This is a genomic window from Mesorhizobium sp. B2-6-2, from assembly GCF_006440615.1.
Lineage (GTDB): Bacteria > Pseudomonadota > Alphaproteobacteria > Rhizobiales > Rhizobiaceae > Mesorhizobium.
The window spans coordinates 1-115343 of the sequence record NZ_VFUG01000013.1 but is presented as its reverse complement, the minus strand read 5'-3'; the positions used below and the strand labels follow the sequence as shown (position 1 = coordinate 115343).

The 115343-nt window shown below is 59.4% G+C and carries 82 protein-coding genes and 13 pseudogenes (1 of these 95 running past the window's edge); 43 read left to right on the top strand and 52 right to left on the bottom strand.

Going from position 1 to position 115343, the window contains the following annotated elements; translation table 11 throughout:
• From FJ419_RS22610 to FJ419_RS22580, 7 genes are all read left to right on the top strand, one after another.
• On the top strand, positions 1-514 hold the 3' portion of the coding sequence (locus tag FJ419_RS22610; RefSeq protein WP_064994229.1) for a LysR family transcriptional regulator. 413 nt of this gene lie to the left of the window's left edge; only the last 514 of its 927 coding nucleotides appear in the window; its start codon lies beyond the left edge, outside the window; its stop codon occupies positions 512-514.
• 200 nt (positions 515-714) lie between these two features.
• The gene (locus FJ419_RS22605; RefSeq protein ID WP_064994228.1) at positions 715-2148 is read left to right on the top strand and encodes an NAD-dependent succinate-semialdehyde dehydrogenase; all 1434 of its coding nucleotides are present in this window, start codon (positions 715-717) and stop codon (positions 2146-2148) included.
• Entirely contained in the window at positions 2145-3698 is a 1554-nt protein-coding gene (locus FJ419_RS22600) for a fumarate hydratase (protein ID WP_064994210.1), read from the top strand. The genes FJ419_RS22605 and FJ419_RS22600 overlap by 4 nt, the downstream gene beginning before the upstream one ends.
• Positions 3628-4266, top strand: a complete 639-nt coding sequence (locus FJ419_RS22595; RefSeq protein ID WP_224655964.1) for an Lrp/AsnC family transcriptional regulator — start codon at positions 3628-3630, stop codon at positions 4264-4266. Before FJ419_RS22600 ends, FJ419_RS22595 begins: the two co-directional genes overlap by 71 nt.
• 195 nt (positions 4267-4461) lie before the next feature.
• Positions 4462-4707: a multiubiquitin domain-containing protein gene (locus FJ419_RS22590; protein WP_064994208.1), complete on the top strand. Its 246-nt coding sequence runs from the start codon at positions 4462-4464 to the stop codon at positions 4705-4707.
• The gene (locus FJ419_RS22585; protein WP_064994207.1) at positions 4707-5129 is read left to right on the top strand and encodes an E2/UBC family protein; all 423 of its coding nucleotides are present in this window, start codon (positions 4707-4709) and stop codon (positions 5127-5129) included. Before FJ419_RS22590 ends, FJ419_RS22585 begins: the two co-directional genes overlap by 1 nt.
• A complete protein-coding gene (locus FJ419_RS22580; protein ID WP_064994206.1) occupies positions 5126-6580 on the top strand; it encodes a ThiF family adenylyltransferase in 1455 nt (484 codons plus the stop codon). Before FJ419_RS22585 ends, FJ419_RS22580 begins: the two co-directional genes overlap by 4 nt.
• A 486-nt stretch (positions 6581-7066) precedes the next feature.
• Here the strand turns inward: FJ419_RS22580 and FJ419_RS31255 are convergent.
• Positions 7067-7297, bottom strand: a pseudogene (locus FJ419_RS31255) (IS3 family transposase); the annotation flags it as partial.
• A 315-nt stretch (positions 7298-7612) separates the two neighbouring features.
• Here FJ419_RS31255 and FJ419_RS22575 point away from each other — a divergent pair.
• Together FJ419_RS22575 and FJ419_RS22570 are read left to right on the top strand one after the other, a co-directional pair.
• Complete coding sequence (locus tag FJ419_RS22575; RefSeq protein WP_064994227.1) at positions 7613-9019, top strand: aminotransferase; 1407 nt, start codon at positions 7613-7615, stop codon at positions 9017-9019.
• Positions 9020-9675: 656 nt separating this feature from the next.
• Positions 9676-10413, top strand: coding sequence for a LuxR family transcriptional regulator (locus tag FJ419_RS22570; protein ID WP_064994226.1), 738 nt, complete (start codon positions 9676-9678; stop codon positions 10411-10413).
• A 503-nt stretch (positions 10414-10916) separates the two neighbouring features.
• On the opposite strand, the gene FJ419_RS22565 is transcribed toward FJ419_RS22570, so the two are convergent.
• Positions 10917-11183, bottom strand: coding sequence for a DUF2285 domain-containing protein (locus FJ419_RS22565; RefSeq protein WP_064994205.1), 267 nt, complete (start codon positions 11181-11183; stop codon positions 10917-10919).
• Positions 11184-11292: 109 nt separating this feature from the next.
• Here FJ419_RS22565 and FJ419_RS22560 point away from each other — a divergent pair, with 109 nt between their 5' ends.
• Entirely contained in the window at positions 11293-11511 is a 219-nt protein-coding gene (locus FJ419_RS22560; protein WP_013533400.1) for a helix-turn-helix transcriptional regulator, read from the top strand.
• 359 nt (positions 11512-11870) lie between these two features.
• On the opposite strand, the pseudogene FJ419_RS22555 reads toward FJ419_RS22560, so the two are convergent.
• From FJ419_RS22555 to FJ419_RS22545, 3 genes and pseudogenes are all read right to left on the bottom strand, one after another.
• Positions 11871-12486: pseudogene (locus FJ419_RS22555) on the bottom strand (OmpW family protein).
• A 727-nt stretch (positions 12487-13213) separates the two neighbouring features.
• The gene (locus FJ419_RS22550; RefSeq protein ID WP_064994204.1) at positions 13214-15343 is read right to left on the bottom strand and encodes a prolyl oligopeptidase family serine peptidase; all 2130 of its coding nucleotides are present in this window, start codon (positions 15341-15343) and stop codon (positions 13214-13216) included.
• A 1165-nt stretch (positions 15344-16508) separates the two neighbouring features.
• On the bottom strand, positions 16509-17180 hold the full coding sequence (locus FJ419_RS22545; RefSeq protein WP_084015908.1) for a GNAT family N-acetyltransferase: 672 nt from the start codon (positions 17178-17180) through the stop codon (positions 16509-16511).
• A gap of 1162 nt (positions 17181-18342) precedes the next feature.
• Between FJ419_RS22545 and FJ419_RS22540 the strand changes: the two genes are divergently transcribed.
• Positions 18343-18963: a DUF2285 domain-containing protein gene (locus tag FJ419_RS22540; protein WP_084015906.1), complete on the top strand. Its 621-nt coding sequence runs from the start codon at positions 18343-18345 to the stop codon at positions 18961-18963.
• A gap of 401 nt (positions 18964-19364) precedes the next feature.
• On the opposite strand, the gene FJ419_RS22535 is transcribed toward FJ419_RS22540, so the two are convergent.
• Together FJ419_RS22535 and FJ419_RS22530 are read right to left on the bottom strand one after the other, a co-directional pair.
• Positions 19365-20129 carry an HAD-IIA family hydrolase gene (locus FJ419_RS22535; RefSeq protein ID WP_064994202.1) on the bottom strand — a complete coding sequence of 255 codons (765 nt, stop codon included), beginning with the start codon at positions 20127-20129 and terminating at the stop codon, positions 19365-19367.
• 501 nt (positions 20130-20630) lie between these two features.
• A complete protein-coding gene (locus FJ419_RS22530; RefSeq protein ID WP_064994201.1) occupies positions 20631-22106 on the bottom strand; it encodes an NAD-dependent succinate-semialdehyde dehydrogenase in 1476 nt (491 codons plus the stop codon).
• Between the two features lie 392 nt (positions 22107-22498).
• On the opposite strand from FJ419_RS22530, the gene FJ419_RS22525 reads away from it, so the two are divergent.
• Positions 22499-22783 (top strand): hypothetical protein, encoded by a 285-nt coding sequence (locus FJ419_RS22525; RefSeq protein WP_064994200.1) that lies wholly within the window; start codon positions 22499-22501, stop codon positions 22781-22783.
• A 171-nt stretch (positions 22784-22954) separates the two neighbouring features.
• Here FJ419_RS22525 and FJ419_RS22520 read toward each other — a convergent pair whose 3' ends face one another.
• Together FJ419_RS22520 and FJ419_RS22515 are read right to left on the bottom strand one after the other, a co-directional pair.
• A complete protein-coding gene (locus FJ419_RS22520; protein ID WP_064994199.1) occupies positions 22955-23173 on the bottom strand; it encodes a hypothetical protein in 219 nt (72 codons plus the stop codon).
• A 1915-nt stretch (positions 23174-25088) separates the two neighbouring features.
• Positions 25089-25265, bottom strand: a complete 177-nt coding sequence (locus FJ419_RS22515) for a hypothetical protein (protein ID WP_224655962.1) — start codon at positions 25263-25265, stop codon at positions 25089-25091.
• Positions 25266-26046: 781 nt separating this feature from the next.
• Between FJ419_RS22515 and FJ419_RS22510 the strand changes: the two genes are divergently transcribed.
• Both FJ419_RS22510 and FJ419_RS22505 read left to right on the top strand, forming a co-directional pair.
• Positions 26047-26751: a DsbA family protein gene (locus tag FJ419_RS22510; protein ID WP_064994196.1), complete on the top strand. Its 705-nt coding sequence runs from the start codon at positions 26047-26049 to the stop codon at positions 26749-26751.
• A gap of 342 nt (positions 26752-27093) precedes the next feature.
• Positions 27094-27339 (top strand): hypothetical protein, encoded by a 246-nt coding sequence (locus FJ419_RS22505; protein WP_064994195.1) that lies wholly within the window; start codon positions 27094-27096, stop codon positions 27337-27339.
• Positions 27340-27566: 227 nt separating this feature from the next.
• On the opposite strand, the gene FJ419_RS31585 is transcribed toward FJ419_RS22505, so the two are convergent.
• A complete protein-coding gene (locus FJ419_RS31585; RefSeq protein ID WP_064994194.1) occupies positions 27567-28682 on the bottom strand; it encodes a response regulator in 1116 nt (371 codons plus the stop codon).
• A 155-nt stretch (positions 28683-28837) separates the two neighbouring features.
• Between FJ419_RS31585 and FJ419_RS22495 the strand changes: the two genes are divergently transcribed.
• Entirely contained in the window at positions 28838-29146 is a 309-nt protein-coding gene (locus FJ419_RS22495) for a hypothetical protein (RefSeq protein WP_064994193.1), read from the top strand.
• 936 nt (positions 29147-30082) lie between these two features.
• Here FJ419_RS22495 and FJ419_RS22490 read toward each other — a convergent pair.
• From FJ419_RS22490 to FJ419_RS22460, 9 genes and pseudogenes are all read right to left on the bottom strand, one after another.
• A pseudogene (locus FJ419_RS22490) lies at positions 30083-30691 on the bottom strand (alpha-hydroxy-acid oxidizing protein); the annotation flags it as partial.
• A pseudogene (locus tag FJ419_RS22485) lies at positions 30691-30900 on the bottom strand (hypothetical protein); the annotation flags it as partial. The pseudogenes FJ419_RS22485 and FJ419_RS22490, both read right to left, overlap by 1 nt.
• Positions 30897-32447, bottom strand: a complete 1551-nt coding sequence (locus FJ419_RS22480) for a hypothetical protein (RefSeq protein ID WP_064994192.1) — start codon at positions 32445-32447, stop codon at positions 30897-30899. The pseudogene FJ419_RS22485 and the gene FJ419_RS22480, both read right to left, overlap by 4 nt.
• A gap of 297 nt (positions 32448-32744) precedes the next feature.
• Positions 32745-33743: a polyprenyl synthetase family protein gene (locus FJ419_RS22475; protein WP_064994191.1), complete on the bottom strand. Its 999-nt coding sequence runs from the start codon at positions 33741-33743 to the stop codon at positions 32745-32747.
• 151 nt (positions 33744-33894) lie between these two features.
• Positions 33895-35238 (bottom strand): cytochrome P450, encoded by a 1344-nt coding sequence (locus FJ419_RS22470; RefSeq protein WP_064994225.1) that lies wholly within the window; start codon positions 35236-35238, stop codon positions 33895-33897.
• Between the two features lie 8 nt (positions 35239-35246).
• Positions 35247-35372 (bottom strand): hypothetical protein, encoded by a 126-nt coding sequence (locus FJ419_RS31460; RefSeq protein ID WP_263483495.1) that lies wholly within the window; start codon positions 35370-35372, stop codon positions 35247-35249.
• A complete protein-coding gene (locus tag FJ419_RS30875) occupies positions 35369-35758 on the bottom strand; it encodes an SDR family NAD(P)-dependent oxidoreductase (RefSeq protein WP_176479560.1) in 390 nt (129 codons plus the stop codon). The genes FJ419_RS31460 and FJ419_RS30875 overlap by 4 nt, the downstream gene beginning before the upstream one ends.
• 87 nt (positions 35759-35845) lie before the next feature.
• A pseudogene (locus FJ419_RS30870) lies at positions 35846-36151 on the bottom strand (ferredoxin).
• Position 36152: 1 nt separating this feature from the next.
• Positions 36153-37445, bottom strand: a pseudogene (locus tag FJ419_RS22460) (cytochrome P450).
• Positions 37446-37525: 80 nt separating this feature from the next.
• On the opposite strand from FJ419_RS22460, the gene FJ419_RS30865 reads away from it, so the two are divergent.
• The 3 genes from FJ419_RS30865 to FJ419_RS22445 all read left to right on the top strand — a co-directional run bounded on the left by FJ419_RS30865 (position 37526) and on the right by FJ419_RS22445 (position 39350).
• The gene (locus FJ419_RS30865) at positions 37526-37714 is read left to right on the top strand and encodes a hypothetical protein (protein ID WP_176479561.1); all 189 of its coding nucleotides are present in this window, start codon (positions 37526-37528) and stop codon (positions 37712-37714) included.
• Between the two features lie 708 nt (positions 37715-38422).
• On the top strand, positions 38423-38635 hold the full coding sequence (locus FJ419_RS22450) for a cold-shock protein (RefSeq protein WP_008874821.1): 213 nt from the start codon (positions 38423-38425) through the stop codon (positions 38633-38635).
• A gap of 265 nt (positions 38636-38900) precedes the next feature.
• Entirely contained in the window at positions 38901-39350 is a 450-nt protein-coding gene (locus tag FJ419_RS22445) for a prephenate dehydratase domain-containing protein (protein ID WP_140698304.1), read from the top strand.
• 831 nt (positions 39351-40181) lie between these two features.
• Here FJ419_RS22445 and hemN read toward each other — a convergent pair.
• Together hemN and FJ419_RS22435 are read right to left on the bottom strand one after the other, a co-directional pair.
• Positions 40182-41537 carry an oxygen-independent coproporphyrinogen III oxidase gene (hemN, locus tag FJ419_RS22440; RefSeq protein WP_064994188.1) on the bottom strand — a complete coding sequence of 452 codons (1356 nt, stop codon included), beginning with the start codon at positions 41535-41537 and terminating at the stop codon, positions 40182-40184.
• 200 nt (positions 41538-41737) lie between these two features.
• Complete coding sequence (locus FJ419_RS22435; RefSeq protein WP_064994187.1) at positions 41738-42205, bottom strand: MucR family transcriptional regulator; 468 nt, start codon at positions 42203-42205, stop codon at positions 41738-41740.
• A 551-nt stretch (positions 42206-42756) separates the two neighbouring features.
• Between FJ419_RS22435 and FJ419_RS22430 the strand changes: the two are divergent.
• Positions 42757-43758: pseudogene (locus FJ419_RS22430) on the top strand (cytochrome-c peroxidase).
• A 224-nt stretch (positions 43759-43982) separates the two neighbouring features.
• Here the strand turns inward: FJ419_RS22430 and tdh are convergent.
• The 6 genes and pseudogenes from tdh to FJ419_RS22400 all read right to left on the bottom strand — a co-directional run bounded on the left by tdh (position 43983) and on the right by FJ419_RS22400 (position 50100).
• On the bottom strand, positions 43983-45017 hold the full coding sequence (gene tdh / locus FJ419_RS22425; RefSeq protein ID WP_086081359.1) for an L-threonine 3-dehydrogenase: 1035 nt from the start codon (positions 45015-45017) through the stop codon (positions 43983-43985).
• 651 nt (positions 45018-45668) lie between these two features.
• Positions 45669-46115, bottom strand: a pseudogene (locus FJ419_RS22420) (5-methyltetrahydropteroyltriglutamate--homocysteine S-methyltransferase); the annotation flags it as partial.
• A 74-nt stretch (positions 46116-46189) separates the two neighbouring features.
• Positions 46190-47182: an adenosine kinase gene (locus FJ419_RS22415; RefSeq protein WP_086081358.1), complete on the bottom strand. Its 993-nt coding sequence runs from the start codon at positions 47180-47182 to the stop codon at positions 46190-46192.
• Between the two features lie 109 nt (positions 47183-47291).
• Positions 47292-48468, bottom strand: a pseudogene (gene metK / locus FJ419_RS22410) (methionine adenosyltransferase).
• Positions 48469-48522: 54 nt separating this feature from the next.
• A pseudogene (glyA, locus tag FJ419_RS22405) lies at positions 48523-49185 on the bottom strand (serine hydroxymethyltransferase); the annotation flags it as partial.
• Between the two features lie 84 nt (positions 49186-49269).
• Complete coding sequence (locus FJ419_RS22400) at positions 49270-50100, bottom strand: hypothetical protein (protein WP_198327536.1); 831 nt, start codon at positions 50098-50100, stop codon at positions 49270-49272.
• Positions 50101-50217: 117 nt separating this feature from the next.
• Between FJ419_RS22400 and FJ419_RS22395 the strand changes: the two genes are divergently transcribed.
• Positions 50218-52047, top strand: a complete 1830-nt coding sequence (locus FJ419_RS22395; RefSeq protein ID WP_176479562.1) for a phospholipase D-like domain-containing protein — start codon at positions 50218-50220, stop codon at positions 52045-52047.
• A gap of 123 nt (positions 52048-52170) precedes the next feature.
• Here FJ419_RS22395 and FJ419_RS22390 read toward each other — a convergent pair whose 3' ends face one another.
• The 3 genes from FJ419_RS22390 to FJ419_RS22380 form a co-directional block, all read right to left on the bottom strand.
• Positions 52171-52629 carry a MucR family transcriptional regulator gene (locus tag FJ419_RS22390; RefSeq protein WP_064993350.1) on the bottom strand — a complete coding sequence of 153 codons (459 nt, stop codon included), beginning with the start codon at positions 52627-52629 and terminating at the stop codon, positions 52171-52173.
• Between the two features lie 731 nt (positions 52630-53360).
• Positions 53361-54407, bottom strand: a complete 1047-nt coding sequence (locus tag FJ419_RS22385; protein WP_064993349.1) for a hypothetical protein — start codon at positions 54405-54407, stop codon at positions 53361-53363.
• Between the two features lie 115 nt (positions 54408-54522).
• Positions 54523-57297, bottom strand: coding sequence for a caspase family protein (locus tag FJ419_RS22380; protein ID WP_140698301.1), 2775 nt, complete (start codon positions 57295-57297; stop codon positions 54523-54525).
• A gap of 393 nt (positions 57298-57690) precedes the next feature.
• On the opposite strand from FJ419_RS22380, the gene FJ419_RS22375 reads away from it, so the two are divergent.
• Complete coding sequence (locus FJ419_RS22375; RefSeq protein ID WP_064993346.1) at positions 57691-57870, top strand: hypothetical protein; 180 nt, start codon at positions 57691-57693, stop codon at positions 57868-57870.
• 16 nt (positions 57871-57886) lie between these two features.
• Entirely contained in the window at positions 57887-59290 is a 1404-nt protein-coding gene (locus tag FJ419_RS22370; RefSeq protein WP_064993345.1) for a radical SAM protein, read from the top strand.
• Positions 59291-59373: 83 nt separating this feature from the next.
• Here the strand turns inward: FJ419_RS22370 and FJ419_RS22365 are convergent, their stop codons facing one another.
• Together FJ419_RS22365 and FJ419_RS22360 are read right to left on the bottom strand one after the other, a co-directional pair.
• Entirely contained in the window at positions 59374-60654 is a 1281-nt protein-coding gene (locus tag FJ419_RS22365; protein WP_064993344.1) for a HipA domain-containing protein, read from the bottom strand.
• Complete coding sequence (locus FJ419_RS22360) at positions 60644-60982, bottom strand: helix-turn-helix transcriptional regulator (RefSeq protein ID WP_064993359.1); 339 nt, start codon at positions 60980-60982, stop codon at positions 60644-60646. The genes FJ419_RS22365 and FJ419_RS22360 overlap by 11 nt, the downstream gene beginning before the upstream one ends.
• A 283-nt stretch (positions 60983-61265) precedes the next feature.
• Here FJ419_RS22360 and FJ419_RS22355 point away from each other — a divergent pair, with 283 nt between their 5' ends.
• The 6 genes from FJ419_RS22355 (at position 61266) to FJ419_RS22330 (ending at position 71402) form a co-directional block, all read left to right on the top strand.
• Positions 61266-65330 carry a hypothetical protein gene (locus tag FJ419_RS22355; protein ID WP_064993343.1) on the top strand — a complete coding sequence of 1355 codons (4065 nt, stop codon included), beginning with the start codon at positions 61266-61268 and terminating at the stop codon, positions 65328-65330.
• Positions 65331-65486: 156 nt separating this feature from the next.
• Entirely contained in the window at positions 65487-65807 is a 321-nt protein-coding gene (locus FJ419_RS22350; RefSeq protein WP_064993342.1) for a hypothetical protein, read from the top strand.
• Positions 65804-68926 (top strand): hypothetical protein, encoded by a 3123-nt coding sequence (locus FJ419_RS22345; RefSeq protein WP_140698298.1) that lies wholly within the window; start codon positions 65804-65806, stop codon positions 68924-68926. Before FJ419_RS22350 ends, FJ419_RS22345 begins: the two co-directional genes overlap by 4 nt.
• The gene (locus FJ419_RS22340; RefSeq protein ID WP_064993340.1) at positions 68927-69688 is read left to right on the top strand and encodes a hypothetical protein; all 762 of its coding nucleotides are present in this window, start codon (positions 68927-68929) and stop codon (positions 69686-69688) included.
• Entirely contained in the window at positions 69685-70980 is a 1296-nt protein-coding gene (locus FJ419_RS22335) for a hypothetical protein (RefSeq protein WP_064993339.1), read from the top strand. The genes FJ419_RS22340 and FJ419_RS22335 overlap by 4 nt, the downstream gene beginning before the upstream one ends.
• Positions 70980-71402 (top strand): ASCH domain-containing protein, encoded by a 423-nt coding sequence (locus FJ419_RS22330; protein ID WP_064993338.1) that lies wholly within the window; start codon positions 70980-70982, stop codon positions 71400-71402. Before FJ419_RS22335 ends, FJ419_RS22330 begins: the two co-directional genes overlap by 1 nt.
• A 967-nt stretch (positions 71403-72369) precedes the next feature.
• Here the strand turns inward: FJ419_RS22330 and FJ419_RS22325 are convergent.
• The 4 genes and pseudogenes from FJ419_RS22325 to FJ419_RS22305 form a co-directional block, all read right to left on the bottom strand.
• Positions 72370-73494, bottom strand: a complete 1125-nt coding sequence (locus FJ419_RS22325) for a hypothetical protein (RefSeq protein WP_064993337.1) — start codon at positions 73492-73494, stop codon at positions 72370-72372.
• Positions 73491-74735 (bottom strand): annotated as a pseudogene (locus tag FJ419_RS22320) (HipA domain-containing protein). Before FJ419_RS22320 ends, FJ419_RS22325 begins: the two are co-directional and overlap by 4 nt.
• Entirely contained in the window at positions 74728-75063 is a 336-nt protein-coding gene (locus FJ419_RS22315) for a helix-turn-helix transcriptional regulator (RefSeq protein ID WP_013533370.1), read from the bottom strand. The pseudogene FJ419_RS22320 and the gene FJ419_RS22315 overlap by 8 nt, the downstream one beginning before the upstream one ends.
• Positions 75064-75652: 589 nt before the next feature.
• A complete protein-coding gene (locus tag FJ419_RS22305; RefSeq protein WP_064993336.1) occupies positions 75653-76561 on the bottom strand; it encodes a hypothetical protein in 909 nt (302 codons plus the stop codon).
• A gap of 1925 nt (positions 76562-78486) precedes the next feature.
• Between FJ419_RS22305 and FJ419_RS22300 the strand changes: the two genes are divergently transcribed.
• Positions 78487-79230 (top strand): class I SAM-dependent methyltransferase, encoded by a 744-nt coding sequence (locus FJ419_RS22300; RefSeq protein ID WP_064993335.1) that lies wholly within the window; start codon positions 78487-78489, stop codon positions 79228-79230.
• A 471-nt stretch (positions 79231-79701) separates the two neighbouring features.
• On the opposite strand, the gene FJ419_RS22295 is transcribed toward FJ419_RS22300, so the two are convergent.
• The 14 genes from FJ419_RS22295 to FJ419_RS22225 form a co-directional block, all read right to left on the bottom strand.
• Positions 79702-81129 (bottom strand): hypothetical protein, encoded by a 1428-nt coding sequence (locus FJ419_RS22295; protein ID WP_064993334.1) that lies wholly within the window; start codon positions 81127-81129, stop codon positions 79702-79704.
• A 427-nt stretch (positions 81130-81556) separates the two neighbouring features.
• Complete coding sequence (locus FJ419_RS22290) at positions 81557-82588, bottom strand: class I SAM-dependent methyltransferase (protein WP_064993333.1); 1032 nt, start codon at positions 82586-82588, stop codon at positions 81557-81559.
• 649 nt (positions 82589-83237) lie between these two features.
• Complete coding sequence (locus tag FJ419_RS22285) at positions 83238-84119, bottom strand: 50S ribosomal protein L11 methyltransferase (protein WP_064993332.1); 882 nt, start codon at positions 84117-84119, stop codon at positions 83238-83240.
• 469 nt (positions 84120-84588) lie between these two features.
• Positions 84589-85392, bottom strand: a complete 804-nt coding sequence (locus FJ419_RS22280) for an arginine deiminase family protein (RefSeq protein ID WP_064993331.1) — start codon at positions 85390-85392, stop codon at positions 84589-84591.
• Between the two features lie 15 nt (positions 85393-85407).
• Positions 85408-86394 (bottom strand): arginine deiminase-related protein, encoded by a 987-nt coding sequence (locus tag FJ419_RS22275; RefSeq protein ID WP_064993330.1) that lies wholly within the window; start codon positions 86392-86394, stop codon positions 85408-85410.
• Positions 86391-87464 carry an ornithine cyclodeaminase gene (locus FJ419_RS22270; RefSeq protein WP_064993329.1) on the bottom strand — a complete coding sequence of 358 codons (1074 nt, stop codon included), beginning with the start codon at positions 87462-87464 and terminating at the stop codon, positions 86391-86393. Before FJ419_RS22270 ends, FJ419_RS22275 begins: the two co-directional genes overlap by 4 nt.
• Before the next feature lie 3 nt (positions 87465-87467).
• Positions 87468-88388, bottom strand: a complete 921-nt coding sequence (gene rocF, locus FJ419_RS22265) for an arginase (protein WP_064993328.1) — start codon at positions 88386-88388, stop codon at positions 87468-87470.
• A gap of 44 nt (positions 88389-88432) precedes the next feature.
• A complete protein-coding gene (locus FJ419_RS22260; protein WP_064993358.1) occupies positions 88433-89239 on the bottom strand; it encodes an ABC transporter permease in 807 nt (268 codons plus the stop codon).
• Entirely contained in the window at positions 89239-89952 is a 714-nt protein-coding gene (locus FJ419_RS22255; RefSeq protein ID WP_198327675.1) for an ABC transporter permease, read from the bottom strand. The genes FJ419_RS22260 and FJ419_RS22255 overlap by 1 nt, the downstream gene beginning before the upstream one ends.
• Positions 89953-90125: 173 nt before the next feature.
• A complete protein-coding gene (locus tag FJ419_RS22250) occupies positions 90126-90908 on the bottom strand; it encodes a transporter substrate-binding domain-containing protein (RefSeq protein WP_064993327.1) in 783 nt (260 codons plus the stop codon).
• Positions 90909-90952: 44 nt separating this feature from the next.
• Entirely contained in the window at positions 90953-91765 is an 813-nt protein-coding gene (locus FJ419_RS22245; RefSeq protein ID WP_064993326.1) for an ABC transporter ATP-binding protein, read from the bottom strand.
• Between the two features lie 100 nt (positions 91766-91865).
• Positions 91866-93056, bottom strand: coding sequence for an alanine racemase (gene alr, locus FJ419_RS22240; RefSeq protein WP_224655959.1), 1191 nt, complete (start codon positions 93054-93056; stop codon positions 91866-91868).
• Between the two features lie 793 nt (positions 93057-93849).
• The gene (locus FJ419_RS22235) at positions 93850-95295 is read right to left on the bottom strand and encodes a M20 family metallopeptidase (protein WP_064993324.1); all 1446 of its coding nucleotides are present in this window, start codon (positions 95293-95295) and stop codon (positions 93850-93852) included.
• Between the two features lie 132 nt (positions 95296-95427).
• Positions 95428-96699: a CapA family protein gene (locus tag FJ419_RS22225; RefSeq protein ID WP_064993323.1), complete on the bottom strand. Its 1272-nt coding sequence runs from the start codon at positions 96697-96699 to the stop codon at positions 95428-95430.
• A 489-nt stretch (positions 96700-97188) separates the two neighbouring features.
• On the opposite strand from FJ419_RS22225, the gene FJ419_RS22220 reads away from it, so the two are divergent.
• The 3 genes from FJ419_RS22220 (at position 97189) to FJ419_RS22210 (ending at position 99272) form a co-directional block, all read left to right on the top strand.
• Entirely contained in the window at positions 97189-98154 is a 966-nt protein-coding gene (locus FJ419_RS22220) for a LysR family transcriptional regulator (RefSeq protein ID WP_064993322.1), read from the top strand.
• 205 nt (positions 98155-98359) lie between these two features.
• Positions 98360-98704, top strand: a complete 345-nt coding sequence (locus tag FJ419_RS22215; RefSeq protein ID WP_064993321.1) for a hypothetical protein — start codon at positions 98360-98362, stop codon at positions 98702-98704.
• 1 nt (position 98705) lies between these two features.
• Complete coding sequence (locus FJ419_RS22210) at positions 98706-99272, top strand: DNA-binding protein (RefSeq protein ID WP_064993320.1); 567 nt, start codon at positions 98706-98708, stop codon at positions 99270-99272.
• Positions 99273-99790: 518 nt separating this feature from the next.
• Here FJ419_RS22210 and FJ419_RS31245 read toward each other — a convergent pair.
• On the bottom strand, positions 99791-100318 hold the full coding sequence (locus tag FJ419_RS31245) for a 2Fe-2S iron-sulfur cluster-binding protein (protein WP_318013636.1): 528 nt from the start codon (positions 100316-100318) through the stop codon (positions 99791-99793).
• A 2388-nt stretch (positions 100319-102706) separates the two neighbouring features.
• Here FJ419_RS31245 and FJ419_RS22200 point away from each other — a divergent pair.
• From FJ419_RS22200 to FJ419_RS31230, 7 genes and pseudogenes are all read left to right on the top strand, one after another.
• Positions 102707-103024 carry a hypothetical protein gene (locus tag FJ419_RS22200; RefSeq protein ID WP_064993319.1) on the top strand — a complete coding sequence of 106 codons (318 nt, stop codon included), beginning with the start codon at positions 102707-102709 and terminating at the stop codon, positions 103022-103024.
• Positions 103025-103097: 73 nt separating this feature from the next.
• On the top strand, positions 103098-103964 hold the full coding sequence (locus tag FJ419_RS22195) for a hypothetical protein (RefSeq protein WP_064993318.1): 867 nt from the start codon (positions 103098-103100) through the stop codon (positions 103962-103964).
• A gap of 233 nt (positions 103965-104197) precedes the next feature.
• Complete coding sequence (virD4, locus tag FJ419_RS22190; RefSeq protein ID WP_064993317.1) at positions 104198-105943, top strand: type IV secretion system ATPase VirD4; 1746 nt, start codon at positions 104198-104200, stop codon at positions 105941-105943.
• 105 nt (positions 105944-106048) lie between these two features.
• A complete protein-coding gene (locus FJ419_RS22185; RefSeq protein WP_224655958.1) occupies positions 106049-109225 on the top strand; it encodes a Ulp1 family isopeptidase in 3177 nt (1058 codons plus the stop codon).
• 249 nt (positions 109226-109474) lie between these two features.
• A complete protein-coding gene (locus tag FJ419_RS31240; protein ID WP_245321939.1) occupies positions 109475-110197 on the top strand; it encodes an IS66 family transposase zinc-finger binding domain-containing protein in 723 nt (240 codons plus the stop codon).
• The gene (locus FJ419_RS31235) at positions 110088-110870 is read left to right on the top strand and encodes a transposase (protein ID WP_224655956.1); all 783 of its coding nucleotides are present in this window, start codon (positions 110088-110090) and stop codon (positions 110868-110870) included. The genes FJ419_RS31240 and FJ419_RS31235 overlap by 110 nt, the downstream gene beginning before the upstream one ends.
• A gap of 30 nt (positions 110871-110900) precedes the next feature.
• A pseudogene (locus FJ419_RS31230) lies at positions 110901-111170 on the top strand (transposase); the annotation flags it as partial.
• Between the two features lie 102 nt (positions 111171-111272).
• Here the strand turns inward: FJ419_RS31230 and FJ419_RS22170 are convergent.
• Entirely contained in the window at positions 111273-111998 is a 726-nt protein-coding gene (locus tag FJ419_RS22170) for a response regulator (protein ID WP_013533346.1), read from the bottom strand.
• Positions 111999-113220: 1222 nt separating this feature from the next.
• Here FJ419_RS22170 and FJ419_RS22160 point away from each other — a divergent pair.
• From FJ419_RS22160 to FJ419_RS22145, 4 genes and pseudogenes are all read left to right on the top strand, one after another.
• A complete protein-coding gene (locus FJ419_RS22160; RefSeq protein WP_064993315.1) occupies positions 113221-113994 on the top strand; it encodes a type IV secretion system lytic transglycosylase VirB1 in 774 nt (257 codons plus the stop codon).
• A 14-nt stretch (positions 113995-114008) separates the two neighbouring features.
• On the top strand, positions 114009-114374 hold the full coding sequence (gene virB2 / locus FJ419_RS22155; protein WP_013533343.1) for a pilin major subunit VirB2: 366 nt from the start codon (positions 114009-114011) through the stop codon (positions 114372-114374).
• The gene (locus FJ419_RS22150; RefSeq protein WP_013533342.1) at positions 114374-114700 is read left to right on the top strand and encodes a type IV secretion system protein VirB3; all 327 of its coding nucleotides are present in this window, start codon (positions 114374-114376) and stop codon (positions 114698-114700) included. The genes virB2 and FJ419_RS22150 overlap by 1 nt, the downstream gene beginning before the upstream one ends.
• Positions 114700-115343: pseudogene (locus tag FJ419_RS22145) on the top strand (type IV secretion system protein VirB4); the annotation flags it as partial. The gene FJ419_RS22150 and the pseudogene FJ419_RS22145, both read left to right, overlap by 1 nt.

The following is a 115343-nucleotide window of genomic DNA, read 5'->3' as shown; positions in this document are numbered from 1 at the left end:
TGGACGCTTCAATCTGGCGGTTCTCTACCGCACCGCGGACAGTGTAGGGCGGATGACGGTGCTAGCGCGCGAAAACCTTTGTCTGGTGGTTCCGTCCGGTGAGCCACCCTTCGAAGATGCTATATCTCTTGCTGACCTGCATGCATTCCCGCTCGCGGTCCCCATGCGCAGCAATAACGTCAGACGTTCAGTCGCTGACGTCGTCGCACAACACGGTTGCGCGCTGGACGTCAAGTTTGAAGTGGACTCGCTCTCAACGATCATCAACATGGTTATAGACGGAAAGGCTTATTCTATTCTCGCTCCGTCCGCGGTTCAGAAAGAAGCCTCTCAAGGGCTGGTCCGGACCGTCAAGATCGTTGATCCGGCGATTACCCGATCCGTCGTGCTTGCTGTGAATCCGAAAGATGAGCGTTCTGCATCCGTTTGCGCGGTACGTAAGCTCATCACCAATGTGGCCAGAGAACTGATTGAGAGCCGCGGCTGGGCTGCAGTGGCTGCTGAGCCGACCTGATAACCGTTCAACTACGAAGCTGGGACATGACCGCTTCCCGCCATCAACATCAGATCGATCTGGATTCCAGATGGATTTCGGCACTAATCGATATTTGACCCTCCGCGACCATCGCGATGAAACTGGCTCAAGCGAGTTCAGTGTTTTTGACATCGAACGGCGCTTGTATGGCATGAATATTTCACTAAGTGGAGCGCGCGATGTCCGACGCTAGGAGCCACCACCTCTTTATCAACGGCAAATGGCGAGCCGGCGGTAGCAGAGCCACATTGCCGGTGGTTAATCCGGCGACGGAGAAGGTATTTGCTTCGGTGGCCTCGGCGACCGTGTCGGATTTGGATGAGGCTCTCGCTTCGACAGAACGGAGCCGCAAGGCGTGGTCCTCGCGGCCAGCCAAACATCGTGGCGAGATCCTCGTAGCAGCCGCCAGGATTCTAGCAGAGAGGGCTGGAGCCGCGGCCAGGGACCTGTCGGCCGAACAGGGAAAGACGATTGCCGAAGCGACAGGTGAGTATGTGCGCGCTGTCGAAACGCTGGAATGGAACGGCAGACATGCCGAGGAGCTGTCGACCCCGATTCCGATGGGTCCGAACCGGATGGTCGTCCCGGAGCCCCTTGGCGTCGTTGCTGCCTTTACCCCTTGGAACTATCCGGCCGTTCTCATCGCCCGCAAGCTCGCCCCTGCGCTTGCGGCAGGCTGCCCGGTGATCCTCAAAGGGGCTGAAGAGACACCGAGCGTGGCAGTCCATATTGTTGAATCGTTGCGCCAAGCAGGCGTTCCGGACGGCGTGGTCAATCTGGTCTTCGGTGTGCCGGTGCATATATCGCGGCATTTGCTCAGTTCGCCAATCGTGAAGGTTTTAACTTTCACCGGTTCAACCGCTGTTGGAAAACAGCTGGCCATGCTCGCGGCGAATAATTTGCAGCGCTGCATCCTCGAACTCGGTGGGCACTCCCCGGTTATTGTGTGCGAGGATGCCGACCTGGCAAAGGCCGTACCGGCTATTTCGGAATACAAGTTCGAGTGCGCGGGCCAGAGCTGCAATGCGCCCAGCAGGATTCTTGTCGCGCGGTCCCTCTATGAGGAATTTCTGTCCCGGATGACGGAGGCGGTCCGCAAGATCAGGATCGGCCTACCAGACGACGCTGCAACGGACATGGGTCCGATGGCGAACGCCCGGCGAATAGAAGCAATGCAGCGCCTGACCAAGGATGCGGTCGAACGAGGCGCCCGCATCCAAACCGGTGGCGCCCGCCTTGACCGACCGGGCTTTTACTGGCCGCCAACCATCCTGACGGCCGTACCGAAGGAAGCGAGAGTGCTTCATGAAGAGCCGTTCGGACCGATCCTCACTGTGGCGCCGTTCGATGCGCTCGAGGAGGCGATTGAGGAGGCCAACGCCACCGATTATGGCTTGGCCGCTTATTTCTTCACGGACGCTGCCAATACGCAGCGAAAGCTGATTAATGGCCTTTCGGCAGGCGCTGTCAGTGTGAATTACCTGAAAGGGGTCTCGGCAGACGCGCCCTATGGGGGAGTCAAGCAGAGTGGCTACGGATATGAAGGCGGCGAACAGGGGGTGCGAAGCTTCCAAATCCTCAAAATGGTCAACGGTCTCAGCTCATTTGGATGAAATCGGTGGGAAGTAGAACACGGACCATCGCCGGCAAGGATATCACAAGGAGCGTTGCCGACGCCCTTCAGTACATCTCGTATTACCATCCTCCAGATTACATCCGGTCTCTTTCGCAGGCCTACGTGAGTGAACAGAGTCGAGCGGCGAAGAATGCCATCGGACAGATCCTGGCTAATTCCCGCATGGCGGCCTTCGGACGGCGGCCGATGTGCCAGGACACCGGTCTTGTGGTGTGCTTCGCCAAGGTCGGTATGGACGTCCGCATCAACTCAGCAGCCAGTTTCGCAGACCTCGTGAATGACGGTGTCCGTCAGGCATATCTCGACCCGGACAATCCGCTTCGGGCATCAATTGTTGCCGATCCGCTTGCCCGACGGATGAACACCCGTGACAACACGCCGGCAGTCGTCCACGTTGACCTTGTGCAAGGTAACAAGATTGAGATCACCATTGCGGCAAAAGGCGGCGGTTCGGAGAACAAGGCCCGTTTCACCACTCTGAACCCAAGCGCATCCGTTGCCGATTGGGTGGTCGACACGGTGGCGACCCTCGGCAGCGGATGGTGCCCCCCCGGCCTGATCTCTGTTGGCGTCGGTGGTAGCGCTGAAAAGGCGATGCTGCTGGCCAAAGAGGCCATGAACGAGCCCATCGATATGGTGGAACTGATTGCCAGGGGAGCGTCCAGCCCAGAGGAGGGGCTGCGGATTGAGCTTTATGAGCGGATCAACGCGCTTGGTATTGGGGCCCAAGGCCTTGGTGGTCTGACGACAGTCGTTGACGTCAAGGTTGCGACCTATCCTACTCATGCGGCGTCCAAGCCCGTTGCCCTCATCCCGCAATGTGCCGCCAACCGGCACCTGAAGTTTACTTTGGACGGCTATGGACCCATCCGACTCCAGCCGCCCGATCTGAGCGAATGGCCCGAAATTGGAACGGACGAATTGAGGCCAGCCGGCGTACGCAGGATCAATCTTGATACGCTGGCGAAGGAAGAGACAGCATCGTGGCGCTGCGGGGAAACCCTCCTTTTATCCGGAACGATGCTGACGGGCCGTGACGCAGCCCACAAGCGGATCGTCGAGTTGATCGACGCCGGCAAGCCGCTTCCGTTCGATCTGCAGGGACGCGTTATCTACTACGTTGGACCCGTCCGCGCGGTGGGAGATGAAGTCGTCGGACCGGCTGGGCCAACGACCTCCAGCCGAATGGACGATTTTACGGAAAAGGTACTAGCCGAAACCGGGCTTTTCGCGATGGTGGGCAAAGCGGAGAGAGGGCGGGCGGCAATACAGTCGATTGCAAGATACAAAACGCCGTATCTCATCGCGGTGGGAGGGGCTGCCTACCTGATCTCAAAATCAATTAAGTCAGCGCGGCTTGTGGCCTTCGAAGACCTTGGCATGGAAGCTGTCTATGAATTCGAGGTGAAGGACATGCCTGTCATCGCAGCTGTCGATGTCGAGGGAAACTCCATTCATGATTCCGGACCTCTTGAGTGGCGAAAGCGCATGGCTGCGGACAGCATCGCACGCAACATCGGCGTTTGAACCCTTCGTGACCAAGAGCCGGTCGTTCCAACCCAATTCCAGTGTCGGCAACGGCATAAGAGCTGAAGTCATGAAGGCAAAACCCAATCCTCTGCGCCTGGACGCCTGGGATATCCGCATTCTTTCAGCGATTCAGTCAGACGGTAGGATTTCAAAAAGCGAGCTTGCGAAGCGCGTCCATCTTTCGGCGTCGGCTTGCTCGGAACGTCTCCGTGCACTCGAGGCCGAAGGAATTATTGAGGGATTCTACGCACGGCTCAGTCCAGCCCTCATTGGCGGCATGGTCTTTGTAATGGTGGAGGTCGTGCTGGACCGTCATCGCCTTGAGGACCAAAGACACTTCGAGGTCGCGATCCAAGATTTTCCCGAAATCTTGGATTGCTGGGCAATTGGGGGAAGGATCGATTATCTGATGCGCGTCGCAACACTTTCCATGGCTACCTATCAAGATTTTATGGAGGGGCTGCTGCAGGCAGGGCTGGGGATTGATCAATATTACAGCCTTGTGGTGACCAAACCTGTGAAATCGAATGCACCGATCCCCTTGTCCTCACTAAGACAGCGGTAGACGCCCAGGCCTGATTCCGCGGGTTTGGACCTCCATTCCGCGAATTCCGTGGCGAAACACGCGCATTCCCGTGAAACCCGAAGGAGCGCTTCCCGTATAAGAGGCAACTGGTCGAGCCTGCCCGTAATCAACGGGAGAAGAGGGATGTGCGCGCCTGAGATATCTTGAAACCAAGCAACTGCGAGAGACGGATCCATGGCTGCCAAAGAGAAGTTCAAGTTCAAAATCGAAAACGAAAATTACGATTGGGACAACCGGTTCATAACCGGCGCCGAGGTGCGAGGCGTAGGCCCTGGCATACCGGATAGCATGGACCTTTATGTGAAAAGGCCAGGCCAGCCTGGCCAGTTAGTTGGGCACGAGGACCCGATCGACTTGCTGCCACCGGGGATCGAAAAGTTCTACGCGCAGGATGCAAGTTCCGAAGCCGGAATTGAATAATGCCCCTGTTGTTCGATTCTGATTACGAGACACTCCACAAAGCCGGCGTCAATTTTGAAGAAGAGGAGGGCGCCCGTTTCCTAATATTCAAAAGATTTCCGCTGCCGAAAGGGGTTTACCTGGCAGATGCAAAATCTGCAAACGCTGTCGATGTGTTGTATGAGATTCCGCAGAATTACAATAGCTCGGGTGGGGACATGTTCTGGGTTCACCCACGACTTCACCGGGCTGACGGCAAGCCAATACCAAATACTGGCGGACCTGGTTCCAATGAGGATTCGCGTACGCACAAGGCGACAGTGTTTTGCCGGTGGTCCAGACACTGGCATAAAAATGCCTGGAAGCCAAAGGTCGACGACGTCCAGACAATTATGGACCGGATCTCATGGGCGTTTAAGTACCCGGACGCGAGGCGTTCATGAACGGATATCGGATTTCGATTATCGGTTCCCTCGACGATAGGCTCAAGAGCTGGTTGACCGGGCACCCCGACCGTGACGAGCGGGGCGCGCTCGTCCTCTTCCGCAAAATTGAGAGAACCGTACTGGGTCTGCCGCCGTCAACGCGTTTTGTGGCCGTTGACGCGATTGAGATGGATGGCGACTGGGTGCTGGACAGCTCCCCGGTGCACTTGCGCATCAATCTCCGCAAGTTCCAAGATATCTACTTTCGCTGCGAGCAGGAGCGGCTTGAGCTGGGGTTTGTCCACAGTCACCCAAGGGGCGCTCTGGATTTCTCGACGAAGGATGATCAGAACGAACAAAGCATTCTGAGGGGATACGCTGGCTGCAATGGCCCTGAGGTATCACTTGTCGCGATGATTTTGGCCGACGGACATTGGCGTGCCAGAGTTCGGACGGGTGCGGCCCCTCACGGAGTGGCTGACGTCCGGCATGTGTGTGTGCTCGGGACGCAGCTGTCAGTTCACATCGGCAAGAAGGTCGATGCTGCACCATCGGAAGTGCTAAAGCGACAAGAAGCTGCATTTGGCGAACCATTCAACGAGAAGCTCAGATCGTTGCGCGTAGCAATCGTCGGAGGAGGGGGAACAGGGTCTTCAGTCGCCACACTTATCGCTCGCGCGGGTGTAGGCGAACTCATCATTGTAGACGGCGATTTGCTCGAAGCTAGCAATCTCAACCGCGTTCGCGGATATCGCCGCTGCGATGTAGGCGAGAGCAAAGCTGCTACGTTAGCCCGATATGTTCGGGATCTGGGCCTGAGAGTGACTGTCGTTGCCATTGAGGGGTATGTGAACGAGTCTCCAGAAGCGGTCGATGCCATTTCCAGCGCCGACTTGGTGTTCGGTTGTACTGATGATGTCGCTGGGAGAGAAATTCTCAATCAGGCGGTTTACTATTACTGCCAAGGACTCATCGACTGCGGGCTCACAGGCAATATTGGTCTTGACCAGGACCGTCAGCCGTACCTACGTGATCATAGAGGGCGGGTTAGCACAGTTCTTCCCGAATCTGGTGGGTGCTTAAGATGCCAAGGCGTCGTCACCGAGGAAAAGCTCGATTACGAGAGTGCACTGAAGGCGCGTCCGGAGCTGGCGGAGCTGGATCCAGAGACGCTCCGGGAAGAGTATTATCTGATCGGGGGCGGGGAGCGGGCGCCCGGAGTAGGTCCCTTCACCAGTGCGACCGCCGACATGGCCGTAGCGACCTTGTTTGATCTGGTGCGCCCCTATCGGCGGCTTGCGAGCGACATTCGCCGCGACAATATATGGTACGATTTCGTGCACATGGTAATTTACAGCAATATGCCAAAAGACAACGCTGGTTGTTTTTGCTGCGGTCCAGACGGTTTATTGCTCGCACGCGAGAATGGCTACCGGCTCGGTATGCCGTCACTCGGCAAGCTGTGTTGATTCGCATGTGGTCTTGGTTGTTAAGTTTCCTACGGTGGGCAGAGGAAATCATTCTCGGTCCACGTGGTCCAAAAACACCGGCGGACCGAGTTCCTTCTGAGGCATCGCTCGCGGACGTATCTTTCGCTCGCAATGATGTGGTTGAAAAAACGCCGCCGAATGACGCGGTTCGGCCGGGACAGTTCATAAGCGTCGTGCATAAAGGCCGACCATACTGGGCACTCTTTAGGTGTCCCTGTGGGTGTGGCGATGTGGTTTCATTGCCAACCCACGCGCCACATAACCCCAGGTGGCGCATTGAGGTGAGCGTGGAGGGCCGGCCAACGTTGCATCCCTCCGTTTGGAGAACCAAAGGATGCCTAAGCCATTTCTGGCTCAGCGACGGGAAAGTCTATTGGTGTGAAGACACCGGTGTCGAGCCTTGGCGAGCCCGACCAGACATATACGCAAGAAATCTCTAGAGTGGGTCCTGGAGCCGCGGACGCGTTTGCGGTAAGGCCCGCGCGGCTTCACCGGGCGACGCACCCTTGTCATGGAGATGGGCCGCGCCACCGCGGGTCTCGGCAACGGCCTTCATCGGGAACTGTCCCTCGGCTGCAACAAGCGCCGCAAGTCGGTTTATTTTGAGTCCGACCCGGCCAGCGCGTCCTTGAGGATCTCCACTTGCATGGTCTTGCGGCCGGGAAGCCGCTCGAGGTCGCGAACGTGCTCTTCAAGCCCCGCACTTCTGAACTCCAAAGATTCGTCAGATCCCACCGCAGCCGCTGCAATTCAATCCGTCGATATTCGTCAGCCGCCTGTGCTTGAGTATATCTAAGCCTCCCACATTAGCCGACTGTCCGGTCCAAACGGGCCCAGTCCAGGCAAAGGTACACCAGCTCAGTTGATTTCCACGGCATCTGATCCCGATTCCGCGAATTCGTCTGCAAAAAACATCCATTCCCGCGAAATTCCAGCGGTGTTTCCGGTATACTGCTTGCCAATGAGCTGGCCGGCCAAATGCCCCCGCCATTGTATCGCGAGGAGAGGGACATGCGCTTGAGCAATCTGGGAACCGAGCAACTCCGGGAGAAGGATAGAAGCTTCGTCTTTCATCCTTCTACGCATCTGGCCAAGCACAGCCGAGGCGAAACGCCAAATAGGATCATGGCCGGTGCGGAAGGCGTTTATATCTGGGACACCGAAGGCCGAAGGAGCCTCGACGGTTTCGGAGGCCTCTACTGCGTGAATATGGGTTATGGATGCACGGAGATCGCCGAGGCTATTGCCAGGCAAGCGCACGAATTGCCGTTCGCACACGTCTATGCCAGCCAAGGTACGGAGCCGGTCGCCCTTTTGGCAGAGGCCGTGGTCGAGTATTTCGGTCAGAACATGCGAAGGGTCTATTTTGGCCTCTCTGGTTCCGACGCTAACGAAACCAACATCAAGCTGGTCTGGTACTATAATAATATCCTCGCCCGGCCCGAAAAGAAAAAGATCATCTCGCGAAATCGCGGCTATCACGGATCTGGGCTGGTCACCGGTAGCCTGACCGGCCTTCCGTTTTTTCACAATTTCTTCGACCTGCCTCTGGATTTGGTGCGCCATACCACCACGCCACACTACTACCGCCAGGCGCGCATCGAGGAGAGCGAGGAAGCTTTCTCCCGGCGCTGTGCCGATGAGCTTGAAGCCTTGATCCTGGCTGAAGGACCAGAAACGGTTGCAGCCTTTATCGGAGAGCCGGTACTTGGGACAGGAGGTATTGTGCCGCCCCCCACAGGGTACTGGACGGCCATTCAAGCGGTGCTCGATAAGTACGATATCCTTCTGATCGCTGATGAAGTGGTCTGCGGCTTCGGGCGGACCGGCGAGAAGTTCGGTTCTCACCTGTATAACATGCGTCCGGATTTCGTGACCATCGCCAAGGGGCTGAGTTCCGCCTACCTCCCCATCTCCGGGTCGATCATTGGCGACCGAGTCTGGTCGGTTTTGGAACAAGGAACTGAGAAGCACGGCGCACTTGGCCATGGATGGACATATTCCGGTCACACGCTTTGTGCTGCGGCCGCGCTTGCCAATATTCGACTGCTAAAAGAAAGAAACATCCTGGAACATGTGAAGGATGTCGGACCGTACTGGCAGGCCCGCATGAAAGCCGAACTGGCGGGACATCCCATCGTCGGCGAAGTTCGCGGAGTGGGTATCCTATCCGCGGTAGAGATGATGCGGGACCCGAAACAAAGGATACCATTCGATCCTGACCTTCAGGTCGGGGTGCGCACTGCAGCTGCTCTGTTTGAAAATGGTGTGATCGGACGGGCCATGCCGCATGGCGACATCCTCGGCTATGCGCCACCTCTGATCATTACCCGAAAAGAGATCGACATCATCGTCGGTGCGACCGCGAAATCAGTCGATGCCACATATCGCGCGCTGAAGGCTGAGGGTGCCGTATGATCTTCCAAAGGCGACGGGATTGAGCACTGGCGTGACCATGTGCCAGAATGCTGTCATATCATCCCATGAAAACTCTGCACGGACCAGTCGTAAAGATCCGGCTGCGTCAGGGGCCGTCCTTGGGTGATGCTGGCTTGACTGCATTCTGTTGCGCCGAGCAAACCAAATAGTTGAATTCAAGACATCTGATCCTGAGCATGCTCCGGACCACTTTACTCGCAAGTTGTAACCGACCAGTTCTGCCGCCACTGTCCTGTCCCCCAACAACCAGGGCCTTTGTGCGGCGCGCCCTGCCGGTGTACCTCCCCGCCGGCAGGGCGCCCTTTTTGATTCACCCCATCACCATCATTAAGGGCGGCCGGAAATCAGGCGTTCAAAGATGATTTGCGTATTAGGATGCAGATCGAAACTTAGACGCGACTTTACACCATTGCAGCGCGCCATCCCCACCATTCAACGGAGCGGCCACGCCGAAGATATCGTCCTCAATCATCGATTGCAGCAGAACAATCGCGGCGGTGAATTCTCACACCTCAAACCCAGTGTGGCCATATCTGCTGATCAGCTCCGAGACGCCTGCGAAGTCAATGACAGTTGTCCGGCCATGCACGCGGCGGCCGGGAGGCGTGCAGAAAGAGGAAGAAGCGAGCGCGACTATGACGAGGGACATGCCACTTGTTTTCGAGACATTCCTTGAAAGACTGTCACAGAGTGTCGATGAAGCAGATTTCCGGGAAGCCTTGGCTGAGGCGGCGGCAAGATTTGACCTACTCTCTTTTGCGTACCTGTCTTTGCCATCACTGCCTTCCGGCAAGCCAAGGCTAATTTCGAATTACCCACCTCGCTGGGCCATGCAGTATCTGGAAAATCAGTATGAGAAGCTCGATCCTGTCATCTTGCGTGCTCGAAATGGCGGCCGCCCGTTTCAATGGGGATCGGATTTGTGGGGCGGTAAGATGTCGCCGGCTCAACAGCAGCTATTTGATGAGGCGGCCCGATTCAGCATCCGCTGCGGATTGACGATCCCAATCGTCGATCTACGAGGCCGCACTGCCGCGGTTACGTTCGCCGCCGATGAGCCTCGTCCAGTATTTCTTCGGGTCATCGAGCGGTACGAACAAGCTCTTCAGCTGATGGCCACCTGCTTTCATCGCTGCGTTCGCCGCAAACTGCCGGGCGATCGAACCGTGGATGGGATCTTGCTGACATCGCGCGAATATATGTGCCTGCGGTCGGCAGCGCGCGGCAATTCGGCCTGGGTAACCGGCCGCATCTTGGGCATTAAGCCGCGCACCATCGCATTCCATTTGGAGAATGCCAAGAAGAAGCTGGGCGTGCGCACGCAAAATCAAGCCATAGCCCTTTTGGGGTCCCAAGGGAGCTCGATCCTCTGAGTAGCTCTTTGGTCCGCTGTGCTCGGGTCATCGGTCGCAGCATTTTAACAGCGGCGAAGGGATGCTGAGTCCCTTTGCCGCCCGGCGCAGTCAGGCGCGATGCAGTCGTATATTCCCGTCACACTTTGCACTCAAAGGGCTCAGTCGGCGTCTCGTTCCGACGCTAGTCCGCGTTGCATGGCTATGAGAATAGCTCGCCCCATACTGCTGACGTCAAGCGTCAACCGTGGCGGGCGCCCGGTATTTGAACATCCAGCTTCGCCGAAAACCTACACAGTTGTTACTCGTGGGAGGAGCGGCACTCGATGACGTGCTGCTGTGGCTACTGCCCATCCAAACGGAACGCGATTCCTTTTGTCGCATCAGACCCCCAACCGGCCAAAACCGATGCCCATGAACCGAATTGAGGCTGCCGTTGGCCGTTCCTGGATGCCTCATCAGGCGCCGAGGAGGGGGCTGTAGCCGAAGCAGTGGCGGCCACTGGGCGAGCACTGCGCAATTTCTCAGCTGTCGAACAATTCCTTGTACCCGCTTGTCATCACCCAGTTTGCACGGTCGAGATGACTGCGAACAGCCTTCCTCGCACGCTCCGGTTCTCGTCTCGGATCAATGCCGAGGATCAGATGTGCCATTTCCTCTTCGCTAGCATCGTCGCCGGATGCATCGAGGAGCCTCATGTAGGTTGTAAAGTGCTCCTTGTCGTAGGCTGTGATGCCGTCTGACCAGGGCACTTCGTCGGTAATCGCCATGTCCGATTTAGGCTGTAACATTGCTGATCCTAGCTCCAGATGATCGCCTCGGCGACTTCTCTCCCGGCAAAATGTGAATTACATATTATAGTTGATAAACTCAAGTCGCCTGATCCGGTGGCTTGCGTGCATGGATATGCGCAAGTTGATCGGACGGAATGTGCAGCGGATCAGGCAAAGGAAGCGTCTGACCCAGGAGCAGCTTGCCGACATTTCCGGCTTCAGCCAGCAGTACATCAGCGGTTTGGAGAAGGGCCGAAGAAATCCGACGATCATCACGATCTATGAACTGGCGTTGGCGCTCGGCGTCAGCCACATGGATCTGGTACGGCCCGACAAACAGGCCTGAAGTGGCGGTTCATGTAATTACTAGGAGCCAGCGCCTGACGGCGCTCACTGGCTCTCACTGGAGGTCCGATCTCCCCCGGGGCGACCAGCTATCGCCGCCAGCCCTTTGCCGATGAGTGTTCGGCGGGGCTCGCGGGCAAGGTGACTGAGAGAACCAGCGCTACGACGTTACAGTCGAGGTTACGACGTTCTGATCAAAGGTGGGCGCGACGCATGCTGATCGCGTACCTCGACAGGCGTCCTTGTGCTGGGCGTTCTGCAGAAGTCGTCACGGGAAACTGAAACTAACCCGAGGAAGGGGGAACGCTAACGGGCGCCTGAGGGGGCCCGTTGGCTCAAAGCGCTCACGAGGCCGCGGTATCATCGGTACGTGACACCTGCGCCGATCAGCCAGGGATCGAGCTCCGCCTTGCCCGTCTGGCTGTTACCGGCCACGGTGACTTCGAAGTCCGGCTTCAGGAAAAGCTTCTTCACGTCGAAGTTGACGCCCCAGTGCTGGTCGAGCTTGTAGTCGAACCCGACCTGCAGCGCGGTGCCGAAGGTGTTCTTGACCTTGAGATCATCGGCGCTGCCGGCCTTGATAAAGGATCGTATAGTTCACGCCGGCGCCGACATAGGGCTTGAAGGCGCCGAAATCGGTAAAATGATACTGGAATGTGAGCGTGGGCGGCAGCAGCCAAACCTTACCAACCTTGCCTAGCCCCATCGAGCCTTGGCCATTGATGTTGGCAAAGGTGGCGCCGAGTATGGGTTCGGCGGCGACGTTGTCCGAGAATATCGAGTTCAGGCGTCACCGTGTTCGAATAGGAAAGACCGGAGCCAGACACCCCATTGACGTAGCCCGAATCCCCAGTGATGACCCCCAAAGCGCGCAGGCGGATCTGCCAGGGCTTGGCCATTCCGCGACCGAAGGACCCTCGTCGGGGCCGCACGGTTCTGGAAGGTCTGACGCGACCGCCTGCTGTCCGATCAGCATCAGGACGACAGCCGCTGTTGCTGCCCGCGCAGGTTCATTCGCTTTGTTGACTGATATCTCTTGCTCTTCAGAACTAACGAATTATCATGCAACTAGTCTATTTGATTAAGATAGATGGAGCTGTGCGCGCATTCTGACCAACTGTGATCGCGTTATTGCTTTTGTCGCAGTCCTCGACCTGTGCTCCTTCGTTCGTGCTTGCTTTCGTCGTGCTCCCGGTCGTCCATACACGTTACCGGCGTGCCAGCCGATCGCGCCGCCAAGCAAAATGTCGCCTAAGCCAATGAACGCGCCCGGGTCGGATTCCTGCCGTAGCTGTGCCCGCCCGGGCTGGTCCCGCAGAAGCAACCGGATAGGCACCGTATTAACCTAGCCGAATGTGGTCCCCCGAGGAGCGCAGGCGGATATGCCAAGAGCTTGACTCCTAGATTGGTGTCGTAGACGGGCACGGGTAAGCGCAACGGGACGGGGGAGGCGGGGAGGCGCAGGTACTTGTGGATGACTCGTCGCGACAACCTGCTGTGCCAGCAGCATCAGGACAACGGCCGTTACTACTCCCTGCGCCAGTTTCATTTATTTGATCCCATGATATTGCTCCTTGCTCTTCAGAAAATGGTAGACTGCGATAGTCCTGCAGTATTGATTGAGGTCGACAGCGTACGGGGGCGCATTTGCGCAAACCGTGCTCGCATTATTTTGCACCTTTGCCGCACCCCTCGACCTGTACTCAGTCATCCGAAGTTCGCTCTCCCCGAGCTCCCGATCCTTTGTGAAAGCTATCGGCGTGCCAGCCGATCGCGCTGCGAAGGAAATTGATGCCAAGACTAATGAATCCAGCGCGCTCCCGATTGTCTTTACCGTGCCCGTGCCCGCCTGCGACGGGCTCGTAGAAATAAGCCGGATAGCCGAGGGCCTGCAGCTTTGCGGCCATCTTGCGCGCGTGGCCCGGGTGAACGCGGTCGTCACGCTTCGTGGTGGCGAGCAGGATCGGCGGATAGGGCTGTCCCGGCGTGGCGGCGTGATAGGCGGAGATTTCCTTCAGGAAAGCCCAATCCTCAGCCTTGTCCGGATCGCCATATTCGTCGATCCAGCTCGCGCCGGCCAGGAGCTTGGTGTAGCGGCGCATGTCGATAAGCGGAACCGTGCAGAACAGCGCGCCGAAATGCTCGGGATAGCGAGTAAGCATGTTGGCGATCAGCAGGCCGCCATTCGAGCCGCCCTCAGCGGCAATCCGCCTCGGTAGTGTGATGCCCCTTCGTACGAGGTCGGCTGCTACGGCAGCGAAATCGTCATGGGCGAGACGCTTGCCCTCCCTCCGTCCGGCATCGTGCCAGCGGGTGCCGAACTCGCCGCCCCCGCGGATATTTGCCACCACACACGTGCCGCCGCGTTCGAGCCACAGCTTGCCGAGCGAGGAGTTGTAGTGGGGCAGGAGCGATATGCCGAACCCGCCATACGCGGAAAGGTGAACCGGGGCATCTCCGTTCCCGTTCGCCGGACCGACCTGCATATAGGGAATCAATTCATCATCGATCGAGACTGCCTCGTGGCGCGTGACCACCAGTCCGGATGCGTCGAAATTCTCCGGGCTGCGCTTCAGGACCACTGGAGCGCCAAGAGGCGGCGCATCATTGAGATCGAGTAGGAGCAGTTGCGACGGTGTGATCGGGTCCTGAGCCGAAACGAGGACCTCTCCATTGGTCTCGTGATCTGCCGCATCGAGGGACCAGAGGTGGACGGTCCCTTGCGCGGGCACCGTGTCCAGGGCTCGGCGCGTCCATTCCTGGCGACCCGGGGTGAACACCTCGAAACGCGGAGCGAGGTTCTCGAGGTAGGCGACAATGAGCTTCCCGTCATTCCAGAAGAATGACTGCAGACAGCGCCTCTCGCCCGGTTCAAACAGGGTGCTGAAACGGCGTTCGCCACCGATGAAAGAAGAAAGCGAGATGCCGATCAGCGCGTCCGCGGGATGGGTGGTCCCTCTCACTGTCCAGGGCTTGCGCGGCTTTACCGCCAGCCAATCACCGAAGCTGGCCCACCAGGCATCCCGAGGAAGGTTGATCTCAAGCTTCGGCCCGCTCCTGTCGCCGATTTGGACTATCTGCTTGAAGAAGCCAGTATTCTCGATGAACCAAAGGCGCTCGTTCTCGACCGTGCGGTCCAGATGACCAGACACGCTTAGGGATTCGGAACCCGTCTTGAAGATTACCGGCGCGGTGAGGGGATCGGCGCCACGCTTCCACAACCGCACGGCCCGCGCGAAGCCGGAACGGGTGGCCATGTCATGACCAAGCGCACTGAAAAGCAGAAGCGTGTCAGGGTCGAGCCAATTTATCCCGCCCTTGGCCTCTGGGAGATTGAACCCGTCGGCGACAATGCTCAAAGAGCTAAGGTCGAATTCGCGATGCACGACCGCGTCGCTGCCCCCGCGCGACAGGCGCAAGACGGCTCTTTCGCGCGTCTCAGGCTCGATCGACGCGCCGCCCCAGACCCAGTCTTCTCCGTCGCTAGCGGCCAGGGCGTCCAGATCGACCAGTAGCTCCCACTGGGGATCCGCATTCATGTAAGCGGCAAGGGTGGTCCGGCGCCACAACCCGCGCGGGTTTCCGGCATCTTGCCAGAAATTATAGAGGTACTGACCGCGGCGCGTGACGAGCGGAATCCTGTCGAAACGGTCGAACATCACTCTAAGCGCCGCCCGGTCGCGCTCGAACTGCGTTCCCGCGAAGTGCTTCAGGGTCTTTGCCGACTGGCTGGCGGTCCACGCAAGTGCCCGTTCGCCTTCTACATCTTCGAGCCAAAGATGGGGGTCATCGTCGGGCGCATTCAGCGTTGGGCGAAAATCGAATTCGCTCATGACCGAAAGACCTGAGAAATGAAAGCGGAAGGGCTCTCGTCCGCTCGAGACGGCCCAATGTTTGCGGCGGTGTCCGCATGTTCGAAAAGCGTGATCATGGATGAGTTCTTCCCAACCGGTGGCGTCGCAGTGCTCCTGCACATAGGACCGCAGCTCTCGTGCCAACTCGGAAGCCCTTACGGAACAATGCGATCGCTCTGACAGCGCCGTGTCAGATGTCAGACATCGTCGCGAATGCGACAACGAGTGCACCGCGTAATCACCGGATCAACTCAGGCCCGATAGCTGACACCGTGCAGCTCACAAGGAATTTGGTTGGCCGCCGACATCTTCGCTCCGGAAGGCTTCGCGTATGCGAGTCAATGGCGGCCACCATGATGCGATGGACGAGTGAGCGACGAAGACCGGCTGCCACCTGTGGGTTTAGACCCCGCCGGCGGCAAAAACCGGAGCCAGGCAAGGAATTGGACGCCGCTTGGGCGATCTGAGGGTTGCCCAAGCTCTACCGCAATCTCGGCCTGCACCGTCCCCTTGATTGGATTCTTGAAGTCTGTCGATCAAGCCAGCAAGCTGTTCGGGCGAATGCAGTGGACTGGTCGCCAAGGCAGGTTGGGGTGATGTCGGGCCGCCGTCCGATATGCGATACGCGGGTTCAGGAGGGGCGGTAGAGTCCATGAGAGAAAATTCCCCCAGGAGACCTCCCGATCACTGACCTTATAGCGCTAGCGCTATGACAACTTGCCCATAACCAGCGTGCAATCCACCGCGGCGCCCACTGCCCCTCAAGGAAAATCTGGCACGGGTCTCACGAGCCGATCACGGACTTGAAATCAATTGCGTTGGCCTGCACAGGCCGGGGTGGCTGCCGCTATGCGGATGCGACGGCCTGGATGCGTGGTGCGCGCGCCTTCTACTCTCGACAGTGCCGATGGCACACGGTTCGACGAAATGCCTCTATCGAGGTCTGGTGCGCTCAGCGCCGGCATTGGCTGAAAAGGTCCAGAGGCCGGCCCAGGCTGCACGGGAGCACTCAATCCCATTCAACCCGTTCTTCGCAACGGCTTGCCCGCGGACACGTCGGTATGAAGCACGTTCCCAAGTCCTTCGAGGTTAAGCGAACACCGAAATGCCGACTCGGTCGCAGCGCTACTGTTCGGCATAAAGTCTATTTTGCGTCATCGAAAAAAAGTAATTGATCAGCTTTTACGGCTGTTTCTGGGTAAACCTCTAAATATCTCATTGTATTGTTGTCATGTATACGGTCGCGAACATAGAAAAATCCTATCTTAATGTTCTTACGAAGCGAACGTATGTTCGTTGGTCGAACGAATGAAGTCACTTTCTCCAGTTTTAAATATTCAAAAGCAAATTGGACAACCGCCCTGCCGGCCTCGACTGCTATCCCCTTTCCCGAAGCCGCAAGGTTGAGACAAGTTACTATTTCAACATTATTCGGATCTTCTGGAAGGTACAGGCCGCTGCGAGCCAACCCACAGTAGCCAGCGAATTTGTTGCCTTGGTCTGGATCTTTGACGAACAGCATCCATAAGCCGAAACGATTGTTCTGCCAATGATTAATGAACTCAAATAGTGCAGCTTTCGACTGCTCAATCGTCGGAGCGAGTCCACCCCTGGCGTTAACCACGAACGGATCGCTACGAAGGCCATGCAAAAGAAGCTCGTCGCTATGCGACGGCGGCCTCAGGAATAGGTGTGGCGTTTCTAAGATGTGCATAAGCAGATGCCTTGTTTCTAAAAACTTAAAGTTAGGGGCACCTAAAGAAGGTGCAGTATGGTTCCTAGATGGAACGTGCAGCTTGATTCCAAGAATACTCATTACTTGGATAAAATTCTGGTAAATCTCTGCAAAAATATTGTTTCAGAAATGCAGAAGGCTGATAAAACCCGCCGAGAGGCGCATCCATTTTCACGAAGATTTATCTTAAGTCACACAATGAGGTTGCGTACTTGCGCAGAAATGGAGAACGACGCCCTTGGCATAGGCCCACCTCCGACCGCTCGGTGGGCGCGCAGCTGTGTTTCGCGATTGCGTGACAGCAAACGCCTTGCTCGCCCGCTTCGGTGATCACCATCCGCGGTCACAGCTCCCGACGTCGCGAAAAGCGTCACTCCGGCCTTGCGACGGCCTCGAGACCACGAAACCGCAAGCAGATGAGATCAGTCTTCGTTTCGCCCAAGGAGCCGAATCCTTACTTCGCTTGACAGTACACCCGGACCAAGGGCAGTGGGGACAAGTCTGCCTCGGAAATCAGCGGCATCCAGGGGCAAGCGAAGCTCAGCCGCTGCATTCCACAGCGCTCTGAAAACCCCGGCGTGAGCACCACCCAAGAAGCGATTGCGGGCCTCGCCGGTCTGTTTTTCGGTCCTCTGAGCAGTCGCCTTCACCTGTACAACTATACAGGATGCCCTAGCGTGAATCTTGGTCTCCAATGGCGGGGAACTTCCCCCAGGAGACCTCCATGGCCAAGCTTATATCGCTGGCGCTACGACGACCTGCGCACAATCAACTAGAAACCCACCGCTGCGGCACGCGGTCTTCAAGGAACGTCAGGAATGCGGCGCAGGAACCGGCCACTGGCGGCGAGCCAACTCACTTGGCCAGCTCGGGCCGTGCTGGCTGCGCTGGTTCGGTCATGTCGCCGCTATTTGCCGGCGTGTTCGGCCCTGAACGGTGCCGACCGCAACAGCTTCGACGAAACGCATTCGTCGAGGTCTGGTGGCCCCTGCGCCGGTGCTTTGCCAACCGGCATGATGTTTCGACCTGCCTGGGGGCTGGCAGGGGAGCAAAATGATGCCTGCAGTTCTCGTGAATGGCGCCGATGGGGCTGATTGGCGCGATGAAAGATCATACGATTACACCTCAGCTCTGACGCCGCGCGAATGGGCCTGGGAGTTCTTACGCCGGAATCCAGCATTCCAGCCTGATGTGACCACAGCAAGCCGGCAGGCCAATACTTTGTCGTACCGACCTTTTCTCAATGTGGTCACCGTGGCCTGCGAACTGTCACGCTGGGGTGTTCTGTTTCGCCGAGTCTCATGGGCGCAATTCGGTCGTATTCTGGTCTCCGCTATGGTGCGCTCATGTGCTGCCGGTCATTGCAGAACAGCTGTCCGCGTGGTCGGGCACAGCGCCGTTCGAGCTCTCGGCATTGCCGTGCCGTTCGACGGTTCTGCTAGCCCCCGACAAGGGCCAGCATGTTCTTCTTCGGGATACCAAGCACACGCTCCAACTCGCCGTCTCTGGCGCGGATATCTTGCACCCCGTTTGCCTCCGTACCGAGGCCATCTGGCCCGAGACCCTTTCGAAGCACCGTCTTAGGGCGATCGAGTCCCTCAATCGTCTAAATGTGGGTCAACAGCTTCCTGCCCGCTTATTCCCGCCAGAAAAGCGGGGTCCTCGTTTGACCTTCGTTCTTCGTGCGCTCGACGGCTCACTTGCTGGGGCGTCACATCGCGAGCTCGCCGAAGCGCTGATTGGTCAACAGCGCGTCCATGCCGACTGGAGGGATCCTCGCGATCATCTGCGCGACCGCATTCGCCGCGCTGTCTCTCGTGGCCGCGCCCTCATGCATGGAGGGTACAGGGATTTCCTTTTTTGAAAAGTGACGGTCCGCCCCGTACATCAGCCGGCGAACAGTTCGGATCCAGAACGTCAGTTCGCCCGGTCCCACTTGGCGGGGAAAGACCTTACAGGTGCGCTCTGGTTCAACCCGTCAGTCGATGCCGAGAGGCACGTTCGAATGTTCCACAGGTGACAATGTCGAGTACGCAACGGAGAAAAAAGCTGCCGCGTCGGGTATACGCTATACGCAGCGGCCGAGCCAGTTCTTCCCAGCAACGGCAGACCGCCGGCATGGCTACGTGGGTGTAGTTCGACTAACTTGTCATGCTTATCACTTCTTTTGCGGCCAGCTTTCCACCAGATTGCGCTGGGTTGACGGCCCGGAACGTAGAGGGAGCACGTTCAGGCTTGGTGTCGGGGTGCCTTCGGCTTGTTGGTTCAGATGATCTGGCCCAGATCCGCAAGGCAATCGACCACGTAATCCGGTCTGAATGGAAACCGCTCTATGTCAGCCAGTTTGGTCACTCCAGTAAGCACAAGGGCTGTTTTCAGGCCCGATTCCAGCCCTGCGAGCACGTCGGTATCCATGCGGTCCCCGACCATGATGGTATCGACAGCTCGCACTCCCAGCCGGTCGAGCGCATTGCGCATCATGAACGGGTTCGGCTTCCCGACGAAATAGGGCTGACGGCCGGTGGCCTTCTCTATTAGTGCTGCGACTGCCCCGCACGCCGGATGGGAGCCTCGTTCGGTCGGGCCAGTCGCATCTGGATTGGTGGCGAGAAAACGCGCTCCCTTCGCCACAAGCTCGGCGCCAGTTGCGATCTGCTCATAGTGGTACGAAATTGTATCCCCGAGGACCACGAACTCGGGCGAAAACTCCGTTATCCGGCAGCCTGCCTGCCGCAGAGCCTCAACCAGACCGTGGTCGCCGATGACATAGGCAGATGATCCGGGCTTTTGCAGTTCCATGAACCGCGCAGTGGCGAGCGCCGATGTGTAGATGTGCTCTGGCTGCACGGCGAAGCCAACCGCTCTTAGACGCTCGGCATGATCTTCGGGTGTGAAGCGCGAGTTGTTGGTGAAGATCTGAAACGGCTCACCCGTGGCGATTAGCCCGGCCACATAGCCGACCGAGCCAGCAATCGGTTGGCCGCCGCGGACCAGGACTCCGTCCATGTCGAGCAGATGCGCTGTGATCATTGGATATCAACCCTCGATGTCTTTCGTGCATGCACGGCCTGAGCACGGCTTGTGTCACTGATCTTCTCCAGGCGAGAATGCCGGCGACTGTACCGATTGAGAGCGATGCGCGAAGGGCGCCCAGTTGGCCGTGCGGCAATAAGGAGGTTGCGGCGTAAACGTGTCGGGCGCACCGCTCGCCGTGCCGACGCCCTGCGCCGTCGGCTGCCGACTTCGCTGCGTCAACGCAGCTGATGGACAATGCGTCTCTAGTTCCCAGCGAACCACAAGCCTGGCGAGACGTGCCGCGCTTGGATCAGGATGCGCAACCTGCCGTCCGCTTGTGGCACCTTGCCTCGTCGCTGTAGAGGCGGTTCACGTAGCACGGCGTCTAGATCTCACTTAAGGCGCGCAGGCCAGGGGCGCGGTGAACGACCCGAAACCAGCCGGAAGAAGGTTCGCCAAAGCGTTCGATCATCCCTTTGGTTCATTCTGCGCCTGAGGCGGCCCATCCCATAGAGATCAGATGCCGCCCATGCAGAGGTATTTCATTTCGAGGTAGTCTTCGAGCCCGTGGCGGGAACCCTCTCGCCCAATGCCGGACTGCTTGATGCCACCAAAGGGCGCCGCTTCCGAAGACATACGCCCCGTGTTGATGCCAACCATGCCGTATTCCAACGCCTCGGCAACGCGCCAGACACGCTTCAGATTGGAGGCATAGAAATAGGCGGCGAGGCCGTAGATCGTGTCGTTGGCCTCACGCACTACCTGATCCGCATCGGTGAATTGAATGATCGGAGCCAGTGGCCCGAAAGTCTCCTCTTGCGCAACCGCCATGCTGCTGGAAATTTCAGTGAGGACTGTCGGTTTGAAGAAGGTCCCATCCTTGCCAATACGTTCGCCCCCGCATCGAATTGTCCCACCCTTGGCAACGGCATCTGCGATGTGGGACTCGATCTTGGCCAAAGCATGCAAGTCGATGAGCGGTCCGACGTCCACTGCCGGAGCGAAGCCGTCGCCGACCGACAAGGACCGGGCTTTCTCCACGAACTTTTCGACGAATTCATCGTGAACGCTCGATTGGACGTAAAGCCGGTTCGCTGAAACGCAAGTCTGGCCGGCGTTGCGGAACTTCGCCTGGATCGCGCCGTCAACCGCAGCGTCGATGTCGGCGTCGTCGAAGACGATGAAAGGGGCATTGCCGCCGAGCTCGAGACTGACCTTCTTGATCTGGTCCGAGCACTGGCGCATGAGCAGCCGGCCAACCTCGGTCGAGCCTGTGAAGCTGATCTTTCGAACCTTGGGATTAGAGCAAAGTTCGCGTCCGACGTCATCACCTTCAGATGCATAAACTAGGTTGACGACGCCTTCGGGAAAGCCGGCCTGGTGCGCGAGGGCGAACATTGCACCTGCCACAAGCGGCGTCTGTTCAGCAGGCTTAAGCACGATCGCGCAGCCCGCCGCCAGGGCTGGCGAGATCTTGCGCGCCACCATCGACGCCGGGAAATTCCAAGGCGTAATCGTGCCGACCACACCGATCGGCTGCTTGATCACCAGCATGCGACGGTCTGTCGACGGCGCGGGGATCGTCTCGCCATAGATGCGATTGGCCTCTTCGGCGTACCATTGCAGATACGCGGCCGCGTGCGAAACCTCCGACTTGGCTTCGGCAACGGGCTTGCCCATCTCTGCAGTGAGTATCGCGGCAAGATCGTCGGTGTGGTCAATGATCAGCTGATGCCAACGCCACAAAGCGTCACTGCGTTCTCGGGCGGCCAGCCCCGCCCATCCTGGCTGCGCCAGGTAAGCCTTCTCGATCGCAGCGCGCGTTTCTTCCACACCCATGTCGGGAAGCACCGCCAGCACTTCGCCGCTCGATGGATTGATGACTTCGAATGTGCGCTCGCTAGCCGGCGCGCCAAGCGCCGGCAAGCGATCGATGGCGCCAAACAGGTCCGGGGATTTCAGGTGGCGGATCATCGGTAGGCATAGGGGCATACCGGGTTCCTCTTAAACGCGGCGGATGAGTTGTCGGGCGGGTGTCGGTCTATTCCGCACCTGCGGGTTCCTTATAGGGCCTCCGCCAGACAGCTAGTAGACCATCCCCGAATTTGAAAGGTCGAATTGCTCAAGGCTTTAGTCTGGTTGGTGGTCTCATTAGGAGACAAACCGAACAGTGGATATGGGCTTGCCCAAGCGCAGGTATTACGTGGCGCTCTTCCGCTCTGCGTCTACGCCGCAGGGGCCCACAGTGAAGGTCACATCTTGGATGCCGAAGCCATCAGCAGTCTCGGCATCCCTCAGTGGCCTGACGGATAACCTGCGCTACTTGGCGCAACCGGCTCCCTCGGCGGTCTGGCAGAGGTTCGGACGGAGGCGGAGTCCATCACATGCAACTCGCTTATATTGGCGTTGGCGAGCTCACCTTGTCACCTTTCGACGTGCGAGACGGCAAGCGGGCGCCGGACATATCCGATGTCGTGCCGTCCATCCGCCGGCGCAGCATCCTCCAGTCGCTGTTGGTCCCAAAAACGGCAGTCCAGACACTTTCGACATCGTCGCCGGACGGCGGCGTCACCACGCCGCAAAGACAAATCGCCGATGAGCGCAAGCCGGGAAGACCTGCGCGCCATCATGAACCGGCGACGATGTGGCCGCTCTCTCACCCTCGCTAATCGAGAACATCGGGTGAAGTCGCGCAACGGGTTCGCCCAGTTGCCCAAGGCAGGCGGCGCCGTGGCGCAATCGGCAATACCTGCCGCCGCGAGCTCGAGGCCGAGAGAGCGCATAGTTGACGCTAGCGACCAAGGAACGGGTAGAAGGAATGGCTGTCGCTGTTCAACAACCTACGCGCCGCGCCGCGGGCCGAATGGAGGCATGGCTGCACGGGACAGTTGATGCCACCGAAGTTCGCGCTGTTTGCGATCTATCCCCGCCAGATCCTCCTCGATCTCTTTGGCGAGGAGAGCTATTTCACCGCCGACGTCGATACGGCGATTGCGAGGCGCCAGGCAGGCTATCTCGACGCCGGACGGTCCGATGTTGTTGTTATGGAAGCCAATCACTGTTCCATTTCTGGGAGTACAAGACGGACGATGCCAAAGACGAAGGGCGGCACAGCCCGCCTACAATTGGGTTCATACCATCTGCCAAGTCATTTGCGGTTTCTCGGCTTCTTTCAGTGGAAAGGCGCACCAAGAGCGGGGCATACCTCAATACAAGCGTCCGCAGCCTTCAACATACGTTCACTTGGGTTAAATCCTGGCAGCATTTGCCCCAGGATCATAGCGTTGAGGAACAGCGAACCGCCCAGACGCGGATGAGTCGTGTGCCCTATCGCCAAACTGTAGTTTGAAGGCCTACCACCATAGCGGAATGCAATATTCCGCGCATTTGAGAGGCCAGATACACCGCGTCTCTTTTTACCTTCAGCACTCATTGTTTTCTCTTCTGTTTATGCTCTCATCGAGAGATGGGTAACCAAAAGACAAGAAAAATTGTGCAGTAAATTACGCCAACGTAATCAACCGCGTATGCTACCGTGCTCGTTCTCTTCATCCTTGCCGGCAGAGAGAACGCAATTATCCTTTGAGTTCCTTCCCGCTGAAACCTTCCGAAGCTTTGACTTCGCTGTCCGGCAACAAGGCGAAACACCTCGCTCGATGTTGCCACCTCCAATTTGCAAAGGCCGTGCCAACACCTCAGCGCCCAATAAGCGCCGTTTGCTTTGAAAACCTCGACGGTGCTCAGATATAGGTTGTAGTGAACCTGACATTTTGCCTGCCGCAGAGTCGCGCTCGTTGACGCTCATTCCGGAGAGAAGCTGGCCCGGGCTGCGATCGACCGGCTCTGTCATTGGTGACCGCCAGAACCGAAGCGGTGGTCGCGAAGGTCAGCGCCGTCGCAAAATGTGGCCTTGTGCACCCAGCCAGACCGAAGTTCCACGTTACCGGCGATGGGCAAAGTTCGAGGCGAAGTGTGAGTTGCCCCTCATTTCGCCGATGCTGCGTCCTCGACGCACTTGCGGGACAAAATGGATGCGTGGGCAGCGCAGGGCCAGCTGAGCCATCAGTATTTTGCGAGACCTGACGCGAGCGTCATCTTGAGTGAATCAATGTGAGCGCATTCTTTGGTGGGTGATCATCGGATGACTTCTCTTTAGTCTGTGAGGCGTTTGCGGGATCGCACATGCCGTGCCAAACAGGAAACTCGTCTCGGCAACGTGAGTAATCGGACTCTGCTATGTTGCCGATCCAACATTGTCCGACATCGAACGCCAGTTTAAGGGAAGCGCTTGCCGCTTAAGGTGATATCGTCGTACCGGGGCATAGCGGCGCTCGCCGGCAGCATGAGTAAAATTCACGACAGAAGGATCGCCGACCGCGTGGCTAGCGCTGGGCCCGCAACACCGCGCTTCGGACAGGACCTTGGCCAATCGACCGCGTCGCCACCATCGTAAGTTCGCGTACAGCCGCGAGGTTTTTGGCCTCGGTCGGATAATATCGCCGACAGGGTCAAGACCCAGAAGAGTTGCCGCACGCCGTCGCGATGGGAGCAGCCTACATGCCGGCATAGACTAGAGGTGCCGCTGAGCGGTTTGAGGGAGTGGCATACCTTGCGCGTCTGGTGCAGAAATTGCTTGCGTCACGCCGAAGTAAGGTCGGCCACGCTAATCCGCCGGCATGGCAAAGGCGCGCTAATCGGCACGGTCGAGGGCAGTTGACTGCCCGGGAATTGGGCCGGCTCCTCGCCAGCGACAATGCCAGCGAGTTCATCTCGAATGCCATCCTTTCCCGAGCGGGTCAGAACCGGTCGAATGTCATTACATTGCGCACGGCCCGTCGCCATCGCCATGTGGCGCGCCGAGCTGCAACACCGCGCGGCGGTACAGGCGTGAGAGCTGGAAGCATGCAGCGATCCGCCGATATCGACCGCCGGGCGGTCCAACTCGCCGGCGGCATGATTGATCGCCGCCGCCAATCAGATGCTCGAGGAAATGCCCGTTCGCCGAATTTCCCGGGCGGGCTCGTCGGCGCTGCCGATCTTGTACCGCACCATATGGGTGATAGTTGGCGCGCGGTGATCGGGGACTAGGACCACTTCCATGCCTTTGTCGAGCAGAAAATTCGTCGCCTTGATGTCATCGCTGGCCGCCATAACCGAAGCGCCAGACCGAAGGTTCATCGACCGCCTAGCTTGTAGTTGCCGGGCGATGCGCAAAGTTCGAGGCAAAGGAGTTGCCCCTCATTTTGCCGATGCTGCGTCCTCGACGCCCTTGCGGGACAAACTGGATCGGTGGGCAGCGCAGGGCCAACTGAGCCATCAGTATTTTGCGAGGCCAGACGCGAGCGTCATCTTGAGTGAATCAATGTGAGGGCATTCTTTGGTGGGTGATCATCGGATGACTTCTCTTTAGTCTGTGAGGCGTTTGCGGGATCGCGCACATGCCGTGCCAAACAAGAAACTCGTCTCGGCAACGTGAGTAATCGGATTCTGCTATGTTGCCGATCCGACATTGTCCGACATCGAACGCCAGTTTACGGGAAGCGCTTGCCGCTTAAGGTGATATCGTCGGCGTCACCGGGGCATGGCGGCGCTCGCCGGCAGCATGAGTAAAATTCACGACAGAAGGATCGCCGACCGCGTGGCTAGCGCTGGGCCCGCGAAACCGCGCTTTGGACAGGACCTTGGCCCAATCGACCGCGTGGCCACCATCGTAAGTTCGCGTACAGCCGCGGCCAAGATCCTTGCCGTCTTCGACGAGCGTAGTGGCATCAGGGGGGCCGGGCGACAGTTCGAGGGCGGAGTCTTTCTGAACGTGACTCTACGCTCAACGCCGCGTGACGCAAATGTCCTGAGGTTGTCAGGCTGCTGTCAGGTCCGGGTGTCACAAGCCGGCTGTTACTGCCCTGCCATTCACCGTTAATTGGAACTCCCCATGATTAATCTAAAAGCCGGCCGGATCGCCCTTTCAGCCCTACTGCTGCTGGTTTCCCTGCTGGCGAAATATGGTCCAACTGTCACACACTTAGTGCTCCAGCACGAATACAATAGCCAGCTCCGCAAGGATAGGGAGAAGGTCATTTCAGACCGGCACGACGCACTCTTCAACGACCCAGCTGCGCCAACTGCTGGCAACCCAAATGGCGACCACCATATCGCCGTATTTTTGGACTCCAACGACCCGCAGCGCCGCGCGGTAGACCGTACGATCCAGCAAGCCCTCAAGCATGATCCCGAGCTGAAGGTTTACTACATACCTTATTCGAGCACGAGACCGGGTTCCAAATTTGCTGCACGGGCGGTGCTCGCCGCCAGCAAACAGGGAAAATTTGAGGCGTTCCATCACCGCCTAATGGCTACTAGCCTCCGGCTCAGCGGATCCGACATTTTGGATATCGCACGAGACGAGGGCCTCGACGTTGAGCGACTCAAGCGGGACATCAAGGACCCCGGAATCGTAAACACCGTCAAGCACAATTCCGCGCTCGCCAAGAAGCTGTCCATCCACGGCGGGCCGGCGGTCGTTGTCGGCAAACGAGTGGTTTCAGGTGCGGCTAACATGCACTATTTGGACCGCTACCTCGCCAACGAGCGGGAAAAGCATAGGCGTCCTGCCGGATCACCAACTTCGGCATTTTGACAGGGCTGGCCGCCGGTGCAACCTCTCTGGCCACGAGTGCCGCCTCTCGTGCCGGGCCAAATCTCAATATGGCCCGGCAACGCGGTAGTGGGCGGCCCGCGCGGTGCTATGCAACGCACCGGGCAAAGGGCAATGACTAAGCCGTCCTGAACATCGCATCGGAGTTCAACGTCTTTGCACCAATGCCCAGGAATGGTCGCCGCGACAAACAACGTCTGCGAACGGTCGCTGAGAGCCGCCGTCGTTCAACGAGAGATCACCAACGGCTATCCTGAGGAGGCGGCCCCATGAATCGCTGCACATCATCATTTGCTATTCTTGCTTTCGGCACGTTCTGCACAAATGGCGGCGCATTCGACCATCTATTCAGTGCCCGACAGGAGCGTCGTGTTTCTTGGTGGCGTTGGCTACACCTGGCCGAAGGGCAACGAGTTTGTCTATGACGAAGGGGGCAATCGTGTCAGCAAATTGATCTGGGAAACCGGCGCGCCGGTGCTGACTAGGGCTAAAGGCCGAGGTCTGGAACAACTGGATCATTTCAGCAAGCCGTCTTCGGTTCTCCGGCAACAGCCATATGGAAGACTATGATTAGCTCAAGGAAGCGCCGAGCTCTGCCGAACGGGTTGGCTTGGGGCGGGGCCGTGGCATGCTTGTCTCACGCCAGTGGATTGGGATGTGGTGTGCCCCGCCAAAGCTGCCTTCCTCTGGCGAGCCGGCCCACCGCGGGTTTGGTTACCGCCCCTGTTTGACATTCCCGTTGCCCAGCAGCGTACAATGCTTCCTACGCCCAACCTGGTCGCTGCAGCAAACCAGGGTCATCGAGGGATTCGAATAATCGCCTCAAAACCATCCCCGCGACCCGTGGCAGGCGAGGCAAGTTCAAGGCTGCCACCGACCTTCTTGATAACATAATTAGCGACGGGTAGACCCTGGCCTGGGACAGTTGCCCGAGTCGCCAGACGCACAAAACGCTCTGTTATCTCGTCAAGGTCTGGGAGGGGCACCACCGGTCCTGCGTTTACAATGGCGATGGTTCCATCAGCTCTGACGGAAACTGTCGTCGGGATATCGGGCAGTCCATGTGTGAGTGCGTTGTCGATGAGGCATCGAAGCACGACGGGAATTCTAACGGCGTGGTCTGCTTTGCACTCCCAGGCGGGGCAGCCGTCGACGTCAAGGATTAGCCGTCCGGCAAACCACGGCTTTTTCAAGAAGTCATCAACGACTGACCGAACCTTTTGGACAAGATCGACAGGGTCTCCGAGGCCGTTCCGTGATTCTTCCACGAAACTGTACCCCAAGCCACGCAGTGTCGCTATTCGGTCCCTGCCGATCTTCTTGCGGAGCCGGCTAACATAAACCTCCACGGTATTGCTCTCACTTTCCGAACCTAAGGAAAGGAGTTCTTCCTCGATCTTCCTCTTCAAAACTACCGCTCCGGGTCGGGATAGAACGCAGTCGAGAATCGCCCATTCGCGTGCAGTCAGGTTGACCGGCTGCCCGTCGAGGGCGACGCGCCGCTCAGCCGCGTTTATGGACAGCGCCCCGACAGAATATGGCTTCGGGAAGTTCCCGTGACTACGCGCCACGGCATGAATGCGCGCGGAAAGTTCGCGGGGATCGAACGGCTTGACCAAGTAGTCGGCGGCACCAGCATTGAGCCCCTCGATGCGGTCCTCGACCGTATGGCGAGCTGTCACGATGATGACGGGTGTCGAATCACGCCCCTTCCTCATCTCCCGCAAGTAGTCCAGGCCGTTACCGTCTGGCAGGTTAATATCGAGCAGAACAAGCCCGTAGGGAATCCCACTTGCGTGATACCGCGCTTCGGACAGGTCCTTGGCCCATTCAACCGCGTGGCCATCAGCTATCATATGTTCTCGTACAGCGCTGCCAAAGTCCTCGCTGTCTTCAATGAGCAAAATTCGCATGCCGAGCTCCAATAATTGGGCAGGGTTCGTGCCCTATTGACGGAACCTGACAATAGGCTGAACGCCGTAGCGCAAATGTTCCGGCGGCTTTCAGGCTGCCGTCAGGTGCGCGTGCCAGAAGGGCGGTGATTATAACAACCGATTAGAGGCAAGTTATGAACGTCATCTTGATCACGGCACTTTCTCTTTATGCGACCATCGTCGGTGCTGCACCGGCCGCCGGGAACTTAGAGGTTGGGATCGCCGAATGGCAACCGCGCCAAGCCGTACTGACCAAGCCTGAAGCGGAGCAAAGGCACCTCCGTTTGATTAGAGGGAAGACGGCGGGTCAGATGGCGTCGAGTCGATGGGCAACCGTCGAAACGCACTTCGACCGCGTAGCTTCGCGCGTGTGGGTGGTGCCGGCGCAGGGGGCTAAGGATAAAGCGATGCGTCACCTACAATGTCTGGAAGCCCTGTCTTAGGATTGTTCCACTGTAGCCTCGAGATTGGCCTAGTGGTGTTATTCTTCGTGGATGAAATATGATCAGCACGAGCGAACTGCCAATGCCCGCTGCGGCCCTCATCATCGAAATCCCGCCTTATTCATGCGCCCGCGATGCCAAGGATGCACTGTCATATCCTGAGTGCAGGATCTTCAAGTCCTGAGTGCATGACCAAGCGTAAATCGCGCTACCTGGCCACAATCCGTCGGGAGCATGGAAGAGGATCTTGCTAACCTAGACAGCACTCGTGGCCATCACCGGCTGGCAGCATCCGAAGGGGGCGAGGGGGCCCGTGTCTGCTTGCAAATCCGTCGGCTCAGATCGCGCTTTTTTATCGGCGGCGGGCTCGGAAGGGTCAGTACAACGAGAACTTCGTTCGAGCCATCACCATTCAATGTCTGAATGCGCCGCCCACGCGTGCGTCGCTTGACAGGAAACCGTCGTCAGAATGCGGCCAAAGCAAACGTCCAAAATTCGCAATTGCATTGGAAGGAGCGTTGTTCCGGCCTGCCTTCTCTTGGGTCCCATCGCGTTGGCCCTAGGACTGCTGCTGCTGCTAACTGCCTAGGAAAGGGACAATGAATGCTCGCCCGCTGCTTCAGGATTTTCGTCGCCGAGTGTTCGCGTTCCCAATCATGCTTCCGCGTCGCTCGCCACTTCGCAGCGGAAAAAGCTCTTGCCGGAGCCAATCTCCGTTCGGGCAGGTGGCAGTGTGCGCCGCCACCGCTGAATGAACCGACAGGGCAGGGCGGCGAAGATTACCCGGCTCCTTCCTGCGACGCGGCGGCTTCCTGCCGTCTCTTAAGTTGGATGTGCACGTATTCGCGCTTCATTGACCATAAGCCGGATCGGGCTGGCGTAGGTATTTCAGCGGCCTTCTAGGTGCCCCGCCGCCACGTGCGGACGACGCCCGCATCAACCGGCGGGCAGATGCGCCGAGGGCAACAAGCGCGCCTGACGTAATGCCGCCAGATCGGCCGAGCCGGTGCAGAAACAGGCGACGGCCAACTGGCGGATGACGATCTCGAAATGCGCGACAACCGCCTCGGTGGACACCGTCGCCGCGCGCAGCACGCCGGCCGCCTGCCCAGCGATGTCCGCGCCCAGGCGAATGGCCTTGGCCACGTCGACGCCGTCGCGGATTCCGCCCGACGCGATCAGCTTCACCGCCGGCAGCGCCCGACGTACCGCCTGCACGCTGGCCGGGGTCGGAATCCCCCAATCGGCGAAGGCCAGCGCCACTGCACGGTCGGCGGCATCGCGGGCGCGCTCGCCCTCCACCGCGGCCCAACAGGTGCCGCCGGCGCCGGCGACATCGATCACCGCCACGCCCGCCTCGACGAGCACACAGGCCACCGAGGCGGACAGGCCCGACCCCACTTCCTTGGCCACGATCGGCACGCCCACGCAACGCGCGGCGCGAGCGATCTGCGCCAGGACGCCGCGCCAGTCGCTGTCGCCCTCCGGCTGTACCGCTTCCTGCAGCGGATTGAGATGGACGATGAGTCCATCGGCCTCCAGCGCAGCGCCAGTTCGCGATAGAACGTCACGATCAGCATTTCGTCCTGCGGATCGCGGCCGGTGCGGGCGCTGGTCTCACGCAGGCTCGGGTGGATGCGCTGCAGGATGTACTGGCCGCCCCTGACCGCTTCCATCGCATGCTCGTCGGCGAACCCGGTCAGGGAACGCCCCCACTCCAGCACCTGCTGCAACGCCCGTTCGGTCTGGATCATGGCGACGCTCCTGCTCCCCCGGCCAGGACGCGCCGCCCCCAATGAAGCGCCAGCCACAACCCGGCGAGTTCGGCCACGCGCACGACCCGGATGGGGCAATACAGTTCCTTGCCGATCCACAGCGGCGTCTGCGGTAAGGCATGCGCCGCATGGCGGGCGAGCATCCACTCCAGCGCACGCCCCACCGCCTGCGCGATGCGCCGGCGCTCTGTCGGCTCTTCGCTCCCGTCCATCACGTGCAACGCGAACAGCGCATAGGCGGTTTCCTCGAATGTGGACGCGCGACCGGCGCCCCAGCCGCCGTCGTCACGCTGCGCCTGCAGCAGCGCCGCTAGCGCGCGCTCGTCGCGCCACTGGGGCTTGCCTTGCGCCAGCGCAGCGACCGCATGCGCGGTGGGATACAGCCACGAAACGTGCCATTTTTCGTTGTCCCATAGACCGTGTGGGTTGCGATTGGCCTCGACGTAGGCGCCGGTGCCGGCGTCGGGCTTTCCCAATAGTCGCAATGCATGCAGGGCATGTATGTTGGTCGACACTGAGGCATTGCGCTCGCCGGGAAAGGTGACGAACAGCTCGCCGATTTCGAAATGGCGCAACGCATCGACCGCCGGGTCGCGGCCTGCAAGGCGCAGGACGCACAACGCAACGGCGGTGTCGTCCGCATCGGCCGCGAAGTGCAAGGCCGGGCCCAGACCGCGCACGCCCAGGCGGGCGTCGAGCTGCGCGACGATCACGCGCATCGCCTCGGCGAGCGCGGGATGCGCGAACAGCCCGGCCAGATGCAGGGTGTACAGCGACCAGCATGGCTCAAACACATTGATCGGCCAGACGCTGGGAACGACACCTTCGATGCAGCTGCGCGTCGCCCGCGATGCCGCCTGCAGATACGCGTCGGCGCACCCGACCTGCGGCCTGCTCCCTTGTGTCACGGCGTGCGCACGCCACGCGGCGGTGGCCGCCGGACTGATGCCGATGCTGCCGTCTTCATCCGGGCATGCGGTGGTCGGCGACGTCCCCCAGGCTTCCCAGGAGTGCAGCAATGGATGGCCGCTCGGCAACGTCGCCACCGCCCCCAGCTTGACCAGGCAGGCTTGCCGCAACGGCAACAGCGCCGGGTGGCGCGGAAACGCCATGCTGCCCAGCAAGGATGCGGCCTCGCCGCACAACTGCGGCAGGATCAGCTCCGCGCCGATCGGCGCGTCTTCCGGCACCGCATGCGCGTAGGGATCGGGTTGGCGTTCGAGGAACCGGGTTGCAGCCTGGACTGCGTCGGCAGCGCCGGGAAGAGGGTCAGCGCGCTGCAATGCCAGCAACGCCGCCCACGTGGGCGCATGGCGAAACAGCGGGAAGTCCGCGCTTCCCCATCCGCCATCGGCCTGTTGCTGCGCGATCAGCCAGGCGTATGCGTCCTGCCGACCGGTGACGTTGCCGTGGAACTGCAGCGCTCGCGCCGTGTCGTAGACGGACGGACCGACGCTGCCGCCGTCGCTCATCTCGCTCAGCAAGTGGCGCAATTCGGAAAGGATCTGTTCGGACAGCGCGTTCACGCGGGATGTTCCTTCTGCAGAAGGTTGACGAGAACCAAGATCGGGCAGACGCCGCGCACGTCGCCGCAGGCCCGTCGCGGCCAGGCGCGTGGGCAGCGCCGGACGGCCGCCCTGCTCCGGCGCGGCGACGCGCGGCTGGCGTCGGTTCGCCCAATAGGCTAGCGCCGCGCGCCGCGTGACACGGCCGTGCTGGGCAACCGCTGCGATCGGCGCCGCGGACTCGGACAGAGTGCAGCATCCACCGCTGTCGCCGGCCGATCGCGCGGCACAGGGGCGACTCCATGCGGACGGGGCGCCTCATGCGCATGGCGCGTGCTTTAACAGATACGCGGTGGCCCGCTGCAGCATCTGCGCCAACGGTTCCGCACGCGGCCCCAGCGGGGCGATGGCCTCCCCGGCGTCGCGCAACAGATCCAGCGCAAACTGGCGCGCTGCTTGCAGCCCCATGATCGACGCGCAGGTCGGCTTCTGCGCCGCAGCGTCCTTGCCGGGTGTCTTGCCCAGCGTCGCGGCATCCGCTGTCGCGTCGAGAATGTCGTCAACCACCTGCAGCGCCAGGCCGAAACAGGCGCTGTAGCGATCGAGCGCACTGTACAGCGCGGCGTGCGCGGCATCCTCCGTGATGGCGCATAGCGCGCCCATGCGAACGGACGCGCGCACCAGCGCTCCGCTCTTCATCCGGTGCATCGCCACGATCCTGTCCAGCTCGACATGCTTTCCGACCAGCGACAGATCCTTGGCCTGCCCGCCTGCGGCACCCTCGGCGGACACCGCCTGTGCCAGTTCGTGCACGAGCGCGATACGGTTGTCGCCCGGCGCATCCAGGCTCGCCAGGGTGAGGAAGGCGTGCGCCTGCAGCGCATCGCCGACCAGGATCGCAGTGGCTTCGCCGAACTTGACGTGCACAGTCGGAAGGCCGCGGCGAAGCACGTCGTTGTCCATCGCGGGCAGGTCGTCGTGGACCAGGGTACAGGCGTGGATCATCTCGATGGCGGCGCCGACGTCCTCGAGCACGTGCGCCGGCGTATCGGCCAGTGCGCCGGCAGCCAGACAGAGCAAGGCGCGCGTGCGCTTCCCGCCATGCAAGGTGGCGTAGCGCATCGCCGCCATCAGCTCGGTCTCGCCATCGTCTTCGGCGCACAGAAGACGCGCCAGCGCCTGTTCGACCCCCTTTGCGCCGTCCTGCATCCAGATCTCCGGCAGCAGCCTGCCGGATGCGCCGCGCGCCTGCGCGCCCAATCCCCCGATCGCGGAAACGCCAGTTCGGTCGTCATGTGGCTTGGAACCGGCTTGCATGTTGTTCATGTCCTTGTGCCTGACAGGAGACGGCCTCGGAGAGCGGCGACCGCCGCGCTGTTGCCGGCGTCGCACCGAGCGCGCGCGCCGAGTGCAGCAATGCTGCGCGTCGCTCGCCGCTGCCTCGCCACACGGGGCATGCGATGCCAGCTCATGAGAATCCGATGCGGATTTTCATGGACGGATTTGCGGTCGGGTAATAGCGCCGGCCTTTTTCGACGTCGCTCAGCAACCGCGGCCGCACCCCGGCCTTGTGCATGGTCAGGGCCAAGGCGATGCAGAACTGCACTAGTTCCAGCCATACCAGGTGGTAGCCGATGCAGACGTGTGGGCCGGTACCGAACTGCAGCATGTCCACCGGCCGGATCGGGTCCGTGCGTTGCAGCCATCGCGCCAGGCGGAACTGATCAGGCGCCTCGTGCAGCAGCGCCGAGGTCGAGAAATGCAGCAGCGGGATGCACAGATGGGTACCCGCGGGAATGCGCCATTGGCCGAGTTGCAATTCCTGCAGCGCTTGACGCGGCAGGAGCGTGACCGCCGGATGCAGGCGCAGCGTCTCGCGGAACAGCGCCTCGGCGACCGGACACTGCGCTAGGTCCGCGTGCCGGGTCGGCACCGCGCCCACGCGTTGCGCCTCTTCGACCAGGGCGTCCCACAGCACAGGCTGCCGCGCCAGCTCGATCACCATCCAGGCCATCGTCGAGGCGGTGGTCTCGTGACCGCCAAGCAGCAGCAAGCGGATATTGGCGACCAGGACGTCATCGGAGAGCGCATCGTCGCTGCGATCGAAGGCGCTCACCATGTCCTTGATCAACCCGGTGCGCGCGGCATGCGCGCGCGCGTCGCGGATGAACTGGCGCAACTGCGCGTCGATCCAGTCGCGGGCGGCGCGGCCGCGCCGCAAGGGCAGTCCGGGCAGGTCGATCGGGGGCGCGACGATCAACTGCACCAGGTGCCGGTACTTGCGATGCCATCCCGGCAGGTCCTGCGCGGGGACTCCCATGAGGCGGAAGATGAGCTTTAGCATCAGGTCGCCGGTTTCACGCAGGATGGCTACGTCGCCGCGGTCGCGCCACGCCTGCACACGCGCCCGGATGACGGGCTCGAACAGGTCGCCGATGCCGGCCTGGGTCAGCCCCTTGGGCAGGAACGCCGGCTTGATCGCATCGCGCGCCTGCCGGTGCGCGCCGCCGTCCTGGGCGACCATCGTTCCACCAAGCAATTCGGGCGCGATCCCTTCGATCAGCGCCGAGGACACGTCCTTGTGCCGAAGCAGTGCGAACGCGTCCGGATCCATGCAGGTCATCAGGTGTCCGGCAGGGCCGAAATCCAGCCAGAAGTAGCTGCCCAGCGTCCGTTCCGCGCGCCGCAGCAGGCGCGGCAGGTCGCAGATGATGGCGGGAAGATGCCCGACCAGGGGGAAAGCGCCGGGCACGACCGGGATGTCGTGCCGCAGCCGGTGGCGACGGTTCAGCGGGTTGAGCAGCATGTTCATCAGCTCCATCAGCAGCGCGGCGCCGCGGCCGCTTCGACGGTGTCGCCGGCAGGCCGCGCGGCGCGGCTGTTGCCACCGTCGGCGTACGTCCGCACATGCGCCAGCATGGCGTGCGAGGCCGACAGCATGTTCATCGCCGCCTTCGACGCGGGGTAGGACGTCTGGGCGGTGTCACCGCTGAGCCCTGGCACGACGACATGTTGACGATCGCGCCACCGCCGCGGGCGATCAGCCGTCGGATGGCCTGCCGGCAGCAGAGCAGCGTGCCGCGCAGATTGGTCGCCATGGTCTGATCCAGACCGCCAGATCCAGGTCGAGCATCGCGCGCTCGCGCGGGGTCAGATGCATAGCTCGCGTTGTTCACGCAGCCGACCTCACCGAAATGCCGCTCCGCCGTCTGGAACAGCGCTGCCACCGCCTGCGCATCGGCGATGTCCATGGCCAGGGCCAGCGCGTGGCCCGCTTCGGCCGTGATCTGCGCGGTGCAGGCGATGGTCGCCGAGCCATCAATGTCGGCCACCACCACTCTGCCGCCCTCGGCGCGATGGCGAGGGCGCATGCCTTGCCGATGCCGGCGCTGGCGCCGGTCACCACGGCCACCTTGCCTTCAAACCGTCCCATCGTGTCCTTCTGGATTGTTGGTCTTTCGCGGCATGCCGCTCGGGTTCCGCCGAGAAGGCGCAGCGTCGGCGCTGGCGCGCTCGTCATCGCCAGCGTCGCTTTCGATGACCCGAATGGCGGCGACCGGGCACTGGCTGGCCGCGAGCCGCACGGCGACGTGCAACGCCTGCGGGACCGTCGCCACGCACACTTCAGCCACGCCGTCCGGTTCGCGCTGGCGAAAGGTGCCCGGCAGCGTAAGCACGCACTGCCCGGTGGTTCCGCACAGATCCTGGTCGACCACGACGCGCATCTCAGCCCCCTGCCTGCGCATTCAGCCGCACCGGCAGCGCGAGGAACGTCCTAAGGAACGCGGAGGGCTCCCGGGTCGGCTGCTCGGCCAATGCCAGCGTGGGGAAGCGCGCCTGGATCCGCGGCAGGCTCTCGGCCAACTGCATCCGGGCCAGTTGCGCACCGGGGCAGAAGTGGATGCCGTGGCCGAAGCTGAGCATGATCTTCCCGTCGGTCGACATGCCCGGATTGGTGCCGTAGAACCGCACGGCATCGAAGCGGTCGGGATCGGCGAAGGCGTCCGGGTCGCGATTGCCGGCCGCGATCAGCACGCGAACGTCCGCGTTCTTCGGGATCACCACGCCGCCCAGTTCGATGTCGCGCTGGGCGATACGCGGAGTGGCGCTGAACAGGACGGGCGCGTCGCGGCGCAGGACTTCTTCGACGAATGCCTTCACCTCCACGGCGTCTCCCTGCAGCCAATGCCGCTGTTCGGGATAAGCCAGCATCGCCAGGACCGCGTGGTCGATGGCCGCAGCAGTGGTGGTGAAGCCGCCCAGCAGCATGCCCCACAGCATGCTGATCAACTCTGCATCCGATAGCGTGTCGGCATCGTCGTCGTGTGCGCCGACCAGCATCGACACGATGTCATGGCGGGGATCGGTGCGCTTGCGCTGTATGAGGTCGCCGAAGTAGGCCTGCACCCTGGCGCTGCCTGCGTCCGCCGCGGCGAGCTGGGGATCGCTGGCGTGCGGGCTCAGGCCTTCCACAATGGCGCCGATGCCGGCGGCGAGCCCGAACATGTCGTCCTGGGGCAGGCCGAACAGTTCGGCGAAGACCAGCATGGGCAAGGCCAGCGCGAATTCCCGATGCAGATCCACCGCCTCCCCGCGCTCCAGCGCGGGCGCCATGCCGTCCAGGCGCGCTGCGACGATGCGCGCGATGCTCGGCCGCAGGTTGTCGATCTGGCGCATGGTGAAATCGCGAGAGATCAGCCGGCGCAGACGCGTATGCGTCGGTGGGTCCTTCATCGCTATCGTGGACGCCATTAGATTGAGGGACAGGCTGGTCGCCGCACGCGGGAAATAGCGCGCCAGTTCGCCAGGCGCCGGTCCCCGAAATGCATCGCCCGTGGCCGTGAGCGCCCAGTAAATGTCGGCGTGGCGGCTCAACAGAAAGAGGCCCGAGGCCGCGCGATGCACCGGATCGTGCTCGCGCTACCACCGCATAAACGGATACGGGTCGTGGATGCACGCTGGCGACGCCAGTTCGGCGAAGGCGTCCCGGCATGCTGTCTTGGTTTCTTGCACGTCCATCTTAGTTACCTCTTGGCTGGCTGATCTGACCGGCGCGCGCCAGGGTGGTAGGCAGTATAGTCATAGGAGGTGAAGGCGTCGTGCGAGCCACCGATCTCGGCCACCGCGCGGTCAAACTCGCCGGCGACGTGATTGGCCGTCGCCTTGATGTCATCGGTAGCCGCCAGAACCGGAGCGGTGCTCACGAAGGCCAGCGCGGTCGCAAAAAGAGCCAGACTGAAGGTTTGCTGACGGCGTCTCTTGGTGACCGGCCGATGGGCAAGTTTTGAGGCAAAGTGAGTTGTCCCTTATGTTGAGGGTGCTGCGTGCTCGTCCCTTTAGTGGGAGATAGTGGAGCGGTGGGTAGCCCCGAGCCAGATGAGGCATCAACATGTTTCGAGGCCTGACACGAGCGTCATCTTTGAGCTAATCTGGGAAACGTGAGACGGTATTTTTTTGGGGATCATTGGATGACTCTCCTCGGCTCGTGACGTGTTTGCGATGACTGCGCACGAACCGTGCCAAATGAGAAAACCCCGTTTCGGCGATGTGATTGTCGGACTCAGCTATGTGACGTATCCGACATTGTCGGACATCTTACACCGCCCGAAATGGGAAGCCCTCGCCGCTTAAAAAGGTGGCTAGGTGAGCTACCCTTCGGAGATGTCCAATATCGTGGCGTTAGCGCGCGCCTGTAGTTGCTGGTCGTCCGCGTACTCCTGCCCACATCGGCCGATCGCTGGTCCCCTAACACGACTCCAAACAGCGATAGACGCGGTCTGGAATTTACCGGAGCGTTGCAGGACTTGTTTTGCCATTCGGAACGCCAGCGCGGGGAGACGCTTCCGCGAGAGGCGGTCATGATGGAGCTTGCGAGCCGATTTGCGATTTGACCGGGGCTTTTGCTATTTTCGCTTTTGCTGCCCCTAAAATCTCAGATATGAAGCGGACCTGGCCTATGGCCTGCCTACATTGAATGGTTACAAAGGAATACGACTATGGCGACTGGAACGGTGAAGTGGTTCAACAGCACCAAGGGATTCGGTTTTATCCAGCCTGACAACGGAGGTCAGGACGTTTTCGTTCACATTTCCGCTGTCGAACGAGCGGGCCTTTCGACCCTTAATGAGGGCCAGAAGATCAACTACGAGGTCGAACAGGACCGCCGTACCGGCAAGTCCTCCGCAGGCAGTCTCAGCAAAGCTGGCTGATCTTTTTCTGCCTCTGCCCGGCAAGAGCCGGGCAGAAGTGCCACTGACCGCGCCATAGGAGCGGGCAAGAAACGGATCTCCCGCTGACCGGGCGGCGGTTTGCGGGAAGCTGCCAAGTTCTACTGAAATAAGATGTTTGCAAGTGAGGAGGGGCGGGTCCCAGCCCTCTTATTTTTTCTGCTGTAGATTCTCACGTAGCAGATGCCGACGGCGACCGCGCGCATCAGAACGAATCTGGACAACGAGACCAAGCTGCGAGCTTCTTGTGGGTCCGCTCGCTTCCACCGATCAATGCTATATTTTCGGTCATGAACCCGTGCGTGTGATTTTCATGAATGAGGGCTCTGACGCATTATCGATCGAGCGTGCCGAGGAAATGAACCAGCAATTCAGCCAGCCTCCAGCGGTCGACACCTCCGCGATCAAGCGGGTAGGGTACATTGGCCCTGAGGGGACCTGGACACATCAAGCCTCGCTAGACCTCTTTGGCGACCAAGTTGAACTCGTTCCGTTCAACGACGGATTGTTCGAAGCATATGAGAATGGCTGCGTCGACGTTGCATGCGTTCCAGCTACGACCTCTCTGGTCGGAACCACTCTCTACCTCGACCAAGTCCTGCGCTTGAGGTCTCCCAGGGTCATCGCCGAGTACCCGAAGGTCTTGAGCTATAGCCTGATGGCCAGCAAGGATGCGAGTTTCTCGATGAGTCACTAAGGTGCTTGGCCACGCCGTAGCCTTGCAGGAGGTGGCCGGGTCGCTCGACGAGAACATGCCCAATGTCGAGCGAGAGAGCCGTAAGGGAGCGACATCTTTAGTCGCTAAGCCTCGCCCTCGACAGCGGCATTTGGTCCTGCGCTTGGTGCCAAGCTGTACAATCTGCAGATATTGCGAACAGGAATTGAAGAAGGGCTGCATAACGTTAAGCGGTGGTGGGTGCTCGGGGGCAGGACCCCTGCGCCGACAGGATTTGACCGGACGACACTTCACCTCCGCGTTTCAGAGCAATCTCAGTTGTGTCCTGAACATGTTCTCGAAGGATAATTTAGCCGTTCTCAATGTCTATGAGCGTCCGACATGCGAGCGGCTGGACACCCATAAATATGTCATCGATGTCGCTGGCCATGTTTTGACGCACCCGGCGCTGGCTGCGTTGGCGGATATTGATGGCTTTAGAATTCTCGGGTCCTCCCACGTTGCTATTAGCTAAGGCTAGGGTAGTTTCTGCCCATAACTCCAAAACTGTTGATCCTCATCACTGATGAGAAGACACGACCGTGCCGCGCGTCCACGAGATCATCGCGCCGACGATCTTGTCGTTTTCGCTCAGTTTTCTTGCCTGCGAAAGTAGTATTCATAAGCACAAGACGTCGACCGGCCGGGCATCTCGCAAAACAAGTCACCATCGATGACTGTGTCGCGTTATCGGCGACACGCTCGTCCATTCGGGACCGTCAAACACTTCAATCCGCGCAGGGGGCGCCGTGACCGGGGCCTGCGGCGGTTTTAGGAGCTTGCCGTTCGGCACGAGCTTATCGCTTTGGCACCTCACGCTGATTGGCTGTGCTGTGGAACAACCCGGTCGAGAAAAGCATCGAATGCGGCAGCAACAGCGCGAACTACGAAACGATGCTCCTGCCGCACCCGGATGAAACCGTTTTCAATGTCCACTATCCCATCCTCAGCCAGCTTCGCCAAGCGTTCAGCAGCCGAATCGAGAAGGCGAGTTGGATCGAATCCAAAGGCCGCACAAATTGCCGGCACATCGGCCCGCAAATCGCACATCAGCCGCTCTATGATCACGGCTCGCACGCGGTCGTCGTCTGTGAGCCGGTAGCCTTTTGACGTCGCCAAACGGCCAGCTGCTATGTGCCGGCTGTAGGACTCACGTGTTACCTCGTTCTGGACGTAACCCTCGCCGACCCGCCCGATAGCCGACGCGCCGAAACCGATCAGGGTTTTGCAGGTGTCGGCCGAGTAACCCAGCGAGTTACGCCGTAGCCGACCACTGGTCTGCGCCAGCGTAAGTTCGTCGTCCGGCAAGGCGAAATGGTCGAGGCCGATCTCTTGGTAGCCGGCGGCGACCAGCGTCTCGGCCACGGCCGCAGCCTGTTCGGCGCGGGCGACGCTGTCCGGCAGCGCAGTCGTCTCGATCAGGCGCTGATTCTTTATCACCGATGGAATGTGCGCGTAGCCGAACACCGCAAGCCGGTTGGGGCGCATGGCGACAGTTGCCGCCGCAGTCTGGACGCAGGACTCTACTGTCTGATTCGGAAGACCGAAAATGAGATCGACGTTGATGCCGCTTACCCCATGCCGGCGCAGCTCTTCGACGGCAGCGGCCGTCTGCGCCTCGCTCTGGACGCGGTTTATCGCTTTTTGAACAATCGGATCAAAGCTCTGCACTCCGAGACTCGCGCGGCTCACATTGGCTGCTCCCATTGCTTCGGCAATCTCGGCCGTGAAGGTGCGCGGGTCAATTTCGACGGCGATTGTCGCGGACTCCCTGAACGCGAAGCGGCGGCGCAGGAGTTGGATCATGGCCAAGAACTCCGCTGCTCCGATCAGGGTCGGGGTTCCACCGCCGAAATGCACGTCGTTCACGACGAGCCCCTGCTGCACTTGCTGCCAGACCAAACGGATCTCGTCACGCAGAACGGCCAGATAATCGAGGATCGGACCCTGATTGCGGGCAATCGTGGTTGGGAAGCCGCAATACCAGCAAATCGATCGGCAGAACGGAATGTGGAGATAGAGAGACACCGGATCGTCAGCCGGCAGACCTCTTAGCCATTCCTGATAGCTTTCGGGCCTGACGGTGGCGGTGAACTCCGGCACAGTCGGATAGATGGTGTACCAAGGCAGGAGAGCCTCGCGATATTCTTTCAGGATAGAGGTCTGCAACAGTTTCCGTCCCAAGCTGAAAAGTTGGTCCTTTTACCGCCGCGGTCTCCTGTGTCCCTGCGCTATGTCAATTCCATTCCGCTTCGCGCGTGTAATCACGCCCTGCAAGGAAAAGGCGGGATTTGATCCCGCCTTTCTATGTTTCGCTCGCATCATGCCGATCGAGCTGCCAGCCCCTCAACGGGTCTGGATTGAGGAAGTCACGCTGGTACCTTCTTTCTAGACCGCTTCTCGGGCGCCGAGACTTCAGGCTCTTTCGGTTTGCGCCCAAGTCCCATTGTCTTGGCCAGGGCAGAGCGCGCAGCCGCATAGTTCGGCGCGACCATGGGATAGTCCGCCGGCAGACCCCATTTGGCGCGATATTCATCGGGTGTCAGCCCGTAATGGGTCGACAGATGGCGCTTTAGCGATTTGAATTTCTTGCCGTCCTCAAGGGAAATAATGTAGTCCGGCGTCACCGATTTTCTGATCGGGACGGCCGGCGTCAACGCCGTCGGCTCTTGTGCGGAGACGCGACCGGCCGCCGTGCGTTTCAAAGCTTCGTGCACTTGGCCGATCAGGGCAGGCAACTCCCCCACCGGGACGGGATTGTTGGAAACATAGGCTGAGACAACATCCGCGGTAAGGTCGATGAGGTTGTTGGCGTTTTCGAAGTCTTCTTCTGGCATGAAACTCTCCAGTGGATTGGTCTGCGGAGCGTGGCCTTCTAGTGATGATTTCCGACGAACGCAACAAATCTCGCGACAGGATTGTTCGGTGCTCGTCCAACATCGAGGTCTATAGCGCCAGTTACAAGCTGTCGCGACGCTGATCTCCTCGGAAATCGCCGTCCATAAGCGCCCGGTATCCGCCGTTCAGTCGCGATCTTGTCGGTTGAGTTGCGAGAGGACGACGCAGAAAAATTGTAAGCACCAAGAGCCGTGCACCTGGAAGACCTTGCGCGTACGAAACAGGTCGGCGTTGCGCCAGCGTGGGGCGACAGGCAACAGAACCGACCAAGCCCTCAGCGAACAAATAGCGATTGCGCGCCCGCCACTGTTGGTATCGGGGGCCGTCGGGGATAAATCGCAGTCACTATTTTCGCCGCTCGATCATCTTGGTCGACAGGCACCATTCCCTTGATCCACGGATCTAGCGCAGGGCGTTCGCAGGCCGCATGTGGAGAATGGTTTCCGTGCACATAGTCGGACTCTATCTATGAAAATTCTATTGCCTGGCGGTGGCTGTTGCGCTTGTGGCGGCCACAGCTTTGCTGAGCAGTCCCTTCCGCCAGACCTCAGGGAAACGGCACTGGCCATCTTCAAGCCCTTGCCATCCATACTGGCAGTCACCAACAACCCAAGCACACCGGAGAAGGTTGCCCTCGGCAAGGCGCTGTACTTCGATCCACGCCTCTCGTCCCCAGGCGTTTTCTCCTGCACTTCGTGCCACAACCTGGCCACCGGGGCGACGACAATCGTGAAACTTCGATTGGCCATGGTTGGCAGAAGGGGCAGCGCGACGCGCCGACGGTGTTTAACTCTGTCTTCAACAAATCACATTTTTGGGACGGTCGCGCCGAAGACCTGAAAGCTCAGGCCAAAGGGCCGATACAGGCCGGTGTCGAAATGGCCAACACACCGCATCGAGTGGTCGAGACGTTCAAATCGATGCCGCAATATGTGGAGTTGTTCCAATCTGCTTTCCCGGAGCAAGCCGATCCCATCACCCTCGAAAACGTGGCCATTGCACTCGCAGCCTACGAGGCGACACTGGTCGCGCCGGCCCCCTTCGACGCCTACCTCAATGGCGATGACACCCCCATTGATCCCGAAGCGAAACAGGGCTTGGCCCTTTTTATGGAAAAGGACTGCTCCTCCTGCCATTCCGGTGGGGAAGGCTATTATCCATTCGGCCTCGTAGAGTAGCCTGGCGCCGACATCCTGCCGGAGAACGACAAGGGACGATTTGCCGTCACCAATGTACCAGATGATCCTATGTTTTCCGCGTGCCATCGCTGCGCAACGTAGCAATCACCGCGGTATACTTTCATTCGGACAAGGTCTGGGACCTGAGCGAGGCGGTCGCCATCATGGGCACCACCCAGCTTGGCCAAGAGCTAGCGCAAATCGAAATCGATCGGATCGGTGCCTACCTTCATTCGGTGACCGGAAAGCGACCGGAGATCACAAATCCCGTCTTGCCAACTGAAACGCCCACAACACCTCGACCTCGATCCTAGGCATTGCGAAACAGGTGATCGCGTCGGAGCCAGTGAGCGTTCCTTGACCCATCTGGCGAATTGCCACAGGCGCTGCCGTCCGATTGGGCCGTGATAGGTCGCGGCGCGATTGAGCGTCGCACGTTGATGGCAGGAGCCATGGTTTTGCACCAGCCATGCTCCCGCTCTTGGAGATCTTCGGCAGGCCAGGGCGCTGTCCGTCAGCATTAGGCCGGCCAATCGCCTCACCAGTCCATCACCACCTTGCCCGAACTACCGCTGCGCATCGCATCGAAGCCGGCCTGAAAATCGTCGATTCCGATGCGGTGGGTGATCAGGCCGGAAACATCCAGCGGGCCCTGCACAAGCGCGATCATCTTGTACCAGGTCTCGAACATCTCGCGGCCGTAGATGCCCTTGAGATGCAGCATCTTGAAGATGACCTTGTTCCAGTCGATCTCGAAGCCGGTCGGCGCGATGCCCAGAATGGCGATCTTGCCACCATTGTTCATGGTGTCGATCATGTCGCGGAAGGCGGGGGCTGCGCCCGACATTTCGAGGCCGACATCAAAACCCTCGGTCATGCCGAGTGCCGGCATGACATCGCGCAGCTTTTCCTTCGAAGCATCCACGACATGCTGGACGCCGAGTTTTTTGGCAAGCGCCAGCCGCACCGGATTGATGTCGGTGATGACCACTTTTCGCGCGCCGACGCATTGGGCGACGAGCGCGCCCATGATGCCGATCGGCCCGGCGCCGGTGACCAGCACGTCCTCGCCGACCAGATCGAATGACAAAGCGGTGTGAACGGCATTGCCCAGCGGATCGAAGATCGCGGCGATCTCGTAGGGCACATCATCGGGGATCGGCACGACATTGTGCTGCGGGATCGCCAGATACTCGCCGAAGGCACCCGGCCGGTTGACGCCGACGCCGAGCGTATTGCGGCAGAGATGCCCTCGCCCGGCACGGCAGTTGCGACAATGACCGCAGACGGTGTGGCCTTCGCCCGACACGCGCTGGCCGAGCTTGTATTCGGTGACCGCCGCGCCGAAATCGGCGACGGTGCCGACGAATTCATGGCCGGTAACCATCGGCACCGGCACCGTCTTTTGCGCCCACTGGTCCCAATTGTAGATATGCACGTCTGTGCCGCAGATCGCCGTCTTTTTGATCTTGATCAGCACGTCGTTGGGGCCGATCTCCGGCACCGGCACCTCTTCCATCCAGATGCCCGGTTCGGCCTTGGCTTTCACCAGCGCCTTCATCATGTTCGACATCAGATGCTCCTTACACCTTGGTTTGATTCCACTCTCGCCTCTCCTCTGGTAGCCGCACAACGGAAAGGTGGGGTTCGGAGAGCACAGCTGAGATTTCTGGACCGATGGGTATGTCGAGGCTGCCATGGTGTCGAAGCAACACTCCACCGCGAGCGGCGCGTGAAGATCCAGTTCCAGCGAACCTCAGCGGAAACCGAGCAAGCGCCGCGCCAGATGCAGCGAAGTTTCAATTCAAACGATGAGGAATGAGAGTAGCTTGCGGCTCGGGCTATGTTGTCGATGTCCGCCACATGCGGCGCAATCACTCTACACGATGCTCTCGATGGTCGATCTCACCGCGATATCTCAATAGTGCGGACGCACAGGCGGCATCCGCAAACGTGCCCCTCGGTGAAGTGTCTGCTGACCGCTGGCTGTGTCAGAGCCAGAAGCTCATGGACGAAGCCGCCTTCTCCCACCTCGTGCTCTAGATCATCCGTCCTCTGACCAGAAGCGGCTTCCCAGATAGCCCCGCCGCTCAGTCGTCCAGCGGGCCTTCGGCTGGACGACAATGCCGAGCCCCCCTCGTGTCTACCGACCTGCGCGCGGCTTCTCGATGGCGTCCTTTCTGCCTCAAATTATCCGCGAAGCCCGCTGGTCACATATTTGCCGTCACAGGGACCCAGCGGCCTGCGCCTGGGCCTTCTCCCGCAGCGCCCCTGCTGCAGCGACCATGTTGATGAGGGCAGGGCGGATCTCCTCCCATTTCCTTGTTTTGAGACCACAGTCCGGATTGACCCACAGTTGGCTATCCGACAGTCGCTCGCGGGCAAGTTGGGCGAGATGCAAAATCTCGCCGACTTCTGGGACACGTGGTGAGTGAATGTCGTAGACGCCAGGACCGATTTCGTTCGGATATTAGGACTTCGTGAAGGCGTCTAGCAGTTCCATTTTGGAGCGCGACGTCTCGATCGAGATGACGTCCGCGTCCAGTTCAGCGATAGAATCGATGATCATTGAACTCCGAGTAGCACATATGCTGTGAATTTGGGTCGCGTCCTCCACGCCGGTAGAAGCGAGGCCGAAGCATTCGACAGCCCAGCCGAGATAATGTTTCCATAGGTACAGCCGATCTCCCCCCTTGAGGGTCCCTTGAGGGGGAGATGCCCGGCAGCACCTTGCCGATATGCCCCCTACAACAACCCCGCCTGCTCAGCCTCGCGGCACAGATTCTGCCGAGGCCTGGGGCCGATCTGCTGGATCACCAAGCCGGCCGCCAGTGAGCCAAGGTCGCCGCAGGTCTGCAGGTCGCGGCCTTGCGTGTAGCCATGCAGGAAGCCGGCGGCATAGAGATCGCCGGCGCCCGTCGTGTCGACCAGTTCCTTGATGGCGGTCGCCTTGATCACCACCGTCTCGTCGCCGCGCACGATCACGGAGCCTTTTTCCGAGCGGGTCACGGCGGCGATCTGGCAATCCTTGCGGATCTGCGCCAGCGCCTCGTCGAACGAGGATGTCTGGTAGAGCGATTTGATCTCGTGGCTGTTGGCAAAGACGATGTCGACCGTGCCCGAACGCATCAGCTCGAGGAATTCGTCGCGGTAGCGGTCGACGCAGAACGAATCCGACAGCGTCATCGACACTTCGCGGCCTGCCGCGTGCGCCAGCTTCGCCGTCTGGCGGATCGCTTCCTTGGCGCGCGGCGGGTCCCACAGATAGCCTTCGAAATAGGTGACCTTGGCGCCAGAAGCCTTATCGGCCTCGACATCCTCCGGCCCAAGCTCGACGCAGGCGCCGAGATAGGTGTTCATCGAACGCTCGCCGTCAGGGGTGACGAAGATCATCGACCGCGCCGTCGGCGGCTCGCCCTTGAGCGGCGTGGTGTCGAAGGCGACGCCCTGTGCATGGATGTCGTGCGCGTAGATTTCGCCCAGCGCATCGTTGGAGACCTTGCCGAAGAAGGCGGCGCGGCCGCCAAAGCTGGCGACGCCGGCCGCCGTGTTGCCGGCGCTGCCGCCGGAGGCTTCGATCGCCGGGCCCATGCGGCTGTAGAGCAGTTCGGCGCGGTGGGTGTCGATGAGGTTCATCGCGCCCTTGATGATGCCGTTGGTCTCCAGGAATTCCTCGTCGCACTGGGCAATGATGTCGACAATGGCATTGCCGATGCAAAGCACGTCATAATCCGGCATCAAAATCTCCGCCAAAAACCCGAGCCGGCTTCTTGCCACGCCGGCCCGGGGTGTTTCTTTCGAGTGTGGAATGGGTCGTCCTTTGCCGAAAGGATCCAATACCGACGCATCAAGCAGCTGCGGGTCCTGCCTCACGCGACAGGTCGTCAGCTCTGTCCGTCTTTTCCCAGGTGAACTCCGGCTCTTCGCGGCCGAAGTGTCCGTATGTCGCGGTCTTGCGGTAAATCGGCCGTAAGAGATCCAGCGCCTTGATGATGCCTTTCGGCCGGAGATCGAAAAGCTCAAGGACGGCGCGTTCGATCCGTTTTTCATCAATCTTTGCGATTCCGAATGTATTGATGAGGACTGAGACCGGTGCGGCCACACCGATCGCGTAAGCAAGCTGAACCTCGCACACCTCCGCAAGTCCGCTGGCAACGACGTTTTTTGCGACGTACCGCGCGGCATAGGCGGCCGACCGATCAACCTTGGACGGGTCCTTGCCCGAAAAGGCACCGCCGCCGTGACGCCCCATGCCGCCGTAGGAATCGACGATGATCTTGCGGCCGGTAAGCCCGCAATCGCCTCGCGGCCCGCCGACCACGAACCGGCCGGTTGGATTGACCAGGAACCTTATTCCCGTCGTATCCAGGTCATGGGGCAAGACCGGCCTTATGATCTCCTCAATGACGCCTTCGCGGACGGTGGCCTGTGAGACCTCATCATCATGCTGCGTCGACAGGACTATGGTATCGAGCGCTACCGGTCGCAAACCTTCATAGCGGACGGACACCTGAGATTTAACGTCCGGGCGGAGCCAGCCAAGGCGTCCAGTTTGGCGCACCTCTGCCTGTTTTTTCGTCAAATCGTGAGCAAGTTGGATTGGCAAAGGCATTAATGTTTCGGTCTCGTTGCATGCGTACCCGAACATGAGGCCCTGATCTCCCGCTCCCTGCTCGAGATCCTGCCCTCGTCCCTCGTCGACCCCCTGGCTGATGTCAGGCGACTGCTCGGTCAGGGCCAAGATCACCGCGCAACGACGGCCCGTCAAAGCCGATCGCATCGTCGTCATATCCAATGTCCAAAATGATATCGCGGGCAACTTGGCTGTAGTCGATCTGCGCGTGGCTGGTGATCTCGCCAGCCAGAACGACCATCCCTGACTTCACCAACGCTTCACAAGCAACGCGAGCCTGAGGATCCTTGCGAAGAATCGCATCGAGGACGCCATCTGAGATATTGTCGGCCATCTTGTCGGGATGTCCCGCGCCGACGGATTCGGAGGAGAACACGAATTGTCTGGTCATGGAATATCCTCGCTTCAAACGTTGGAATTAAATGTGACAGCTGATCCGGCCATCTTATCTGTCGGAGATGCCAGGTACGTCGAACGCAGCGCAGAAGTCGGCCGTCACTGCTGGCGTGCCTAACCGAATGCCGCTGGTGAGCGCGGGATGCCGCCGGTCGCCCGGCACCATGTTGAAATTCGTGATGATACCTGCTTGCGACAAGCGCTCGGCATAGGCTTTCCCGGACAGCGGCCGGTCCCGTAGATCAAGGATCAGCATGTGATTGTCAGTGCCCCCCGTGACGAGTTCATAACCTCGCTCCAGAAGCGCCTGGGCCAGAGCCTTGGCGTTGTTGACGATCTGCTGACCGTACACTCGGAACGACGGATTCCCTGCTTCGTGCAGAGCGACAGCTAGCGCTGCAATCGTATTCATGTGCGGTCCGCCCTGCAGGAGAGGGAACACGGCACGGTCTATGCGTTTGGCCAGATTGTGTTTGCTCTTGGAATGATAGAGTGCCTGATAGCGGTCTTCATTCCTTGACAGTATGAAGCCACCGCGGGGACCGCGTATCGATTTGTGAGAGGTGCTGGTGACCACATCGCAATGGCCTACAGGATTGGGGTGCACTCCTGCGACAACGAGGCCGCTGATGTGGGCGATGTCGGCCACCAGGTAGGAGTTCACCTCCGAAGCAATTTTGGCCATTGCCTCGTAGTCAAAGATACGCGGATAGGTGCGGTACTTTTCCGAATGTCATGATTTTGAGCGCCTTCTTGAAATCCGCCCCAGGCGTCATTGGCGTCGAGCCGATCGCTCTCAGTCCAACTGGCCCGGAAAATTCACTTTTCGCCCAGCTTCGAGATTGCGCACGATATTTTCGACTGCGATCTGGTAGAACTCACCGACATGGAAGGCCATGGCACCATCAAGGTTTCGTTGGTGATATGAAATGATGCCGATCACGCAATTCACCAGAGCGACTACAGCGGACTCGTCCAAGGGGTAGTCGGCGTAGATGGCATTCGGATCACTGAAATAGCGCTTATCGAGATGCGCGAAGAACTTGTCCCGCCGGCCCATGATCATCGCAATCGTCGTCCTGTGGGCTTCCAGCTCATTGAGCTGTTCCTTGATCAGGCTTGGAGATGGTGTCCCCGATTTCCAGGCGATGTGCATCTGGTTGTCGAGGCAAAACTCGAGGAACCTGAATAAGCTGCGGTCGCTGCGCCTTGGACTTTCAAGCAGCTTGGCAGTGGCAAGATGGAGATCGACTTCGATCGAGCGCATGATCTGGTAAAGTAGTGGTTCTATTCGCCAGAGCCTGTCCCCGTGCTCTTCGCATTGTTTCAATAGGGACGAATACGTTGCCAGCTTGATCACCAGACCCGGTGGGTTGTTCCCATGGACAAGCGCGGCATAGCGCCCGAGGCGCTCTTCATAGTTGGCCTGAATCTGTGCCTTCATCGATCGTCGTTCCTTCCGGAAAGAACCGGCAATCGCACGCACAAACCTGTTTCGGCGCAACCGCAATGAAAATTTGCCCGCCACCACCCATGCCGAGCGGCGGCAATTATTGCTGACGTTGAAGTGTGAGCCCGCTGTAGTGTCGCCATATTCTGCGCCATCAAGTATCTGGCTAACTAACATGTGGTCACATGCCACAAATTTTTGCCATAAGCATGATTGATTCCATTCAGAACTTGAAATTCAATGTCATGGTTTGGGAGAGATAATCCCGTTCAGCATTGCCATGAGGAGGGAAGAATGCGGAAAATGGGGGCATCCGATAACGGCAAGTTGAAAGTGCACGCCATTGCGGGGACACGCGTCGTGTTGCTGGCGCTGGATCTGTCCAAGGCGGATGCGCGGGGGTTGAGAGGCTTCGCGTTTCGACGCCGCGTCAATGGTGGTGAATGGTCGTGGCTGACAGGACTGAAGATATTCGAGAAGCTGTTCCCGCAGGGCGTCAAGGCTGCGGAGGATGGCAAGATACCGCGGTTCTTCACGAACGAGCATCCGATTCAAAGCTTTATGTGGAGCGACTATCAGGCCAATCCGCAGACCAGATATGAATTTGAAGTCTCGGCCATGTTCGGCGAGCCGGGTGCGCTTGAAGCCCGCCATACCGCAAGTATCGACATTACCACCGAGGCAGAAGACGACGGCAGACATGGTATCTGGTTCAATCGTGGTGCCATCGCCAGCCAGGCCTTCGCCGAAAAGTTCGGCAACAAGGCGCTCGGCGACGACGAGTATAACGATCCGGAAAACAAGGAGGTCGCGTGGTTGTCGCGCGGCCTGCTTGAAGCGTGTATCGCCCATATTCGGGAGACACCCGCGGGCGATGGGCTGCGCGTGGCGGCCTATGAGTTCACATATTTGCGCTTCGCGAAGGAGTTGAAGGCTGCTATCGACCGTGGCGTCGACGTACGCATAGTGTTCCACGACACAAAGGTCAACAACGCGAACGCAGAACTGGCTGGGCTAGCGGAGAAGGTTGGCAACCGCACGATACTGTTTCGGCGCACGAAAACCAAAATCCCCCACAACAAGTTCATCGTGCGTCTTGCTGGCGGGACCGACCCTGTCTCGGTCTGGACAGGCTCGACCAACTTCACGCCCTCCGGCTTTCTGGGGCAGACGAACGTCGGACATAAGGTGACCGATGCCGGGGTTGCAAAAACCTATTTTAAATTCTGGACCGGTCTCACCAGCGATCCCGATGACGACCACGCAACGGTTGCAGCTGTCGGTCTGACCCCCAACCCAGCCAATCTTGTCGGTCCTGGCGTCACGCTTGTGTTTTCACCGCGCACCAGCACGCGAATGCTCGATTGGTACGGCGCGCGTATCGCGGACGCAAAAACGTCCTCCATGTTTACGGGTGCCTTTTCCGTCGATCCCAAGATTCTGGCGCCCATGGCCGCGAAAGGGCCGTCGATGCGGTTCATTTTGCTCGAGCGGCCTCCGACCGAGGCAATCGAAAAGGCACAGCAGGAGAATCCAGCCGATCTGCAATTCTCGTACGGCGCCATCCTTGGCAAAGAGAAGATGGAAGTTGAAGAGCGGACTGGGCGTAGCGCCACGGGAAAAAAAGTCACCAAGATCGTGCCGATACCTCATTTCAAGATCGAAAGTTGGTTTCTCGATGAGGAACTGGAACGCCAGAGCGGCGATGGATTCGTCTTTTTCATCCACACCAAATTCCTGCTGATCGATCCTCTATCTCAGGATCCGCTGATCTGCACAGGATCGGCGAATTTTTCCGGAGGCTCCCTTACCGCAAATGACGAGAACATGCTGTTGATCCGCGGCGACACCCGGGTCGCTGATATCTACCTGACAGAGTTTGACCGGATATTTCGCCACTTCTACTCTCGCGACATCATCAACAAGATCGAAAAGTTGGGTGGCGAAGCCAAGGTTGGGATACTTGATCCATCGGGCAAATGGCTCATCGCCTACTATGCCGACGACAATGCCAAGTGTCACAAGCGACAAATGTTCTTCGCCGATCCGGACGCAAGTTGGAGCCAGGCGGCACCGGACGATCACGACATATTCAAGGGCGAAAAGAAGCTGCCTGTGATTTGACCTGAAATGGGCCCAAGCGTTCACCAGGCGAGCGCCACCTGCACGTCTGCGCACCTTCTGAAGCGATTGGTCCCGCGGGCCGCAAAATTTTCGTTGCGGCCTATCAAGACCGTTCGCGTAGCGCTAACGGCGCGGTGATGTTCGCTTGGTCGTTGCCTTTTGCGTCGCCTTGGCCCCCGGCTTCCGCCCAAGCCCGCTGGACTTTGCCAATGCAGAGCGTTGGGCCGCGTAATTCGGCGCGACCATCGGGTACTCTCGCGCCAGCCCCCACTTTTCACGGTATTGCTCAGGCGTCAGCCCGTAATGAACACTGAGGTGGCGCTTCAGCGACTTGAACTTTTTCCCATCCTCCAAGCAAATGATGAAGTCAGGCGTCACCGATCTCTTTGGATTGACCGCAGGCTGCGCGATCGGCTCTTGGGCTGCCGTTGGATGACCGATGCCCGACAGTGTCGAATGAACTAGACTGATGAGATCTGGGAGACCGGTCACTGGCAGGGCATTTTTGGCAACGTATGCCGAGACGATATCCGCGGTCAGTCCGACCAGATCGGCTTGCTCAGCTTCTTTTTCCTCGCTCAAAATATATTCTCCTGATGATACGCAATTGCCCAAGGGTGAATATGTAGTGCAAGTTTGAGCGCGCGCCAATCGCGGCAGCCAGAACCTCCTAAAGGTGCGGTCTATCCCCTAAGGCCGACCTAGTCGGCCTCTGCCGTACTTGTGCGCGCAGGCTGTGTGATGGTTGGTGAAAGCAGCGCGGTCATTTGCAGAAGCCAATGGGAGCGATGCGCACATGTAGAATTGCTCGGTCGAACCAAAGATGGGTCGGCGAGTCGGCATTGGCGGCGTTTCATTTGGCGCCCCTCGCCGGGGGCTGTCGGTCCCGCATCCCGCCTTGCGTCGGCGCTATGCTGATGCTCCTTCGGCCGCCCTGTTAAACCGTCTCAGGGTCACGAACTTTCTCCAGCACCGCACTGCCTTTGGTCGCTATCGCGGTCATTTCGGTGCTTCCGTCTTGTACGCCATTGTCCCTCGACGAAAGCGCGGTTCCGTTGATGACCCCGCGCTGACGTCGGCGCTTTGGCAGGCGCTTGGGATTGCTTGCCCAGAGATGACAACCGCTTTGGCGCCAAGATGGCATCCATGAGTTTGGCATAAGCAGCGTGTCTGGCCTCTTTCTGGACAAACCCTTCGCATCTTGCCCGATATCGCTTTTGCTGCGTTTGGGGTGATAAACGTGAACCAGCTTGTCGCCGCGCCGGCACACTCCAAAATGCGGCTGGCAGTGTCCCCGGCGTGAACCTTGCTGATTAAATGACAGCCTGCCGACGCTTGGGTGGCCAAGCAAATGCGAAACCGCCATCCTTGATCGGCCACGCTAGGCCGAAACCGTTGTCGAACGCCAGCGCTCGATCATCAGCGTTCGTCACTTCAGTCTCTACAACTATCAACTGTTTGCCGTTCCACCGCTGGTGCTGCCGATAGTCAAGAAGTTGCCCAATGGCTGTTCGAATCGCGAACCTAAGGGTCGACGGTTCGGTTGGTTTGATCTCAACCATGACCTCATCTCGCTTGTCAGCTACGTACCTTAAGTCGTCGCAGAAGGTGGCCGGGAAGGTCACGCCAGGAAACCGATCCTTAAGATAGGCTTCGAACCGTCTTTGCAATCTGTTGTGGCGGGGATGGACCACGGCTTCATATTTTTCCACATAACGCGAATACGCATTGGATGCAGCTTCCCCAGCTCGTCGTTTTCTGCGGGTTGCCGACGACGGGCGCCTAGTTTCACGCTCGCCCTCAAGAAGTTTTCTGACAGACCGGACAAAATCGCGCGCATTGCGGTTTTTCGTATCTTCCGCGTACCACCAACTGACCTGGCCGCTCCAACCGGGACCTCGCTCAAGCTTCATGCGTCGTTCCGATGAAGGCAACAGCCTGACGTCCTTGATCCTGGCCTTGACACGGAAGCTGGTGATTTCATCCTCCACGTGCCGCACCGATGGGAATTGGCCGTTGAATTTTTGTCGATGACGGTAGATGCGCGCGTTTCGGTACCAACCGACCACACAGCGCGGATCGCTCCCCTGTGTCGGAGCCGTCCAGACTATATCGACGCCATCGAGGAAGTCGTCCTCGGGACCGGCCCCAAGGCGCTGGATGTTGACCTGCCGATCCTCTTCGCCCTTGATGGTTTCGAAGTGGCCGTAGACATACCCATCTTCACAGGCAACGAAGTTCAACTCCTCACCGCAAAAGCCTTCCAGAACTGGAAACCCGCCGCCGCCTTTCGGAGGATCGTTCGGATCCCTGCCGGCATAGTGGTTCATCCATGCAATGTTGCAGAAGAGCAATGGCATTCGTTGTTCCTTATGACTGATGCATTATCGCTTTGACTGGGAGAAACCGGGGCGAGCCAGATCCCTATGGGATGAAGCTCCTTCGGCTGGCGCGCGGCCAAAATCGTCGCCGTTGCTACTCGCAATATTGGTCTTCTTCAAATTGGTAGTCGCCAAGTTGGCGGCGCGCGGCAAGAACCGCATCGAGACGCCAGAAGACCGATCCATCCGCGATGCGCGCGTCGGTAAGCAGACTGCGCGGTCTTGTAATTGACAGGGCCCGCAAAAGGACCGCTCTTGCTTGTGCGTCCGGTGCGAAGTCCTGGAGCGAGCGCACAAGGTCGAATCCGCTTGGGTCGCCCGTCGGTCGCAGTTTGTGCGCCAGCGCGCGATAAAGGACATCAAGGCCTGCGTAAGAGAAGTGGTTGGAGGCGTACCTTACGAGGAGGTTGATCGTTGCTGGCGAACTCCCATGATCGCTCCTCAAAGCCGCCGACAGCGCCTGCGCGACTGACACATCCGTCACCTCAACGATTTGGACCCCGGTAAGCGGATCGGCGCTGCGTGGCGGTGCTATCTGAATGTCGTACTCAACGCCTTTTTCCAACCCTGAAACCCATCGATCTGGCATGGGCGTCCAACATGCTAGGTCTACCATCTCGGACGCGTATGCCGCGACATCACGGTCTTGCTTGATGCCGTTGTCCAGTCGAAGGACCAATTGAGCTAACGCCTCGGCACTGAGGAAGCGACCTTGAGCCGCTAGCACGCGCGCAGCAAGGCTGGCATCAATCGGCAAGCAGGACGAATTTTTACCAGACGTGCCAAGTACACAACCCCACAACGGTGTGCTCCACTCCTCGCTTAGCGGAAGCACGCGCGCGAAACGTGGCAACCAGGTCGGGTCCACCCAGAACATGTCGTGGTTGATAACGAGCAAGCCGTATCGCCGAATGATCAGATCGAGATCACGTCCGTTAAGTTCGCCGCGGCGGGCGAGCAGCAATATTGGTGGAAGTGACCAGGAGCTGGTGGCGGAGCCCTCTGCGGCTTGTCTTTCGGAGTCCTTTGCCATCAACCACATCATCATTCCGGCTCCGTTGCCCATGCCCGACGCTTGCGGGCCAGCAGCGAAGTATTCGACGATTTTTGTCGAAAGCTCGCACCAACTCGCCGCGCACCTGGCCAAGCGTGGAAAGACCGCGGCGTTCGGCGCCAAGGTGAGTTTGGGACTTCCCGCCACATCCTCGACGAACCGTAGAAAGGCGAGCCAGTCCGATGGTCTGACAACGTCGCGTTCTGCCCGAACGGAGGTCAACAGGATAGCGGCCTCCAACGAGCGTCGCCGCGCGTCCTCGTCCCGGAGCTCACCAAAAGCCAGGGCAAGCCCGGCGAGGTAAGTCCGCACAGCCTGATCGGAAAGCTCCGATAGGCCATAGTCGGCGACCGTTCGCACGTCGTCGACGTTGTAGAGATCATCGATTTCTGGACCGTTCAAAAGGAAATATGTCGCGGGGCAAGACCGCGCTCGATCAAGCAGCGCAGCTTCGAGCGCAAACTGGTAATCCCACAATCGGTCGCGCTTGACGTCCTTGGAATCACAGACGTCAATCACACCGCTGCGCGAAGAGACAAAATGCAGCCGTCGACCGGCGTCCTTAGACAATTCGGACGATAGCCGGAATTCCCAGTTTTCCTGGTCGCCTATCGGGTGACTGACAAGCCCACCTACACCGCCGCGCATCAGGGCTGTCCGCGCCTTGATGCGTTGCTCGTCCCAACGCGGCGAAGCAGGTTCGAGATCGTCGGCGGCAATCGCCAACTGCACTCCCGATCCCATCGCGCTCGGAAGCAATGAGGACATCCATGGCGGGCCGGGGCGTACCTCGATCCAGCCGTTCGGCTGCACGGCGATGTGATATTGCAGGAAGTACAGGAGCATGCAGATGGCGACTACAAGCGCTGCACTCCAACCGAAAACGCGCCGTACCCTTCCAGCCAAGGCTCGTCTGGGTTCGGGGGCTAAGGGCGGCCCAATGGTCTTGTCGGACCATTCGAGCGCAAGATGGCCGGAGCCACAAAGCTCCGGCGACTGCCTGCGACCGCCGGCGAAGAGGTAGGCAAGTTGCTCGGTACGCTCCCTCGCGAAAACAAAGAGCCGCGCCAGGTCGCTCGACGCCGATCCCCCGGGCGACGGCTGCGTAGCGGTCCCGGGCATTGCGGCCAGTGCAAAGAGCCGCTTGTCTACGAGCGCTTCGTGCAGGGCAATCGTGAACAGGCCTCGGCCGAGAGCAGGGTGCTCGTAAGCCAATTGCTGCGAAGTGGCGCCGGAGAGGACCAGGATGTTGTCGTCGCCAAGTCGACCCGATAGCGCTGCCCGAAAGTCCTTCGCAACGCCGCCGGCATGGCAAAAGTCAAAAACCGCCGAGACCTTCGCCGGTCTGGCAAGCATGACAAGATCGGCAAGCCCGGCGCCGGTGAGGTCTATTTGGTCAGGATTAGCCTCATAGGTGCAGAACCAGGTCTGGTCCGTGCTCTGGTCACCATGACCCGAAAGGACCAGGATGAGTTCGCAGCCTCCGACTTCTTCACTCGCGCCAATCTCTCGAAACATCGCTTCAAGCGACTTGCGGGTAAGGTTCTCGTCGTAAAGCCCTGTGGGGGCATCGCTGGAAGCCAGAACGGCGATCGCATTGGCCAGCGCGGAGGCTCCCTCCACAGAATAGCGAAGCCGAGACCGTGAACTCATGTAGATAGGGCTGGAAAAGCGATCGGCAGCTATACTACAAACGCTTCCGGAAGGATGCACATCGCTGGAGGATTGATCATGAGCGGCGGAGTAGCTTTGACCACTGCGCTCGGCGTTTTCCTGGTTGGTATTTTCGGAGGGTTCGTCGCTGAGCTTGTTCATTGGTATGGCCTAAGGACAAATCCGCGATTTCCAGAATACCTGAAAAGTGCACTCTACTGGATTATCACAGCGCTGATGATATTTGTATCCGGCGCTTTCACTTGGTTGAATTTTGGCAGTCAGGCGCAAGCATTGACTGCATTCCAGATCGGGCTCTTGACCCCGCTAATCCTGCAAAAGGTCATTGCGGGGGCCGCTGGCGCGGAAACGGCTCGCTCACCCCGAGCCAATGTGACCGATTTCTTCCGCGGCTAACAATCTTCGACGATCCACGAAGCATTAGCCGTCCGGGGCTCTGCATCGCGAAATTAGCGCGACTCGATTTTACTTGCCAAGTCGCCAGTTCGGGCAGACTATGCGGGTGTGGGTCTTCACGAGGAGGGATCGTAAGTCATGACGAAGATTACTCTCATCGAATCTGCTGACCGCGAGCCTACAATCAAGGTCAAGCCGGGCGTAACCATAGAGCAGGTTGAAGTCAGCGTTTCCGACGAAAAGGGCAATTCAAAGCCGCTTGCGACACTTTGCGGCTATGACGCAACCTACTGCGTGGCCCTGATCGAGCAGAGCTGACGGTTGGCAGCGTGCCATGTACTCCACATCACGCTACAATTTCTCGATCCCTACAAAGACCGGCAGTATCATTCTTTACAATGCGCGAACGGGAGCGTCGCGTCATTTTGCGGGGAGCGATGCTGCCGATCTCGGCTTCGCTCTTTGCAGGCACCCCGCAAAAATCGATCTCACCAATCTAGGGGAAGCGCTGTCGCAATCCTTGCTGAGCGGTGGATTTGTTGTTGAGCCGGGGTTCGACGAAATAAAGCAAATTCGGGAGCTCTTCCTGCAGACCAAGGCAGAGTCCCCAATCATTGTGACCATCACTACGACCAACAATTGCAATCTAGGGTGCTTCTACTGTTTTCAGAAGCGGGACGAATCCACGCTTGAGTTTGGCAATGTCGATAAGATCGTCGAGCGCGTTGAAAACATTCTGACTGCTTCCGGCAAGCCAGCCCTACACATTGATTGGTATGGCGGCGAGCCGATGTTGAATCGGGCCTTTCTGGAAAAGGCATCGTCACGGCTCCAGGCACTCTGCAATCAGTTGGGACGGCGGTACTCAGCGTCGATCTTGACCAACGGCACACTGTGGCCTGGCGATCCCTTGGCTTTCGCCCGCATCCACATGATTGAGCGCGTTCAGGTCACCTTCGACGGATTTGGCAAATCCCATAACAAGGTACGGCGCTACCGTCGCGGATTTTCCGGCGAGGATCAGTTTCAGGGCGCTATCAGACTGATTGAAGCTCTCAAACGGGATGTGACCGTTGATATCCGTTTCAACCTGGGTACGAAGAACAGTGCGGATCTCGTTTTGCTCGCCGAATTCGGGATGACAAACGGCTGGTTCGAGAAGGGGTCAAAGGCAACGCTGCAGATCGCTAAACTGACGCCTTACTCAACCGAGGTCGATTTCATCCGCAAGACTGAGCTGGCTTATGCGGAATTCGAGGCCGCCAGGGATGTCGTGCGCGCCATCGTCCCAGAAATCTATCTCGACAAGACAGCCGCATTGGATCGCTACCCCCACCCAAGAAGATCCGTGTGTGCTGCGATTGCCGAGGATTCGATCGTCATCGGCGCTGATGGATCCCTGTACAATTGCGGCCTCCAGGTTACCGAACCGCACCGCGCTGTCGGACAACTCGATCGAGAATCCACCGCACAACAAGCCACGCAGGAACAATGGTGGGACGGGTTCGATCCGACACGCAACGAAAAGTGCAGCACATGCTCCTTTCTGCCGCTGTGCTGGGGGGCTTGCCCAAAGCTTCACCTGGAGCGCGATACGGCATCGCTCGATCAACAGAGCGAATTCTGGCGGACCATGCTGCCGAGGCGATTGACATCCTCGCTCGGACTGCAGCTACCAACCGATTTTGCCTTAACCGCAACGGACCAATTCAAATCCGCGCCGCCCGATCGTCGCTAGGCTTGTGAGAAGTCAAGGCGGGGGTCGTGTCAACACTGATCGGATCGCGGGTCTTGCGAACTCCGCGCGACGGCGAATTTGCTCTACTGAAGCAGGGCTCTCAGGCTTTCTGGAGCGCCCTCGAGCGCGAAGGGGTTGAGGATCTGCCTTCGCCAAAACAACTGACGATCAATGACGCTAAGATTGGCTTCCTCGCAGACGCGATCCCACTGATCGCGGATCGTTGTGATCTGTGCCGCCGCGATCGCGGTGGCGTCCTCTTTAGACAACTGGAACACCGCATGTGCCTGAAGGCAGACCGCAACCTGGCTTGATCGGTTGTTGCCGAGGATCAACATCGCTTGGCCCGCCTCGTTGCCGGCGCGCGCCTGCGGGCAGATGTCGTAGGCAGGGGTCAGCTCCAGCTCGGAGCCATTCCAAAATGCGGCATGATTGCGGGCATGGTCGTCCGTGTTGCCGCAAAGGATATTGAAGACTACCCGCGAATACAGCTCCTTCAGCGTTTTCTTTGGATCGCTAAAGCGATGGCGGATGATCGGCGCCAGATCTTCATAGCTGGCATAGCGCGCCATCATCTCATCGAGGCCGAGCATCGTCAGTGCAGAAACCATGCTGCGGCGGCGCCATTGATCGCCTGACTTTTGCCGGTCGAAACGGGTGATGAGCAGGACATCCTTCCCTACGGTCTGTGTCAGGCGCACCGGTGCCGCATTGATCCCGACCATGCCGGCAAGCCGCATGGCGATGAACTCAGCCTTTACCACGCTGTAGACGTCGCCTTGAGAGGAGAATTTCGCGATGAATTTTGCATCCGCGTCGGCGATCAGTGCTTTCGGCCGGGCTCCGCCGATGGAGCTTCCATGAAACAAGGCCTGGTCCAGCTCGGACGTCAGCGGCACACCCTCTTCGACGCGGGCGGCAGCGCTCAAAAGCTCCTCCAGCGATGCGCTTCGCGATTGGCGTGGAACGTATCTGCTGGGCGACGCCTGGAAATCGAGCGCGCCTATGCGGTCAGATCCAGACTCCAACAGGTAAGTGAGCTCGTCCAGCGCCGCGGGATCGATCGCGTTGCCCTTTTTGCCCAGGATAAGGTTGATGATGACGCGCCGGCCCCAGGCATCAGGCGCTGCGTCGCGAATGCTGTTGGGCATCGAAAGACCAGGCGACAGCGGCAATCCGCCTGCCTTCAGCGGCAATTCGGGGTCGTAGATCGCGATCGCGTCTTCGCGGGCCAGGTAGGAACGGCCATAATTGAATAGCAGCTTGTCGCCGTCACGCGTCAACAGTCCGGCAACAACCGGCTCCGTCGCTTGTGGCAGCCAAATCCAGACAAAAGCCTCGCGGGGTGCGTTTTCAGAAGTCATCTTTCACCGGACCGGTTGACGTGCGTACGGCCTGGGGAAGAAGCGTCAGCGTTGCGGTGTTCGCCGCTATGTGCTGGGCAAACGTTGCCAGGTCGCTATCGAACAGCCTTACTCCCACGACGGCCGCGGCCTCGAAGACAGCGCCGATAGCGCAGCCGAGGTCGCCCCGTTCAATACGGTGGACGAGACCACGCGATAGACCGGCACGCTCACCGAGCTCCTCGACAGTTATGCGACGCTCGATGCGTGCGCGCCGGATGAGTTGCCCTAGGAGCAGCGCGGCGTCGCGGCTATAACGCGAATAAGACCTCGATGCGGGCTTAGCCATGATCATGTTCCATTAATGGTACTTTTTACCGCTTTGCGCTCCATTTATAGCGCAAAAATCCCTCTGACAAGCCATTGCTCGTCACGGAGTCTCATAAATAGGACGAAAAATAACTTTGCGACCTATTTATGGTACAATTAAGCTGCGGAAACGGCCTTTTTGCGGCCCAACATTAGGGCCTGCTAACGCGAAAGCGTCGACAACGGCAGCCTGCTATGCGTCACTGACGTCAGGGCGACTCATGGTGATTTTGAAGCTGAAATTTCTCCGCAGGAAACTTTAGATGACAAGCGGTTTTCCCCAGCCCTCTGCAAAAGATGCGGCCGCGGCCTATTTCAAGCGCCGGCTGACGATCAGCGATACTTCCAAACTCGACCCCGGGGTTGATGAGCCGGGGCTTCTCGCTCTTGCCGGTAACAAGATCGTTCTTGGCGAGCCTGGCATGGGCAAGAGCGAGCTCATGCGCGAGCTCGGACGGCAGTTAATCGTTGAACCGGTGACCGCGATCCGGTTCATCAACAGCAAGAACCCGGCCAAGCTGGTGGCGATGGGCAAGCCGATTTTGATTGATGGCCTCGACGAGGCCATGTCCAAGCGCGAGGGCGACGCCGTCGATGCAATCCTCGCCCAGCTCGAAGAGGCCGGTTCGCCGCCGTTCATCCTCTCGTGCCGCTCGCGCGAATGGCAGGCGCGCAGCATAACGGACCTGCGCCAACTCTACGGTGCCGATCCCATTGTGCTGACGCTCGAACCCTTCAACCGTTCAGAAGCGCGCGCCTATCTCGTTGCGCGGTATTCAACCGTGGATCCCAACCATGTGCTCGACCATCTCGCCTTACACGGATTGGAAGAGCTTTATCGAAATCCCTTGACGCTTGGCCTGACTGGACGGGTCGCCGAGACCGACGTGCAATTGCCGGGGACGCGGGCTGCCTTGTTCGAGCGCGTCTGTACATTGGTCTGGCCTGAGCACGATCCGGATCGCCAGAATATGGGATTGGCCCAACTCACTCAGGATGAAGCGCTTGATGCTGCAGGGGCAATTGCTGCTGGCCTTTTGTTTTCGGGCGCTGAAGCTGCGAGCGCTGCGGGCGCATCGCAGGTTCAGCAAGGTGATCTGCGACTGTCAGATTTGGAAAAGCTGCCGAGCGCCAAGGCCGCGCGGGCGATTTTTTCCTGCAAGCTATTTCACAGCGTTGGTCCTTCGCGGGCCAAACTTATTCACCGCGTCATCGCAGAGTATCTCGGCGCACGTTGGCTCTCGCGACAGGCCACCACTCCGCGGACGCAGCGCCGCGTTCTGGCACAATTGCAGGGCAGCGGCGGCGTTTCCGCAAGTCTGCGCGGCATTCATGCCTGGCTTGGCTACCATAGCCCGCCAATGGCCGAGCGGATCATCGCCGAAGACCCCTACGGTGTGCTTCGCTATGGGGAGACCGCTGCGCTGACCCCGCATCTGGCCGATTGTCTTTTCGAGGCGCTGCGCAGGCTCGCTCACGACGATCCGTATTTCCGGTCGGCCGATTGGGACATCAAGACGGCGGCGGGCCTGATGATCGCGGCCCTCAAGCCCAAGATCAAAGATATCATCGCGGCGGCAACGAGCAGTGTGCATCTGCGTTCGCTCTTGATAGAAGGATTGAAGGGCACATCCCTGGCCGCCGAGCTGGCCGACACGCTCGAAGTAATCGTCCTGTCGAGAGAGCGCTTTTACGCCGAGCGCGCCGACGCGGCGGACGCCCTCATGCCATATCGCGACCGCGCCTGGTGGCAGGCGACGGTGGCAGCTTTGGCTGATCAGGGCGGCGACACCTCGCGCCTTGCGCGCAAGCTGATCCAAGCCATTGAGGGCGATGTGCCAGACGCGGTGCTGGTCGCAACATTGTTCGGCGAATTAGGCTTAACAAGTTGTCCGCTGCCACGCCGCAGGGATCGGCGCGTCCACACAATCCGCCCATATCGGCGCCTGTTCGACACGATAGCTACGGCACGACTGGCCGGAATACTGGATTTGATCGCCGAATATGCGGAACTCTTGACCAACGACGATTGGCGGCAGGCCGGCGAAGTAGCAGACATCGTGGCTCAGCTGATCGTCCAGGCAATTGATAAAGGCATTACCGGACCGGCCCAAGCTCCTGCGCTGTGGCGCTGGCTCAAGATCATTGAACGGTCCCATCGCTCCCATCGTGAAGAATACCAGAGCCTGGCCGACCGATTGTCGACGCACGATGCGTTGCGACGCGCGGTCCAGGAGCACGTTCTTGCGACTGACCGCCGCAAGGATAGCCTGTGGGCGACCGAGCACCATTTACAACACCGTTTGGTCGGGCTCACAACACGACCAGGCGACATTGTCTGCGCGCTCGCTCGCTTGGCCGAAGGCGACACAAAAGACGCTGGCCTGCGTGAAGATTGGAAGGACTTGTTGCAGATTGCCAGGGGCCCAAGCGGGCTCGATCCCAATGTGCGGCTGGCCGCGGAAGCGTTCCGGCGCGGCGACAAGCAACTGGCTAGGTTCCTGCGCAAGCTCGAAAATCCCAAGAAGCCCGCCTGGAAGGTCCGTCACGACAAGAAGGAAGCCATTTGGGTGCGCGAGCAGAAGGCGGCCTTCGAAGTGGTACGCCACCAGTTGGAAAAGGTGCGCGACGATCTGCGCTCCGGCGGACTCACGGCAATCTTCGAGCCCGCCGAAGCCTATCTTGGCATGTCATCCCGCGATTTGCCGAATGACCTGCCGCCGGCCGAGCGTCTGGTCAGCCTCCTTGGACCGGCGCTGGGTGACGACGCACTGACCGGATTCGAGGCCGTTCTTCATCGCCCCGATCTGCCCACCGCCGCTGAAATCGCTGAGGGTTTCGCACATGGGACGTTCTATAACTACAGCGGCCCGATCATGGCCGGACTTTATGAGCGTCTGCGCACCGGGAAGAGCTTGGCCGACCTTCCGGGTTCTCTCAAACTGGCGGCCCTGCTGCTCAGCTACGACGATCACGGCTGGAGCGTTGAGAATGAACAGGAGCGGCTGCAAGCCGCGCTGGAGGCCGAGGTCATCCCCACTGCCGAATCCCGCATCGCATTCGCGCGGCTCTGGATGGAACCGGCGTTGGCAGCCGGCAGCGATCATGTCAGCGGGCTCTACAAGCTCGCCCACGATCCTGCCTGGCAGGCGACCGGAGCTGCGCTGGCCGCTGAATGGCTGACGGCGTTTCCCAACGTTCCCGAGCAGGTCGAAGTAGGGCTGGTCGACTGCCTGACCCAGGCTGGCGCGGTCGATGCACTGCGCGATATCGCAGAGGCGCGCGCCGCGATGGTGTTTCGCAATTTCGATCATATGCTGTCGTGGCTTGCAATTGATGTGCTGGTGCGTTTTGAGTTGGTGAGGCCGGATCTCAACACGATCGGTGCAGGTCATCCTAGGTTCATCTGGTTCCTGCGCAACCGAATCCAATTCGAGCGGGGCGGCGGTATGATGCCGCTGTCGGTCGCACAGGCGGAATGGATCATTACCGAGTTTCGTGGGCATTGGCCCTACGCAGTGCTCAACGGCGTCGGCTCGGGCGACACAAACGACTATGACGCAACTGACTTTCTGCGCTCCCTGCTTGGTCTGATCGCTGGCGACACCAGCGTCGAAGCAAGCCAAGCCATGGCGCGCCTCGTTGCCGGATCCAATGACGGCTATGCCGAGCTGATCCGGCACATGGCAGCAGAACAGCGGCAGAAGCGGGCGGAAGAGGATTTTTCAGGGCTGGCGCCGAGCGATTTGACAGCGCTCCTCGACGACGGACCGCCCGGCAATATCGAAGACTTGAAGGCGATAGTGCTGGAAGAGATGGACATCGCGCGGCGCAAGCTCGCCGGTGATGATCTCGATACGGTTGTAGAATTCTGGACGGATGCTGGCGTTCCGCGCGACGAGAACCGCTGCCGCGACCGGCTGGCGGCGATGATCGGACCGGAATTGGCCCGCTACGATATCCAGCGGATTACGGAGGCGGACATGCCTCAGACCAAGCGGGCGGATCTCGCCTTCGCGCGCGGCACGATGCAATTGCCCATCGAGGTCAAAGGTCAGTGGCACCCGAATGTCTGGGATGCGGCGACCGACCAGCTCGATGTTCAATATCTCGTCGACTGGCGCTCCGAACAACGCGGCATCTACTGCGTCCTGTGGTTCGGCAATATGCCCTCGGCGAGCGGTAGGCGATTGAAGGCCAGGCCCAACGGGCTTCCCGCGCCCGCGAGCGCCCAAGAGATGAAAGAAATGTTGAAGGCCGCGATTCCCGAGGCGCGCCAGCCACTGATCGAGGTGGTTGTCCTCGATCTAATCAGCGGAAGACGCTGAAACGGCGCTTCGAGCCATGTGAGAATATAGTGGAGTCAGGTTCGGTCGCTTCTATTCGCGGAAAGACACAGCATTAATACACAGCGCCACTGAGACTTAAATTGCTGGTCAGAGTGCCGAAGATATAGTAGAGGATGTTTAGCTGGGAGGGAGCTTATGGGGATCATCGAGACAGCAGCGCTGGGCGCCGTCGGCGGCATTCTGCCGGATATCATCAAGGCCATTCGCAAGCGCTTTGAGTCGACGCCGTCATATATCAAATCAAGCTACTATTGGTTCAGTGTGGTGTTGTTGGCGATCATCGGTGCGGTCGCGTCGATAGCGGCTCATGCCGGAACCGCTCAGGAAGCGCTGGCCTACGGAGCCAGTTCGTTCGCACTCCTCACACAGGTCGTGGGACAGACTGAGGAGAAGCATCTGGGAGGCGCGGACGAGGCGAGCCTGATACGCCAGATTCGCACCTGGTGGGGTTCGTGAAGCTCGCTGAAGCTTCCTCCCCGTCAAACCTTTTTCGGCGCTTCATTCGATTGACGGGTGCAGGTCCGGATCGCGACATTGGGCTTCCCTGGTTGCGGCTGCCATTCCTGGACCGCCCGTTCGACCTTTGGTCGCGAGATTCCAGATTGGCACTCAGGTCTGCTTTTCCAGCAGGCGAGATTGCCGCGGCGCTCGACGAACGCATGTTTGAGGATCGCGAACCGCTCTTCTTAAGGATCGGCGCGGGCGCCAGGGAATCCGCCGTCCCGTGGGAAGCGTTCCAGGCGGAAATCAGTCCGCTCAACCGCCACAAGCTCGCGCCCGTGCGGACTGTCGATGATGATCGCAGCTTCGGGTTCGCGGCGGTGCCGGAACGTATGAGAGTGCTTGCATTGGTCGGGCATCCAGGACCCGAACGCGCTTTTGACCCGCAAGCAGCCCATGATTTCCTTGCTGAAACCCTTGCGGCAGCCGCTACCGCGAGCGGCCGTATCGACGAATACGACCTGCTCCAGCTTCGCGCTGATGACCTCGACGCAGCAGTGGCGCTGGCACGGACGTTGAGGCCGAATGTGGTCATCTTCTTCGGCATCGGGCAAAGGGCACCCGCGCCGCAACTGCGCACGGCAGATGGCGACGACGGCTGGATGGCCGTTTCCGCGCTAGCGCAACGATTGTTTCCAACACCTCATTCGGCGCCGCCGTTCTGGATTTTCTGGGCCTGCTCACTCGGCGAACATGATGAGCAGACCTCCCAAAGTGTCGAGGGAGGTGCGGCGCTAACAGCGCTGCGCCAAAGCGGGGGTATTTCGGTCCTCGCCATGCGCTCGCGTATCCGCGTGCGCGCGGCACGCATCATGATCGAGGCGCTTTTGGGATCTTTCGCATCGGGAGAGCCTTTGGAGGTGGCGGCCGCCGTTAGCCGTGCTGCGGCTCTCAACGCCGATGTGATCTCTGACGGCCGGATGGACTACGCCGCGCCCGCCGTCTGGTCGCTTAGCGAGCCCGTGGACGCCGTCAGCTGGGGTGACGAGCCAGCGTTTCCGGCGTCCTGGGTGGCAGTGCGTCTTTTGTCAGGCGCCAACGAACTTCCCGCGCTTGCAAACGGGGTGGCTCCGATCGATGAGACGTCGTCGGCGCTCGCCCGCACCTGGACCCGGCCCGGTCGATATTTTGCGGTAACCGGTTCCGCGTCAATCGATCCGGGATCGCGCGCGCGGCTGCTTTCAGTTGGCGCAGCCCTGCGTCGTGATACAGGTCGGCCGGTCGTTCCGGTTTTGCCACGCTCAGGCGCGACTTTTGATCAACGCCTGCGGTTGTGGGCTGAGGACGCCTTTCGCCAGCTTGACCCCCGGCACCATGATCGCGAGATCGCCCAGGCAATTGCCGCCATTCGGGACACAGGTCTAAACGGGCTTGCCCGACTCCTTGCAATCCCCGACATTGTCGTTTTGCTGGGGGAAGTTCCCGATTCAGCGGTCGCATGGGACGTGCTTGTGACTGCGGCGGCGCTGAGTTCGGTGGTAGTCGCAGGTTCCGCTGTCCCTGACGCGGCCCGGCAATGGGCGATCGATCAGCTTATGATGGACATGGCCAACGAAGAGATCGAAGCCGCGGTGCGCGCGGAGCCATTGGTGTCGGCTATCCTGAGCGTCTCCGAGCGGGCGCTGGCCATGGGTGATGTCGGGCGCATAACTGGCGTGGAAGCAGCCCGACTTACCCGGCTCGATCCCTTTTGCGTACGCGTTGCAGGACAACGGGTGCTTGCAGAGACGGTTCGGCGCACCATGCTGCGATTGTTGCCGTCCGAAACAGTTGATGCAGCCCATCGCTCCTGCATAACAATGCTGCTTGATCGGCCGGTAGAGCACGATTTCGGCGCGCTGGTCGAAGTTGTTCGTCACTATGCTTCACTAAGAGAGGGAAGTCAGGCCGCAGAAGCGATCAATGCCGCTTGGCTTGCGGCTGGCGCTGGCTGGTCGATCTCGGATCGGGCACGACTGTTTGATCAAGCAACGCAAAGCCGCGTCTTGGTCGACGAGCTCGCCGCCGCCCCGTGGTTCTCAATCTGCGAAGCCGCCATTGTCTTGCAGCAATTCGCACTGGTCCGCACCATGCTTAGCGGCCGTAACTTTTCCACGCCTGTCGAAAAGGCGCGAAAACATGCGATGTTGTCGGAGTGTTTCAAGGCTGACGCCACGCAACCGCCAGCGCAACAAGCGATGCGCCGCGAGGCTGCGGCAGCGGTGGCCGAAGCCCAGGCGGCCGTCGACGCTGGTATCGCCGATGCCGCCGTCCAGTTGTCACAGTATCGCAACAACCTTGCCCGCATCAGCCAGTATTTTGATCATGACTATGATGGCGCGCTTGCGGTCTATGACACGATCCTCAAGGAGGTCGGGCCCTCAGCCTTCGCGAATCCAATCTTCGGGCACCTCTTTGCGGCGGCCAGCCGCAATGCTGCCGAATGCGTTCTCGATCCAGCCATGCGTCCGCTCGATCCGGTTATCCGCGACCGCGCCGAAGCACTTGTTCAGCAGGGCCTCGAGGTGGCCCGAGCGCTTCACCTTGCTGAAGTGGAAATGGAACTTCGCTACACTAGGGCACGCATCGCGGAGGCCGCCAATGACGATCAGACCGCTGCCCTTATTCTAGCCGGACTGTCCGATGGCGAGGCGCAACGCCGCTATCCGCTTCTCGCAGCCATCGCGGCGGACAGGTTGGCTTGGAACGAGATGCGCACCGGTCATCGCCGGTTCAGTTGGGACGATGCGCGCGCCAGGCTTCGGACATTGCGCTTGTTCGAGCATGCCTGGGCGCAACGGGTTGTCATAAGGAACCGCATAGATTGCGCGGATTGTCTGGCAGCAAGGGGCGCGCCGGATCGCGAGACCGCGATCGAGCTGCTCAAGGACAATGTGGCCGACATCAGACGCCTGCCAGGGCTGACAGGAGACGAAGACGCGCAGCGCGCGGCAAAAACCCATGCCGGCCTGGATGTCCTCACCGCGTCCGGGGGGACGGTTTGGGCCGCTTTTCTAGAATCCCCCCTGGCCGCCAAGGTGCCCGAGCCGTGGAAGCGGGGGACCGCCGAAGAAATCTGGCAAGGGAGGATCTGAATGGGAACGGGGGGATTTGGGGGCGGCAGCGGCTCGCTCGGCGGCGGAGGCGCCGGGTCGGCAGGATCGGGCGGTTCCCTGTTGCGGGCCATCACGTATCTGCGCGACATCGCACGAATGCTGACGGCCGACGGCGATCAGGCACGACTAACGCGCGAGATCAATGCATTGCTACGCGAACGAGGACGCGCGGGCTTCATGGCGGGGCTATTTCAAGACCCCTTTGCGACCACACTGCTCGACAGGTTGATAGAACTCAGCAGGGCAATGCAAGGGCAAAGATGGTCTGGCATCTTGGATCAGAGCGGCGTTGCCAAAGGTTCAGGATCGATCACCGCCTATTGCGACGTGGCGATTGACCAAGCTTTGCGCGAGCATGGCGACGCCGTCGATGAAAGGCATATCGACCGCGTCGGTCTGGCGTTTCGCTCGTTTCTTGCAACCGCCCTTGCGGGCGATAACCTGGCGGTGGCCGAACGAGGCGATGCGGCAGCGGTAGAAGTGGCCTTCGATCGGACCCGCTTCGCCGACCCGAATGACATTCGTCGCGGCTTTCTCGGGCAAATCATTGCCAAAAGCATTGTCGGTGAATCCTGCATAGACCTCGGGGCGTCGGAGTTGTCGGTCGAGCGCGCCGCCAATACGATCGCCGCCGCTATCCAGCAACGCTTTGAGGAGAAATTCGTCCGCACCCGCAAGGCTGCCAGCGGCGATCTGCTGGCGACCATAGGTGCCAACTATTCGAAACTGGTAATCGGATGATGAGCACGCCTCGGACCATTCCCGCCCATATCGAGATCGTCAAGGCGCCGCGGCGGGAGACACAGGTCATCGACCTCGACCTTGCAAGCATCCAGTGGCACAACGCGGCCGGCCTCGGTCCGCTTGGGCTCGATCCCCGAGCGCTTGATCTCCTGGAAGTGGCGCGCCTCGTCTGGGAAGTGGAGCGCTATATTCCCAAGCGTATTTCGAGCCAGCGCGTTCGATCGGTAAAGGTGGCTGTTTCGGTGCGCGAACCCTCAGCATGGACGACCGCAACCCATGCAGCCCTAACGGCGATCCTGCGCTTATTGGGCAACGCTGAATGGACGTTCGCGGTCTCCAAGCGAAAGACCTCGAACGCGCTCGATCGGCTTTCGTTGAATGGCTCACACACAGATCGCGTTCAGACCACCGCGTTGTTTTCGGCGGGCCTCGACAGCACCAGCGGGCTGGACTGGCTGCGCCGCAACGACACCGACGCTGCGCTCGCTTCCTTTTATGGCGCCAAGGCAAGGCAAACGGAGTTGGCCGATCAATTCGCTTTCAAACGCCATGTCCAGGTAGGATGCACGTGGTCCAATGGACGACGACGCATCGGCGGGCAGTTTCAATATCGCTCTTTCCTGTTCCTTGCGCTCGGCGCGTTGGTCGCGCGTTCCTATGGCGCCACGACGTTGCTCCAGTTCGAAAACGGCCCTTTGGCGATCGCGATGCCACCGGCGGCGACCTATCGGATGACCCGCCATGCACATCCCATGCTGCACACCTTGGCGAGCGGTCTGTTCTCAAACCTCTTCGGCGAACCGTTGTCGGTTCAGAACCCGTTTTTGACCACAACCAAACGCGAAGCCGCCGAGGCGATGAAGGCGCATCTTGGTGCCAAGCGGTTCGATAAGGCCATCCTCGAAACCGAGACCTGTTGGAACCTGGCGTCGCGCCAGGTGCTCGGCGCCATTACCAAGCGCATCGGTCAACCATGCGGACTTTGCATTCCCTGCGCGGTGCGCAGAACCGCTTTGCGCGGCCGAGATGTCCCGCACGCGGTCGATCTGACATCCAAAAAGGACCCGCACTTCACTGACGGCGATGCGCGTATCCATATCGACGCTTATCTGGCATGGGCACGAAAGCTCACCGCATCGTCCTATGGACCCGAGCGCTTCGCGTTCGAAGCGCCGCAGATCGTGCGAGAGGCGGTTACACATTCCCAGGGCAAGCTGACGATGGCAGAGATTTTTGACATCGAGCAACGCTTCGCCCGCGAGTTGATCGAGACGTTTCCGGTGCCTTGATGACCATTATCGGCCTACCGAATTTTCTTGTAGCACTCAGCATCAAGCAGCCCTGGGCGGAACTGATTTTGCTGGGCCGCAAAACCATCGAAGTGAGAAGCTGGCCGACCGACTTCCGGGGGCCGTTGATCTTGCACACCGGCAAGAAGCCGGAGCTGGAAGCCCTGTTTCGATATCCCGATATCGACGCAAGCTACTTGGGTGGGTTCGTCGGCGTGGCCGAGCTGGTGAACGTCGAACTGTTCACCCATGCCAGCTGGAGCCGTCTCAGGTCGGAGCATATGGTGCCTGGCCCTATGCCAGGCGAAGCCTTTGGCTGGCGTTTTCGGCATGTCCGCCGGTTGAAACGGCCAGTAGATGCCAGCGGCAGTCTCAAGTTGTTCCCAGTTTCGGAGAACGCAAGACAGGCCATGGAATTCTGACACGCGGACCGTCACGCCTGCTTTTGGCGCAGCGCAAACCCCGGTTCCGTCGTTTAATTCGCCTCGGACGCTGGCCACCGCAATGGCCGTTCCTGGTGCCTATCGAGAAGCCCGCGGCGTAGACCTATACAGGCGATGCGATGAAAGGGCTTGAGATCGAAAATCTCGGGCTCTGCAGGGCAGAAGTTGATCGCAAACGCTCATGGTCCCCTTACGCCCCAGCATTTACACGGGGCGCGAGCGCATGGCGTTCGTAGTCGAGGAGCAACCCGCATCTTCACTAGGCGTGCCTGCGATAAAGTCTTCAAGAAGCGCCCAAGAGAACAAACCTGGGAAGGAGTTGCGCGACCTCACCGGAGTGGTCGAGTCCGAATTTGTCCTCCCGCTCTACGCCGGTGACAACACGAACCGGGGCGCAGCAGATCGTCGTGGTCCTTGTGGCAAGAGCGGCTAGTCCCAGCAGCCCAAATCGGATTGCATCCAGGTTGAGCCATTGGTGGGATCGCGCCGAATCGTATTTTTCGATGGGACACCCCGGCCGGATGTCTCATGCCGTCTAAATCAATAGCATCCCGCATGATGGGCGTTTTGGCGGGTAAATTCCGGAAGTTTACTCTAAGTTTTTGATTTTATTGATAATATGGCGGAGAGAGCGGGGCCTGGCGATACAACTCCTCGGATAACTGATGTCAGCCTCCGAGGCTTCGTATCTAGCCTGAACCCGGGCGGCCGCCATTTTGGCCTCAAGGCGCGGCCTTCCCCAGCGTATCGGTATACGACACTACCGGACGGGGCCGAATACGTTTCGGCAGACGATCTGAATTTTCGTCCCCTGTCGGTGGTGATAGTGGGCATCAGCGCGGCGTGGCCGCGTTCAGTCTCCTGCGTTCCATCTTTCTGCCTAATCGTGCCGTGTCTGGTGTCGCCGGCCGTTTCCCCACGATGCTCATGTTCGGTGGTCACCGGATCAGTTGCCTCCTCTGATGCGTCGCTCCTCACCGATCGGGATGATCCAGCCGCCAGCGCGGTCAGGCCGAGAAAAATCATCGGGACCCCCTATCTGCGTCAGGCGGATGCGAACGGTTTGCAGCTCCGCGTCGATAGCGGCACGGATGAGATCGCGCTCGATGCCGACGAAGACCGGCCGGAGATTGAGGCGAGCGAGCGCCTCCTGATCGGCGGGCGCAACGTCGGTGTCAGCGACGGGTCCGGCACGGGTGACGATCCCTCCGATCAGTCCGCCCATGGTCGTGGCCTTTTCCAGCTCTCTCACCAACGTGGCATCCAGCAGCGCTCGGGCGCGTTGGAGATCCCCTTGGAGTCTTCGCGCGAACGGCTGGTGTGTGAGGCCGCGAAGCGCACTGGCTAGCTCAGCGTGCCCAAGCGACTTGATGAGATTGGCGATATGGAGGCGGAGAAGCCCGATGAAGAGCGCGTCTTTCTCCTCCGGCTTGATCGGCTCGCCTTCATCGATCGGATCGCGGACTGAGAGGTGGGCGTCCGTCGGATTTGGCGCCGCCATCCCCCAGCGGGTCGCGATGGCAATGCGCTTCACTGTGATCTTGCGGCCTCCAGCGGTGATATCTATCCGTCCGGCCTGAGCCCAGGCGCGGTTCAACGCTTTGGCCGGGCCGCCATTATCGTGGCAACCTTTCGCTTCGGCCACGGTCAAGGAGGACAGGTCGGATGCGCAGGCGATCCAGTCGGGCAGATCGCCGCGGGACAAGCGCGTGACTTTGACCTGCCGGCGGCGATCGAGGTCGATGATGCGGCTGCCGAGATGCGCGAAGATCGAAAGGTTGAAGTAGCGTTCCAGATAGGCGCGGGCAACGAAGCGGCCGAACAAGCCGGATAGCGCGACCTTCACCTCGCGGGCTTGCCCAAGCGGTTCCCGGAAGATGAAGGGCGTACCCGCGCCGGTTGGCGTCAACAGCGCGTCCAGGATAGACCACGCGCCATATGCAGCCCCTGGCGTCTGCAACACTTCGCGAATCCCGGCGTCCTCGATCTCCGAGACGTCGAGGTCGACGGTCGCGCCCGCGACAGGGCTGAATGTTGGCGGATCGAAATTGTGGAGGAAGGTCCTCGTCATAGCGCCAGCGCCAGCTTGGGATCGTCATGCTCGAAAGCGCTGGCCATTCGGCTGATTTCCGCCGATCGAGCGCCGACCGCCTTGGCTGTATCGCGCCAGGTCGCTGTCACGGTCGCGACCTCTTTGATAATCGCGCGGGCCTGCGGCAGGGTGAGCGCGAAAAATATCGACGCGTTCAAGCAGATCGAGCGAACAGGTGCCCTCATCGAGATCGATGTTCGTCGTCAGCACCCGGGCCTTGAGATCTGTCGGGACGGGATTGAGGTCGTATGCCGGCGAGAGAGACCACCCCGCCTTTCCCAGCCATAGGAAACCGTGATTGCGGAGGTGGTCGTCGACATTGGAAACCAGCACATTGAAGACGACCCGCCGATAGAGGGCATGCGCGTCCGTCTTCCCCTGGGCGCCGTGTTGAGCAAGGGCATCGACGATCTCCGGATAGCTGCCGCGCTCACCGTCCTTGGCGCCCATCATCGCCATCGCCGACAGGAACGGGATGCGGCTCGCACCGTCACGATCGAAGCGTCGCGACAACATGACTGGCTTGCCGGCGACCTCGATCAGCTCGTGTTGAGGCGTGGCAATACCTGCCTGGCCGGCCAGCCGCAGCGCGATCTGTTCCCAGGTCTCCATACTGTAGTCGTCGGTCTCCTTCGGGAATTTCGCTATGGAGAGGTGACCATGTTGGTCGATAACCGAGGCCTTCGGTCGGGCACCGCCCAGGGAGGAGCCTGGGGCAAAGATGAGCTGCAAGTCTTCATCCGTTTCCTCGTCTCGGAGGATCGTTCGGTGATCTGGAGCAAACGGCCAAGCTCGATTAAAGCAGGAACGCCCGTGCGGATCGGCGCTTGGAAAATCTCTTCGCCGACCCAGCGGAAGCGGAGGGCGCCAAGTCGCGTCTCGTCGGCGACGCTGAGCAGGTAGTCGCTTTCTACAAGCGTGCGAACCGCGCGGCCTTCTTGGTCGGCGAGGCGGCGTTCGGCGCGCTGCATGAGGCGCCGGCCCCAGGTATCCGGCGCTGAGTCGCCGATGGAGCCGAAAGTCACAAGACCTGCAGGGGGGGCGAAGGCTCCGCGGGTCAAAGCAAGAGCTGGCTCTAGCGAGAAGCGGTCCGGATCCTCAAGCCATGCTCCGTCATACTCGAAGAGGATGGTCTCGGTTCCCCGGACGCGATTGCTCCTCGCCAGTCCGATCGGGCGTGTGCGGCCGTCCAAATCGATATGGACCTCGAAGTCAGCCATCGCGCGACGATCCGGTTGGCCGCTGGAGGTGGACATGCTTGGGCAGGTCGGCACTGGCGAGCGCCTGACCGACGCTGTCGTTGCTGATGTCGGCGACCTGGCCCAGGCCCTCAAGGAGGCCGAGGGCCTGCAGGACGCCGGCATAGATGCCGACGCTGACGTTGGTGTCCCCGGCTTCGACCCTTTGCAGAGTCGAGCGAGAAGTGAAGGCGCGCTCGGCTACCACCGCCATCGGCAGCCGTCGGCGTCGACGGGCATCATGAATGTCAGCCCCAAGCTTGCGCAGCACGCGCCGCACCGCAGCCGGAGGGTTGTGTGGAGTGGGCATTATGTCACCTTCGCGCTACAGATTGGTCCGTTATGTAGCACGAAGACTACAATTCATCTAGCCCTTGAAGCCTCATCTCAATGGAGAACGAAGTTCTATTACCGCCGTCGTGACGGCATCGACGGGACCCCCCAGTCGTCGGCGATCGCGGCGAGCGTGGTCATCACGTCATCGAAGCTCGTTCGGACGACCTGAGTGAAAGGAGCGTCTGTCTCCGTCACTATGCGGTCGATCTGGGCAAGTGCAGGCGAGAGAGCGGCCGCGATGCGAACGGGTCATCTCGGCATGACGGAGAAATAGCATAGCATCGGCGCACATCGAGCCTCGCTTTTGCTTCGGGTGAACCAGTGAAGCACGACCGTGCCGCGATGCTGTGGGAGATACGACCGTGCCGCGATGCTGTGGGAGATATTGTTCGTGCAGGTGCGGCCGCTGCCCGCCTTAAAAACTGTCAAGAAAGGTGGCGAGCGCCCAGACCCGTATCAGGATCCACTAAGGCTCGGGTATTCAGGCTCCGCGCCTCCGACGCGACCATGCTCTGAAGCCGCACCTCCAAGATAATAGGTTTTCCTTCGCCGGATGGAGGCGGTCAGAAATCCAACGCTTTGGCCAGCATCGGTTCAAGAACCAGATCCGGCCGACCTCCCTTTTCGCGAAGCTCCATTGCCCTTATGATCTTCGTGCCTTCATGGCTGTGCTTCCAGTCCCGAGACGCTTCGGCCGCGACGACGAGGTAGTCGGTCTGGCCGCAGACGGTTTCCTTCCAATCACCGCCGCGTTCGCAAATCATCTCAGCGATTACCTTTCGCGGGCCAATGGCGAATTTTCCCGTGAGGACGAACATCCGACTCGGAATTACGAGCCGGCTTGCATCCTCCAAGGCGCCGTCAATGACACCCACATTGCCGAAGGTAGGCAGCCCCGTATCTGTCGCGCTGTCGCCGACAAGATGGGCAATCCACCCGCATATGTCTTCTGCCTCCTCGGCGGTTATGCGACGGTCAGAAATAGACCTTCTGGCAGTTTCTCCGAGAGACGCCACGCGGCTGTCTCTCTGCAGGACCACACTCGAGTCCAACCTGGACAGCAGTCTTTCGACCTCTGCGGGCGTGATGGAGTTGTCGCAGGCGATACCGGCACAGAACCCGTAGAACTCGTTGACTTCGTCCTTCTCGTCAGCGGCGATAAACTCCCGCGAGCGTATGCCGACTATTGTTTCAAGGATGGCGTAGATCTCTTCGGGCGCGTTACCCCACACATCCAGATCGCGAATGAGCTCGGCAGCATCGTCGTCGTGAAGAAGGGACAGGAACTGCTCAGCTTCGACCCTGAGTGGCGGCATCTCCGCGCTCTCGACCCGCTCGCTGGCCATCACGCCCTTCAAGAACCCGAGCCAGTACCCCAACGCCTTCCGGTGATTTGCCTGCGCATGGATTCTACCGAGCGCGGCCCCTTCGTGTTCGAGTTTACCGCCCCTTCCGCGGAACACTTCAACCATTGTCGCCCCCTCGACTCTTGGTTTCGATCTTAGCAGACATCAGAACACTCATCTATCCGCCGACCAGACAACGCGTGCCTAAACCGGAAGGCCTATCCCGTTAGCTCCCTGCTTTCGAGATGGTAGGGCCAGGTTGCCACCCCAGGAACGGCGTTTCGGCCGAGCGGTCGACCAAAGAAGACGCTCTGGACTCACCAAGGATCAGGCGCCTGAACCCGCTGCCTCCGACGCGCTCTGTCTCTCGCCCAGCCGTGCTCGTCCGCAAGGGACGCTCCGCTCAAGCCCTTGCGGACTGCGCGCGCCTGCGCATGGCGGGACGCGCGACGGCGGCTCCGGAGATCAGGCTTGGTTCCAGACCGCTTCGTGCGGGGAGCTAAAGCTCGAGATCGCCCTTTCGCCTACTGTGCCGACACCGTTCTGTCCCTGGCGCTGCCGTGCTCTTTGATTAAATCTGCCGAATTCTCGCGTATCCTGCGGCCGCGCATGTGAGCACAAGGTGGCGCCGGCGCTTCGACGAGCCACCCCACAAAAACCAGCGTCGGGATGGCGACCGAAATGCTGAGGCAAGAGACCGCCACTCCAGAATGAAAAGTTCGTCATGCATTCCCATGCCGTTATTGCGTCCCTGCCAGTCGCCGGGGCCGACCGTACTGTCCTTATCGAGGCCGCCAACACCGCGCTCGAAAGAGCCATAAGCGCATTGAGCCCGCCAACGAGAAGCTGACTCGCACCCTTTGGGATGCCGAGTCCTATATCCATAATGAAATCACCGCAGACATGTTGCCGATTTCACGGGACGACGCTGCGTACTTCGTGGACGTGTTCCTGATGCATCATGTCATTGGATTGGCTGTCGCAGCAGACGAAGAGGCCGCTGATATCCCGGCCGTGACCTCGCCGGAGGTGGCTGGACCTGCCTGCTGCAATCTCGCGGGCAGCGCAATCAATACAGCGGTCTATTGTAGCAGACGCTTTATGAAGGCGAACCTCGACGATCTCGTGCGGCGCTGCGCCGGCCCGACCCGCCGATTCAAGCGGAGTGGTGCTGAGGTTGCAGGAAAATGCCCCCCGCAGGACTCCTGGAGGGCAGGCACGGGCTGGGTGCCGTGCTCGTGGGCTGGAGGCGCGTCACAGCGGCGCAGGCCCCGCACCCGGAGGGCGTCATGACGATGACGGAGGCCGCCCCCCTTCCTTGGAGTCCATCACTACACCCTGAGATTCCTGGTGGATTCGGGATACGTCGAAACGACCTCGTGAGAGGGAAACTGGGCGCAAGAACACTCGGGCCGAATTCACTACGGCCGTGGCAGCACGGCCGCTCCAGAACGATTTCGTCCAAGCCAGGAACGGGCCAGGAGACTGGGACGCGGTTCGAGTCCTTGCCCCCGGCTCTCGGAAGCAGGATTTAACCCTGCGATCCGCACCTCGATGGGGAACAGTCGCAAAGTGCAACCGAAGCTTTTGAGCAAGTGCTCACGGCTGAAATCGGAATCCGCCGGGGACTATGGATGTATCTTCGGCACGGCGACTTCAAAGGAACCGCCTCGTTATGGGCCAAAACGTTTGTGATGACGTAAAGGTCAGGCCAGAGTTGCCACTCCCCGCACGCGGTGTCCCTCAGAGGCGCCTTTCGCGACCAGAATCGTCTGATCTTTTGTCGGAACCCTGACAAAGCCGTGTCGTTGCAAACAGACAGAAGCGGAGACTAAGAGCCAATATAGTGAACTAAACCGACTCTTTGAATTGGCTTGGCTCTTGCATTTTGAATCGGCGTTCATTCCGCAACGGAGCCGTTCGATGTCCGGAGCCCGACCAGAGCGACACCCTTCGACCATTTCCTGTTGCGGAACGAGCGGCGTTATTTCCGAGCCGATTGCATACGAAGTAATTGCTAAAATCTTTAAATCAATCTCACAGGAGGAGAAATGGCTGACGAATTCATCTACGACGAAAATTGGTCGGCAATGTATGAGCTACTTACATTGCTGCGAGGTAAGAATGATGAGGTCGGCGAGACTGTCGCCTTTCTTCAGCGATTTTCCAGCGGAGGGAGTGCTCTTGAACTCGGCATTGGCGACGGACGCGTGGCGGTGCCGTTGAGCGAGCGAGGCGTCAAGGTCGAAGGTATCGACAATTCGGACAGCATGTTGAACCTTCTCGCCAAGCGTACTGGCCTGATTAAGTTTTGGAAGGCAGATATTTCAAGATTTAGATCGGAGCACCGCTACAACTTGGTGTATTGCGTTTGGAATACATTCACGCAGGCCGTCACGCGCGAAGCGCAAATAGCTTGCCTCCGATCTGCCGTGGAGGCGTTAGATGATGGAGGGAATTTGGTGATAGATGTAGGCGTGCCGCCCTTGGATGGTTTCGTCAACGGCCAGAAAATTTCCACGCTCGTTGTGGATCATGAGAATACGATCATCGCTGCTGATGTGCACGATCCGCTAACCCAAAAATTGGTCTCAACCCTCCTCTGGTTTTCTGGTACGTCGGTCAAACGATTGCCCAATCGCGTTCGTTACGTCTATCATCAGGAACTCGATACCATGGCCGAATGCGTAGGGCTCAAGCTGGCGGAGCGTTGGGGAGATTGGGCAGGAGGTGCGTTCACCGAACAGTCCAAACGTCATATCTCTGTTTACCGCCGAGCGACGACCGGTCTATAAAATGAGTTATCTCCAACTAATGTAAGGCAACCCCCCCCCGGGCGGGTGATAAAGCCTGGCAGAGCCTCATTGAAACGACCGTGAGGTTGATGTGAGCGGAACAAGCGAGCTTGGCGGCATAAGAGTCTATGATCGGTTCTACCTATTCGCAATATGGTCTGTAGGAGTCAGCAGCGCGAAGCGCGAACGTGCATCAGCGAACAAGCGCGGCTCACGAACTCCGATGCCTTAACAACTCGATCGCGCGCCGAACGACCTCGCTGGCTTCCTGCAAGCACTTGACCACCTGACGCCGAAGGCCACTTCGATCGGAAAGTGCTGTCAGCATAATTCGGCCGTCGGCAATCGCCAATGCGCACGCATGGCTCGCACAGGTCTTCAAAGCGCATCGGCGATGGAAGGCCCAACAGCGATGTCCATGCCTTCAGTGAAATGACCAAATCTGAACGGCGTCAGCTTCGCGCTCACAGATCAACGGGAGGGTCCAATTACATCCTGTTCTGGCTGCTGAGCGCCAGCGAGCCAAATGGGGCGATCCTCCAATGCTGTTTCCTTTGCAAGCCGTTTGCACAACGTTTGCCAGAGGGGATCGCCGGCGAATGCTGGCAAGCTGCCCCATGCCTCCCTCAAAGGTATCTCGCCATAGCAGTCGATTAACCGCCCAAAATCGCAGCCAAGCTGGGTCATAAGACTGAACGGATCGATTCGACCCGGCGAGATCGTGCGATGCCCCCACAGACTCGGCTCTTGGTCAGACCCCAGCGAGACGGACAAGCTACTATTTGCAGGTGACGGAAACTCAGAGAGAGTAGACAGCAAGGCATAGCGCATAATCGGATAGTAAACGATCTGGCGACTGCCGCCGAGCACCCGCACTCCAGGGAGTATCGATGTTACAAAGAATGACAGGAGCATACTGGGTATGATTTCATGCTCGTTCAACGATTGGAGAAGCGCGTCAGGTGCGCACTGTACAGAGAAGGTCCCGCTTTCGTTCAAAAACAGGCCATCGCGCAGCCGCAGGGGAAATATGCGCCCCCCTAAAAAATGCCAAAAGAAGTCGGTTGTCGTCTTTGCCCAGCCGGCCCATTGGCCGCAATCAAACGACACGAAATGATTGAGCAGCCTCTTCGCAAAAGAGCTTGGTCCAAACAGCGTTGACGAAAGCCACGATGACGGGTCGCGAAGATGCTGGGCGACTAGGTCGCCCACGTCCAAATCATCGAACTGCAACAACTGTAGATCCGATGCGAAGAAACGGCGCCAGAGGCTCTGATTGGCTGTCTTGATAGCATCGGCGGCCGAGAGAAACTCATCATCGGGCAGGGCTCTTTTCAATTGCGCGGCCAGTTGGCTCGCGATCCTCGTCTGTTTGGCGCTCGTCAGAGCAAAGCGCTGCGGCGCATGACGTCCGCAAACACTGAGTCGACCCATTTTTCTGTTTGACAGCCCGAAGAGATTGAAGTGCTGACCTCCAAGCCGCAGCCAACCGGGGCCTTTCTTGTCGCTTTCTTGGAATTTTACAGTTGAACTCGAATGAGTCACATACCAGCTGTCTTTATGGGAGCGCAGCCCCATGGCACTAAAGATATGCGTGTAGAACGCATCGGGTTCAAAAGCCAGGTAACAGTGTGGGCCGGTCTGAATGACCGGTCGGCTTCGAAGCTGTGCACCGAGTTTTTCAATCTGCTGATGCCCATAGCCCAGACGAGAGGCACAATCTGCAAGTCGTAACTCCATCTGCTCTAGAGCATGCATACGGACAGGATCGGCGGCGGCGGGCTTAGCGTCATAAGCGGCATGCGCATACGCACGTGTCGGAAGCGTCGAGTAACGCGAGATGTGTGGCATAAGCCAAACCAATGCTTCAGCGACGGGTTTTGGAGATGGCGATTTCATAACACGTCATCCGGTGGGCTGTTGGGCTACCGTTTTGCTTGGTGGACAGATGAGAATACCGACTGTCCAAACCACGACGATGACAACTCCGAAATACGGGAGCCCGGCCGAGGGCAACAGCGTATCGCCGGCAAGTGCAGTCAAACCATACACAACCAATCCAAACCCCGTTGCAAGGGTTTGGATGCGCGCTGGCCGATCGACGGGAACCGCAATAAAGCCGACTGCGCCGCTGGTAACAATTGGATCATCCTTCCCGACAAAGTAATGAGGTGACTGTCTGTACGCTGTTGGTTTCAAGAAGCGCGAGCCATGTCGCGGACATGAAATACGAGTACCTGCCGATATTGGAGGCAAGCCACTGGCCAAGAATGTACTGGTCGTAACAATGGCATTTTAGGACGCGTTGGTCGTTGGCCGGCTTCGCTCAGCTTCCGGACGCTGCCAGGCGGCGGAACGGCGGGGGTTCGAAGGCCAATCCCGGCAGCGAAGCCGGGGTTTCTGTATAGACGTATTCATTTGGAATGCAGGGTGGGGCCATCGCCGAAATTACACGCCGAAGATTGTCCGCGTTGTTGCTAGCGGCAAGTGTGTAGAAATTGCCAGAATTCCATGTCACGCATCCGTATTTGAAGTGCGCGGCCACCGACTCTGACATTTCAGATAGCGTCGTCTCATTGAGGTTCATTTGCTTAAGAATGGATTCAGTTTTCTTTTTGATATCATCCTGAGTGAAGAAGCGCGCTTTATATCCGTAGTCTTTCTGGAGCTCCCGGCTCAAGTATGAGATGTCGTCGTCTTGCCGAAATTTTTCGAAGAAGAAGAATATCCCACCGTCTTTCAAGTGACGTTTCACAAAGCCAATCTGCGCCTTTCGATTGGGCGAATACATTTGAAATGTGGTGTCCTCCAAGATGATGTCGAATCCGTCGGCAAAGTGCCTGAGCGCCAACGTCCCAACCATTCGGCTCCGGGTCAAGTGATGAAATGGGCCGAGGAAGAATGTTGCATGCGCGGGCCGTCCGTGCAGAAAGAAGCTTTCCTCGTTTTCCTTATTGGGACTGCATGAAAGGGTCTGAATCTTGCCGTTACCCAGCTGGGCAAGCGTTCGAGCGAGTGTGCCTTCGGCGGCCCCCAGCAGATAGAACCGAGCCGGGAGGGTCTCATCCGCGATAGCGTCTGCATATCGCAAGAAGGCATCGCCAACTCGAACCTCCTCCTCAAGACGATAAGGAATGCTGGCATGATAGTGAGGGTCGAAGCGGCCCCAGATCTGGCGATGCGCGCCGGTGAAGCTTTGCAGCGACGCATCCCCTTGGAAAAGGCGCGCATCAACGCTCGGAACTTTGATCGGGGCTCCTGATCGCCCTGCTGCGGTCGCCGAAAAGAAATCGGCCATTTCATTCAATCGTGGTGCCTTATCGCAGTCCTTGAAAAAGTCTCCCACCCGCTGTTCCATTCCGCTCTTCCCAAGTGAATTGTTCGACGCACAGCTCCGGTACTTCGCGCATGGCTCCGTCACTAGACGCATCCGAGGCAGGCCGGCTTCGCCATAGTTATATCACATCACAATAAGTACTAATGTAAAAGTTAAGCTAAAATCAAATATAGGTCGCGACTTGGAAACAACACACTCTGGACATTAATTAACAATCTGCGCAAGGAGTGTTAGACTTAGTCCGCAGACCTCAAAATTGGATGTGCACATGAGTTACTCACGCGTTGACCGGTATCGCCTGGTCGAGCTTGCCGGTCCCGGGCAATGATCACGTTGTCGCCAACATGGGGTGATCGCTTTGATCTCCCGCGTCAGCATCCTCCGCGTTGAAGCACTGATTGAGCTCGACACCGGAGAAGCGACCGGCGCCTGCATCGCCGACAATCCCAGCATGTTGACCCGTTATCAGCATGCGACCCAAACAGGCGGAGCGGTAGCCGAGTCTGCCCGGTAAAAGGTCCGGTCAGAGGTCGTATATTCAATACTGGATCGTGATGGCCTGTGCTCACGGGGGATCAGGTAACGTTAGCATCACCAGCCCCCCTGCAGCCGCCCTGTCAGCAGAACCTTCACACATGAACCAAGAGCCGCTTGTCGCTTGCCCTGAACTTCATGTCGAAACCAAATCGATCGACCCAGATTTATCGCCTCTCAAATAATATCTCCGCCCAGATTCGACCGGCATAGGTACTCGTAGAGGGTGAAAAGCCGTTCGCCAATGACTCTTCCGCTCCCTAGAAGAGATGAGAAATTTCCCAAATTGGGCGACAAAATATGAGGTCATTCCATGGCAGAGGCCAGAACTGTGAACGGTAACTTGGTGTTCTACCGGGTCCAGAGCGCTTGGGTCTAGATAATCATAGCTCCTGAAAAGCACGGTTGGCGAGAGACATACCGGATCGTGTAGCGTCTGGATCACCGAGAAATATGAACGTTCAGCAAACAGGTTAAATCCCGAAAGATCAAATCCGCATTGGTTAAAGACGGAATTTTCCTCAAAGGCTTGCACGTCGGTGCAGAGGAACCCGAATTGCTGAATCCGATATGGCATCACTACTGTAGCAGGACTGGCGATTTGGCGGATGTCTTCCGCTATCGATTCATATCCCTCACCAACTACCCCAGAATCCAATGTTTCCGTAAAAATTATGTCAGGCGCCGAAGGAAGGTCGCCGTCCAGAATTGCTTGCCTTGAGGACTTTGCAATCACCGCGATGCGATCCTGCAAATCGTTGTTCCGGATAATCTCCCGCGCCGCCTCAGCAATTCGCTCATCCATCTCGCATGTGAATACCTTTCGGGCGCCATGCCTGGCGAAGAGCATCGCCGGAAGGCCAGCCCCGGTCCCGATTTCCACGACGGTCTTTCCTCTGAGATTACAGGATGCAATGGCCGCCTCTATTGCTGCATTTCGTGCGGAGTCGCGCATCATTCTGAAATGCCAGTTGGGAACCTGGGAATCTGCGTGAGCGCGGGATGGGATTTCGTGCATTTTTAATACCCTCTAAACCCCTATGGTGGGTGAATAAAAGCCAACGATCTCATCGCGAACAGCGATCGAGGGCGTCGCGCGCATTGTAGGGCTGCCTGTCAATCCTCTGAGACGAGCGAATGAGTGTTGCAGCTTGCGAAGGGGAAGCAGCAAGAATGGTGCCAAGGCACGCAAGCGCTAGAGACCCGGCCTGCCAATTCCGTCGCCTACAAAGAGTGCGTGAGTCTGCACCAGTTTTGGGAATGCGCCGGGTACCTGAACTCAGTGCCGATTTGTCGAATCCCCGACACGGTCATCTTTCGGCCTGAGTTCCTTAGCTGGTAGTCGCCCCGAGCCTCGAGCGTGTCGCCGAATACTCCGTCGCTTTACCCGGAGAGAAAGCGTGGCGGCGCGACAATCACGATCGAGGGGAAAGCACGAGTTCTGTTTGTCGTCTAGACGTCTGGGGTAACAAGGGGGGTTGAATGACCTACCTGCAATCCCGGTACCAGCGCAGCGACATACAGGAAAGCCCGGCATCGATCCTCTCGATCTCGGCGGTCTTCAGAGGCACGACCTTGTAACTCGCCTTTTCGAGCATCTCAATCGTGCGCGGGTAGCCCGCGCTGACCATGACGATGTCGTTGACGCGCAGCACGTTCGCCGCAGGCTCTTCGCCTTCCGGGACGATGAACTGGCGGAATTCCTTGAATACGGAAGCCTTCGCGAGGGCAGCGGTCGAAATCACGGTTTCATCGTCGAGCAGCGAGGAGGCCGTCTTGAAATGCAGAACGCCTTTCGGAGTCTCGGCAATCTGGGCCTTCCCGCCGAGTTGCTCGATACAGGAGACAAGGGCCTCTGCCCCGGCCTTGTCGGTGCGATCGGAAAGGCCTATCAGGACGCTATTTGGGGTGTACATGATATCCCCGCCGTCCGCTTGTCCCGGGGTAGGGAGTTCTAGCACGGTGTCGAACATATCGCGCAGGATCGGCGCGATCTCCGCGGTCTCGGCGACCCGGCTTGGCGTGCCGGGACGGAGCAGGATGGCGCCCCCGGTGAAAACGAGCGCCGGGTCTTCGACAAACAGGGAGTCTGGAAAGGCCTCAAGAGACGGCAGGACGCTCACTTCGACACCTGCATGCCGCAAGGCCGCAACGTATGCGTCGTGCTCGCCCTTGACGCCTTCATAGGTAGGACCGCCCCGATCATCGGCGCGTAGGCCGTTGACGACCGAGATCGAGGGTTCGCGAACGATTGCCGAGTTGAACTGATAGACCGATCTGGTTTGCGACATTTCCAATCCTATTTGTCAGTAGTGTTTCGCTGTGCGGCTTGCTTGGGCGGTGAATGACGTCTGTGCGGGCTGCGCCCTGCGCTTCGACAGGTGAATCCCTGCAAGCATGCACCGGACCGATCCACCCGCGAGTTCGATTGTCGAGACATCGAACGGCAATAGTCGCGCGGACTGCTCGATTGCCGATATCTGCTTCGCCTGCAGCGCCGCATGTGCTCGCCCGGAAATGGCAACAATGCGACCATCCGTGCCCTCCAGTTCAATGGCATTGCCGGCGAAGTCTTCGATCTGCTCGATCGAAAGCTCCACGATCTGACGACCGGTTTCCTCCAACCTCGCGACGACTTCCCGCCGCCGCCAGGGATCAGGGATCGACTGCGCCCCTAACAACGCGAAATCGGTGCCGACGCACATCAGGACATTGGTGTGATAGACCGCCTTGCCGCTGCGATCGACTGCGTCAAAGATCATTGGCTCGAAATTGAAGTGCGTGCAGAACCGTTCGAGCGCAACCTCGTTTGCCCTGTTGGAACGCACCACGTAGGCGACACGGGCAATGTGGTCGAGCACCATCGCACCGGTCCCTTCGAGGAAGACCCCGTCCTTCTCGAGGCCGGAATAATCGATGACATCCTGAACCCGGTACTCAGCCTTGAGCATCTCGATGATGTCGGTCCGGCGCTCTTGCCTTCGATTCTCCGAGTACATCGGATAGATCGCGACATGCCCGCCAGAATGGGTCGAAAACCAGTTGTTCGGAAAGACGGAGTCGGGTGTTGCGGCCGACTCATCCTCATAGAGGTGGACAGTGATCCCGGCCTCAGCGAGGCCGTCCGCCATACGCGTGGCTTCTTGATATGCCAGAGCGACCAGATCATCCGGCTTCCGCGTTTCATCGCGCACCTGGAACGTATTGTCTGCCGCAGTGACCGGATTCGGCGTGAAGTGATGAGGGCGGATCATCACGACGGCCCTCGGCGCCTGCATGGATACTTTGCTCATCCCAATGCACCGCTCAGCCGCACTGGAGCCGGTTGGGCGGCGCGCAGGATCATGCCGTACAAGTCGCGGGGTTCATCCGGGTCGGCGAGGAGATCGAGTTCTTCGTAGAGTCCGGTGTCCTTGAGGCGGTCGCGCACATAGCGCAGGGCCGAAAAATCCTCGATCGCGAAGCCCACGGAATCGAACAAAGTGATTTGGCGCTCGTCGCGGCGGCCGGGCTCGTTGCCGGCGATCACCTGCCAGAGCTCGACCACCAAGTGCTCGGGCGCGAGCTGTTGGATTTCGCCTTCGATGCGGGTCTGTGGGGCGTATTCCACGAAGATGTCGGAGCGCAGAAGAATGTCGCGGTGCAGTTCGGTCTTGCCTGGACAGTCGCCGCCGACCGCGTTGATGTGGACGCCGGGGCCAACCATGTTGTCTGTAAGGATGGTGGCACACTGCTTGTCGGCGGTGACGGTGGTAATGATATCGGCGCCTTCCACGGCCTCCTGCGAGGAGGCGCAGGCGGTGATGTCCAGGCCGATGCCGGCGAGGTTCTTCGCGCAGCGGCGCGTGGCAGCAGGATCGACGTCGTAGAGGCGCAGTCGATCGACGCCGACGATGGCCTTGAAGGCGATCGCCTGGAACTCGGACTGTGCGCCGTTGCCGATGATCGCCATGGTGCGAACGCCCTTCGGCGCGAGATGCTTCGCCGCGACCGCCGACATGGCCGCGGTGCGGAGCGCGGTGAGGATGGTCATCTCCGTGAGCAGCATTGGATAGCCGCTTCCGACATCGGCCAGAACGCCGAAGGCGGTGACGGTCTGGCGGCCGGAGCGCGTGTTCTTGGGATGGCCGTTGACATATTTGAAGCCGTAGGTTTCGCCGTCGCTCGTCGGCATCAGCTCGATGACGCCGTCCACGCTGTGGGACGCCACACGCGGCGTCTTGTCGAACAGCTCCCAGCGGCCGAAGTCTTCCTCGATATAGCCGGCGAGGTCGGTCAGGAAGCGCTCCACGCCGATCGTCAGAACCAGCTTCATCATATTGTCCACGCTCACGAAGGGAACGATGTTTAGCTTCTCGGGCATGGTTCAGTGGTTCCTTGTCGGGCGGTCCATGATGCGGCGGCCCATTAGACTGGCGGTGAGGTCGACCATCAGGATCGCGGTGCGGCCGCGCTCGTCGAGGAAGGGGTTGAGCTCGACGAGATCGAGGCTGGTGACGAGGCCGGAATCGTGCAGCATCTCCATCACCAGATGCGCCTCGCGGAAGGTCGCCCCGCCCGGCACGGTCGTGCCCACGGCCGGGGCGATTGACGGGTCTAGGAAATCGACGTCCAGGCTGACATGAAGCATGCCGTCCTCAGCCAGGATGCGCTGGAGAAAAGCGCGTAGCAGAGGAGCGATCCCGTGCTCGTCGATCATGCGCATGTCGTGGACTGTCACCCCGGCGAGTTTCAGCGCCTCACGCTCGGCCGGATCGACGCTGCGCACACCAAGCGTGCAGATGCGCGCCGGATCGACCGCAGCTGGCAGGTCTGGGAAATAGCCGTGAAAGCCTTTTTGCCCGCTGGCGTAGGCGAGCGGGACGCCGTGCAAGTTGCCGCTGACCGTAGTGTCGAGCGTGTGAAAGTCCGGGTGGGCATCCAGCCAAAGCACGAAGAGCGGCCGGCCCAACTCCTTGGCACGACGGGCAACTCCGGACAGCGTGCCGGCAGAGATACTGTGATCGCCGCCGAGAAAGATCGGCATTGCTTCTCGGCTCGCCGCATAGGCAGCTTCGGCGATCGCTCCGGTCCACGCCGAGACCTGCGGCAGCGCCTTCAGGCCGAGGTTCTCATGCGCCACGGGCGGAAGCGGTCCGGGCGCGACCGCCCCTGCGTCCTCCACTTCATGGCCGAGTTCCGTCAGCGCCTGCGCGAGTCCCGCGGCGCGCAACGCGCTCGGTCCCATATCACAGCCCATGCGTCCGGCCCCGTCCTGGACCGCCGCGCCAACGATCCTACACAGCATGTCGCCGCTCCCTATTGCTGCTGGCAGCGCGCTGGTTCGGCGCGTCACCCCACTCGAACCGGGATGCGAGCCTCGATACGGCTGAAAATCCATACGAGCAATCCCGTGAGAACCATGTATGTCAATGCAAGCAGAAGCAATGGCTCGTATATCACCAATGTATCCTGGCGAACGCGAGCTGAAACTGCATAAAGGTCGACAACCGTGATAGTAGCGACGAGCGGTGTCGATTTGAGTTGCATTACTGTTTCACCGGCCAACGTGGGCAACGCCTTGTGGATTGCCTGCGGCAACCAGACCCGGCGAAAAAGCTTCCAGCGGTTCATACCGAAAGCGCGTCCCGCCTCGAGCTGGCCGCTCGGCACGCCGGCAAAAGCACCGCGCATAACCTCGCCTACATAGCCTGCGAAGGACAGCGTTAGAGCCAGTACAGCGTATGGCCACGCCTGGCGAACGAGAGGCCAGATATCGGATTCGCGAATCCATGGATATTGCGGGAAGAGCGAGCCAAGCCCGTAATAGAGCAGCCAAATTTGCAGAAGCAACGGTGTGCCTCGAATGACGGTGCAGAAAGCTTTCGCTGGAAGACTGAGCCAACTAGGGCCCACTACTTGAGCGAGCCCAAGTGGCAATGCCAGAACGAAGCCGAAGACGCAGGTCACGATGAGGATCCAGATCGAACGCCATAAACCAGCAATCGCAAGCATGTAGTAGTCGGCCAACCAGTCCCAACGCATGAAGACGGCTGCTGCGGTGATCAAGACAAGGCCGATCACGATCAATACGACGCGGTGTGGCTCCAACCGTGCGAATGGGCGGCAGTTTGCCGCAACAGTCGTGAAATAGGCCATCAGCGGCTCTCCGCTATCGGCTGCCGGCCGCGCCTTGCCCAATGCTCGACCCGTCCGATGAGGACGTTGGAGATCAAAGTGAGCAGTAGATAAAGCACGCCAGCGGCCATGAAGAAGGTGAAATAGGCCTTTGTAGTGCCCGCAGCCTGCCGTGTTTCCAGAGTCAGTTCATTGAAGCCCACAACGGCCAGAAGTGCTGTGCCTTTGAACGCAACCAGCCAGAGATTTGCGAGACCCGGGATCGCGAAGGGCAGCATCGCCGGCAGAGTAATGCGTCGCATCAGCATCCTTGGGTTCATACCAAAGGCTCGCCCGGCCTCGATTTGGCCTTGCGGCACCGCGAGGATCGCGCCGCGCAGCACCTCCGTTGCGTACGCGCCCTGTACGAAGCCGAGCGCAACGATGCCTGCCATCGGCCCGCTGACGTCGATCCGTCCGTAACCGAGAGTTTCCAGGAGGCGGTTGATCAGGTCCGGAACCGCGAAATAGATAAGCAGAATTAGCACAAGTTCCGGTACCGCGCGGATGAGGGTGGTGTAGACTTGAAGCAAGTCGCGGCGCACAGGTCCGCCGTAAAGCTTGCCAAAAGCACCGCCAATGCCAATAACCAATCCCAAGGCGAATGCGCCGACACCGATCCCAATTGAATTAATGAATCCGCGAACCAGATTTCCGCCCCAGCCAGGCGGCGTAGGTGCAAGCAACTCGAACATGCTGGTCTGCGCCAGCGACAAAAAGACAGAATCGGTCAAGAACGCCTCCACCTTGAGGATTGACCCTCGCCAAGAGCCTGCCGTTCACTGGTGCGTGACGAAGGAGGCCGCCTGCCTCCGACTCAACAGGCAGAAGTATTTCGAGGGTCTACGTAACAGGAGAATTTCGTCTGTCATTCGCCGTAAATGTCGAATGAGAAGTACTTTTTCGTAATTTCATTGTACTTCCCGTTCGCGCGAATCCCCTTGATTGCGGCGTTTATCTTTTCCTTGAGCATGGTGTCTCCCTTGCGCAGACCCGCGCCCGCGCCCGGCGCGAAAATCTCGGGGTCATTGGCAACCTTGCCCTTTATCTCGCAGCAGGCCTTACCCTGGTCAGTCTTCATGAATTGATCAATGGTAAGCGGGCTAGCCAGAATGGCGTCGATCCTGCCGGCGACCAAGTCCTGGTTGGCCTCATCCTGTGTCTGGTACGTCTTCATCTCGGCCAAGCTGTCTTTGAAATGCTTGCTGGCATAGACCTCGGCATTGGTCGAGACCTGAATACCGAGGATCCTGCCCTTGAGGCCCTCAGGGGTAGGATCCACTGCAACGCCCTTGGGACCGGCAATCGTGTACCCGTTATCGCTATAGTACTTGTCGGAGAAATCGATCGTCTTCTTGCGCTTCTCTGTGATTGACATCGAACTCATGATGACATCGATTTTCTTTGACGTCAGGGAAGGAATGATCCCGTCCCAGGCGACCGGAGTGATGACACAATCGAGTTTTGCCTCGGCGCAGATCGCATCAATGATCTCAATTTCCCAGCCGACCCATTTTCCAGAGGCGTCCAGGGACGAGAATGGAGGGTAGGGCTCGGCCGCGATTCCGACCTTCACCTGTTCAGCTTGCGCCATCAAAGTAGATGCGCAGAAGATTGCCGCTGCGGCCGTCAATTTGGAAAGTATTCTCATTGTTTTCCCCTATAAGTCAGATGGTTTAGTCTGTTTTTCAGGCGCTAGCCCACTCTGCGGATGAATTGTTGAAGCCGCTCCGATTTCGGAGATCCGAAGATTGCGTCTGGTGGCCCTTCTTCCTCGACGCGGCCCTCGTGGAGAAATACCACGCGGGTCGCGACCTCGCGGGCAAATTTCATTTCATGCGTGACCAGGATCATGGTGCGACCTTCGCGGGCCAAATCGCCGATTACGCCCAGAACCTCACCGATGAGTTCGGGATCGAGTGATGAAGTCGGTTCGTCGAAGAGCATCACGCGTGGCTGGACCGCGAGAGCGCGCGCGATCGCGCCGCGCTGCTGCTGTCCGCCGGATAAAAATGCCGGGTATACGTGCCGTTTTTCCAGAAGCCCCACTCTCGCAAGCAGTTTCTCGGCTTCGATGATCGCCATTTCACGCTTGACGCCAAGCACATGGACCGGAACCTCGATCACATTTTCGATCAAGGTCATGTGGGTCCAGAGATTGAAGCTCTGAAAGACCATGCCGAGCCGGGAACGTACACGTTCAATCTGCTTTCGGTCCGCCGGGAGGGTGCTGCCATTTCCGTCAGGCTTGAGACGTATTTCCTCGCCGTTCACCCTGATAACGCCGCTGGTGGGGTTTTCCAGGCAGTTGATGCAGCGAAGTAAAGTGGATTTGCCGGAGCCGCTGCCCCCGATAATCGCCACCACATCGCCGTCGCGCGCAGATAGCGAGACCCCCTTCAACACATGAAGGGCGCCAAACTTCTTGTGCAAGTCCTCGACATGGATCGCCTCCGCGGCCGTGTCCGTCACCGCGTGGCGAGGAATTGCCATGATCGTGGCCGTCATTGCTGTGCGCCTGTATCGCCGAGCACAACATGAAAGGGCGAGACCAACAGCACTGTTCTGAGCGCCTTCATTTCGTTTCCTCTATTTCTGCGCCAATGTCTCAGACATAGACGCGCGGGATGTGGTCGCGGAGCTGGGCATAGAGACCGATGAGGTCCGTGCCCCATTGAGCGGCGACTTCCTCGTGAGTGATGGTCTGGTGCGCTTGCTGTCCGAGCAGGAGCACTTGGTCGCCAAATCTTGCATCAGGCACGTCCGTCAGATCGATGCGCAGGTGCTCGAGATGCGCGGGAGGGAGCAGGCGCGCGCGCTGCCCCCTCACCAGCGCCTCGGCCTGGGCTGGCACGTGACGCGGAAGGCCATCCCCCCACCCCATACCTAGGACGCCGATGGTCATTCCCGACCGAAAACCGGGTATGTCTGGTATAGGACCGAGAGAAGCGTCGATCCGCTTGACGGAAACGAGGCATGTCGAAATGGCCTTGAGCGCCGGCCGCAGGGTGACGGCCCGCATGGGTCGATCCGTCTCGGGAAGACCGATAAACAGGGCCCCGGGATCGACGGCATCGAGATCCATCGCGGGATGCCGAAGCACACCGGCAGTACTCGACATCATAATGATCGGGGGACGGGTGCCGGACGCCTCGGCATCCTGTAGAATCCGCTGCAGGCGGGAAAATTGCTCGCTAGCATCCGAAGTCACTGATGTGGGCAGCTCGCTGAGATGGGCGTAGAGCCCCTGTACTTCAACGTCGTTGCAGACGTGCGCGGCTGCGAGAAGCCGGCCTATCTCCTGCGGCGTGGCCCCAGCCCTGAAGAACCCGAGATCCGCCTTGACGAAAATACGGGTGACGCTCATGGCGGCGCGCCAGGACTCCAGCTCATTGAGGCTGGAAACGGTAACGGTGAGTCCGAGCGCTTCAATTGTTTTCGCCGATGTCGGTAGGGGACCGGGATAAAGCAAAACCGGGAGATCGATGCCCATTTCCCGGATGGCCATAGCATCGGGCAAGGTTGCGACAGCAAAGCCGTCAGCCCCCTCTGTTGCCAGTGTGCGGGCGACAGGTCCCGCTCCACAGCCATATCCATTGCGCTTTAAGCAGGCGAAAATCTTCACTGTCCGGGGAAGATGCCTACGCAGCTGACGGTAATTGTGCCTGATCGCGCCGAGGTCGATCTCGTAGCAGGCCTCCCGGGACGCCGCCTTTTTGCTCTGCACCGTCGCAATAGACGTTAACGCGCACATAGGTTCTGACGTTTTTCCCAACCGCTTTTTATTGCTTGTTTGCATGCGAAACGATGCGAGGAATCGCCAAAACCGTCAATTTATTAAGTTTTTGTGACACCCTATTAATTTTACTGATATGGCCACACACACGAGGCAGGCAAATGGCTGGATGACGCTCCGCGATGCAGGGCTGCTGCCTGGCAGGCCTGATCAGCAGCCTGCAAGCATCTTTGAGCGACGGCTTGCCGACACCTTGCTTGTTCCTCATTATGGACGCGGCGCTTCGGGCCCGCCTGGCCGGGTCATCCAGCCAGGCGGTGCTGTGGGCGATCAGAATGGACTGGGGGCTGCGCTAGGTGCTGGTGGTCGAGCTGGCTACGGGAGTGACAGCACCATTACAGGCGCGGGTTCACGACAGGGCTCAAGCAGCGCGGACTTGCCAATGTCGAGTTCGCGGTCTCCGACGGCCATCCGGCCCTCAGGGCGCGTTCAGGAAGTGCGGCCCCAACGGATAGCATGTGCACGACTTAGCCTAGCGCTGTGGTTCGCCAAGCGGAAAACCAAAAACTCGAAGCTTGGCGCAGAGCTGGGGTGAGAAATTCATGAGAGGTGGCCGAGGCGAACCGCTACTTCAATACGGACCATTTGCGCGAGCGCAGAGAAGGAAAGGCCTGGGGACATTCATCGCTTGAACGCGCTGCGGTTCCCTGTTCTGCTAACCCCCGGGGCGCAGCAGACAGTCGATGTCATTGCGACGCCATTCGCGGAACTTGATGAACCCAACTGTGACGGAGCGTTGTCCGCCAGATAATGAAACTCTGCAAGCGAGGCCGCCGAGCGTAAGGTCTTCTTGCACCTATGCAAAAGCCGCTGCCTTACCGCGCAAGTTGTCGACCGTGATCTCGGGCGGAATTGGGCAAATGTAGCGTCGCCCGCCAGTACGCTCCTTCAATTCCGCTTTTGCCCGGGCGATAAGATCGGGATTGCGCAGGCAATCTGCCGCGGTGGTCGCCATTGCTTTCGCCGCGAGCACCATTCCTTTATGGGCTGCTGGCAGATTCCCTTGCGTGACGAGCTGCCAAGTGTGGAACGGCGTACCTATAGCGAAGCAGGCAGTGCTGCACTGAACCGTGGGCACGATCCAGCTCACGTCGCCGACGTCAGTGCTGCCCATCATCATCCCTTCGCGCGCAGGAATGGGAAGTAGCCCGTCATGCAGCACCTGGCTCGCCAGCGAACGGTCGTAGAGCGCAACGCTCGCCACAATCTCCTCGTTCGTAAACGCGTTCTTCCGCAGTTGTTCGGCGAAGGCATAATCCGTATCGTCGAAGCCCGGGCCGCCGAGGCGACTCATGTTTTCGTACATAACCTCCTGCAGCACTTTGTTAGGCAGAACGTTCGAGTTTGCATCCATGATCTGCACCTCAACGGTGGTTTCCGTCATCAGCGCGGCGCCATCGGCGATCTTCTTGACGCGCTGGAACAGGTGCTCTGCATCCGGCAAATGCGGCGAACGCACCAGGTAGAGTGATTCCGCAAAAGCCTGTACCACGTTCGGCGCATCGCCACCCGTATTCGTAACGGCATAGTGGACGCGCGCATCCGAGGCCATGTGCTCGCGCATGTAATTTACGCCCACATTCATCAGCTCCACCGCGTCGAGCGCGCTGCGGCCAAGATGGGGAGAAACCGCCGCATGCGACGCCTGACCCGTGAAGCGGAAGCTAGCCTGAATGCACGCGAGAAACGAGGTGGACTGCACCTCGTTGACGACGTTTGGATGCCAGCAGAAGGCGGCATCGAGATCATCGAAGAGACCGGCCCGTGCCATGAAAGTCTTGCCCGATCCGCTCTCTTCCGCCGGGCAGCCGTAATAGCGCACCGTGCCCGCGATGGCGCCCGATGCAAGCGCATCCTTCAAGGCCACGGCTGCGAGCGCAGATCCGGAACCGAGAAGATTGTGCCCGCAACCATGCCCAGATGCGCCCTCCGTGGTAGGCATGCGCTCGGTAATGCCCGAAACTTGCCCGAGAGCCGGCAGCGCATCGAACTCCCCCAGAAAACCGACTGTTGGGCTACCGCTTCCATGTTCCGCCACGAAGGCAGTGGCCATGCCGCAGAGCTTTTTGGTAATGCGAAAGCCCTCGTGCTCCAGCAAGGCGATCTGCTCGGCGACCGCGCGATGCTCCTCGAAGGCGAGTTCCGGCATGGCCCAGATGCGGTCGCTGAGCGCACAGTAGTCGGCGCTCTTGGTGTCCACGCGCCGGGCGATTTCATAGACGCCCAGCCCATCGTTATGCATGTTCGGTTCTCCTCATTGTCCAAATGCGCATTTGGAACCGTTCGGCTGTAAGGGGGCGCCCCGTCATCAGTGCATTGGCACTATACGACACGATCATCAGGATGCGGGCCAGGTTGACGTGCATGGACGACGCTACCTGTTGGCGGCGACCTCGACGCTGCGGGAATTAGCTTTTGGCAGAAGAACGCGAGCATCTTCCAGCACTATTTCGGTTCCATACTTTTGCGAGCGTCGAGATAGGTCTTCGAGCATTGAACCAGCCAGCTCTTTTGATGCGGGCACGGGCACAAGACGCTCATGATACCTGTTGCTGCTCAGCCGCTGCTCCCCTCCAATCACGATTGGAGCGAGGTCGATTGACTCCAAGTGGTTGTTGCCATCGAAGCTGCACGTCGCGACGATACTTTTCCAGATATCTGGTGAACTCCATTCGTCCTCACCTTCGGGTAGATGAAACAGGAAATTTCCCAATCCGTAGAAGATCGGAGCCCCGCGGTAGATTTCGATCGGCTGCAGCACCGGTGCGCCGTGGCTGGCGAACGCATTCGCTCCCGCATCAATGCAGGATCGCGCGAAGAATTGAACCCATTCGGGAACCTCGCGCCAATCTGGTTCCCAATGATGATGATGAAGATAGGCGATGACAAAGGCACCGGCCAACGAGGCCTTCCGGATTGCGGCGAGCTGACCTCGTAAACTTTGCTCGTTGAAGATGATCCTTCGGCAGTTCTCGGAGGATCGGCGAAAAATGGTTCCGTAAAAGTCGATTTCATCGGACGATGTCAGTTCGCGAGGATCGTCCGGCTGCGTGTAGGTTCCGCGCTCCATAGAGTTGCTTAAAAACGTTTCCTGAATGGAACGCAGGTTCGCGAATTTCTCATCGTCAACCTCGAATACCCGCGAGACATCGAGTTTGTTCACCCCCGGTCGAGCGGGACGGGTACCTGCCGCATTGTCAGCGTACATTGTGGCTGGCCCTGGTCCGGCATCCATCGCGATGAGGGCGACCTTCCTCTTGCCGAGTTGCTTGATGCCGGCTTTGCTCGCGTCACTGGCGTCAACGCCAATTCCTGCACGCAGAAACTCACGCTCGTCTACTTCCTCAAGTGTCGAAAGCACTCCTGCGGGCCCAAGATCGAACGCATGATTATTGGAAAGAGCCAGTGCGCTAAAGCCAATATCCTTCAAATTATCCAACACGACAGGTGGAGAGCACTGGAAATAGGTGCCTTTCATCGGCCACCCACCATGCCGGCCGAGAATCGTGGTTTCTAAATTCGTGAATGAGGCATCGGCTTGCCGGATCAGTTCTTTGATCGTGGCGAAGCCGTCGTCCGATACATGCCGAATATCGTGGTAGATGAGGGACTGTCCGGTGAGGGCGAGGGTGAACGGCGAAGGCATGATTGAGTATCAACCCCTGTATGGGCAAATGTCATTAGCGGCCACTTTTTGTGGCAACCGATCGACTGCGGAGAAAGTGTTGGCTAGTTCCTTGATCCGGTAAGGATCGGCCGTGCGGATTTACGACAAGCGCGGGTAGTTGGTTGCGGGTGCGCAACGTCCGAGCTGGGGTCGGAACAGTTCCTGCCAGAGGCACGGAAATACGAATGCCGCATATGTGCTTTTCTAACGTTATAGTCCGCAATTTTTAGAGCTGTGTCCCCTGTGTTCGATTGTGAACTATCCGCTCTGCCAGGGGATGGGTGTTGCTGCATGCGTCATGTCAGCGTTCTCTCTGATGCGTCTGATCCACTGGTTTTGTTACGCCAGACGATGGGGAGAATCGGGAAAATGGTCAATTTATTAAGTTTTTGTGACACCCTATTAATTTTACTGATATAGCGGCCAAACGGAGCTCTGGCCCTGCGGCCACCAATTCGGACAAAGGCAATGGAAGAGATTTCCGGCCGAAACAGCAAGGCTGGGTTCAGGTCCGCTCAGATTTTTCGGGAGATCATGAGGACCGGTTCTACGAGGCGGGCCGCCCGAGAACTCGGGATTACCCAGTCGGCCGTAAGCCAGCATCTCAAGTTGTTTGAAGAAGCTGTTGGTGAGAAGCTTTTTGCGCGAGATCCCCGCGGCCTTGTTCCAACCACGCGCGCCATCGAAATTTACAACCGCATAGACAGATACTTTGAGACCCTCGGCCACATCGAGAGGGAAATCACCGATTCTTTCAGCGCCAAGCGAAACCTCCTGACGATTGCCGCACCGCATATATTCTCGTTGAGACTCATCCCCAAAATAATTCTTGCGCTAAATAATCTAGATTCGACTCTAGAATTTCATTATAGGGCCCAGCGATACGACGAGATAGCACAAAGCGTTGTGACGGGAGAGGCCGATATCGGGATTTCCCGACTGCCGTTAGATGAACGCTTCTTTGAGTGGAAGATAGTCGCCGAAAGCAAGAGTGTCTGCGTGTTGCAACCCGACCATCGCCTTGCTGAAAAGGACATCATAACTGTTGACGACCTCTCAGGGGAGCCCCTTATCGTTCTAGAGAGAGAATACACTTCTAACAAATTGGGCCTATTGACATACGGGCGGAGAGAACTTCCTTTATTGCCGAAGGTTCATTCGGACACAATAGGCTTGGATGCTTCCTTTGTCGCATATGGTATAGGTATTGCAATAGATAATGAATTTGTTGCACAGCAATATCAAATGTTTGATGTGAAAATCGTTCCTTTTGAGCCGTCAGCGAGATACGACTACGTGGTATTTTGGCGCCGCGGCAGCGATAATATTTCGCAAACGTCGCCAATTGTGGATACTTTCGTGGAGGTGATCCACCGTGAACAATCGTTCGGGCGTGAGGGGCCCAAAGCGGCTTTCCACCCCCATAGCATCTAATGCCGGAAAAATTGTACCTGAGTGGCTGTTTCGGTCGATTGCAGCGGTGACATCCCTACTTCGTGACATCCCTCCTTTTGGAGAGCTTCAGCACGCAATTCCGGGTGCCAACAACCGCCCTTTGTCTTGGTGCATTTGAAAAATTCACCTTGCCTGCTATGTTGTCTAGAATCCATTTTTGTTAAACGGACCTGAGGGAACCCCTATGACGAAGACAGCTGTACGGATGCGTCGCGGCCAAGGGCCAGTGGGCAAGCGGACGAGAACCCATCCCAAGCTGGCTGAGAAATTGCAGATGCGTCGATTGGCCAGGATTAACGCGGTCCTGCAGAGGGCGGAAGAATCTGGCCTGCGCGCTGAGAAGGACGGCAGGATTGCGGGGCGGGTGAGTGCTAATCTAATCAAGAAAGCCAAGGCTCGAACCGGATTGACGTCTGATACCGAGCTCGTCGAATTTGCATTGGCCAATGTGGCTCTGGAAGACAACTTCGCCGAGACCTTCAGGAAAACACGGGGGACTGTGGATCCGACGCTGAAGCTCGGATTCTGAATTGGCCGATTTCGACTTTGGTGCGGCCTTAAGGTGGTCGCGATTTGATCCTCAAAAAACCTTGAGCCGCCGCCCCGACACGGAGCTGCCGATCATCGGCAACCTCGGCGGGGCGGGGCAAGAACTGCTGCTGGACACCTGCGTCTATATCGACGGTTTGCAAGGCCGGGCGCCTGACGCAGTTGCCGACCTCCTCGATGTCAGGCAGGTCAACCATAGCACCGTAGCGATCCAGGAGCTGATGCACACTGTAGGCGTGCTTGATCCGAAACACTCGGGCACGAGTAAAGCTGTCAAGCAGATCGGGAGCATGATCAAGGACATGCCGTCCCATCGGGTTTTTGCACCAGATCCCGATGTCTTGGGCCGAGCCGCCCTTCTCTCAGGAATGCTGTGTCGCCTCCAGGGCTACAAGCATGATTCCAAGCTTCGGGCGCTTCAAGACTGCGTGCTGTTCCTGCATGCGCAGAAAATGGGATTTTCCGTTCTAACGGGCAACGTCAGTGATTTCGACTATTTGCTGCAGTTAATTCCGAAGGGTCGGGTTTTGATGTATCGGCCAATCTGAGTATAGCCGCCTTCCGCGCTTCTGGGCGAAGGCGGCAATGACTTGGCCACCTTCCGCAGTCGCCTGACCCGGGACTCCCATTCGCCCATGCAGGACGGCTCGAAGACCTGCGGCAGCCCTGGTCCGTTCCAAAAGCTCAATGCCAGACTTTCGTTATCGACAGGCAGGCCGCAGCATAATTTGGATGGGTCAAAGCGTCCAGATTGTCCATAGCCGATCTTAACTGTTCTTCCCAATCAATGTGACGAGAGACAATTCGGTCAGAAACTCCAATCCTCTCGCTGACAGGAGCTAGTGCCATCGAACGGGTCACACAGGCGGTTCAAGTGCGTACGAACTGAGCCAAGGAAGAGCTTTGCTCACTTCGAGGGAATTCGTTGACTCTGCAAACCGTGCGGCAGCCGATCAGGCGCTGCAAGTCGACCAGATGCGTGCCGCAGGCCAATCGAGGAACGCTTCATCGCCGGATTTCAGTCTGTACCAGGCCGGGCGTGCTCAGGATCACGTGACGGACCGCCTCATGGTAACGGACCTAACCAGTGCAACGACAACGGCGCAAGCGCCTGCTCGATCGTGCTTTCGACATCCGCCCTGTGGACCGGCTTCTCTTTGAGACGCTCAACCAGCACGGTTGCACCGGTGACAAAGCCCGGAGTGCAATAGCCGCACTGGAATGAAAAACGTTCGACGAAGGCCTTATCGCGGAGAGCCGGACGACATCGCCATTCGCGTCGCGTTCGGCATGCCCTTCTTATGTGCGGACGGACTTGCCATCGAAGAAATGCGCTGCGGTGATGCAGCTGCGGATCTGACGGTAACGTCCTTCCGGGTCCTCGAGAATGATCGCGCACGCGTGGCAGATGCCTTGGCCGCAGCCAAGCCGCGATCCCGTAAGGTTGAGATATTCGTGCAGGAAGTCGCACCTCCGATGTCTGTGTCCAGACCCCGACATCCCTGGCATGCGGCAGGCAATACCGGTTCCAGTTCCGGTCGGGTCCGTCCTCATAGAGCGGCAAAGCCTCGAGCAGGGCGTGGCCGACGCCCATGGCCAGGCTGCCTTGGAGCTGACACGAGACGAGTTCCGGCACGATTTGGTGCCGCCTTCGAGGATGGAATGATGCGAAAGGAGCTTCACGTCCCCCTGAGGCGGTGTCCACTGCGACTGCTGCGATCGTCGCCACGCCCGCGTAACAGGTGCCGGCGGCGTTCTGGCGCTGTACCGGCGGATAGAAGACTTGGCTGTTGGCGCCGCTTTCCGAACTGGTCAAAGCGCGCCAGCTGGTTTGAAGGCACTGATGACCTGCGGCGGCTTCCATTTTCTCGAGCGGCGCTCGCCTCACCTAGTACTCCCGACATTCCGGCATCGCTGACAAACGGCGCGGCCTTGCCCGGTCATGAAAGCGGCCTTGCCCGGTCATGAAAATCGCGGGCGTCTCTAACGCCGCAAGATTGAAGCGCATGACTTCTGCTTCGGATCCGCATGTCCTGACTGATCTGTCCTCTGTTGAGCCTTCAGAAGGAGATGGCCGAACTCCTCGCAGCCGAGCCGCGCCTGCTGGCTTGCGATTGTGTGTCGCCCCGCGTCCCGCCGAATTGACTTTGCGCGCTTTTCCCTTCCTGAAATCCGGCCACACTGACCGGGCGACTAATTTTCACAGCCAGGATAGCCTCCCATCTGCACAGCTCCCGCCAAACCCAGCAGCGCTAGGCGCTTTCCGAAACGTCCAGTCACGTTTTCAACGCGCGTGTTGGAAACGGTGAATCGTCGACACATTTCCGCCACGGTTTAGCCGCGCCGAAGCCACAATTTCCCACGACATAGCCGGCGTTGCCCTAGACGGTTCGGTCCGGCACCGGCTCAACAAGCCCCCCGCCCTAGGGTCAGTGCCGGATCGAACCACCCTCTTCTTGCGGGACACAGGTCCGAGCCTGAATGTGCTCAGCAGAAGTAAGCTGGTCCACTTCATGGCGAGGCGGTCTCCCAATCGCACAGGGCTGCAAACACCTGCACAGCAATAATGGTTTGCGGCGCGCATCGGCTTGAGGCGACTTAGGCCAGCTCTACGATGCTTTAGTGTGCGACTCATTCAAAGTAGCAAACTGACGCTAGTCAGAAAGCAAGCCTGCATACCGGTCGGCGCTGTCGATGCTCCTATAATAGTTGGTGTCTTCAACCGTGCCTGATTATCCTACGATCTCATCGACTTGCAGTGATCCTGTTAGATCTCGGTCGCTGCGCCTCGGCTCTGGCTGCAGATCGGCTCACTATTCCCATAGGCCGAAATAAGTTGGAACCGCGTCCCGGACTTCCCCACGTGAAAACACGCTGACCGTCGATGTTGCTCTCCACGTGCGGTCGCCCGCCCAGGATGTGAAATGCAGCTTTGCAGGATCGAAGGCGCGGGCCACGCAATGTATCCCTCTCATGTTCGTCCCTGCGATTGCTCTCCTTGTATCGCGGATCCATGCAGCGTTTGTGGATCATCTGCCGCACTAAGTGTGCCAAGAGAAAAAGCCTCTGACTAAACCGTTGTGGGCCGCCCATGCCATCCGAACCCGACATTGTTCCACAGCCGACACTGACGTCCTGGCTGGCCTAGGGCGTGGGACCTGAAGTTGCGACCACGAGCACAGAGCCGGCTCGGCGACGAGGCGAGGGCCATCGGCAAAAAGAGTAACAAACACCGTGTTGCACATGCACGCTGGAGAATACTTGATGGCGGTCGGATTCACTCCGTCAGGCGTGACAGTTAGCGTATCGTTTGCCTTCGCATCGCGCGGAAGTGTGCGTGCTCAGAGCGTAATAGCGCCGCGATCGCGACGGTAACCTGAAAACTCCTTGAGCCTTGATAAGGCGCTCAATTCGAGCTTGTGCCCAAGAACAGGCCTGTCGGCCAGGACGGCTGCGTGCGCGAGTCATGCCATCGCGTCTGCGCTTCGGCGCCACTTGAACCCTCCTTTATCCCCTTGCATCCGATCGAGGTGCAGCTGAAGAAACTGACCGTCTTTGCGTAACTGAAGTTTTCCTGAGTCCTGCATCGTCGTGGGGCGGGGAAGGAGAGGGGATGTTGCAGCCAAAGCAAGTAATGTCGATGGTGCGCCTGCATCAATGCGGTTGGAGCGCAAGGCTGCGTGGCCATTGCAGCTGGTCATGTTGCTGCGGAGCTGGCGCTGAATAGGCCGTCCGTTCCGGGGTGACTGCGCCAGGCGACCTCCCGTTGAGAAAACCCCGGGCACGAAGGCGTTGAACATGTCGCTGTCGCCCAGCTGACGGTTGACTCGCCAGCGGCTGGGGCTAACGCCGGGCACTCATAGGCGACAGGCGGCCGGGCCGAGAAGGGGCGGCATTGTGCGATGCCGCGCTGCCCGCCAGCGCGATTTTTCCCGCCCGTCCTTTGCACCTCGCCTGTCACCGGCCCCGTCGCGAGATTGCCATGAGCCTGCAGCAGGAAGGCCGGATGGTGGCAAAGCGCGGTGGTGCTATTGGCGGCCGCGCAAATTGCCGGGCCGCGGCTGATCAGCCGGAGCGGGCGGTGGTCGTTGTAGCAACGCTCGATCATCCACCCTGCGCTCAAAGGAGAAGCTGCCGCGAGGATATCACCCCGGGCTCTTGCAACGACCGGAAGGAGGAGGCGACAGAGCCGGGGCGTACCATTCATGCGCTTTGGCAGAAGTCACTCACGGCATTTGATGCCAGCCTCGTCATCTTGGCTGGGACGAGACTGGAACCTTCTGCCAGACTACAACTGTAACACCATATCGGTTCAGCAGGTCAGGCTTGGGTGATAACCTCATGCGTAGAATAACGACTTTGGAGACCGAGCAATGGATCGCGATAACAAACGGGCACGCGCAGCTGCAAGTTCATCCCAAGCCAGGGAACAAGCCAGGGAACCCTCTACCATCCTGTCCCTTACAGAGGGGCCATTAACGCAGGTAGCAGAACGGCTGGTAACCGCTAACCCGCGCGATACAGCGCGAAACCTTGCAGGCTTCAAAGGCCTCGGGAAGGAAGCGCGAACAGCCATTCGGGGTACTCAACCCGGGCAAGAAACTGAACTCGCAAAATTTGAAAGGCGGGGCAATCAGCTCGGACGATCAGCCGTCGAGCTGACTTGGAAGCTGACATCCGAATTGGGGTACCGGCCGGACAACGTTGCATTGGAGCAAGTCAGAGCGGTCAGCAATATAGCCAATTACCTAACGCCACACATGCAAGATGCTGTTGTCAATCGCATTGGCAACATGGATCCGGCCTCGCAAGCTCTCGGAGCTCTTAACGTTGCGCCCAACTTCGGCAAGTTCAATAACGAAAACCAATCTCGCATTCTTGATCAAGCCGTTGAATTGATGTCTGATCCGAACGGCAACATCAGGATGGTGGCACAGAATGCAATTATCCAGGCGTATCACCAGATGGATCCAAATCAGCAGGCCCAAGCTCACGCAGTTCCCGGCCTGGAACCCCTCTTGCGGCAAATGCCTCCGCCGCAGCATGCAGAGGAACGGCATGCGGATCTGGACGCCCACATAGCAGGCCTTGAGGCTGCGGTTCATGCGACAGGCACGCAAATCTCCTATGAACAGCTGCAGCGGGGTGGTCTAGTAGGGCAGGCCATAAACCGCAGCTACAGTCAGGCCCGAGCGGACCTGCAGGAGTCCACCAGGAACAGGGATCGCGGGGGCCGTTGAGATCTCGGCAACAGTAGACGCTTTCTCTCCCGAATTGCGTTCACGGCCTGGCTGTTTCCAAGTCGCTGGCCGTTGACGCACTAACTTGTGTAACTTTCAAAAAACCACGTCTGCCGGGTGGTGCGATGCAACCATTGCGCCACCCGCCTCGGCATCGATCTGTCGAGCGGCGACATCACGACGTCGGTTCGGTGTCTGAAGCCGCACCATGAGCTGCGGCAGGCAATGGAACAATGCCTTCAACCAAAACGACGACCCCCAACATAGCCGTTAGCATCGCCTGCTCGCTCGCCGTGGGGTTCTGTGCGGCAAGTCTGTACGCAACCTTCCTCCACGGCGGTGGCGGCGAGGCCTTGATGGCGTTTGATGTCCGTGCCTTTTGGTTTGAGACGCCCTTCTATCTGGGTTTCGCAACCCCCGTCTTCTATCGGGGCGCGGCTATCGTGCTCTCGACATCCGCGGTCGTCTTGCTGATTCAGCAGGTCGTATTGCGCCGCAAGCTCGAACACCACGGGACGGCTCGTTGGGCTCGAGTGGATGAAATGCGACGCACCGGATATCTGCGACGATACCGTGGCGTGAAAGGACCGGTATTTGGGAAGACGAGTGGCCCTTTCTGGCCTGGTTACTACCTGACCAATGGCGAGCAGCCTCACAGCCTCATCGTTGCACCGACCCGCGCTGGCAAGGGCGTCGGCGTAGTCATTCCAACGCTACTTACATTCAAAGGCTCAGTGATAGCTCTGGACGTCAAGGGGGAGCTCTTCGAGCTCACCTCGAGGGCGCGCAAAGCCGCAGGCGATGACGTGTTCAAATTCGCGCCGCTGGATTCGGAGCGGCGCACGAACTGCTACAATCCACTGTTGGACCTTATTGCGCTGCCTCCACAGCTCCAATTCACCGAAGCCCGCCGCTTGGCCGCAAACCTGATTACGGCCAAGGGGGAAGGCGCGGAAGGTTTCGTCAGCGGCGCGCGAGATATCTTTGTCGCGGGGATCCTTGCCTGCATCGAGCGGGGCACGCCGACAATCGGCGCCGTCTATGATCTCTTCGCCCAGCCGGGGGAAAAGTTTAAGCTCTTCGCGCAACTCGCCATGGAGACGCGAAACAAAGAGGCTCAACGCATCTTCGACGACATGGCCGGGAACGACACAAAAATCCTGACCTCCTACACTTCCGTGCTCGGCGATGGCGGGCTCAATCTCTGGGCGGATCCCGCTGTTAAGGCGGCCACAAGTCGCTCGGACTTTTCGGTCTATGATCTTCGCCGTCGCCGAACGTGCATCTATCTTTGTGTTGGTCCAAACGACCTTGAGGTGATCGCGCCTCTGATACGCTTGTTTTTTCAGCAAATCGTTTCAATTCTACAGCGGTCGCTGCCCCGCCCGGAGGAAAAGCACGAGGTTCTCTTCCTGCTCGATGAGTTCAAGCACTTGGGTAAGCTGGAGGCGATCGAGACCGCAATTACGACTATCGCGGGCTACAAGGGGCGTTTCATGCTCATCATCCAAAGCCTTTCGGCACTGACAGGGGCTTATGGAGAGGCTGGCAAGCAGAATTTTCTCAGCAATACCGGCCTGCAAGTGTTCATGGCAACGGCCGATGATGAGACCCCGAACTACATTTCCAAAGCCATCGGTGAATACACGTTTGAAGCCAAATCGATTTCCTACAGCCAGGCGCGAAGATTCGACTGGAACATTCAGAATTCGCATCAAGGTGCACCGCTGTTGCGTCCCGAACAGGTTCGGCTGCTCGACGACGACTACGAGATCGTTCTCATCAAAGGTCTGCCACCATTGCAATTGAGGAAGGTGCGATATTTTTCGGACCGCATTCTGAAACGCATCTTTGAAGGCCAGACAGGCGCCCTCCCGGAGCCGGCACCGTTGACGGAAGCAGAGGAGGAACTCTCCACAGACTTTCGACTCGATGAGCCGCCGCGTGGATTGGCGCAGGAATTTAACGATACCGTTTGATGTGAGGCTAGTGTGGACCCGCGAAAAAATCCATCCCGTGCAACAGCTTTGCCGCAGGACGCCGGCTTGGAAGGGCGGCAAGCGGGCGAGGCCCGGCGAGTGAGCGTGGCGCAGCAAGTGGCCGAGGCGTTCCGGCCGATGTTCGATGATCGAGCCGACGAGGCGCACAATGAAGGGGCCGTTCTGCGAGTGGAACAGGGGCTCCGCGACGTGCTTCACCAAGAGCAGGATGATCAAGCCGCTCAGCCAATCGTAACAGCCAGCCAACAGCAGATCCGACCCTTGTCGGATGCGCTTGACCAGGGCAACCACCGGCCACAGTTGGTCATCGTCAATGGTGAACATTTCACAGCGCTGTGGCCAGCGGAGAGGCTGGCGGCCCTGAATGCGCGGCAAGCCGTCGCCCTTCACCAGCAGCCGAGCCAAATCGGCCATTCGGGCGGCCGCGTGCCGATGCAGCCCCTCATGCAGCGGTTGGCTGAATTGCCATTGGCAGGGCTACCCGTTCAAGGCGCAAGGGCCGAACACATCAGAAGGATGCATGTGCAGGCCGCGCCCTCCGCAAAATTTGAAGCGCCCTCCGCTGCGATCGGGAGCTCCATAACCGTCTCGTTCGCCCTCCCCAAAGGCGTCTCCCATGGAACTCAACGCGTCCCACAGGCGATGCTCTCTTCCTCGGACCGCGATGGCCGCTTGCCTGATGCGGGTCCGGCCCGGCAAGTGGGCATTGAGCAGCACGTGGCCGCGCCGCGCCGCTCCAATCCGGCTCCTGTCGCGCCTCGAGTACGTCGTGACCCCAGCTATCGCCATGTGTCCGACGAACACTGGAACGTTATTGATAAGGCGATCGCCCAGGCTGCGGCTTCTCAGCAAGGCTATAGCAAGAGTAGGCTTCAAGCTCACGCTTATTCGCTTCGCCGATTAGCGAATCATTTCGGCGAGCGCGGCCAAGCGAATGATCTAACAAATCACCAATCCCTGGTCGACCACCTCGATACTTTCTTTCCGGACTACCCTGATATGAAGACGGCGTTGAACGTCCTGCGTGCGTATCATGAGCCGGACTATTCAGTTGCTGACCGGCCGGTGCCCGCAAAGGCGGACGCGCACCTCCTGGAAAAAGCGGCCGGTGACAGCGGGTTGGCTTCAAGCACCCGTGTTATCTATAGTCGTAGTCTTCGCAAATTTTCTGCGGCGCTTAACAAACAGGGTCAGACGATCACTGGGCTGGATCACAATGAGCGGGCGAAAATCGCCGAGAGCTTGTACCCAAACGATCGCTATCTCAGCCACGCGCTAGAGCGGATTCGCAAAGCGGACTCATACGCGCTTGCCAAGGCGAACCTATCGCTGTTCGATGATCGAGCCGACGTGGTGCCAACCAATACAGAGGCGCTTGTGCGAATCGAGCAGGGGTTGCACGGCGCGCTCCAGGAAGGGCAGAATGATCAAGCCGCCTCGTCTTTTTTCAACAACCCAAGCACGCCCGCTGGACGGGATAACCTCAACACAAGCATGTCGGACGCTTTCGCAAACTCTGGATGGGCCGGAGTTCAGGCCGCCGCTCCGCCAGTCCTAGCTGCCAGCCAACAGCAGATACAGCCCTTGCCGGATGCGCTTGATCAGGGCGCCCACCGGCCACCCCGGTGGGTCGCCACCAACAATGAACATTCCACAGCGCTGTGGCCAGCGGAGAGGCTGACGGCCCTGAATACGCCGCAAGTCGTCGCCTTTCAGCAGCAGCCGAGCCAAATCGGCAATTCAGGCGGCCGCGTGCCAATGCAGCCCCCCATGCAGCAGTTCGGTGAATTGCCCTTGGCTGGGATACCCGTTCCAGGCACAGGGGCCGAGCCCATCAGAAGGACGCAGCGGGCCGCGCCCTCCGCAAGGTCTGAGGCGCCCCCCGCGGCGATCGAGGACTTTATAGACCTTTCGTCCGCAGTCCCCGACGGCTTCTCCCATGGGACTCAACGCCTCCCAGAGGCGATGCTCCCTTTGCTGAATCACCATGGCCTCTTGCCGGATGCCGACAAGCCGGAATGGAACTTCGATATCAAAGGTCACGGCTACACCGCCCTGACGCCGGAGGGCGGCAACGCCGTTTGGCTCGTCCATCGCGGTGCGATGAGGGAAGCTGCAGCGGCAGCAGTACCGGCAAGGGCTCCAGAACCCGCCTTGCCAGCGACGCAGTCGGACACCTATCGCGGTGTTCCGTTGGTCGATCTGACCACCTCCTCCGAGGCACACATCGCAGCCCTTCCGTCAGGCTCGTTCAACCTCCCCGAAGGGGCGGTGCTCGGCCCCGACCTGCTGGGTGACGCCCATATCAGCAGGGATTACCAGTTGCTGGCGCAGAGCCTGCAGATGCACCACCCAGCACTCGCCGCCCGAACGCGGCTTGTGGATTCCTTGGTCTCCCAGCAACTGCGCCGTCACGACCGGGACCCGGACCCCATAGTGCTGTCCATCTATCATCAAAACGACGTCGCAGCCGACTTCGTGTTCCTGCCTGTGAACAGTGGCGATCCCATGGCTGCGGCGGGGAATGATGGACGCAACGAGCATTGGTCGCTGCTGCTCGTAGATCGCAGCGACCGGGATAAAGCGGTTGCCTATCACTACGACTCCATCCGTCGTCGCGATGGACTGCCATACAATGACGCGCCTGCACGAGAGCTCGCAGCCAGACTGGACGTGACCACCGTGGTGACACCCGCCATGGCCCTGCAGAACAACGGTGTTGATTGCGGCGTGTTCGTGGTGGACGGCACGCGCTCCCTGGTTGAGAGATTGGCGAACCAGGACTTGCCAGACCCGCAGCGGCCGCTGCACCTCGAGGCCCTCGTCCCCGATCGGCAGGCGCTGCAAAACCGACTGTGGCAGGGGCGCTTGCCCCACGAGGTTGCAAGCCCCGCGGAAGTGTTTGGAGCAGCCGGGTCGCAGGTGCGACACGCGGTGTTGCAAGCGCAGCAAGCCCGACAAGTCGCGCCAGCCTCGTTTGAACGGCACGTGAGCAGGACTCGCCACGTCCAGGCCGAGCTGACGAGTGCACTTGAAAGGAGCAACCGCGTGAACAGCGGGGGAGTCATCATAAACAATGAACACTACACAGCGCTGTTGACACCGGCGAAGAGGCAGAGGACTGAAAATCCGCAAATCCTCAGCACGGAGCGGCAAGCGCGTGCAGCAAACACGTCGTCCATCAGGCAAGACCCCGATCAAGCCCGAGCGGACCTCATGACTTCCTACAGAAGCAGAGAGCGCTCCGACGCGGGGCGTTGAGCTCGATGGCCGCGATGAAGCAGAACAGCTCTTTTGGCGACCACGTCCCAACAGCTGGCTGCGCAGGCCGGCTCGAGGTTCTGGACGGTCGGACGGGACGGCGGGTGCGCTCGGAGGCCGACAGAGCCCGGATTGCCGCCGAGAGCCTGATGCCGGAGGTGCAGGTGGCGGCGGTCGCCCGCAAGCATGGCGCGACCCACCGATTGGCGGCGTCGCCTTCGTCAGGGACAACTGGCACTGCCAGAAAGCATGGCGCCGATGTTCGCGCCGCTGATGGTGGATGAATCGTCGGCGCCTCAGCGGACGATGAGGCCACCGAAATCGGCGCAAGCGACCCTGGCCGAGCGCCAGGCTGCCTTGGCTAAATCCGAAGAGGCGCGGCGTCGCCTGGAGACCATCGTCGGTCAGCTCAATCACGAGAAGTTCGGCGCCAGGTCCGAGAAGCTGCATCCCGATCAATACCACCTGCCGCTCGAAGACGTGGAGATCGCGCAGGGCGTGCTCGACGCCGCGCAGGAAAGGGCGCAGCGGGTCATCCAGGGTCGTTCGGACGGCGCGTCCGGTTCACGCCCGCGCAACCGTGGTCACTTGCCGGCTCATCTGCCGCGAGTGGAACGGATCATCGAGCCCAGAGCACGCTGTGCCCCTGCGGCTGCGGCGAGATGGCTAAGGATCGGCGAGGATGTCAGCGAGCGGCTCGACGCGATCCCGGCGCAGTTGCGCGTGCTGGTCAGGCGCCGCCCGAAATACGCTTGCCGGCGCTGCTCGAGCGCGGTCGTGCAGGCGCATGCGCCCGAGCATATCGTGTCCGGCGGCCTGCCGACCGAGGCGCTAATCGCCCAGGTCATCGTCGCCAAGTTCGGTGGTCATTTGCCGTTCTACCGGCAGGCCGAAATCTACGCCCGCCAGGGGCATCCAACTGGATCGCGCCACACTGGGCAATTGGGCAGGCCGGGCCTGCTTCCATCTTAAGCCGAAGCCCAGGCATCTGTCTGACGCGGATCGCCTGTTCATTGACGCCTATGAGGGCTATGACCGGCTGAGATGCCTGGAACGGCCGCAACGACCGTGGCTGCTCGTCCATTGCTGGAGCCGCCTGCGCCGACGGTTTGTGAAGCTGGCGCGTAACACCAAGTCCCCGATCGCCGAAGCGGCGATACGCCAGATCGCGGCGCTCTACGCCATCGAGCCACCAGTGCGCGGCATCGCCTCAAGTCCGGCTTGCCGCTCGACAGGATTATTCCGCGCCGATCATCGCCGCCCTGAAACATGGTTCGAAAAGCAACTGTCGATGATCTCCTCCGGCTCCAGGTTGGCGGAAGACACCCGCTATGGGCTCGCTCACTGGGAGGGGCTCACCCGCTTCCTCGACGACGGCCGGCTCCAGCCCGACACCAACCCAGTCGAAAACGCCATCCGTCCAGTATGCGCGACCAGAAAAAATGCTCTGTTTGCTGGCCATGAAGTTGCGGCCGAAAACTGGGCACAGCTCTCATCCGTCGTGGCCACCTGCAGGCTCAACGACGTCAATCCCGTTGCCTACCTCGCCGAAACTCTCGACGCCATCATCAACGGCCATCCGCAGAGCCAGATCGAGGAACTCATGCCCTGGCGATTCCGGAAAACGTCAAGCCCAAATCCATAGGCGATCGGCGAGGCGCTTACGCTCGACAGGCGATACACACTTCTCAAATTGGGTCTCTCGCGCTTCGTTGGGAGGGTCGCATCGCGATCGACAGCAACACCGTCGAGCGCTCAATCCGTGCGATCGGGCTCAAACGACAAGAACGCGCGCTTCGCTGGCTCGAACTGCGGTGCCGAAATAAGGGGCGGTGATTGCATCGCTGAGACCCGCAAGCTCAATGGTGTCCAGCCACTCGGCTATCTCGCCGCCGTCCTCACCAGCATCGTCAACAGCCATCCCAACAGCCAGATCGACGACCTACGCCTTTGGCCTGTACCCCGGCGCCGAGCTAAAGGCCGTGGCCTGAGAACACCGCTTTGGCTTGATCAGCCTCCTTGTCAGCAATCGCCAGAATCGCCCCTGTCACGCGGCCAAGGTGCCTCCGTAGCTAACGTCCACGTCAGCGTTGAAGAAGTACCCCGCACCACGACTCGTCTTGACCAGGCGAGGATTGGCCGCATCAGCCTCGAGCTTCCGGCGCAAGCGCAAGATCAGGACATCGATACTTCGATCGTAGACCTCTTCACCACGCACACGGCTCGCGAGCAAAAGCCGTTCTCTGGATAGTACGCTGCGGGGGTTCTCCAGGAACGCGATCAGGAGATTGAACTCACATGCGGTAAGCTTGACCTCGCCACGCTCTGCACAGATCAGCCGCCGCTGTTTGACGCTGAGCTTCCAAGCTCCAAACCGGAATGAGCGATGATCTTTCGTTCGCGGACTGGAAATGCGCTGGCGTAGCGCTACGCGAATGCGGGCCAGGAACTCGCGCAGGCCGAAAGGCTTGGGAATGAAATCGGTTGCGCCGAGCTCCAGTGCAACGACTTTTTCGGCCTCATCGAGCCGGTCGCCGCTGATCACTATGATAGGCAAATCCGATTTTGTCGCCAGCTTGCGGACGATCGCAAGCCCATCCTCACGGCCCAGGTTGAGGTCAACGACCACAAGGTCGACCGGCTCATGAGATAGGACGTGGTTGAACTGCTTGCTATCGTTGACTGCAGTCACCTTCAAGGCATGCATCATGAGATACTCGGCGATGAGGCGTCGCATTGCGGCATCATCGTCAATGACAAGAACATGTTTCAACGGCTCACCTTCAATCTTGAATCCCCTTGATTCCAAAGCTGTTGCCCGGCAACCTTCTGGATCGACCCACCACAGCTGCCCCCGCTGCCACGCGCCGTTGCGTGCGGCCAATGTGAGGCCGTTGCTCGTCATGGTCTTTCATCCACAGCCAAATGACCGCATCAAGTCAGTCCGTGACCAGGAGACCAGGTCCAGTCGCCGGCATGACCCTGCCGTGGGATCCTTCAGCTCAAGCTCGAGCTCACCTGCAGGCCCGGCAACAGCACTCGACTTCGACGGCACGGACGCCCAGTTTCCTGACGTGTCCTTGAGTCGCCGCGGTTCTGGCGACGGCGGAGCTGCATCAACTCGAAATCCTGCCGCTCGTGCGTCCGGGCTCCGAAGCGGTGGCGGAGCGCGGCGTTTGATTGATCGCAGAGGCGGTGGCGCAAGAGCGGCCGTGTCGCTGCTGTAGCCTTGGGCCATGGTATGTCTCCTTCCAAGCGAGTTCTTCCGGGGGGAGGGGCCCGGCGTTCCAAACCCTGGTCCGCGCGACCGGCAGGTCGGTTGCGGTTACGGTTCCGAGCTAGCATTTATCAGTTGAACGCGACACCTCCCTTTGAGCTGGTCACTATTCTCGGCAGCGGCCTCGGACGCCGCCAAATGGGGTGCGGCTCGCCGAACAGCTGAATCAGGCTCGCACCAAGATGGGCTGCGCTGCTGCGTTTCCGCGCCCCGCGGACAGCCCCATCCAGCCAGCGCAGACGAGCTCGCGCGATGGACCTGCCCGTGCGGGGCCGCGCATGGCTGTCTCTTAAAGAGCTGGCAGCATACCGCAACGTGGGCACCGGCGCCTTCTTCGGTCCTCTCGCTGGACCGACCCACGGCATCCGCAGCCTGGACTAGCCTCCATTTTCTCCTTGATTCGACCTTGGCAGAAGATTCCATCACCATCCTGCCGCCGAAGCCGCGGATTACAGTCCAAAAGCAACAGGCGACCGGGACGGGCAATCCCGCACAGGACTCGTCGTACCAAGATCCTTTGCATGTCGCTGCTGGCTAATCGGATCCGCCAACCCGTGCTTGCGCAAGATGCTCACCCACACTGCCACGATCAAGGTCTTTGTTTCAGTTGAAGCCGAAAAGCTGAACTTGAACATCACACAGTAACAAACCGCCCCGATAAGCGTGTTCCGGACAGGGCCAGAACCCGTCGGGCGGCTTGGAAAGGTAGGTGATAGGAATGTTTATTGCAGTTTGGCCGCTGGCCATCGTTCTGTTGACATCCATGTCACTCCCAGCCGAGCCCGCGCCACTTTCGCCCCGTGAGTTCCACCGCCTGTCGCGCAAATGCGCTCCCTGGGTCGCGCCGTCCACCCTTGCCGCGATTGCCAAGATTGAAAGTGGCTTTGAAACGCTGGTGGCTCATGACAACACCACAGGTGAGCAGCTTCGCTGGATAGACCACCTGCAAGCCACGCGGGGCATCAAGGACCGACTCGAAGCACAACATTCCGTCGATGTTGGATTGATGCAAATAAACAGCAACAACTTTCCCACGCTCAATCTCACGCCGGAAAAGGCATTCGAGCCCTGCGCCTCGCTTTCGGCCGCCGCCCACTTGCTTGAAAGCCGGTATGCCGGCGGCACGACTGCCCCAGCGCAGCAACTGGCGCTTCGCCGTGCCATCTCGGCCTATAACACGGGTGACGTCACGCGTGGCTTTGCCAACGGTTATGTACGCAAGGTCGAGTTGGCCGCAAAGGACATGTCAGAGACAACGCAGGAGCCGACCGCCCAAGATGCGCCACACCTTGAGGCACCGGGTCGGAAAGCAGTGCCGCCTCTGCTCCAGCTGAACCAAAAGGCCAACCAAAAGCAGCCCCGCCAAAATTCCTGGGCCATCTGGGGCTCCTATCAGACAAACCGCTCCGGGGCCGATCCCTCCGGTCCGACAGACAGCCGGGCTGCCGATGAGCGGGAACCCTCGAACCCGAACAAACTCGTATTCGATTGAAACATGGAGATACAATGATCAAGCCACTCAAAATACTTCGTGCGCTTAAAACGCGTGTTCCTTCGCCTTTTTCCATGCTGCGAATGGCGGCTGAATACGCGCCGGCCGCTGCTGCGGGCGTGGCGTGGACGGTCTTCTCCAGCGGGCCGGCCGCGGCACAGGTGACCGGAGGGACGGATCCCGCCAAGATGGTCCAGAATATCTGCACCTTCATACTTGGTCCCTTCGGACAATCACTGGCCGTGCTCGGACTCGTGGCCATCGGGATCTCCTGGATGTTCGGTCGTGCTTCACTTGGCCTGGTTGCGGGTGTCGTTGGAGGAATCGTCATCATGTTTGGCGCCAGCTTCCTGGGCAAGGCGCTGATAGGCGCCGGCTGATGAGCGACCGGCTGGAAGTGAGCACCCTCTATGTGGCGGCGACACGCCCCGCACTGTTTTTGGGGGTGCCGCTGACGCTGGCCGGAGCGCTCATGATGTTGGCGGGACTCGTCATCATCATCCTTAAGAACCCGCTCTATGAAGTCGTGCTCGTGCCACTCTGGTTCGGAGCACGGCTGATTGTTGAGCGTGACTATAACGCCGCAAGCGTGGCGTTTCTCTATTTGCAGACCGCCGGCAGAAGCGTGGATGGGTCGGTCTGGGGCGGGGCGAGCGTCAGCGCGAATCCGATCAGAGTGCCGAAGCGCGGAAGAGGAATGGTGTGATGTTTGGCGCCAGTGGCAGGACCGAGAGATCTGGCGAGATCTATCTTCCGTATGTCGGTCATCTGAGCGACCAGGTTGTCCTTCTGGAAGACGGATCGATTATGGCCATGGCACATCTGAACGGGCTGCCATTTGATTTGGAAGACGCTGAGATGCGCAACTCGCGCTGCCGCGCGTTCAACACTCTCTTGCGCAACATCGCCGACGACAATGTCACGCTGTACGCCCATCTTGTGCGAAACAACGATGTGCCGGAGCCGGCATCGCGCCAGTTTCAAAGTGCATTCGCTGGCAGTCTGAGCGAGGCGTATGAGAGCCGTGTCCTGTCGGGCAAGCTCTTTCGCAACGACCATTTCCTCACTGTCGTCGTGTTCCCCCGCACCGCAATCGGCAAGATCGGCTGGCGTAGCGCAAAATCGTCCAGACGCAATGACAACGATCTGGCCACACAAATGCGAAGCCTGGAAGACCTCTGGCAGATCATTGCTGGCTCACTGGGCGGTTACGGTCTGCGCCGGTTGGGTGTTCGTGAGAAAGGCGACGTGCTCTTCACGGAAATCGGTGAGGCGCTTCGGTTGATAATGACGTGCCGGTTTCTTCCGGTTCCGATGGTTAGCGGCTCACTCGGCGCCTCGATCTACAC

Bases quoted from the DNA above. Each gene is read 5' to 3' on its own strand.
- FJ419_RS22605 (WP_064994228.1), top strand. From the start codon at position 715: ATGTCCGACGCTAGGAGCCACCACCTCTTTATCAACGGCAAATGGCGA.
- FJ419_RS22600 (WP_064994210.1), top strand. From the start codon at position 2,145: ATGAAATCGGTGGGAAGTAGAACACGGACCATCGCCGGCAAGGATATC.
- FJ419_RS22595 (WP_224655964.1), top strand. From the start codon at position 3,628: ATGATTCCGGACCTCTTGAGTGGCGAAAGCGCATGGCTGCGGACAGCA.
- FJ419_RS22590 (WP_064994208.1), top strand. From the start codon at position 4,462: ATGGCTGCCAAAGAGAAGTTCAAGTTCAAAATCGAAAACGAAAATTAC.
- FJ419_RS22585 (WP_064994207.1), top strand. From the start codon at position 4,707: ATGCCCCTGTTGTTCGATTCTGATTACGAGACACTCCACAAAGCCGGC.
- FJ419_RS22580 (WP_064994206.1), top strand. From the start codon at position 5,126: ATGAACGGATATCGGATTTCGATTATCGGTTCCCTCGACGATAGGCTC.
- FJ419_RS22575 (WP_064994227.1), top strand. From the start codon at position 7,613: ATGCGCTTGAGCAATCTGGGAACCGAGCAACTCCGGGAGAAGGATAGA.
- FJ419_RS22570 (WP_064994226.1), top strand. From the start codon at position 9,676: ATGACGAGGGACATGCCACTTGTTTTCGAGACATTCCTTGAAAGACTG.
- FJ419_RS22565 (WP_064994205.1), bottom strand. From the start codon at position 11,183: ATGTTACAGCCTAAATCGGACATGGCGATTACCGACGAAGTGCCCTGG.
- FJ419_RS22560 (WP_013533400.1), top strand. From the start codon at position 11,293: ATGGATATGCGCAAGTTGATCGGACGGAATGTGCAGCGGATCAGGCAA.
- FJ419_RS22550 (WP_064994204.1), bottom strand. From the start codon at position 15,343: ATGAGCGAATTCGATTTTCGCCCAACGCTGAATGCGCCCGACGATGAC.
- FJ419_RS22545 (WP_084015908.1), bottom strand. From the start codon at position 17,180: ATGAGTATTCTTGGAATCAAGCTGCACGTTCCATCTAGGAACCATACT.
- FJ419_RS22540 (WP_084015906.1), top strand. From the start codon at position 18,343: ATGTGGTCACCGTGGCCTGCGAACTGTCACGCTGGGGTGTTCTGTTTC.
- FJ419_RS22535 (WP_064994202.1), bottom strand. From the start codon at position 20,129: ATGATCACAGCGCATCTGCTCGACATGGACGGAGTCCTGGTCCGCGGC.
- FJ419_RS22530 (WP_064994201.1), bottom strand. From the start codon at position 22,106: ATGCCCCTATGCCTACCGATGATCCGCCACCTGAAATCCCCGGACCTG.
- FJ419_RS22525 (WP_064994200.1), top strand. From the start codon at position 22,499: ATGCAACTCGCTTATATTGGCGTTGGCGAGCTCACCTTGTCACCTTTC.
- FJ419_RS22515 (WP_224655962.1), bottom strand. From the start codon at position 25,265: ATGGCGGCCAGCGATGACATCAAGGCGACGAATTTTCTGCTCGACAAA.
- FJ419_RS22510 (WP_064994196.1), top strand. From the start codon at position 26,047: ATGATTAATCTAAAAGCCGGCCGGATCGCCCTTTCAGCCCTACTGCTG.
- FJ419_RS22505 (WP_064994195.1), top strand. From the start codon at position 27,094: ATGGCGGCGCATTCGACCATCTATTCAGTGCCCGACAGGAGCGTCGTG.
- FJ419_RS31585 (WP_064994194.1), bottom strand. From the start codon at position 28,682: ATGCGAATTTTGCTCATTGAAGACAGCGAGGACTTTGGCAGCGCTGTA.
- FJ419_RS22495 (WP_064994193.1), top strand. From the start codon at position 28,838: ATGAACGTCATCTTGATCACGGCACTTTCTCTTTATGCGACCATCGTC.
- FJ419_RS22475 (WP_064994191.1), bottom strand. From the start codon at position 33,743: ATGCAAGCCGGTTCCAAGCCACATGACGACCGAACTGGCGTTTCCGCG.
- FJ419_RS22470 (WP_064994225.1), bottom strand. From the start codon at position 35,238: ATGAACATGCTGCTCAACCCGCTGAACCGTCGCCACCGGCTGCGGCAC.
- FJ419_RS31460 (WP_263483495.1), bottom strand. From the start codon at position 35,372: ATGAACATGCTGTCGGCCTCGCACGCCATGCTGGCGCATGTGCGGACG.
- FJ419_RS22450 (WP_008874821.1), top strand. From the start codon at position 38,423: ATGGCGACTGGAACGGTGAAGTGGTTCAACAGCACCAAGGGATTCGGT.
- FJ419_RS22435 (WP_064994187.1), bottom strand. From the start codon at position 42,205: ATGCCAGAAGAAGACTTCGAAAACGCCAACAACCTCATCGACCTTACC.
- tdh (WP_086081359.1), bottom strand. From the start codon at position 45,017: ATGTCGAACATGATGAAGGCGCTGGTGAAAGCCAAGGCCGAACCGGGC.
- FJ419_RS22415 (WP_086081358.1), bottom strand. From the start codon at position 47,182: ATGCCGGATTATGACGTGCTTTGCATCGGCAATGCCATTGTCGACATC.
- FJ419_RS22400 (WP_198327536.1), bottom strand. From the start codon at position 50,100: ATGTTAGTTAGCCAGATACTTGATGGCGCAGAATATGGCGACACTACA.
- FJ419_RS22395 (WP_176479562.1), top strand. From the start codon at position 50,218: ATGCGGAAAATGGGGGCATCCGATAACGGCAAGTTGAAAGTGCACGCC.
- FJ419_RS22385 (WP_064993349.1), bottom strand. From the start codon at position 54,407: ATGCCATTGCTCTTCTGCAACATTGCATGGATGAACCACTATGCCGGC.
- FJ419_RS22380 (WP_140698301.1), bottom strand. From the start codon at position 57,297: ATGAACAAGCTCAGCGACGAACCCTCCGAAAATACCAACCAGGAAAAC.
- FJ419_RS22375 (WP_064993346.1), top strand. From the start codon at position 57,691: ATGACGAAGATTACTCTCATCGAATCTGCTGACCGCGAGCCTACAATC.
- FJ419_RS22370 (WP_064993345.1), top strand. From the start codon at position 57,887: ATGTACTCCACATCACGCTACAATTTCTCGATCCCTACAAAGACCGGC.
- FJ419_RS22365 (WP_064993344.1), bottom strand. From the start codon at position 60,654: ATGACTTCTGAAAACGCACCCCGCGAGGCTTTTGTCTGGATTTGGCTG.
- FJ419_RS22360 (WP_064993359.1), bottom strand. From the start codon at position 60,982: ATGGCTAAGCCCGCATCGAGGTCTTATTCGCGTTATAGCCGCGACGCC.
- FJ419_RS22355 (WP_064993343.1), top strand. From the start codon at position 61,266: ATGACAAGCGGTTTTCCCCAGCCCTCTGCAAAAGATGCGGCCGCGGCC.
- FJ419_RS22350 (WP_064993342.1), top strand. From the start codon at position 65,487: ATGGGGATCATCGAGACAGCAGCGCTGGGCGCCGTCGGCGGCATTCTG.
- FJ419_RS22340 (WP_064993340.1), top strand. From the start codon at position 68,927: ATGGGAACGGGGGGATTTGGGGGCGGCAGCGGCTCGCTCGGCGGCGGA.
- FJ419_RS22335 (WP_064993339.1), top strand. From the start codon at position 69,685: ATGATGAGCACGCCTCGGACCATTCCCGCCCATATCGAGATCGTCAAG.
- FJ419_RS22330 (WP_064993338.1), top strand. From the start codon at position 70,980: ATGACCATTATCGGCCTACCGAATTTTCTTGTAGCACTCAGCATCAAG.
- FJ419_RS22325 (WP_064993337.1), bottom strand. From the start codon at position 73,494: ATGACGAGGACCTTCCTCCACAATTTCGATCCGCCAACATTCAGCCCT.
- FJ419_RS22315 (WP_013533370.1), bottom strand. From the start codon at position 75,063: ATGCCCACTCCACACAACCCTCCGGCTGCGGTGCGGCGCGTGCTGCGC.
- FJ419_RS22305 (WP_064993336.1), bottom strand. From the start codon at position 76,561: ATGGTTGAAGTGTTCCGCGGAAGGGGCGGTAAACTCGAACACGAAGGG.
- FJ419_RS22300 (WP_064993335.1), top strand. From the start codon at position 78,487: ATGGCTGACGAATTCATCTACGACGAAAATTGGTCGGCAATGTATGAG.
- FJ419_RS22295 (WP_064993334.1), bottom strand. From the start codon at position 81,129: ATGAAATCGCCATCTCCAAAACCCGTCGCTGAAGCATTGGTTTGGCTT.
- FJ419_RS22290 (WP_064993333.1), bottom strand. From the start codon at position 82,588: ATGGAACAGCGGGTGGGAGACTTTTTCAAGGACTGCGATAAGGCACCA.
- FJ419_RS22285 (WP_064993332.1), bottom strand. From the start codon at position 84,119: ATGCACGAAATCCCATCCCGCGCTCACGCAGATTCCCAGGTTCCCAAC.
- FJ419_RS22280 (WP_064993331.1), bottom strand. From the start codon at position 85,392: ATGTCGCAAACCAGATCGGTCTATCAGTTCAACTCGGCAATCGTTCGC.
- FJ419_RS22275 (WP_064993330.1), bottom strand. From the start codon at position 86,394: ATGAGCAAAGTATCCATGCAGGCGCCGAGGGCCGTCGTGATGATCCGC.
- FJ419_RS22270 (WP_064993329.1), bottom strand. From the start codon at position 87,464: ATGCCCGAGAAGCTAAACATCGTTCCCTTCGTGAGCGTGGACAATATG.
- rocF (WP_064993328.1), bottom strand. From the start codon at position 88,388: ATGCTGTGTAGGATCGTTGGCGCGGCGGTCCAGGACGGGGCCGGACGC.
- FJ419_RS22260 (WP_064993358.1), bottom strand. From the start codon at position 89,239: ATGGCCTATTTCACGACTGTTGCGGCAAACTGCCGCCCATTCGCACGG.
- FJ419_RS22255 (WP_198327675.1), bottom strand. From the start codon at position 89,952: ATGTTCGAGTTGCTTGCACCTACGCCGCCTGGCTGGGGCGGAAATCTG.
- FJ419_RS22250 (WP_064993327.1), bottom strand. From the start codon at position 90,908: ATGAGAATACTTTCCAAATTGACGGCCGCAGCGGCAATCTTCTGCGCA.
- FJ419_RS22245 (WP_064993326.1), bottom strand. From the start codon at position 91,765: ATGACGGCCACGATCATGGCAATTCCTCGCCACGCGGTGACGGACACG.
- alr (WP_224655959.1), bottom strand. From the start codon at position 93,056: ATGCAAACAAGCAATAAAAAGCGGTTGGGAAAAACGTCAGAACCTATG.
- FJ419_RS22235 (WP_064993324.1), bottom strand. From the start codon at position 95,295: ATGCATAACGATGGGCTGGGCGTCTATGAAATCGCCCGGCGCGTGGAC.
- FJ419_RS22225 (WP_064993323.1), bottom strand. From the start codon at position 96,699: ATGCCTTCGCCGTTCACCCTCGCCCTCACCGGACAGTCCCTCATCTAC.
- FJ419_RS22220 (WP_064993322.1), top strand. From the start codon at position 97,189: ATGGAAGAGATTTCCGGCCGAAACAGCAAGGCTGGGTTCAGGTCCGCT.
- FJ419_RS22215 (WP_064993321.1), top strand. From the start codon at position 98,360: ATGACGAAGACAGCTGTACGGATGCGTCGCGGCCAAGGGCCAGTGGGC.
- FJ419_RS31245 (WP_318013636.1), bottom strand. From the start codon at position 100,318: ATGGGCGTCGGCCACGCCCTGCTCGAGGCTTTGCCGCTCTATGAGGAC.
- FJ419_RS22200 (WP_064993319.1), top strand. From the start codon at position 102,707: ATGAGCCTGCAGCAGGAAGGCCGGATGGTGGCAAAGCGCGGTGGTGCT.
- FJ419_RS22195 (WP_064993318.1), top strand. From the start codon at position 103,098: ATGGATCGCGATAACAAACGGGCACGCGCAGCTGCAAGTTCATCCCAA.
- virD4 (WP_064993317.1), top strand. From the start codon at position 104,198: ATGCCTTCAACCAAAACGACGACCCCCAACATAGCCGTTAGCATCGCC.
- FJ419_RS31240 (WP_245321939.1), top strand. From the start codon at position 109,475: ATGGCGCCGATGTTCGCGCCGCTGATGGTGGATGAATCGTCGGCGCCT.
- FJ419_RS22160 (WP_064993315.1), top strand. From the start codon at position 113,221: ATGTTTATTGCAGTTTGGCCGCTGGCCATCGTTCTGTTGACATCCATG.
- virB2 (WP_013533343.1), top strand. From the start codon at position 114,009: ATGATCAAGCCACTCAAAATACTTCGTGCGCTTAAAACGCGTGTTCCT.
- FJ419_RS22150 (WP_013533342.1), top strand. From the start codon at position 114,374: ATGAGCGACCGGCTGGAAGTGAGCACCCTCTATGTGGCGGCGACACGC.